This is a genomic window from Pseudarthrobacter sp. rb (assembly GCF_056389225.1).
In genome coordinates this window covers 1-105,417 of record NZ_JBWJAR010000015.1, presented here as the reverse complement: position 1 = coordinate 105,417, position 105,417 = coordinate 1, and the positions used below count along the sequence as shown (strand labels likewise).

Below are 105,417 nucleotides of genomic sequence, written 5' to 3'. Positions count from 1 at the left end.
CCGCTCTTAGGGCTCCTCCCGGGCCGATTTGCGAACGCCGATAATGGATATTCCGTCAAGCTAGGGGAGGGGCGTTGCCCTGTCCATGACTAGCGAAGCGGCCACCCGCTGCAGGGCAACTGGTCGGTGCAACCCGCATGCAGGACCCCCGCTGTACTGTTGGCCGGTGTAGCTAGCCCATGGCCGGTGCGGTGGACGTCCGGGCGGCGAACTGCCGGCGGGCCCAGCGGGCGAGCTTCTTGCCCTTGCCCTTCCACCAGTTGTCCTCGTCCTTGTTGTAGTGGAAGCGGAAGACGATGGCCACCAGCACGAACATGCCCATCACCACGTCAACCCAGGACGACATCACCAGGGCGATGAAGACGGTCAAGGCGTTGGCCATGACCGACGGAATGGCCAAGGTCCGGAACACGGTGCTGGCCACGAAGCGCCGGTGTGACCTCGGGACGGACAACTCGCGGACCATGTCGAAGCAGACGCAGACCACCACGATGGTCTGGCCGATGGCCAGCAGGACCTGTCCTGGCACGGAGCCGCTGAAGGCAGCCACGGCTTCCATTCCCAGGCTCACGGCCGGGCCTTGCTGCTAAGAGCTTTGCTGAGAACTTTAAACACGGAAAACCCCCAGAACTTGCGGAACCATCGCCGCTGATCCGGCGATGGTTCCATTCAAGTTTCAGGGGGCTTTTCCGTCACGAGTAGTGGGTACTCTAATTTCGCGGAACGCCGGAATGCGGTACCTGCCGGCCTGGGTCCTACTGGCTTGGTTCTACTGCCCGATGGCCCGCGGCCGCCACACCACCATGGCCTGCGACCGTGGCCGGGGCCGCTGCCCACGCGCCAGGCTCACCACGTCACCGGCGGCGCCGGCGGCAAAGATCCGGGAGTCCACCGCCCGCGGACGGCGGCCCAGTTCCTCGGTGAGTTCCGAGATCCGGCTTTGGAGCGCGGCCACCTGGTTTTCGAGTTCCAGGATGCGCTTGATCCCCTCCAGCGACACACCCTCGTGGGACAGCCGCTGCACTTCGCGCAGCATGTTCACGTCACGCTGCGAGTAGCGCCGGGACTTGCCCGGGGCACGGCTGGGCTTCACGATGCCGAGCCTGTCGTACTGCCGCAGGGTCTGCGGGTGCATGTCCGCCAGCTCGGCAGCCACGGAGATCACGAAGATCGGCTGGTCAGCACTGATGTCCACGGCTCACCTCCGCTCCTAGAGCCGGGCCTTGGCTGCCAGGCCCTCACGGACATCCGCCGACGACGTGGCCTCGGCGAACGCCTTGACCGCAGCTTCGGCATCCTTGTTGAGATTCTTGGGAACCGCGACGTCGATGGTCACCAGGAGGTCGCCTGTGGCCTTGGACGTCTTCACGCCTTTGCCCTTGACCCGCAGGGTACGGCCCGACGGTGTGCCGGCCGGAACGCGCACCTTGACCTTCTCGCCGTCGATGGTGGGAACCTCAATGTCCGCTCCCAAAGCAGCCTCCGGGAAAGTGACGGGTACGTGGATGCGGAGGTTGTCGCCGTCGCGCGTGTAGAAGGCGTGGGGCTGGACGGAAACGGACACCACCAGATCGCCGTTGCCGGCGGCACCGGGCTGGCCCTTGCCGCGCACACGGACCTTCTGGCCGTCCTTGATGCCGGCCGGAACGCGGACGTCGATGACCTCGCCGCTGGGCTCGCGCAGGCCGATGGTGGTCCCGCGGATGGACCCGGCGAAGGAAATGCTGGTGGTCGCGGTACGGTCGGCACCCTTCTGCGGGGTGCGCTGGAAACCGGGTGCGCCGCCGAAGCCGCCGAAGAGGTCTGCGAACTCGGGCGGGATCCCGCCGCCGGCGGGGTTGAACCCTCCGGCGTGACGCCCGGTGTTGCCGGTGAACAGGCCGCCGAACATGTCCTCGAAACCGCCGTTCGTGGCGCCGGCGCCGCCGGGAGCAAAACGTGCACCGCTGCCCATGGCCCGGATCGCGTCATACTGCTGGCGCTCATCAGGATCCGAAAGCACCGAATAGGCCTCGGAGATGTCCTTGAACTTCTTTTCGGAAGCAGCGTTCCCCGCGTTCGTATCAGGGTGGTGCTGCCGCGCAAGCTTCCGGTAGGCCTTCTTGATATCGGCTTCGGAAGCGTCCTTGGCAACACCAAGGATCTTGTAAAAGTCCTTGTCCACCCAATCCTGGCTAGCCATTGGCGTTTCCTTTCAAAAGTTATGGGTCGGTGGTTGAGCCAGCCGGAACCGGCCGGCTCAACCACCGAAGGTAATGCTACGCAGGGACAGCGACGATGACCTGGGCTGCGCGGAGGACGCGTTCTCCTGATTTGTAGCCTGAGCGGAGGACCTGGCTGACGGTGTCAACCTCGATGTCCTCGCCGGGCTGCTGGATCAGGGCCTCGTGGATCGTGGGATCGAACTCCACACCGGTCTCGTTGATGCGGACCAGGCCGTAGGTCTTCAGCGCGTTCTCCAGTTTCGTGGCGATCGCGGCGAAGGGACCGTCGGTCAGGTCACCGTGCTGCCGCGCGGCATCGACGTCGTCCAGGACCGGGAGCAGGGAGTTCAGGACGCCGATGACGGCCATTTCCCCTGCCACGGCGCGGTCGCGTTCAACCCGCTTGCGGTAGTTGACGTACTCAGCCTGGAGGCGGAGCAGGTCATTGCGCAGTTCGGCTGCCTCGGCGTTGCCGGTGGACCCTGCCGGAGCCCCCTGGGCCACGGATTCCTCGGCCGGCACGTCCACGCCGTTGAGAATCTCCTCGGCCTGGGCCAGCGCGTCGCCGTCGGAATCCGCTGCTCCGGCCTGGGCGCCGGCCCCGGGGGCGGACTGGCCGCCCTCGGGGTGCCGGGCCTGCCCGGTCACCGGGTCAACCTTGCGGTGGTCCCGGATGACCGGCTCCTGGCCGTTGCCCTGCGTGTTCTGCTGGCCGGCGGATGCGTTGTGCTCTTCCTCGTTACCGTGGTGCGGCATGGTTTACTTCTTCGCTTCGTCTTCGTCGATGATCTCGGCGTCGACGATGTCTTCGTCGGAGGAACCTGCCGAAGCTCCGGCGGCACCCTCAGCGCCGGGAGCGGCTGCACCGTCCGGGGAACCGGCCTGGGAGTAGATGGCCTCGCCGAGCTTGGTCTGGGAAGCCTGCAGCTTCTCGAACGCGGTCTTCACGGCGGCATCGTCGGTGCCTTCGAGGGCCTTCTTGAGGGCGTCGACGTCGGCCTGGACCTCGGTCTTGACCTCTTCGGGCAGCTTGTCCGCGTTGTCGGCGATCAGCTTGTCCACGGAGTAGGCCAGCTGCTCGGCCGTGTTGCGGGTGTCGGTCGCCTCGCGGCGGGCCTTGTCCTCGGCTGCGTGCTCTTCGGCGTCACGGACCATGCGGTCGATGTCTTCCTTGGAGAGGCTGGAGCCACCGGTGATGGTCATGGACTGTTCCTTGCCGGTGCCCTTGTCCTTTGCGGAGACGTGGACGATGCCGTTGGCGTCGATGTCGAACGTGACCTCAACCTGGGGAACGCCGCGCGGTGCGGGAGCGATGCCGGTCAGCTCGAACGTGCCCAGCGGTTTGTTGTCCCGGGTGAACTCGCGCTCGCCCTGGAAGACCTGGATGGCCACGGACGGCTGGTTGTCGTCGGCGGTGGTGAAGGTCTCGGACCGCTTGGTGGGGATGGCGGTGTTGCGCTCGATCAGGTGCGTCATCACGCCACCCTTGGTCTCGATGCCGAGGGACAGCGGGGTGACGTCGATCAGGAGGACGTCCTTGCGCTCACCCTTCAGCACACCGGCCTGCAGGGCTGCGCCGACTGCCACGACCTCGTCCGGGTTGACGCCCTTGTTGGGTTCCTTGCCGCCGGCCAGTTCCTTCACCAGCTCGGACACGGCGGGCATACGGGTTGAACCGCCCACCAGCACGATGTGGTTGATGTCGGAAAGCTTGATGCCGGCTTCCTTGATGACGTCGTGGAACGGCTTCTTGGTGCGCTCCAGCAGGTCCTTGGTGAGGTCCTGGAACTTGGCGCGGGTCAGCTGCTCGTCCAGGTGGACCGGGCCGTCGGGGGTGACGGACAGGTACTGGAGGGAGACGTTGGTGCTGGACGAGGAGGAGAGTTCCTTCTTGGCCTGCTCGGCTGCTTCGCGGAGGCGCTGCAGGGCGATCTTGTCCTTGGAGAGGTCGATGCCCTTCACCTTGAGCTGGTTCAGCAGGTAGTCGACAACCCGCTGGTCCCAGTCGTCGCCACCGAGCCGGTTGTCACCGGCGGTGGCGCGCACCTGGATGGTGGAGAAGTTGTCTTCGTCCTTGCCGACTTCCAGCAGGGAGACGTCGAAGGTACCGCCGCCGAGGTCGAAGACCAGGATGAGTTCGTCTTCCTTGCCCTTGTCCAGGCCGTAGGCGAGTGCTGCGGCGGTGGGCTCGTTGACGATGCGCAGGACGTTCAGGCCTGCGATCTCGCCGGCTTCCTTGGTGGCCTGGCGCTCGGCGTCGTTGAAGTAGGCCGGGACGGTGATGACGGCGTCGGTGACCTTTTCACCCAGGTAGGACTCGGCGTCGTTCTTCAGCTTCATGAGGATACGCGCGGAGATTTCCTGCGGGGTGTACTTCTTGGAGTCGATGTCCACCTTCCAGTCGGTGCCCATGTGGCGCTTGACCGAAGCGATGGTGCGCTCGATGTTGTTGACGGCCTGGCGCTTGGCGATCTCGCCAACCAGGACCTCGCCGGACTTGGAGAATGCAACGACCGACGGCGTGGTGCGGCCACCCTCGGCGTTGGCAATAACGGTGGGCTCGCCACCTTCGAGAACGGAGACGACGGAGTTGGTGGTTCCGAGGTCGATACCTACTGCACGTGACATGTGTTGCTTCCTTCTTTCCTTGGAAACTGGTTGGCGCCCTAAGCGTTGAGCGTTCTGCACTCAACTCTACTCAGCCGCCAAAGGATGTCAACACAAGTTGAGTGAACTACGCTCAACTTTGCTCAGGGCGTACAACAGCGCACGACGGCGGCACGCGCCGGCGGGGCGGAGGCGTCAGTCCGCGCCGGGCGCGTCCAGGACCGCGGCGAGCAATCCGGGGAACCGGGCATCAAGGTCCTCGGCGCGCAGGGTCAGCCTGCGGCCGCGCCCGTTGGCCTCGTTTCGGATGATGCCTGCCTCGCGGAGCACCTTCATTAGGTGGGACTTGGTGGACTTGGGCATCTCCGGATTGCTCAGGGCGCATTCGGCCATGTCGAGGGGGCCGGCACGGAGCTGGCGTGCGATTTCCAGCCGGTCGGGATCGCTCAGGGCGAAGAGCACACTGGGCAAATGGAGGTCCGCGCGTTCGGGATGGGTGAGGTTCGCCGGTGTAGCCACGGTTCGACTTTAGTTGAACCATCGCGGACATGCCAGTAGTCTGAGGTTTCGATTATTTTCGAACCAACCACACCCCCAATGCAGAAGGCGGCATGTTGTGACGCACTCACCCGCAGTCCGGCCCAGAGAGTCGCACCGACGGCTGGGTTTCGTCCTCATTGCCGCCGCCACGGCAGCCATGATGGCCGGAGCCAGCGCGCCGTCCCCGTTCTACCCCACCCTGCAGGAGCAGCTGCACCTGCTGCCGGTGGCCACCACCGGGATCTTCGCCGTCTACGCCGTGGCCCTCCTGGCGGCCCTGCTGGTCTTCGGTTCCATCTCCGACCACCTCGGCCGCCGCCCGGTCATCAGCGCGGCATTCCTCCTGCTCGCCGGCAGCGTCGTGACCTTCCTGGCAGCCGATTCGCTGGCGATGCTGCTGGCGGCCCGCGTCCTCCAGGGGGTGGCCAGCGGCATCCTCCTCACCACGCTCTCCGCGGCCATCGCCGATCTGGAACCGGAGGATGACCCGGGCTCCAGCGCCGCCTGGAACACGGTGGCACCCCTGGGGGGCCTGGCCCTGGGCGCGCTGGCATCGGGCCTGCTGCTGGACCTCCTCGCGGAGCCCCGCGTGCTGGTGTTCGTCTCGCTCTCGGTCCTGTACGTGGCGTTCGCCGCACTGGTGTGGGCCTGCCCGGAAACCTCACCCCGCACGGCCGGGGCGGCGGCTTCACTCAAGCCGCACCTGACCCTGCCGCCGGCCGCACGCCGCGCATTCCTCACCGGCGCCCCGGCCGTTTTTGCCGGCTGGGCCACGGGCGGGCTGTACCTCTCCCTTGGCGCCGCGATCGTGCACACCACTTTCGGCATCCGGGAGCATCTGTGGCAGGGCATGGTGATCACCATCCTGGCGGGGACAGGAGCCGCGTCGGCGGCCTTCCTGCACCGCTTTGGAGCCCGCACCATCACCATTTTCGGCACCACGGCGCTGGCCGTGGGGACCGCACTGTCGCTGCTGGCCCTCGGCCTGGATTCGTTTGGCCTGTTCCTGGCCGCTGTGGTGGTGGCAGGCGCCGGTTTCGGCACTGCCTTCATGGGCGTCATCCGGTCCATCAGCCCCCTGGTGGAGGATCATGAACGCGCCGGGACTTTTGCCTCGCTCTTCGTCGTGGCCTACACGGCCTTCGGCGTTCCGGCAGTGCTGGCAGGCCTGCTTGCCCCCATCCTGTCCCTCCCGGTCACCACCTACGCCTATGGAAGCCTGGTGACGGTCCTGGCTGCGGTGGCAGCCATCAGCCGCGCCCGCAGCAAGGACGCCCAACCCACCAACGAGGACGGCCTGGTAGCGGCGGACGCCGTCGGATAAGGAGACCCTTGCGGGTGCCTACCGGCTGGAGTCGGGGCGCCCATGGAGCGGTCCGCGCTCCTCATCGGTCGCCTGGACCTGGCCGTCGGTGAGGCCCTCGCGGACGGCACGCTCCGTCCGGGCGCCTCCGGTGGTGCCGGCGTCGCCGTAGTCGCCTTCCTCGTATTCGCCATCCGAAACGTCACGGTCGGGCTCGTTGAGGGTGCCGGCGTCGCCATAGTCCCCGTCCACGTACTGGCCGCCCTCCCCCTCCAGACCGGGTGCGCTGCCGCCCTTGCGGGGCTCCTCGGCTGCAACTTCAGGATTTTCAGTCATGGTGCATCTCTCCTTCGAGGCTCCGCGTCCGTCCGGGCGCACTGGCAGTCTATCGACGGGGCGGGCGCACCAACAGGCCTTGAACCGCCCCCCCCATCAGGAGGGCTGCACCGACAGCCCCGCGGTCCCTGCCAGGACGGCGAGGTGATGGTCGAAGAGTTCATGCGGTGCCCGGAAGGTGTCCGGCCCGTACTGGTTGAACACTTCGAAGCTGACGGCACCAAACAGGGAGCTCCACACCAAAACGCCCCGCGCCACCAGCTCGTCCGGAATGGCCAGCCCGAATTCCCGGCGGATGGCCTCCAGGTCGGCGGCCAGGGTGGGCGGAAGCTGCGGGGATGGTCCCGCAACCGCCAACTGCCCCGCCCGGGAGGCGGCGTCCAGGATGCCGATGAGGCTGACGATGACGCGCGTGCCGGGGCCCGTGGTGCGTTCGGCCGGGGCGTTGTAGCCGGGAACCGGGCTGCCGAACAGAAGCGCATAGCTGGCAGGCTCGCGCAGCGCCCACGTCCTGACGGCTCCACCCAGGGCCAGGAACCGGCCAAGATGATCGCCCTCCGGCGCCGCCGCAACGGCCGCGTCCACCTCATCCCCCAGTTCGCCGAAGGCATCGATAAGCAGCAGCGTAAGCAGTTCGTCCCGGCTCTCCACGTAGCGGTAAACGGCGGAGGACACCACTCCCAGATCCCTTGCCACGGCCCGCAGGGAGAGGGCCGCCGCACCGTCGGTTGCCAGGTGCTGCCTGCCCAGCCGGACAATGTCCGCCACGGTCTGCGACCGCGCGCGCTGCCGGGGCGTAAGGGGCCGGGGCTGGTGGGCGGTTGTTCCGCGGGCATCATCCATGACCCCAGCATGCCACAAGCGAGAGCGCGGGGAGCTAAAGAGAGCACTGCTCTTTACTTTGCGATCCTGGACGCGCATTCTTGTTTTCGAGAGCACTGCTCTCATTTACTGAAAGGGAGACAGAAGTGCCTGACGTATATGTTGTGACCGGGGCGGGACCCGTGGGCTGGACGGTAGCGGAACAATTGGCGGACCGGGGACGGCAGGTGCGCGTCCTGACCCGGTCGGGCAGCGGACCGGACCACCCGCTCATCGAGCGCATCAGCGGGGATGCCAAGGATCCGGCGGTTCTGCGCACTGCCTTTGCCGGCGCCAAAGCCGTCTTCCACTGCATCCACGGATCGGCGTACACCGCGGCGGCATGGCGGGCGGAGCTGCCTGCCGCCGAGCAGGCAGTGCTCAGCGCCGCGCAGGAGGTGGGCGCCGTCGTCGTCTTCCCTGAAAGCCTCTACTCCTACAGCGAGCCGGACCGCGTGATCACCGAGGCCGGCCCGCGCCGGGCCACCGGGGGCAAGCGCGGTGTGCGGACGGACCTGCTGCAGGACCGCGAGGCCTCAGCCACGCCCACGGTAAGCGTGGTGGCCGGCGACTTCTTTGGGCCGCGCGTCCGGATGGCGCACGCCGGCGAGCGCATGGTGGCGCCGGTCCTTGCAGGAAAGAACGTCAGCGTGATGGGAAGCGCCAGCCAGCCGCACTCGTTCACCTACGTACCCGACCTGGCCGGCGCCATGATCGCGGCCGCTGACCAACCGTCCGCCTGGAACGCCGTGTGGCATGCCCCGACGGGGCCGGCGCGCACGCAGAAGGAACTTGCTGGGGCCTTCGCTGCGGCGGCGGGACGGCCCGCCCCGAAGGTGCGCGTCCTTCCCGGCTGGACACTCCGGGCGGCGGCGCTCGTTTCAGCCGGCGCCCGCGAGCTGGCGGAGATGCTGTACCAGTTTGAGCGGCCCTTCGTCATGGACTCCGCAGCTTCCGAGGCCGCGCTTGGCGTCAGCCACACGCCGCTGGAAACGGCTGCTGCCGCCACCGTGGAATGGTGGCGGCAGCAGCGTTAATCCGGGCGCAACGCAGGGGCTAGCGGGTGGGAACCTCTTCCCGGGGCTCGACGCCGGGCTCCCGCGGCTGCACGGCGTCCCGGCCATCGGTCCGCCCCAGCTTGCTGGGCCACCAGATCTTCGGCCCGATGTCGTAGGCCAGGGCCGGCACCAGCAGCGAGCGCACCAGCACGGTATCGAGCAGGACGCCGAATGCCACGATGAAGGCCAGCTGCACCAGGAACATGATGGGGATGACGCCAAGGGCGGCGAACGTCGCGGCCAGCACCACGCCGGCCGAGGTAATGACGCCGCCGGTCACCACCAGGCCGCGCAGGATGCCGGGCCGGGTGCCGTGCTTGAGCGATTCCTCGCGGACGCGGCTCATCAGGAAGATGTTGTAGTCCACGCCCAGGGCCACCAGAAAGACGAAGCCGAACAGCGGAACGGTGGCGTCGGCTCCCGGGAAACCGAAGAGGTTGTTGAACACGAAGGCCGACACTCCCAGCGCGGCCGCGTAGGACACCACCACGGAGAGCACCAGCAGGACCGGGGCCACAATGGAGCGCAGCAGCAGCATCAGGATGAAGAGGATCACCACCAGGACCACCGGGATGATGACCACCAGGTCATGCTGGGCGGTGGTGTTGGTGTCCAGCGCCGTGGCTGTCACGCCACCCACCAGGGCGCCGGGATCAACGGCCTTCACCTCGGTGCGCAGGGCCTTGATGGTCTCCTCCGCCTCCAGCGAGTCCGCGGCGTTCTTCAGCGTGGCGTTGATGAGGACCTTCCCGTCCCGGACGTCCGGTGCGGTGGGAGCGCCCGGGGCTCCGGTGACGGGCACGCTGCCGCGGCCCAGCAGGTAAGCCTCGCCCACGCCGTCGTCGGCTTTCACCTTGTCCAGCACCTCCGCGGCTTTGCCCTGGTCGGCAACCACGACGGCGGGGCTGCCGCTGCCGGCGTCGAAGTGGCGCGCCAACGCGTCCTGGCCGTCCACAGCGTTGGACGCGGTGAGGATGACGTCCGTCTGCGGCACGCCGTTGGCTTTCAGCTGGAACAGTCCGCCCGCGGCCACGAGGAGCAGGAGGACCGAGGCGACCCAGACGGTCCTGGGTCGCCGCGAAACGAGCGACCCGGTGGCCCGCCACAGGCCCTTCTGGCCCTCCAGTCCGGTGACCAGTTCGGGTTCACGCTGGTCTGCGGGGAGGAGCTTGGGGCGGAACGGCCAGAACGCGGCGCGGCCGAGCAGTGCCATCAGGGCGGGCAGCAGGGTCAGTGCGGCGAACAGGGCACAGAGGATGCCTGCGGCGGCCACCGGGCCCAGGGCCTTGTTGGAGTTCAGGTCGGAGAAGAGCAGGCACAGGAGCGCGATGATTACGGTGGCGCCGGAAGCCAGGATGGGCTCGAAGGACGCCTTCCAGGCGGTCAGGACGGCGGCCGTGCGGTTGGTGGTGTGGGTAAGGGCCTCGCGGAAGCGGGCCACGAAGAGCAGGGCGTAGTCGGTGGCGGCACCGATCACCAGGATGGAGAGGATGCCCTGGCTTTGTCCGTTGAGCTGGATCCAGCCCGCCTTCGCCATGCCGAAGACCAGCAGGATGGCCGCACACAGGGCAAACACGGATGTCAGCAGCACCATGATGGGCAGCAGCAGGGACCGGTAGACGATCAGGAGGATCACAAACACGGCGGAGAGGGCCACGAGCAGGAGAATGCCGTCAATGCCGCCGAAGGCCGCCGTCAGGTCTGCCGCGAGGCCTGCCGGACCGGTCACGAAGGTCCGGGCACCGTCCGGCGCCGCCTCTTCCACCGTACTGCGGAGTTCCTTGACGGCGTCCTTGATTTCGTCCGAGGACCCAATGGGAACCACGAACTGGACGGCCTTGGCGTCCTTGGACGGAATCGGGCCAATGACAGTGCTGCCCAGCTTGCGGTTCTCCAGGCCGGTCTTCAGGGTGGCCAGCTCCCCGAGCTGCTGGGGCGTGAAGGCCCCGTCCTGCTCGATGACGATGATGCCGGGAACCTCATCGGAGTCGCGGAACTTCGCCTGCCAGTCCTGCGCCTCCGTGGCTTCGGCGCTGGCGGGCAGGAAGGATGCCTGGTCGTTGGAGGAGACCTCCTCCAGGCGGCCGAAGGTGGGTCCGCCGACCCCGGCCAGTCCCAGCCACGTCAGCACCAGGACAACGGGTACCAGCCAGCGCAGCCAGAACGGAACGCGTTCCCTGCCAACTTTTGTGCGTTTCATGATGCCTTCCATGGTGAGCGTGGGGAGTAGTATTTGTTCCAGCATAGATTATCTCCATAACAGAGATAAGTGCCAGTCAAGCTTTTTTGGTGATTGGCCCCGACTGGCAGCGGCGGCAGCCGTCGATGCCCGCCGCTGGAGTAATATCCGTCAGGACGCCGGCGCAGGAAATGGGCCGGGAGCAAAGACAAGGGAGGTGGAGATGGCAGAAACAGACGCCCCCCAGCCATCCCCCTTCGAACAGGCGGGCCCGCAGTTCGGCCACCCGCTGCTCCGGATCCTGCAGGAGTTCACCATCGAGGCGAACCGGTACGTGGATGCCGCCGGGGACCGCAAGGACATGCACCGTACGGACATGAACGCACTCGCCGTGATCATGCGCCACACCGCCAGGGGCAACGTGGTCACGCCCGGGCTGCTGCGGAAGGAACTCAACCTGAGCTCCCCCGCCACCACGGCACTGATCGACCGGCTGGACAACTCCGGGCACGTGGTCAGGGAGCGGCACAGCACGGACCGGCGGCAGGTCCAGCTGAAGATGACCCCCAAGGCCTTCCAGGAGGGCGGCGCCATCTTCGCCCCGCTGGCGCAGCGCATGGGCAGTGCCATGGCCGGGTTTACTGAAGAGGAACTGGATACCGTCACCCGCTTCATGACGGCGATGATCGATGCCACCGTGGCGGCAAGGACAGAATCCGGGTAGCCTCCGCTCCCAAGGGGTAGCGTTTGGTTATGAGCGACCAGCAGCCTGAAGACGACGTCTACACGCATGGCCACCACGAGTCCGTAGTCCGCGCCCACGCCGCCAGGACTGCCGAAAATTCGGCCGCGTTCGTCCTCCCCCACCTCACACCGGGATCCACCCTGCTCGACGTCGGGTGTGGGCCGGGCACCATCACCTGCGACTTCGCAGCCCTGGTCAACCCCGGCAAAGTCACCGGCCTGGACCGTTCGCCGGACATCGTGGCACAGGCCCAGGCCCTCGCCGTCGAGCGGGAAGTGCCCAACATCGAATTTGTGGCAGGCAACATCTACGACGTGGACTTCGCCGACGAAACGTTCGACGTCGTCCACGCCCACCAGGTGCTCCAGCACCTCACAGACCCCGTCGAGGCATTGCGCGAGATGCGCCGCGTCGCCAAACCCGGCGGCATCGTGGCCGTCCGGGACGCAGACTTCCACGGCATGAGCTGGTACCCGGAGATCCCGGAACTGGACGAGTGGATGGACCTTTACCAGCGGATTGCCCGGCGCAATGGAGCAGAGCCCGACGCCGGGCGGCGGCTGGTCAGCTGGGCCCAGTCTGCGGGATTCACCGACGTCGCCCCCACCAGCAGCAACTGGCTTTACGCCACGGCGCAGCAGCGCCGCTGGCAGGCACGCGTCTGGGGTGAGCGGGTGCTCCATTCCGCCTTCGCCGAGCAGGCGCTGGAGTACGGATTCGCCAACGCGGCCGACCTCGCCCGGATCTCAGCGGGCTGGCACCGCTGGGGCTCCACGGACGACGGCTGGTTCCTGATCCCGAACGGTGAGGTCATCGCGCGGGCCTAGGTTGCATTGCCCCAGCCCTGGCCCGCCGGCCCCTGCGGCTGACGGAAAGACAGGCCTTTGCCCCCGTAAGATTGTGTAGTGCAATTTTCCCTGTGGCTGGCCCTTGCGGGTGCCGGCGCCCTGATCAGCTTCACCCCGGGCGCCGGGGCCATCAACACCATGAGCAACTCGCTGAATGCGGGGTTCCGCCGGTCCATTTGGGGAATTCTGGGCCAGCAGGCGGCGCTGGTCGTGCATGTCCTGATTGTCGCCCTCGGCGTTGGCGTGCTGGTGGCCAGCTCTCCCCTTGCCTTCAACGTGATCCGCTACGCGGGCGCGGCCTACCTGGTGTACCTGGGCATCCGCCAGTTCCTCAGCAAGCCCACGATGGCACAGGAGCAGGCCGCTGCCCTCCGGAACGAACCCGCCTGGTCCATCTTCAGGCGCGGCTTCTGGGTCAACCTGCTGAACCCGAAGGCCATCGTGTTCTTCCTGGCCTTCACCCCCCAGTTCATCCGGCCGGAACAGCCTTTGTTCACCCAGTACGCGGTGCTGACGGCCACCATTGTGGTCATCGATATTTTGGTGATGTGGTTCTTCTTTGCCGCCGCCGCCAGGTCATTCCAGCGCTTCACCAGCACGGAACGGGGCCAGCTGGTCCTCAGCAGGGTGTTCGGCGCCCTCCCTGTTCGTGGGGGTGGGCATCCTGCTGGCCCTGATCCACTGACGGGACTGGTTCGCGACGGCGCTTTACGCCAGTGTGCAGGTACCCTTTTCACGCCCAGTAATGCTTCTTTACAAGCCCGTAAAACTTTGTGAACAGGCGGCTAGCCAAAGGTGATGGGAAGCGCGCATGCTTAGTTCCATGACCTCAACGTCGAGCGCATACCGCGTCATCACTGTCTGCACGGGCAACATCTGCCGGTCCCCCATGGCCGAGCTCATGCTCCAGGCAGCGCTCGAACGCGAGGGCCTGGAGGGGCTGGTGGAGGTGGATTCCGCAGGCACCACCGGATACGAGGCCGGCCGGCCCATCGATCCCCGCGCCGCACGCCGCCTCGCAGTGACGCAACTGGCATCGGAACACCACGTGGCCCGGGAGTGGGCGCCGGAGTGGTTCCGCGAGCGCGACCTGATCCTGGCCCTGGACATTGACCACTACGCCTGGCTCAGCGAAGCCGCACCGGACCAGGAGTCCCTGGACAAGATCCGGATGCTCCGCAGCTTCGATCCCGCCATGGCCGGGAGGGACCGGCTGGAGCAGGGCATCGAGGACCCCTGGTACGGCGGGCATGCGGATTTCGACGCCGTCTGGCACCAGATCCACACGGCGCTGCCGGGCCTGGTCCAGCACATCAAGGCAGCGGTCCTGCAGAACACGCAGCTTCAGCCGCACTAGCAGCTTCCAGGCGCAATAACGGCGCAGGAAAACATGGTGCAATCCGGCAGCGCCTGGAGTATTTTGTGCTGCATGCACGCCGCACCCAGCACCGGCAGGTACACCCGTCTCCTTGGCACACTTGAGGAAGCAAAACCCCTGGACGCTGCCGTCAAGGCCGCAGAACCGCTGGCGTCGCGCCTCATGGCGCAGCCCAACATCGCCAGCCTGGTCCGCGGCGACACCACGGGCATTCCGCTGCACACCATCCTTACCGACGCACCCTTTGGCGCCTGGTGGTCGGCGGTGTTCCTGGATTTCTTTGATGACCAGGCGTCCCGCCGCTCCGCCCAGCGGCTGGTGGCCCTCGGCGTCATCACCGCCGTTCCCACCGCCCTGTCCGGCTGGGCAACCTGGTCCGGCAAGGACCGCGCCCTGAAGCGCGTCGGGATTGTGCACGCCGCCGCCAACGCGGCAGCCACCCTGGTGTACGTCGCCTCCTGGAGGGCCCGGTCCCGCGGCAACCACCGGCGGGGTGTGCGGCTGGCGCGGGCGGGGGCCGTCCTGCTGCTGGTGAGCGGGTTCCTGGGCGGCCACCTCAGCAGCGGCCGCCATGCCTCACGGCAGCGCGTCATTCATGAATGAAAGCGTCCAACGGAAAACGGTACGCTCTAGTCCATGAGCCCAGCCCCCGTCATCATCGCCGTCGACGGGCGCTCCGGCGCAGGGAAGACCACCCTCGCCGTCGAACTCGCGGCCCGGCTCCGCGCCCACCACAAGGTGTCCCTGTTCCACCTTGAGGACATCTACCCGGGCTGGGATGGGCTGGCGGCAGGCGTGGAGCGCTATGTCAGCACTGTCCTCGCGCCGCTGAGCCGTGGCGAGGCCGCCACCTGGACCAGCTGGGACTGGGAGAACCATTACGACGGCGACTCCCGGGTCACGCTGCCCGCGGAGATCGTCATCGTGGAGGGAGTGGGGGCCGCCGCGGAGGCTGCCCGGCCCATGCTTGGCGCCGTCATCTGGGCCGAGTCTCCGGACGACGTCCGCCGGACCCGGGCTTTGGGCCGCGACGGTGAAACCTACGAGCCGTACTGGGACCAGTGGGCCGCCCAGGAAGAAGAGTGGCTGGGCCGGGACGACGTCCCCGCCCACGCAGACCTCCGCGTCCAGAACCTCGCTGACGGATCAGCTCCGGCGGACCTCCTGAAGCTCCTCCCCTGCCTGCCGGCCCTGGCGCCTGCCCTGGCCCCGGAACTGTCCGCACGCCGCGGCCTGCGGCTCCATGTCGAGCGACTTGACGCCCTCCCGGACGCACCGGCACTGTTCCAGTCGCTGTACGGACGGTCGGCCAATGCCGTCTGGCTGGATTCCTCCAACGCTGACACCGCCCTGGGCGGCATCGGACAGGCAGGCCCTGGAGAAAACAGCGAAGACCCGGCGGCCCGGACTGCTGCGGAGCGCAGCAGGTTCAGCATCATGGCGGACGACGCCGGCGCCTTCGGACAGTTCATGACGCACCGTTCGGGGGTGAGCCTGATCAGCACGGGCTCCTCCACTGCCAAGGTCCCCGGCCCCTTCTTCCGCTGGCTGGACACCGTGTGGGGCCGCCGGGCCGTACGCACCCCGGACGGCTATCCCTGTGATTTCACCCTGGGCTGGCTCGGCTGCCTGGGTTACGAGCTGAAGCGCGAAACGGGCGGCAGCGACCTGTCCGCGCCCACCCCGGACGCTGCCCTGATCTTCGCCGGCAGGGCCGTGGTCCTGGACCATGCCGAAGGCGCCGCCTGGCTCCTGGCCCTGGAGGCCCCCGACTCCGTGGAGTGGCTGGCGCAGGCCAGGGCAGCAGTGGAAGCCGCCAACAGCGGGGCACGGCCGCCGTCGGATGGCCCGGCAGCGCAAGCCGGCGGCAGCACCGGCGTCGCGCCTTCCACAGCCCCGTCCTTCCGCAGCCGGGACACGGGTGCGCGGTACCGGGAGAAGATCACCGCCGCCCAGCACCAGATCGCCCAGGGAAACACGTATGAGGTTTGCCTGACCACCACGCTCGAAGCCAGCGTGCAGGCAACGTCGGTGGATCCATGGACCACCTATCTGGCGCTGCGCCGGAGGAACCCGGCCCCGTTTGCCAGCTACCTCCGGCTGGGAAACCTTGCCGTGGCCAGCACCTCGCCCGAGCGGTTCCTGAAGATCGCGTCCGACGGCGGCATGCGCGCCGAACCGATCAAGGGAACCCGGCGCCGGGCTGCTGACCCGCAGGAGGACAAGCGGTTGCGCGAGGACCTGGCCACGTCCCTGAAGGACAGGGCCGAGAACATCATGATCGTGGACCTGCTGCGCAACGACCTCAGCCATTTCGCGGAGCCCGGTTCCGTGACGGTCAGCCGGCTCTGCGCGATCGAAAGCTATGCCACCGTCCACCAGATGGTCAGCACCATTGACGCCCGACTCCTCCCGGGCGCACCGCGGGCCGAGGCAGTCGCTGCGTGCTTCCCGGCAGGCTCCATGACTGGCGCCCCCAAGATCAGCACCATGGCCATCCTGGACCAGCTGGAGGCAGGGCCGCGCGGGCTGTACTCAGGGGCCATCGGCTACTTCTCACTCAACGCGGCGGCCGACCTCGCCGTCGCCATCAGGACACTGGTGATCAGCACAGCCGGCGACGGAACGGCTGAACTCTCGCTCGGCGTCGGCGGTGCCATTACTTCGGATTCCGTTCCGGACGACGAATACGACGAAATCCGGACCAAGGCCTACGGGGTGCTCTCCACCCTGGGCGCCGCTTTCCCCGAAGACTGACGCTGAACCCGGGCGGTGGGGCATCCACTCCGCGGACGCCCGTTTAGGAAGACGCCCCCGGGGGTAAGCCCCTGACCTAGCTGAACCGCCCAAGCCAGGCGGCGGACCCATCCCTGGGTGCTTCAACACAAGTTAGGTATGCCGCGTGACGGAACCGTCCCCTCCCCAGAACAGCAAGGCACCGCGCAGCGTCAAGTACGTTCTCATGCTTGGCGCCCTGGCCGCGCTCCCCGCCCTCACCACGGACATGTACCTGCCCTCGCTGCCCGCCGTCGAGGCCGACCTCCACACCACCCAGACCGCTGTCCAGCTGACGTTGTCCGGAACCCTGGTGGGCGGCGGAATCGGCCAGCTGGTGATCGGTCCGTTCTCGGACCGGTTCGGCCGGCGGCTTCCGCTGCTCATCGGCATCTCGCTGCACGTAGCCATCTCGCTGCTGTGTTCCCTGACGCCGAACATCGAAACGCTGACAGGGCTGCGAGTGCTGCAGGGCTTCTTCAACGCCGCCGCTGCCGTGGTGGCACTCGCGGTGATCCGCGACCGCTTCGTCGGCTCCGACGCCGCCCGGCTGCTGTCGCGGCTGATGCTGGTCATCGGTGTGGCTCCGCTCCTGGCCCCCACTGTGGGCCAGGCCATCGCCGGGCTCTGGAACTGGCGCGCTGTCTTCTATGCACTGGCGCTCATCGGGGTGGTCCTGGTGGCAATTGTCTGGAAGTTCATGCCGGAAACGCTGCCCGGGGACAGCCGCAGCCCGGGCCACCCGCGGCACGTGGCGGCCGCCTACTGGGTGCTGCTGCGGGACAGGCACTTCATGGCGCTGGCCGTCATCCCCGGACTGGGGCTGGCCCTGATCATGAGTTACGTGGTGGGTTCGCCCTTCGTCTTCCAGAACGAGTACGGCCTCACCGCCCAGCAGTTCGCCCTCGTGTTCGCCCTGAACGGCGCCGCGCTTGTCCTTTCGGCCCAGCTCAACGCCGCCCTGGTCCGGAAGTTCCCGCCCGTCCGCCTCCTGCGCACCGCCCTCCTGGTCCAGTTGAGCCTGGCCCTGGTGCTGCTCGGCGTGGTGGCCACGGGTGCCGGCGGCGCGGTGGGCCTGGTGGCCGGCCTGTGGCTGGTCCTGTCAGCCCAGGGCATGATCCCGGCCAACGCCTCAGTGCTCGCGCTGCACAACTACGGCCACATGGCGGGAACGGCGGCGGCTGTCATCGGAGCCCTGCAGTCCGGGGTCGCCGGACTGGTGAGCCCCCTGGTTGGACTCCTGGGCGGGAATTCCCTGTCGATGGTCAGCGTCATGATTGGCAGTTGCACCGTGGCGGTGCTCGTGCTGGCCCTGGGAACCCCTGCCTACCGCAAGGGCGGCTGGCCTGAGCACGCCGGGCACGACGACGGGCAGCGGGTCAGTGCGGACTGACTGGCTCGCTGGGCCAGCGGAGTGCGGAGCCCGCCGCTGTTGGCAGGGTTACTGAACAGTGGCCGTCAGCCGGGCAACGTTGTCCACGTACCGGGCAGCGAGCGGCCGGTTGAGCCAGTCCGCCAGCTTGAGCTCATGGGAGATGTCCCGATAGGTATCCTCCACCGCCCGCATCTTGTTCACGATGTCCTCACCCAGCAACATCACTGACACCTCCAGGTTCAGAGAGAAGGACCGCATGTCCATGTTGCTGGACCCCAGGACGGCTACCTCATCGTCGATGGTGAAGTGCTTGGCGTGGAGCACGAACGGGGCCTTGTACAGGTAGATCCGGACCCCGGCTTCCAGGAGCGCCTCATAGTAGGACCGCTGGGCATGGTGGACCAGGAACTGGTCCCCCTTCTCCGAGACGAACAGTTCCACGTCCACGCCTCGCTGGGCCGCCGTGGTGATGGCGTAGAGCAGTGAATCGTCCGGCACAAAGTAGGGGCTGCAAATGGAGATGCGGTGTTGGGCCGAATAGATGAGTGTGTTGAAGAGCCGGAGGTTGTTCTCCGTGATGAAGCCGGGGCCGCTGGGCACCACCTGGGCCGTGACGTGGCCGGGTTCGGGGTTCGACGGGAGCTGCAGCTGGTGCTCCAGGGATTCGTCGGTCTCGGTCAGCCAGTCGGTGGCGAAGACGACGTTCAGGGTGGTCACGATGGGGCCGCGCAGGCACGCCATCAGTTCCACCCATTCGCGGCCTGCCTTGCGGTGCCGCGGGTTGTTGTAGGAGGGTTCGATCAGGTTCTGCGAGCCCGTGAAGGCGACTTCGCCGTCCACCACCAGGATTTTGCGGTGGTTGCGCAGGTCCGGGCGGCGCCACTGGCCGTGGATGGGCAGCAGCGGCAGCATGCGCTTCCACTGGATCTTGCCAGCGCGGAGACGGTTGAGCAGCTTCCTGTACCCCTTGATGCGCAGCGTTCCGATGTGGTCGAACAGGAGCCGCACCTCCACTCCCCGTTCGGCGGCCTCTTCCATGGCGGTGAGCAGGTCGTTGGTGACGTGGTCCGAACTCATGATGTAGAACTCGGCGTTGACGAACTTTTTCGCCTTCCGCACGGCCTTGGTCATTTCCAGGATGGAATCCGGATAGCCAGGGATCAGGTCAACAGAGTTTCCGTCCACCATGGGCAGCGAGCCCAGGGTGCGGTTGAGCTCAGCGGCGGACTTCACCCACTCAGGGCCGGGGTAGTCACTTTCCACATCCGAGAGTGCGGTGATGCCCGCCTGGACGCGCTCGTTGACCAGCTGCTGCTGTGCCCGCCGGCGGCTGGACAAGCGGAAATTGCCGAACAGCAGGAACAGGACGATGCCCACGAACGGAATGAAGAAGATACCCAGCAGCCAGGCCATGGCGGTGGTGGGGCGCCGGTTGCCGGGGATGATGCCCAGCGCAAGGATCCTGATGGCCAGGTCGGCGAAGCCCAGGAGCACCACCACCCATGTGGGCGCGGTGCCGGCAAGCGAAAAAGGCCACAACACGTCTAAAACCCCCGGGGAGATTGGGCTCCGGAGGACGGCTTCCGGCCGGTGCACTCTGCCCAGCTTATCCGCGGTCCAGCACTAAGCTGGTGCCATGACCTCTCCAGCACCCGTGGTTCTCGCCTTCCTCGATCCTGCTTTCCCCGACGGCAGGGTGGCCGATGCCGCCAAACCCCAGTTGCTGGTCACGGATCTGGGGGTCACGCGGGGCGACGGCGTCTTCGAAACCATGCTCGCCGTGGGTGGAACGGTACGGAAGATGCAGGCGCACCTGGACCGGCTTGCGGGCTCCGCCGCGGCGCTGGACCTGGCCATCCCGGACCAGGACGCGTGGCGGCGCGTTATTGCCGCTGCGGTGGACCGGTTCCGGTCCGAGAACCCGCCGGCTGACCCGGCCGCCGATGAACTGGTGGTCAAACTGGTGGTCACCCGCGGCGTTGAAGGCGAGGCGCCCACGGCCTGGGTGCAGGCGGCGCCGGCCGGGGCTGCCGGCCGCAGGCAGCGTGAAACGGGCATCGACGTCATCCTCCTTGACCGGGGTTACGACAGTGACGTGGCCGAACGGGCACCCTGGCTGCTCCTCGGCGCCAAGACCCTTTCCTACGCCGTCAACATGGCAGCGTTGCGCCATGCCCACAAACAAGGCGCCGACGACGTCATCTTCCTGTCCTCCGACGGCCGCGTGCTGGAGGGCCCCACGTCCACGGTGCTGCTTGCGCATGTGGAGCAGTCCGACGACGGCACAACAGTGAAGCGCCTCATCACTCCCCAGCTGGACAGCGGCATCCTGGCCGGGACCTCCCAGGGTGCCCTCTTCGCAGCCGCCAAGGCGGCGGGCTGGGAACTGGGCTATGGTCCGCTGGAGCCCAGGGACCTCATGGACGCGGATGCGGTCTGGCTGATCTCCAGTGTCCGCCTGCTGGCGCCCGTGAACCGGATCGACGGCAAGGAAATCGGCACCCCGTCGGTCCAGAAGGAACTGACCGCCGAGTTGAGCGGACTTTTCGCCGGCATCCACTAGGCCGCAACAAGCGGCGCAATCCCTTTTCCCACTCCCGCATCACCCGTAAGGTGTGGACCATGGACTCGCGAAACCTGCCGATTGAAAACCTGTCCTTCGACGACTGCTGGGAACTCCTCGACAATGACGCGGTGGGAAGGCTGGCCATCGTGGTGGACGAACATCCCGAGATCTTCCCCGTGAACTACGCTGTCCACCTGCGCAGCATCGTCTTCCGCACCGCACCCGGTTCAAAGCTTTGGGGCGCCCGGATGGAACGGCCGGCAGCACTGGAGATAGACGGCTACGACCCCGCCTCGGAACAAGCCTGGAGCGTAGTGGTGCGCGGCGAAACGGAGATCATCGAGGACCAGGGAGTGAAGGATGCAGTGGATGCACTCGGCCTGGAACCGTGGCAGCCGGGCGAAAAAGCCCACTACGTCCGGCTGAACGCCAAAGCCCTGACCGGACGCCGGTTCCGCGTAAACCGGCCGGACATCTGGAACACCCGCCTGCAGGACCGGCGCCGGGCATCCTTCGAATAGCGCCACCCGGGTAATCCGGCCTCCACAAGGCCACGGAGCGTCAGGCGGCGGGCCCTGCAGCCTGCCGTGACATCTGTGCTTCCAGCCCGGACAGCAGGATGCCAAGTCCCTGGTCAAGCTCCGCCTCGCCGTCGTACTCAGACAGGGCGGGAGCAAGGGCACGCAGCCTGGGGAACTCCTTGGCCGGCAGGCGGTGGAGCCCCAGGCGCAACAGCGCCTCGTTCTCTTCCGGATCCACGACATACTCCTGCAGTTCGTTCAGGATGTGCCCGTAGAGGAAGCCGTAGTAGGCGCGGTAGACGTGGAGCGCATCGGCCGGCGAGAATCCCGCCGCGCCCAGCAGGGACAGGATCTGTTCCAGGGGCCGCAGCGTGCCCAGGGGGCGCAGGCCCAGAGGCGTGGAAAGGGGCCGCGTCACCAACAGGGGAACCACATTGGGATGCTGCAGGGCAAGCGTCCGCAGGTTGTGGGCGATGCTCCGCAGCTGCGCTTTCCAGTCCGGGTCCTCCGGATGAATCGGAAGCTGGTTGAGCACCAGCTCAGAAACCCCGTCCAGCAGCGCGGCGCGGTTCTCGGCGTAGCGGTACAGGCTCATCGGGTCCCGGCCAAGCTCCTGCCCCAGGCGGCGCATGGTCAGTGCATCCAGTCCTTCGGCATCAACCAGTTCCAAGGCCTTGGCCAGCACAATGTCCCTGCTCAGCCTCGTTTTGGCCTGCCCTGGCTGGGAACTGTTGGCGGAAGTCATCAAAAAGTCCTCACTGGCGGCCCTCGTCCCGAAGTACCTGGGACGGTTGCCTCATATCTGGTCTACAGGTAAAGTCTACATCGTAGACAAGATGAACTCTTGAGCTTTTCGGGACCTCTCAGGGAAAGCGACTACATAATCCTTTGCCACCTTGTGCAGGGCATCGAGGTTCGCCGCTGGAGCCTACCGGCGGCACCACGGCACCGAGCGAAGGGACGCCTCATGGCCAATTCGCAGTTTGATCTTTTCCTCCACGAAGCCACCTACGCAGACCACGCCTCCGACACCAACCTGGACCCCGACCGCCTCTACGGCCTGTACACCAGCTGGTGCTTCGTTAACGAACAGCCCACCGGCACCGAGTCCAGTTTCTGGGCTGCCATGAAACACAAAGTCTCGGCCCGCCACAACGGCCTGCGCATGAGAGGCCCTGCTGCTGCGGACTACATCCTCAGCAGCTACCCGCGACTCGTCTAGGCTGTTTCCGGGCCTCCAACGGACCCCAGGACAACCAGCGGCGAACGATGACATGCTGCGGCACTTTTGTGCCGCAGCATTTCATGTCCGGACGCCCCCACCGGCAACCGGAGTCCGCGCCTGGGAGATCCCTAGGTGGGGATGATCCGGAAAAGGAACCTGGTGCGGACCATCACCCACAACAGGCCCAGGACCACGGCGTAGGCAGCGGTGTTGAGGAAAATGCTCTGCTGCTGGAGCGCCGGGATGTTTGTGACGACGGCGATCAGCACCACATGCATGATGAACACATAGAGCGTGGCGCGGCCCAGCGGAATCAGGAACCAGCCCAGGGCCCGCTCCACCGGTTTCCAGTAAGCGCTGAGGAACGCATAGGCGGCCACCACCAGGACCAGGACGTTGAACAGGCGGCCGGGCGCCACGTAGGTCCGGCCGAAGAGTGCGTCATACATGGTCCGGTAGGAGGCGTCCGGCATGAGCGCCAGGCGGACGTCGTAGTTGTTGGCCAGATACGGATTGCCCCAGGACAGGAAGGCCAGCGCAAACGCTGCCACAGTGCAGGCCGCCACCACCCAGGTATGGGCCGACAACCAGGCAACGATGCTGCGGCGGTAGTAGCCAACCACCAGCCCGAGCACAAAAAGCACCTGCCAGACCAGCAGGGGGAACGAGTCCTCAAACTGGGAGGGCAGGATCCTGAACCGGGTCACGGCGCCCACGGCGTACACGGCGAGCGTCGCCAGCAAGACCCAGACGGCCTTGCCGCGGTTCAGCGCCGCAAGGATCAGCGGGCTGGCCAGCAGGAGCACCACGTACAGGCCCATGACGTTGAACTGCCAGGGACCGAACTGCAGCAGCACGATGGCCGGCAGCACCTGCGGCGGCACGGGGAACTGGAACAGCGATGACATGCCGGCATAGAGGTCGTAGGTCCGGCCGGCACCACCGTGTCCCGCCCCGCCGGTCCCCTGGTCCACGAACGTGGTCAGGGCCTCGGTGTGGAAGAACGGGAGCAGGGAAAGAAGGAAGACGCCGATCAGCACGGCCAGCGCAGTCACGTACAGCTTCCCGGCACGGCGGGATGTCAGGTCCACCACCCGGCCGAAGTCCTGCTTGGCTTTGGGCCCGTACACCATGCCGACCACCAGGCCGGAGAACAGCACGAAGAGCTCCGCGCCTGACACGAAGCCCACCGCCTCCTGGGTGAGCAACTGGAACAGTGAGGCCATGCCCAGGTGGTTGACCACAACGAAGACTATGGCCAGACCGCGCAGCAGATCCACCCTCGAATCCCTGGTGGAAGGGTCCTGGTAGCTCCAGGACGTGGCGGTGTTGATCCGGCGGGGAATCTGCCACAGGGCCACCAGGAGGATGACCATGGCGGCAGCAAGGGTCCACGGGACGGCACCGGAGAGCGTATTGGCCCGCACGTAGGTGCCTGTGGACGCCACATCCGTGACAGGGCCGGTGACCATCGGTGATGCCTTCAGCCTGTCGAGCGCGGACTTGGCAACATCCGGGCTTCCCGTGAGCAGCCAGCTGATGCTTGCCACGCCGGTGTCCCGCGTGCTGGTCCGCTCGTCCCACACCACGGCGGCCGTCCCGCCGAAAGCGGGCGATGTGGCAGTGGCCACCACCTGGTCCCACCAGCCCGTCTTGATGTCCGCCTCGGGTGCCCCACCGGACGCAGGGCTGTAGAAGGCCGAGGTCTGCAGGAGGAATGGCTTTTTGCGTCCCTCGGCGTAGGTGCCGTAGAAGTTTTCGCTGCCGGATGCCGTCAGCATCTCCTGGAGTTCACCGGGACGCGGCGTGGTGTTGACGGCGGCCCCGCCGGAAGTGTCGTCGTGATAGGCGGTCAGGCCCACCCAGTCCACGGCGTCATCGCCGGGGTAATAGGGAGCATAGGCGCTGTCGCTTCCGTTCCAGGCCCCGTCCCCATTCGTATCCAGGAGGGAGAACCCCTCGCTTCCCGGCTCCGGGGCATTCCGGTTCCGTTCAAAGGGGTAGTCCTTGCCCAGGTAGGGCGCCCACACCATGGCGGCCCGGCCGCCGTCGTACTTCTTGAAGGCTGCCGCCACGGCCTGGAAGGTTTGCCGGTACGTGGCCGGCTGCTGGCCCCATGCCACCCAGCCGGTATTCATATCGGGGGCGAACCGGACCAGCAGTTGGCCTTTGAACCCCGACGCCAGGTCGCGCACTTGTGCTGCGAACGCTTCCGCCTCGGCGGTGCCGAGCTGGTCCAGGGGCACCGAGGGCTTCACCGTGAGCAGGGCGTGGGCGCCTTTGGCAGCAGTCTGCTGCAGGAAGCCGTCGATGTCGTTCCGCTCCGATTCGCGGTAGGGAATGGTGATGTCATGGCCGAAGACGGCAGGGCTGGCCCCCAGCCGGTCACTGAAGCCCGCAGCCGTATCCTCACCCCACTCGAGGACCGCCCCCAGCCAGGGCTTGCCCTTGTCCGGTGCAGCAGGCGCGGCGTGCGCCGGTCCGGCCGGGACCACCAGGGCCAGGAGGGCGATGATGGCCGCGGCGAAAAAGGCGGCGATGGAACGCGGACGGTTCCGCCGGATGGCGGCGTGGTGGTGCGATACGTGTGCCCGCATGCTGACAAGGACCCCCCGGTACTCATTGCTCTGGATACGGGGCGGCGCCCCCCCGGTAAGAACTTTATCGGCCCGCGGGCATTACCCGTGCCGTGACGCGGACGGCTCAATTACGGAACATGACGACGGCGGCGATGCGGCGGGGCGCGGCAGGTGTTACGTTTTTGGGGAGTAATGAGTACCGGTGCAAAGCCCTGACTTGCCGGTCGGCAACCCTCCCTTTCGCGGCGGGGTGCCTCAGGTGAATACTCGGCATATCGACCGATTCGAGCTGCAAGCGTGAAAGAAGGAGATCCGTCGTGTCCGACGCACCCGCCCCTGACGAAAAACTGTCCTACCGCCTGATTACCGGCGCGGACAACCGTGAATTCTGTGAGCGGATCTCCGCTGCACTCGCCGACGGCTATGTCCTGCACGGCAGCCCGGCGGCAACCTTCAACGGCACCACCGTCATCGTTGCGCAGGCAATCGTCCTTCCGGCCGCCATCGCCTCAGCCGATGCCGCCGTGGCGACCGCCGTGGACCAGCTCGATGCCGAATTTGAGGGCGAGTTCGACGGCGAGGGCCACGCATGAGCTACGCCGGAGACCTGACGCCGCAGGAAGCCTGGGCCAAGCTGGAGCAGGGCGCCATCCTGGTGGACGTCCGCACCGAGGGCGAATGGGCCCACATCGGCATCCCGGACACCAAAGCCACGGACAACGATCCCCTGTTCATCCAGTGGACCTTTCCCGGCGGTATCCCCAACCCCGACTTCGTCAGGGACCTGCAGGAGCAGGCGCCGGAGGATCCCCACGCGGAACTGCTGTTCCTGTGCCGGTCCGGCCAGCGGTCCATCGCGGCCGCAACTGCCGCCACCCAGGCCGGCTTCACCGCGTACAGCGTGCTGGAGGGCTTCGAAGGCGAGCCCGACCGCTACGGCGAGCGGACCGTCAATGGCTGGAAGAACCGCGGCCTCCCCACCAACCTCGGAAAGAACTAAGTGGCCTTCAACCCAGACGCCCCCGGCTGGAACCCCGACACCCAGGCAGTCCGCGGAGGCCTGGACCGCTCCAACTTCCAGGAAACATCCGAGGCCATCTTCCTGAACTCCGGGTTCGTCTACGAATCAGCCGCGGCAGCTGAACGCGCCTTCACCGGCGAGGACGAGCGCTTTGTCTACTCCCGCTACGGCAACCCGTCCGTGGCCACCTTCCAGGAGCGGCTCAGGCTGCTGGAAGGCACCGAAGCATGCTTCGCGACGGCGTCGGGCATGTCCGCCGTGTTCACCGCGCTGGGTGCCCTGCTGGCTGCCGGCGACCGGGTGGTGGCTGCCCGGTCACTGTTCGGTTCGTGTTTTGTGATCCTGAATGAGATCCTGCCCCGTTGGGGCGTGGAGACGGTCTTCGTGGACGGCCCGGACCTGGACCAGTGGCGCGAAGCCCTGTCCAAGCCCACCACCGCCGTCTTCTTCGAGTCCCCGTCGAACCCGATGCAGGAGATCGTGGACATCGCCGCCGTCAGTGAACTGGCGCATGCGGCCGGGGCCACCGTGGTGGCGGACAACGTCTTTGCCACTCCCCTGCTGCAGCGCTGCGGGGACCTCGGCGCCGACGTGATCGTCTACTCCGGCACCAAGCACATCGACGGGCAGGGCAGGGTGATGGGTGGCGCCATCCTGGGCACCAAGGAATTCATCGACGGACCGGTGAAGCAGCTGATGCGGCACACCGGCCCCGCGCTTTCCGCTTTCAACGCCTGGGTCCTGACCAAGGGCCTGGAGACCATGGGCCTGCGCGTCAACCACTCCTCGGCGACCGCCCTACGGCTCGCAGAATGGCTGGAGGAACAGCCGGCGGTGGGCTGGGTAAAGTACCCGCTCCTGAAGTCGCACCCGCAGTACGGGCTGGCGGCAAAGCAGATGAGTGCCGGTGGCACGGTCCTTACCTTCGAGCTCGCTCCTTCCGGCGGACGCACGGGCAAGGAAGCGGCGTTCGCGCTGCTGGACGGGCTGCGGATCATCGATATCTCCAACAACCTCGGCGATGCAAAGTCCCTGATCACGCACCCCGCCACCACTACCCACCGCGCCATGGGCCCGGACGGGCGGGCCGCGATCGGCCTGAGTGACGGCGTGGTCCGGCTCTCGGTGGGGCTCGAGGACCCGGAGGACCTTCTCCGCGACCTGGAACAGGCGCTGAAGCAGATCTAGCGGCGGCTAGGCCTGCCTGAGTCTCCAGCAGTATGTGGACCCTCTGGGCTGGGGGAAATGCGGTATCAAAGTTCAGCTTCGAAGGCGTACGACGGCGTCACGCGCCGGAGTGTGTCACGGACGCCCCACAGTTGCATGGGTTCCTTGCACCTGAAGTTCCCGAGCCGGCCGCAGGAGGCTCATGCCACCAATACCGTAATCCGAGGCGGCCAAATACAAATGTCGGTGCCTCGTTGGATGATGGCGGCATGGGAATCAGGGGTGGTGTCGGGGTGGTACTGGCGTCAATCGATGCCTCTGTTGCCGCCCTCGATTCGCTGAACAGTGAGGACTCTTTCCTTGCTGCCGGGGCCGGTGCTTGTGCCGGTGTGGATGCGTTGCAGCGGCGGTATGAGATCCGGCTGGAACGGCTGGAACTTCGGTCCCGACTTGCCGCGCAACTCAGCGCAGACCAGGCGCAGGACACTGCCGAGGCCGTGGAGTTCCAGCAAGCCGTGACCCCGCCGGACGCCTCCGTGCAGGACCGCACGTACGCGGACATGTCGGTGGTCGAGGAGATCGCCGGAGTCCTGACCATCAGCTCCGGCGCAGCAGGGGCATTGGTGGAGCAGTCACGGCGGATCTGCTCCCTGCCGCCCGTCATGAACGCCTTGGCCGCGGGCGCGATGTCGTGGCAGCACGCCCGCATCATTGCTGACGAAACCGAAGGCCTCACCTCCGGGGGCGCGGCGTCCCTGGTGACGCACTTCTTCGACCCGGCTGCGCCGAACCCGGCCCGGGGTGCCGCCCCCGGCGAACTCGTCCCGTCACGGTTCCGGGCCAAGGTCCGCGGGTGGCGGGAACGCCACCATCCGGAATCGATCGAGAAGCGCCATGCAAAGGGTGTGGCGGATCGGCGGATGGAATACACCCCCGACCGGGATGGCATGGCCTGGATCTCCCTCTACATGCCCGGGGACACCGCGCGCACCATCTGGAACCGGACCACCGCCACCGCCCGCGGACTCCAAGGCCCCGACGAAGAGCGCACCCTCACCCAGCTCCGCCCCGACATCGCAGCATCCCTGCTGCTGGGGGCTGGAACTGCCACTGAACTCAGCGAAGTCCCTACCCCGCGGGCCGACGTCCTGGTCACCGTGCCCGTGTTCGCCCTCCTCGGAGTGACCGACGAACCCGCCGTACTGGACGGCTTCGGACCAATCCCGGCGTCCATGGCCCGCAAACTCGTCGCCGGTGGGGCGGACTCCTTCTACCGGGTCCTCGTCGACCCCCGCGACGGGGCACCACTGGAAATCGGCCGCAAAAACTACCGGCTCACCGCAGCCATCAAACGCTGGATCAGGATGCGCGACACCAAATGCACCTTCCCCGGCTGCACCAACCGCACCCCCGACAACGACACCGACCACCTGCAAGCGTGGGAACACAGCGGCACCACTGGAACCAGTAACTTGGCACAGCTCTGCCCTAAGCACCACCGGCTCAAACACCACAGCAGATGGACACCGGACCGGGCCAACAAGAATGAACCACCCGGCTGGACCTCACCCACGGGACGGCACTACAACGCCGAACACCAGGACTCAGAACCAACCCACTGGCCCCCGGGCATCCTGCCGGCACAACGAAGCCCGCTGGAACAGGTCCTTCTACAGCGCCTCGCTACCTAGCACCCGCTTCGCTGCGGCGTCTCTACGCCTGCCGTTCTACAAGTCTGCGCGCCTGGCGGCTCTTGACCCGTCAGGCCTGCCGCACGCGCAGCAGCTCAGGCGTGGCCTCAACGTCCGCAAGGTCCAGGGCATCACGCATGGTCAGGTGGAAGGCCTGCCGTACCACGGCGCCGAACCCCATATCCTCCGGCGGCTGGCCCGCCATGGCCTTGTCGCGGGCGCGGCGCTGTTCAGCGGACCCTGTCCCGCGGGCGATGATGTCCTCCACCCCCTGGCGGGCCAATGCGAGCTCGCCCTGTTCGTCAAGGACGGGGGCCAGGTAATCCACCAGGGAACGCACCACATCCGCAGCCGGCGCGGGCCGGAAGTTGCCAAAGTCCAGCAGTTCGCCGCTCAACCCGGCACTGCTGGCCTGCCAGGACGCCATGCGCAGCAGGACAGTGGGGACCGGCGCAGGGTCCACATCGTCCCGCCACTCCCGGCTGGCGGATTCCACGAGTGCCCGGACCAGCACGGCGATGAGTGCGGCGTCCCCGGCACGGAGGCATACGTCCGCAACCCGCACCTCCACCGTGGGGTGGTTGCGGGAGAGCCGGGCGTCGAAATAGAGCATGCCCTCGTCGAGCATGACGCCGCTGTCCAGCAGCCGGGTTACCACCCGGCGGTAGGCAGGGTACGTTCCGTAGATGCCGGCCGGGCCGGCTGTAGGCCAGCGGTTCCAGGCCTGGGTCCGGTAGCTTTCGAAGCCGGTGGGGACGCCGTTCCAGAACGGCGAGTTCGCGCTCAGCGCCGTGAGTACCGCCAGTTTGTCGCGGATACGGTCAAGGACCGCCACCCCTTCCTCCGGCGATTCGATGAAGGTGTGGACGTGGAAACCGCAGGTGAGCTGTTCCTGGGCAGTGAGGCCAAAGCGCTCCAGCATCCTGGCATAGCGCGGGTCAGGCGTGGTGTGGCTGGGCGATGCCACCGGTGAGGTGGCCAGCGCCGCCACCCTGGCACCGTGCTTCCGGGCTGCCTGGTCGGCCAGCGCCCGGCCCGCACGGATCTGTTCCAGCAGGCCGCCGTACTCCCGGCACGGCCGGGTCTGCGTCTCGATCTGCTCAAGCTTGAGCTCGGCACTCAAGCCCATCTCGTCGTCGTAATCCGCCTGGTTGCCGGCATGGCGGCCATCCAGGCCGACGGGAAGGTCGTCTGCTGCCAAGCGGTGGCTGGCGAGGAGGGCGTCGGCGAGGGCAAGCGGCTCCCCGGACTCCGGATCAACGATCAGGAGTTCTTCCTCTACGCCGAATGTACGCATACGAATATTCTGCGACAGCAGACGGGCATTGGAACCGTGGCCCGCCGTTCATGACGAAGCGTGAATGGGTCAGTCCTGGAAGTACTCCACCTTGGCGCCGATGGTGTTCAGCCGCTCCGCCAGGTCCTCGTAACCACGCTCGATCACATAGATGTTCCGCAGCTCGGACACACCCCGCGCTGCGAGCATGGCCAGCAGGAGGCAGGCGGCAGGCCGGAGCGCGGGCGGGCAGCCCACCTCCGCGGCACGCCACTTGGTGGGCCCGTTGACGTAGATCCGGTGCGGGTCCAGCAGCTGCACCTGCGCGCCGAGCCGGTTCAGCTCCGTCAGGTAGATGGCGCGGTTCTCGTACACCCAGTCGTGGATCATGGTCTGGCCGTGGGCATTCGCAGCGATGACGGCGAAGAACGGCAGGTTGTCGATGTTCAGCCCGGGGAACGGCATGGGATGGATCTTGTCCTCGGGGGCGCGCAGCTCGGACGGCTTGGTGGTCACGTCCACCAGGCGGGTGCGGCCATTGCGCGCCATGTACTCGCCCGAAACCTCCAGCTTCTGTCCCATCTGGCCCAGCGTGGCCAGTTCGATCTCCATGAATTCGATGGGCACCCGCCGCACGGTGACCTCGGAGTTGGTCACGATGCCGGCCGTGATGAGGCTCATGGCCTCGATGGGGTCCTCGGAGGGGAAGTATTCAATCTCGGCGTCAATTTCCGGCTGCCCGGTGATCTTCAACGTGGTGGTGCCCACGCCCTCAATGGTGACGCCCAGCATCTGCAGGTAGAAGCACAGGTCCTGCACCATGTAGTTGGGGCTGGCGTTGCGGATCACGGTCGTTCCGGCGCGGTGCGCGGCGGCCATGATCGCATTTTCGGTGACGGTGTCCCCGCGTTCGGTGAGGACGAAGGAGCGGTCCCGGGTATCGGCAGGCGGCGCCTGCACGGTGTAGAACCCTGCCGTGGCCTCCACTGACAGGTCGAACTCGCGCAGTGCCTGCATGTGCGGCTCCACGGTCCGGGTGCCCAGGTCGCAGCCGCCGGCGTAGGGAAGCCGGTACTCCCGGGACTCATCCAGCAGGGGGCCCAGCAGCATGATGACGCTGCGGGTCCGGCGTGCCGCGTCCACGTCCATGGCATCCAGGTCCAGGACGGCAGGGCGGCGCAGGCGGAGATCCGTGTCATTGAGCCAGGTGCACTCGACGCCAATGCTGGTCAGCACCTCGACGATGCGGTTGACTTCCTCGATCCGGGCCAGGCGGCGCAGCACGGTGGTGCCCCTGTTGATCAGGCTGGCGCACAGCAGGGCGACGCCGGCGTTTTTGCTGCTGTTGACGTCGACGGCCCCGGACAGGGTGCGGCCGCCTTCCACCCGCAGGTGCGTCATCTGCGGCTTGGCCACGTTCACGATGCTGCGGTCAAAGATGTTTTCCAGCCGCTGGATCATTTTCAGGCTCAGGTTCTGCTTGCCCTGTTCCATCCGGGCCACGGCGCTCTGGCTGGTGCCGAGTTCGGCGGCCAGTTGCCCCTGGGTCCACCCCTTCTCGCTCCGGGCGTCCCTCAGCATGGCGGCAACGTGTTCAGCGGTTTCCTGGGTCATACGGCGAATATATCATAAATGAGTTATCCGGGATCCATCGCAGCTACCTACCGGCCCGGAAGGGGATCCCAGGAGGGCGGTACCCATTCGGTGCGATAGGGAGCCCTGCCTGGCCCCCGACCGCATGGCTTAACTCCCCAGCCACACCATATTCCAGGTACCGGCGGTAACAGCTGCGAAAAGGGCGAGCCCGGCCACCAGGACGCCGCCTGCCACCACCCAAAGGTCCAGCGGGCTGAAGGTGGACACCCGGGCCCAGGTCCGCGGGCCGCCGCCAAAACCCCTCGCCTCCATGGTCACCGCGAGCCTCGATGCACGGCGGATGGCCTGGACCAGCAGCCCGAAACTTTGCCCCAGCGTGGCCTTCACCCGCTGGCCCAGGCTGCCGCGGGCACCCACGCCGCGGGCACGCCGCGCCATCCCGATGGTCTGCCATTCCTCGGCCATGAGCCCCACCAAACGCATCGCTGCGAGGGTTCCCAGGACGAACCGGTGCGGCAGGCGTGCCTTCTGCGCAAGCGCGTCGGCGAGGTCGGTCGGATCGGTGCAGCTCATCAGGAGCACTGCCGGGAGGGCGATCGCAAAACCGCGCAGCAGGAAACCGATGCCCAGCTGGAGGGACCCCTCGCTCATGGTCCAGATGCCGGCATCGAGCAGGATCCTGCCGCTGTCCGGCGCCAGGATGGAGGTGCTCCAGCCTCCCACGGCAGCGGCGAGGATCAGCGGCCAGCCGCGCTGCCACAGCAGGGACAAGGTGAGTCCGGCCAAGGGAAACAGCAGAAGTTCGAACACCAGGGCAACGGACGCCGACACCCAGTCGATGGACAGCGCCAGGACGGCCGTGATGAGCAGGACCGCCGCGAACTTGCTCAAAGGGTTAGCGCGGGCAAGGAGGGCGTGGTTGCCGCTCAAGGTGAGTTGCTGCCTCATGGCGCCACCACTTCGGCCGCGGCCATCCGCAGTTCCGCACCGCCCAGCGCCTCCGTGAATTCGGCATCATGGGTCACGGCAACCACTGCAGTGCCCGCATCGAGGAGCTCGGACAGGAACGATGCCAGTTCGGCCCAGGTATTGGCATCCTGGCCGAACGTGGGCTCGTCCAGGATCAGTACCTGGGGGCTGGCGGCCAGGACGGTGGCAACGGACAAGCGCCGCTTCTCACCGCCGGAGAGCGTATAGGGGTTGGCATCCACCAGCTGGGTAAGCCGCAGCCGCTCCAGCAGTTCCTCAACCCGGTCCTCGCCGTGCCCCAGGTGCCGGGGGCCGAAGAGCAGCTCGTCGAGCACCTTTCCGGTGACGAACTGGTGCTCCGGCTCCTGGAATACCGTGCCCACCCGCGAAATCAGCTGCTCGGCCTTCCACTTGTAGGGATCGATGCCGGCACCGCGGCTGAGGTCCAACGTCGCGGACACTTTTCCGGACACCGGCTCAAGCAGCCCGCCGAGGGTCAGCGCGAACGTGGACTTGCCGGCGCCGTTGGCGCCGGTGATGGCAAGGGCCTGCCCGGCGCGGACCTGCGCGGCCACGCCTTCCTGGACCGGGACAGGCAGGATCTTCCGGAAGCCTTTGCGGCGGGGGCGTTCGCGGGAGACGCCCAGCTGCTCTGCGGCCAGCAGGAGGCTGCCTGCGCCGGGAGCCGGGACGGCGGCGCGGGCGCGTGTGGCCGGCACGTACCCGGGTACCCAGACGCCCGCTGCGGCGAGCATGCTCCGCGCCTCGGTAAGTACGCGGTCCGGCGGCCCGTCCAGGAGCACTGCAGGATCGGCCGCGGAGCCGGGCTGCAGGACCACGATCCGGTCCACCAGGTCCTTCCAGACGGACACCCGGTGCTCCACCACCACCAGCGTCGCCCCGGTTTTGTCCAGGGAGCGGGCCACGGCGTCGCGGACCTCCAGCACACCGTCCGGGTCCAGGTTGGCGGTGGGCTCGTCCAGCAGGATCAGTCCGGGACGCATCGCCAGGATGCCCGCCAGCGCCAGGCGCTGCTTTTGGCCGCCGGACAGGGCCGACGTCGGGTGGTCCAGCGGGAGGTGGGCGAGCCCGACGTCGGCAAGTGCCTCGTGAACGCGCGGCCAGATGGCGTCGCGGGGCACCGCAAGGTTTTCGGCGCCGAAGGCGACGTCGTCCCCCACCCGCGACAGGACCACCTGGGTCTCCGGGTCCTGCTGCATGAGACCGGCGCGGCCGCGCCGTGCCCGGGGCGGGGCTCCGTCCACCAGCAGCGAACCGGACTCGTCGGCGTCGCCCGCCTCGCCGTCGTCGTTGATGTCTCCCAGGACGCCGGCCAGGGCGTGCAGCAGGGTGGACTTCCCGGCGCCGGAAGGCCCCAGCAGGAGCACCCGCTCCCCGGGGGCGATGTCCAGGTCAAGGCCGTGGACGGCGGGCTTGGCCCTTCCGGCGTGCCGCCAGCCCCAGCCGCGGGCGGCGATGGCGGCAGGCCGGACCGTGCCGGAGGCGTCCTGGGAGGGTGCCATCAGGAGAAGACGGGCTCCGTGGCAGCCTTGCGGGACGCGAAGGAGCCCAGCACGCCGGTGCGGGCCAGGCCGCGGGTGGCAAGCCAGGACAAAGCGCCAGCCAGGATGGCCCCGGAAAGGGTGGTCAGCACGATGTAGGCGAGCTTGTCCGCGCCGGAGTAGGCAATGTTCCAGCCCCACGGCGCAAACGAGTCATTCAGGCCGCAGAAGAACCCTGCCGCGGCGCCGGCCAGCAGCGATACGGGCAGGTTGAACTTGCGGTAGACGAAGATCGCGAAAATGATTTCCGCGCCCAGGCCCTGGATGAAACCCGAGAACAGGACCGAGGCGCCGTACTGGGAACCCATCAGCAGTTCGCCGGTTGCGGCTACGGTCTCGCAGAACAGGGCGGCTCCGGGCTTGCGGATGATGAGCATGCCCAGCACCCCGGGAATCATCCAGCCGCCGGCGAGCAGTCCGGTCAGGGGCGGGTAGGCGGCGTTCATGGGGGCGGACAGTGCGGCGGCACCCTGGTCCCATGCCCAGAAGATGACGCCGCCCGCGATGGCCACCAGCGCGGCGACGACGATGTCCACGACGCGCCAGGACTTACTGGTGGTCTTCTTGATTGCTGCAGTGCTCATGTGATCCTCCTGGGAAACAGGAGGGGAAAGTGGACCCGGGTGCAGGCCTGTGGCCGTGCATCCGCGACACTTTGAGAACTCGACTCCCTTGCGCCGGTACTAACCGGATCAGGTTCGAGGGTCTGCGGCTGTCCGCACTCTCAGCGCCCACCTGCGGTGCCCGGCCTGTGCCAGGATGCCCGACGGCGGCGCTCCCCTGTCGTTTTTAGTGTTGCTTGTGGTTGGGTAACGCTGTCTATTTTGCCCAGTTGGGCGTGGTCAAGTTTACACCTGGCAGGAGTAGATTGAGGGCCATGACCGCCAATCCACCGGATGTGACCGGGTTCGATCCTGATTCCAGCGACGCCCAGCCGGAGGGCTCACTGGAGGCGCAGATTGCCCGCATCGAGGCGGAGGTCCGGGAGCTCCAGTTTCCCGGCTTCTCGCTGGATGATTCGTTGAACCTGGGCCTGCTCCTCGTTGAGCTGGGCAAGGAGCGGTCATTGCCCATCGCCATCGACATCGCCAAGGGTGACCAGGTGCTGTTCCATGTCGCACTTCCGGGCGCCACGCCCGACAACGGCCACTGGATCCGGGCCAAGCAGCGCACTGCCCTGCGGTACGAGGTGCCCTCCCTCCTGGTGGGACTGCGCGGCCGGCTGGGCGGCGGCCGGATCGAGGACAACGCCTGGTTCGACCAGTCCCGCTATGCGGCACACGGGGGCGCGTTTCCGATCCAGGTCACGGGCGTTGGTGTGGTGGCTTCCGTGGCGGTGTCCGGCTTGCCGCAGCTGCAGGACCACGAACTGGTGGTGGAGGCCCTGCGCGACATCCTGGGTTCGGCGCTGGACGAGTAGCGCCGGCTGACCCGGCGCAGCGGGACACGCACCGGTACATGCCAAGCGGCCCCGGGCTGCTTAGCTTTTATTAGTAATCATGCTTACTATGTTGTCCCCCGGGGTACGACCACCACAGGGAACGGGAGCACCATCGGCGGCCGTTCCCCGAACCGGCGCGGCAACCAAGGAGCACCATGAGAATCCCGGACACCAGAGGACCCGTCAGCAGCGCGCTCTTTGCGGCCCTGTCGAAGGCCCCTGATGCTGCCGCTCCGGAGCTGGACGGGCTGCACCGGCTGGTGTCGGCGCAGGTGGCGGGTACCGGTGACATCATTGCCGACGAAGACATCCAGCTGTCACTCTTTTGCCTGTACGAACTGCACTACTCGGGCCTGGACGGGGTCAGCGACGCTTGGGAGTGGGAACCGGCCCTGATCAGGGTCCGGCGACTGATCGAAGAACCCTTTGAAGCCGCCCTTCGCGCCGCCGCACGCCAAACCGCCGGTAATGTCGAACTGGCCGCCGGGATTGCCATGACCAGCGATGCCGTGGCCGACGTCCTTTTCGGCCTCGCCGCTATGGACACCGGCCCGAGCGTTTCCCGCTTCGTGGCACGGAAGGCAAGCCTGGAGCAGCTCAAAGAGTTCCTGATCCACAAATCCGTGTACCAGTTGAAGGAAGCGGATCCGCACACCTGGGCCATTCCGCGGCTATCCGGCCGGGCCAAGGCTGCCCTCGTGGAAATCCAGGCCGACGAATACGGCGGCGGCAGGCCGGAGCGGATGCACAGTGCGCTGTTTGCCCGGACCATGCGCGGGCTGGGCCTGGACGACAGGTACGGCGCCTACATCGATACCATCCCCGCCCTCTCCCTCGCGTCCGTTAACCTCATGTCGCTCTGCGGCCTGAACCGGCGGCTGCGAGGGGCCATCACCGGCCACCTGGCCATCTACGAAATGACCTCTTCCCAGCCCAACCGTTTCTACGGCAACGGATTCCGCCGGCATGGTTTCGCCGCAGACGTCACCCATTATTTCGATGAGCACGTGGAAGCCGACGCGGTGCATGAACAGATTGCCGGGCGGGACCTTGCCGGCGGTCTGGTTGAGGCCGAGCCGGGCCTCCTTGAGGACGTCCTGTTCGGTGCCACCGCCGTCATGGCCATCGACAGCCGCGTCTCCGGCCACTTGATGTCCTCCTGGGAAGCCGGGCAAACATCGCTTCGGGCGGCCGTGCCGGCGGCAGCGTGACAGGCTGGTCCCCCGCGGAGGCGCCCCCGGGTTTTGTGGCACACGACGCGGAATACGTCCTTCCCCTGCGCTGGACCGGGGACTCCGGCCTCGCCGAGTTGTCGGGTTACCTTCACCGCCTGGTGGGCTGGATGCCCGTCACGGTAGTGGACGGGTCCGAGGAAAACCTCTTCGACCGCCACCGTGCCGCGTTTCCCGGCGGGGTCCGCCACATCCACCCGGACCTGGCCGGCCGGCCCGGCACCGGCAACGGCAAGGTGGCAGGGGTGATGACCGGTGCCAGCACCTCACGTGCGGAGTTCCTCGTTATCGCCGACGACGACGTCCGCTACACGCGCGAGTCCCTCGCCGCCGTCGTGCACTATCTCAAGTCCGCGGACGTGGTGCGGCCGCAAAACTACTTCGCTCCCCTTCCCTGGCACGCCCGCTGGGATACGGCCAGGACGCTGCTCAACCGCGCCGGGTCTGCCGACTACCCGGGGACGCTCGGGGTACGCCGGAGCGCCCTACTGGCCACCGGGGGCTACGCAGGCGTGCTGTTTGAAAACCTGGAGCTCATCCGGACCATCAAGGCGGCCGGCGGAAGCGAGCGGATCCTTCCGGACCTGTTCGTGGCACGCCGGCCGCCAACTGCCCGGCACTTCCTGCGCCAGCGTGTGCGGCAGGCCTACGACGACTTGGCCCAGCCGCGGCGGCTGGCCGCGGAGCTTGCCCTGCTGCCTGCAGCCGCCGGCGCCGCCCTCCTCCCTGCAAGGGCACGGCGGGCGGCCATCGCGTTGCTCGCCGGAGCAGCTGTGGCCTGCGCAGAAATCGGACGACGACGGCACAACGGGAGCGCCGTCTTTCCCCCCTCGGCAGCATGGTTTGCGCCCTTCTGGGCAGCTGAGCGGGCGGTCTGCGTGTGGCTTGCGCTTGCTTTCAGGTGGAGCGGCGGCATGCCGTATGCAGGCAGAAGGCTCAGGACCGCGGCGCACTCCGAGGCAAAGCTCCTGCTGCTCCACGGCGGCAAGCTCCCACACAACCCAGCAGGCCAGGAAGCCAGAAAGCCGGAAACAACGATGAATGCGGTGCAGGCATGAACCCCGAACAGCATGGAACACGAACAGACGCGGACCAGGAATCCGCCGCCAGCTCGATCGTGGTGTGCCCGGATGGTCCCCTCATTGTCAGGGGTGAGTTCGAGATCGTTACCCCTTCCGGCGACGCCGTGCCCAGGGAGCGCAGGACCGTCGCCTTGTGCCGGTGCGGGGCCTCCGCCATCAAGCCCTATTGCGACGGCACGCACAAGATGATCAAGTTCCGCACCGAACCCCCGGCCGGGCAGCCCCCTGCCTGATCCCCAAAGCCGGCCGCCGGCCACGCCCTGCCCGGACCAGCCCGGGTGTGAGGCTAGGCTGGGGACAGTCCGTTTTCCGCCCGCAAGGAGTACCAGCAATGAACCTTCTCATCAAACTGCTCGGGACCGCCGTGAGCCTCGGCGCAGGCCTGGCCGGCACCAAGCTGGTTAACACCATCTGGGAAAAGACCACGGGGCAGAAAGCACCCACCGGCAAGAACGAGGACGTCCCCACCAGCCTCCGGTCTGCTTTGACCTTCGCGCTGATCTCAGCGTCTGTCAGTGCCATCATCCAGGTCCTGGCCAACCGCGGCACCCAGCGCGCCATCACCCGGTTCGCCAAGAGCCAGGACATCGTCTAGCTGCCCAGGGCGCCGCTTAGCGCTGCCGGCCGTCGTCGGGACTGTCCTTCAGGGCAGTCTCGGCGGCGGCTTTTTGCACCACGGCTTCCAGCTCGTCGGCTGTGAGCAGCTCCCGGTGCAGGTGCTTGGTGCGGTAGCCGGCCCGGCCCACCATGTGGGCGGACACGGGTACCGTGAGCAGCTGGAAGATCCACGCCACCACCAGGACCGGCCACACCCACCAGGTCCGCATCTGCAGCCCGATGGCGGCCAGCAGCAGGAACAGGCCCAGGACCTGGGGCTTGGTGGCGGCATGCATCCGGCTCAGCAGGTCCGGGAAGCGCAGCAGGCCAATCGCCGCGCCCAGGGACATGAGCGCCCCCACCACCATGAACACGGCGGAGACAGTGTCGATCCAGGCGTCCGGCCCGGAGAAGTCAGGATTCATTGGGCTTCACCCTCCGGTCCGCCACGAACCGGGCCACCGTCACGGACCCGATGAACCCGATGATGGAGATGGCCACCACCAGCATCAGGTTGTTCAGGTGCCGGTTGACGGCCATGTCGATGCACAGCGCCCCGCCCAGGATGGCGAGCAGCACGTCGGTGGCCAGCACCCGGTCCAGCAGCGAGGGGCCACGGGCAATCCGGATGATGGCGCCGGCCGCTGCCAGCGAGAAAATGACGGCTGTAACGGCAAGGACAACGTTCATCATGTGGTGGCCTCCATTTGCACTTCTTCGAGTTCCTCGCGGCTGCCCATGATGCGGATCAGGCCGGCTTCAATGGAGCGGACTTCGTTCCGCAGGCCCTCCACGTCCTGTTTGGAGGTGATGTTGAGGGCGTGCAGGTACAGGGTGGACGTGGAGCGGTCCACCTCCACCACCAGCGAGCCCGGGATCAGGGAGATCACATGTCCGGTGGCGGTGACAATCAGGTCCTGGCGGCTCCTCAGCTTCACTGCGACGACGGCGTTGGTCACCTTGGGTCCACGGGCCGTCGCCAGGTACAGCACCTGGGCGCTGGCCACCACCACTTTGCCCACGAAGGCCAGCGCGAAGGGCACGGCGTAAAGGATGTTGAAACGGCCGCTGAGTTCCACCGGCGGCAGGTAGAAGAGCCGGGCCACGCCCACGGCCAGGAGGGCACCGAACAACAGGTTGCCGGGGCTGAAATCCTGCCACAGGGCACCCCAGATGATCACCAGCCAGACCAGCAGGGGCAATTCCTGGCGCAGCGAAATGCGCTTGCGGCTCATCGCCCTCCTCCCCCGGCAGTTGCGCCCGGGACCGGCGTACCGTCGCCCAGCACCGCCTCGATGTACGGCGACCGGTCCAGCATGTCCCGGGCGGCCCGGTCCGACAGGCCGAACAGCGGTCCGGCAAAGACGGTCAGGGCAACGCCGAGCACCACCAGGCCCGCTGTCGGGCCCACCATGGTGCGCGGCAGGAGCGTCACGGTGTTGTTGACCTTGGCGCCTGGACCGGAAACCCTGGCCGCAGGAGGGGCAAGGAGCACCGGGTCCGGGTGCTCGGCGTCGGTGGGGCGGCGCCAGAAGGCGCGGTTCCATACCCTGGCGATGGCCAGCAGGGTCAGGAGGCTGGTCACCACCCCGCCAATCACCAGCGCGTAGGCCAGTGGTGTGCCCAGCTGGACGCCGGCCTGCAGCAGCCCCACCTTGCCAAGGAACCCGGAGAACGGCGGGATGCCGGCGAGGTTCATGCCGGGAATGAAGAACAGCAGGGCCAGCATGGGCGAGAGCTTTGCTAGGCCGCCCAGCCGGTCCACGGACGAGCTGCCGCCGCGGCGCTCGATCAGGCCGGTCACCATGAAGAGGCTGGTCTGGATGGTGATGTGGTGCGCCACGTAGAAGACCGCCGCTGCCAGTCCCACCGCGGAGGACATGGCCAGCCCGAACACCATGTAGCCGATGTGGCTGACCAGGGTGAACGAGAGGAGCCTCTTGATGTCGCTTTGGGCCAGGGCACCCAGGATGCCCACCACCATGGTCAGCAGCGCCACCACCATCAGGGGCGTGTTCAACGTGTCGCCGGGGAACAGCAACGTCTCGGTCCGGACCATCGCGTAGACGCCCACCTTGGTCAGCAGGCCGGCGAACACGGCGGTGACCGGCGCGGGCGCCGTGGGGTAGGAGTCGGGGAGCCAGAAGGACAGGGGGAAAACGGCGGCCTTGATGCCGAAGGCCACCAGGAGCATCACATGCAGCAGGGTTTTGGTGCCCTGGTCCAGTTCGCCCAGCTTGATGGCCAGGTCCGCCATGTTCACCGTTCCGGTGGCTCCGTAGACCATGGCGATGGCAATCAGGAACAGCACGGAGGACACCACGGACACCACCACGTAGGTGACGCCGGCGCGGATGCGCGGCCCGGTGCCGCCCAGGGTCATCAACACGTAGCTTGCGGTCAGCAGGATCTCGAAGCCGACGTAGAGGTTGAACAGGTCACCGGACAGGAACGCGTTGGACACCCCTGCCACCAGGATCAGGTACGTGGGGTGGAAGATCGAGACCGGTGCGTCGTGGTCGCCGTCTGCCATGCCCTGCCCTGTGGCGTAGACCAGCACGGCCAGGCTCACGGCGGAGGACACCACCAGCATCAGGGAGGAAAACTGGTCCACCACCATGACGATGCCAAACGGAGGGATCCAGCCTCCGATGGTCACCGCGGCGGTGCCGCCGTTCCACGCGGAGGCCAGCAGGAGGCATTCGAGCGCCAGGGTCAGCGACAGCAGGCCAATGCTCACAGCGCGCTGCGCCCTGGAGTGCCGGATCAGCAGGAAGGTCAGGGCGGCGCCCAGGATGGGAAGTACGACGGCGAGCGGGGCAAAGCTTGCGATGTTCACTTTCCGCCTCCTTCCGGGCTGGGGTCAACGTTGAGTGAGCCGGGCTTTTCCTCCGCGGCAGCGTGTTCTGCGGGCATCTCCCGGCCGCCGGCCACCAGCGTGGCCACCGGCTGGTCCGTTTCCTGGCCGGCGTCCGCTCCGGACGGTCCGTGGTCTGACACATTCCGGCCGTCGGAACCGAGCATGGTGAGCGGGAATTCGGACGTTTCCGCCGGGACTTCAGCGTCGTCCTCCGCATCGAAGCTGGGGGTCTCCGCCACCCTGAGGTCCTCCACGTCATCCTGGATGTCGTCCTGGCGTGCCAGCACCCACGTGCGGTAGATGATGCCCAGCATGAATGCCGTGACGGCGAAGGAAATCACGATCGACGTCAGGATCAGGGCCTGCGGCAGTGGATCGTTGTAGTCCTGGGCGGGTGTGTCCTTGGTGAACAGCGGCGCCAGCCCTGCATATCCCCCGGTGGCCAGGATCAGCAGGTTGGTGGCGTTGGCCAGCAGCATCAGCCCCAGCAGCACCCGCGTCAGGCTGCGTTCCAGGATCAGGTAGATGCCACAGGCGTACAGCGCTCCCATGACAATCAGCAGGGTCAGGTTGACGCTCATGCGTGGCCCTTTGCGGTGGTCTCTGCAGGAACCCCGTCCGGTTCCTGGTCCAGGCGGGGTCCTTGGTCTTCCCCAACCCGGTCCGGCTCCCGGCCCTTGCCGTGGTCCGGTTCCTGCTCCTGGCCCGGTTCCTGGTCCTCGCTGCCGGGCGCGGACTGGTCCTCCAGGTGTTCATCGATCTCGGCTCCGAGGCTGCGCAGCACGTCAAGCACCAGGCCCACCACCACGATGTAGACGCCGATATCAAAGATGGTGGAGGTGACGAACTTGATGTCCCCAAACACCGGCAGCCACACCTGGATGATGGCGGACTGGAAGACCTGGCCGCCCAGCAGCAGGGGCATCACTCCGGAGGCGGCCGCCAGGGCCAGGCCAATGCCCAGCAGCGCGCCGGCACTCAGGGGCGCCGCCTCCCGCAGCTCGAACCGGCCACCCGCCAGGTAGCGGATGGTCAGGGCCAGGCCCGCGGTGAGGCCGCCGGCGAATCCTCCGCCCGGCAGGTTGTGGCCGGCCAGCAACAGGTACAGCGAGAAGATGATCATGGAGTGGAAGATCAGCCTGGTGACCACCTCGAAGATGATGGAGCGGCGCTCCGGAGCCAACGTCCGCCCTGCCACGATCCAGGGGTCCCGGGTGGAGGCTGCGAACTTCCGGCTGATGGCCAGCGCCGCCGCGTCCCGGGAGCCGGGGTCAACACCGGGGTGGCGTCCCACCGTGCCTGCTGCAACGGTGGCGGACGCCTGCAGCCTGTCGCCCCGGCCGCGGACGAAGATCAGGCTTGCCACGCCGGTGGCGGCCAGCGCCAGGACGCTGATCTCGCCGAACGTGTCCCAGGCGCGGATGTCCACCAGGGTCACGTTGACCACGTTCAGGCCGCCGCCGCCTTCATAGGCGAGCTGCGGAAACTGCAGGGACACGGGGATGGCGGTCCGGGCGCCCATGGCGAAAATCGCGGCGAACACCATGGTCACGCCGAAGCCCAAGCCGATGATCACCCGCAGGACCCGGTATTTTCCGCCGGTGCGGTCCCGCAGTTCGGGCGGCAGCCTGCGCATGGCCAGGACAAAGGCCACCAGGATGATGGTTTCCACCAGCATCTGGGTCAGGGCCAGATCCGGGGCACCCTGCAGGGCGAATAGCAGCGCGATGCCGTACCCGGTGACGGACACCATGAGCACGGCAAGGAAACGTTTGTTGGCCTTGACGGCAGCCAGGGCGCCGATGACGATGCCCACCCCGGCCACCAGCTGCAACGGCGAATTGGGGTCCACAAGGTAGATGTCCTGCGGCAGGGCGTTGCCGCCTAGCAGGATCGCGGCCAGCGGCAGGACGAACGCCACGCTCAGGATGACCGCGAGGTAGAAGTACAGTGAACCGCGCTGGGTCCGGCCGGTAATCCAGACGGCCGCGTCGTCCAGCGCGCCGATGGTCAGCTGGTAGGCGCGGTCGGCGTCCACCCAGGCCGGGACCAGGGACTGGGCCCGGGCCACTGCGTTGCGGCCAAAGTACATGGCAAGGCCCAGGGCGAAGGTGACGGCCGTCAGCCCCAGTGCGGGGGTGACGCCATGCCACAGCGCAAGGTGGCCCGCCTGCGCTGCCGCGGTGCCGGCGTCGGGCGCTGTGGAAGCGAACAGCGCGGCGTACGGCTGGATCCAGGCGTCCACCGGAACCGGCCAAAGCCCATAGGCGATGGTCAGGAGGCTGAGGACCGCGGGGGCGGCCAGGAAGGAAGGCCTGATGGCCTTGAACGGGGTGGGGTCCACGCCGGGCTTGACCGCGAATGCGCCCCACATGAAGCGGGCACTGTAGGCGAAAGTGAGGATCGAGCCCACCACTATTCCCACCAGGACCAGCACGCCCCACGGCCCGGCGTGCGGGCCCGTGGCGTGGTGCACGAATGCCTCCAGCACCGATTCCTTGGCCACAAAGCCTGCCAGCAGCGGAACGCCCGCCATGGACGCAGCCCCGATGCCGGCCACAATGCCAAGGGCCCGGGAAGAGCGGAAGACGCCGGACAGTTTACGCACGTCGCGGGTCCCGGACTGGTGGTCGATGATGCCCACCACCAGGAACAGCGTGGCCTTGAACAGGCCGTGTGCCAGCAGCATAGCCAGGCCCGCCAGCGCGGCGTCGGGCGTTCCCAGGCCCACCACCATGGTCAGGAAGCCCAGCTGGCTGACGGTGCCGTAGGCCAGGATCAGCTTGATGTCGGTTTGCCGCAGCGCCCGGTAGCCGCCCACCAGCATGGTGGCCAGGCCCAGCCCCAGGACCACGGGCTGCCAGAACGCCGTCTCCGAGAATCCGGGGGCAAGCCGCGCCACCAGGTAGATGCCTGCCTTCACCATCGCCGCCGCGTGCAGGTAGGCGCTGACGGGGGTGGGGGCCGCCATGGCGCCGGGGAGCCAGAAGTGGAAGGGGACCAGCGCTGATTTGGTGATGGCACCCACCAGGATGAGGACGACGGCGGCGCTCACCATGGTGCCCGCCGTCCCGCCGGCCAGCGCCGGGGCCTGCTCCAGGATGGCGGAGATGCTGTAGGTGCCGGCGGCATTGCCCAGCATGATCAGGCCCACCAGCATGGCAAGGCCGCCGGCGGTGGTGACCATCAACGCCTGAAGGGCGGAGCGGCGGGCCGCAAGCCGGGTCCGGGCAAAGCCGATCAGCAGGTAGGACAGGATGGTGGTCAGTTCCCAGAAGATGAACAGCAGCAGGAGGTCATCCGCGGTGACCAGGCCGAACATGGCACCGGCGAACGCCAGCAGCTGGGCACCAAAGGCGCCCAGGTCCTGGTCCTTCCGCTTGAAGTAGCGCGCGCAGTAGACCAGCACCAGCGAACCCACGCCGAGCACCAGCAGGGACATCACCCAGGCCAGGGCGTCCATACGGAACGCCAGCGCCAGGTGGAGGCTGGGGACCCATTCAAAGACCTCAGTGACGGCACCCGGTCCGGAGTAGATGGGATTGTGCTGGAACATCAGCCAGCCAAAGGAAACCGCCGGGACTGCAGCCAACGCGTAGAAGGCGTTGCGGCCCCAGACCCTGAAGAGGAAGGGTGCGAGGACAGCCACCGAAAAGTGCACGGCAAGGACTGTGATCACTGTATTCTCCGCAACGTCAGGGATTCGATTGTCAAAAGTTGGAGCAGGCGGCAAAAAGTAAGGTTCGGGAGGGTTCAGTTTACCAAGGCCGGTCCGGTAACCTTGGCGGTTTTGCCTACACCTGAAGCCTGAATCCCCGGCGACAAGGGCCCTCGCTCCCGGGGGTGTTCGCCACGGGCGGATACGATGCATCCTATGAACAGCGCCAGCGCTCCCGGGGCGATGCAGCCCGCCTCGGATCTTGTTGCCGGAACCGGGTCCTCCACCAGGGGACAGGTCCTGGCCTGGGCCTCCTGGGACTGGGGCTCTGCGGCCTTCAACGCCGTCATGACCACGTTCGTCTTCACCGTCTACCTCACCTCCAACGCCTTTGGCGGCGAGGACAGTGCCTCCGCAGTGCTGGGCGGCGCCTTGGCGGTAGCCGGGTTCGCCATCGCGCTGCTGGCACCGGTCACCGGCCAGCGCTCCGACGCAGGGGGGCGGCGCAAGCTGTGGCTGGGCGTCAACTCGGCCGCCGTCGCCATCCTCACCGCCCTGTGCTTTTTCGTGTTCCCGCACCCGGAATTCCTGCTCCTCGGCGTGTCCCTGATCGCGCTGGGCAACGTCTTCTTCGAATTCGCCGGCGTCAACTACAACGCCATGCTCGCGCAGGTGTCCACCCCACGGAACATCGGAAAGGTCAGCGGTTTCGGCTGGGGCGCCGGCTACCTGGGCGGCATCGTGGCACTCCTGATCGTCCTGCAACTGTTCGTCCAGCCGGCCTTCGAATGGTTCGGCGCCTCCACGCAGGACAGCCTCAACATCAGGCTGGTGGCCGTTTTCTCCGCCCTGTGGTTCTTTGTCTTCGCGCTCCCCGTCCTGTTCGCCGTCCCTGAACTGCCCCGCTCCGGGCAGGCCGCGCGGCTGGGGTTCCTGGCCAGCTACGGACTGCTGTTCCGGCGGATCAAGGCCATCTACGCCACCAGCCCGCATACGATCTACTTCCTCCTGGCCAGCGCCGTGTTCCGGGACGGCCTCGCCGCCGTCTTCACGTTCGGCGGCATCATCGCTGCCGGCACCTTCGGCTTTGCCCTCTCCCAGGTCATCTTCTTCGCCATCTTCGGGAACGTCGTGGCAGCCGTCGGTGCGATGATCGGCGGGTTCCTGGACGACAAGGCGGGGCCCAAGGCCGTCATCACCGGCTCCCTGGTGGGCCTCCTGGTTGCCGGGAGCGCAATCCTGGTCCTGGGAAACGGCAACTATTCCGTCTTCGGCATGGAGTGGGCGGGCAGCACCACGTTCTGGGTCTTCGGGCTCTTCCTCTGCCTGTTCGTCGGTCCCGCCCAGTCCTCCTCCCGCGCCTACCTTGCCCGCCTCGCACCGCACGGCGAAGCCGGTGAGCTGTTCGGCCTCTACGCCACCACCGGCCGGGCCGTCAGCTTCCTGGCGCCTGCTCTCTTCACGCTTTGCATCACCGTGGCCACCCCGCTGGTGCCCGCCGGGCAGGCACAGCGGTGGGGCATCCTGGGCATCATGGTGGTCCTGCTCGCCGGGCTCCTGGTGCTGCTGCCCGTGAAGGCGCCGGAACGGGCCCCCATTGCCGTGGTCCCCGCCAACTGAAACCACCTTCCTGCCCTGTTCCAGGCCCCGGCGGGATGTTGCCAGGCAGACTAGGCTGGAGTCATGAACGTGGACGAAACGAACCTCCCCGGACTGGGCCGCCGGAAGGATTTCATGACCGCCTCCGGACGCCGCATCGGCGTCGTGGAGCTCCGGGAAGGCCAGACGGAACTCATCGTTTCCACCTGGGACGACCCCGACACCTGCCAGGCTTCGATTCCGCTCACCAGCGATGAAGCAGCCACCCTGGGCAACCTCCTGGGCGGCATGCACCTGGCCATGAAGCTCGCAGAGGAGCACAAGGACGTCCCGGGCATCGTCACCCGGCAGTTCTCCATTGCAGCGGACTCACCGTTCCAGAACCAGCCCATGGGGAAGGCGTCCATCCGCACCCGGTGCGGCGTGTCGATCGTGGCCATCATGCGCGAGGGCGAGGTGCTGCCTTCGCCGGGACCCGACGTCGTCCTCCACCCCGGCGACCTGCTGGTGGCAGTGGGCACCCAGGAAGGCCTCGACTCAGCGGCCGACATCCTGCGCCACGGCTAGTTCCCATGGACCCGTTGGCCCAGACCCTCGTTGAACTGGGGGCCGTTGTATTCTGCCTCGGCCTCCTGGCCAGGCTGGCCGGACGGATCGGCATGTCCCCCATCCCCTTCTACCTGCTCGGAGGGCTGGCTTTCGGGGCCGGCGGCATCATCAAGCTTGAAGGCATGCACGAGTTCGCACATCTCTCCGGGGAGATCGGCGTCATCCTCCTGCTGCTTATGCTCGGGCTGGAATATACGGCCGCAGAGCTCTTCACCGGCCTGCGCCGCTCCTGGCAGGCAGGCGTCCTCGACCTCGTCCTGAACTTCCTGCCCGGCGCCGCGCTTGCCCTGCTCCTGGGGTGGGGCGGGGTGGGGGCCATGGTCATGGGCGGCGTCACTTACATATCCTCGTCAGGCATCGCCGCCAAGGTCATCACGGACCTTGGCCGGCTGGGCAACCGGGAAACCCCCGTGGTGTTGTCCATCCTGGTGTTCGAGGACCTGGCCATGGCCGTGTACCTGCCCATCCTCACGGCCACGCTCGCGGGCGTCAGTTTCCTCGGCGGCCTCACCACGGTGGGGATCGCCCTGGCCGTGGTCAGCATGGTCCTCATGGTCGCCCTGCGGCACGGGCACCATGTTTCCAAGGCGGTGCACAGCGAGAACTCCGAGGTCTTCCTGCTGAATGTCCTCGGGGCAGCCCTGCTGGTGGCGGGCGCAGCGTCCGCCATGCAGGTTTCCGCCGCGGTTGGTGCCTTCATGCTGGGGATCGCCATCTCAGGTTCCACCGCCCACAACGCCACCCGCATCCTCGAACCGCTGCGGGACCTGTTCGCAGCCATCTTCTTCGTGGCGTTCGGGCTCAACACGGACCCCTCATCCATCCCGCCGGTCCTGGGCTGGGCCCTGGTCCTGGCCGTGGCCACCGCGGCAACCAAGATGCTGACCGGAATCTGGGCGGCCAAGCAGGCCGGGATTGCCCGGCCCGGGCGCTTCCGCGCCGGCGCCGCCCTGGTGGCCCGCGGCGAATTCTCCATCGTGATCGCGGGCCTGGCTGTCGCTTCGGGAGCGGTCCCGCATCAGCTCGCGGCCCTCGCCACCGCCTACGTGCTGCTGATGGCGGTGATGGGGCCGCTGGCCGCACGCTACGTGGAACCGCTGGCCAAGCCGTTTATCCGGAGGCCGGCGGTCGCACCACAGCTCTAGCGTTGCTCCGGCCCGGCTGGAGGCCGGCGGCCGGCTACAGGCGCTGCTAGATACTGGTGCGGTGGAAATTCAGGTGGCTGCGGCTGGCGGTGGGACCGCGCTGGCCCTGGTACCGGTTGCCATACTCCCCCTGGCCGTACGGGAACTCCGCGGCCGAGCTCAGCCGGAAGAAGCAGAGCTGGCCGATCTTCATACCCGGCCACAGCTTGATGGGCAGGGTGGCCATGTTGGACAGCTCAAGGGTGACGTGCCCGGAAAAGCCGGGGTCGATGAAGCCTGCAGTGGAGTGCGTCAGCAGGCCAAGCCGGCCCAGGGATGACTTGCCTTCCAGCCGGGCCGCAATGTCATCGGGCAGCGTGACGGTCTCGTAAGTCGACCCCAGGACGAACTCACCCGGGTGCAGGATAAAGGCCTCGTCCTGCTCCACTTCCACCAGCCGGGTCAGCTCGGGCTGCTCCTGGGCGGGATCGATGTGCGCGTACTTGTGGTTGTCGAACAACCGGAAGAATTTGTCGATCCGGACATCCACGGACGACGGCTGGACCATCGCCGGATCGAACGGTTCCAGCACGATCCGCTGGGAATCAATTTCGGCACGAATGTCGCGGTCAGAGATCAGCACCGTCCCAAATTACCGTATCGGTTATCCACACCTGCACTTTCCCGTTGTTGCTGTGGCCTCGTGGGGCTAATGTTGCGAATGAAAGCCGCCGGAATGGTCTCCCGGATGGCATAACAGAGCTGGGGATGTTGTGAATAAATTAGTGGCACCGTCTTTTCTTGGCGTGCTCTGTGCGTTGGCGCTGGTCTCTTCGTCCTCGTCCGCACCTCCTGCGCCGTTGCCCCCCAACCAGGCGGGAGCAGCGAGCATCTCGCTGGCAGCGCCCCTGGTGCGCGGCGCGGGTATAACGAGTAAGGACGACGGTTCCGCCGGACGCCTCACTCCTGCCGTTGACCCGGACATCCAGGTTGCGTCGCCCGTGGAGGCCACCCCCGCGCCCGTCACCACGTCCGCGCCCGCGGCAGCTCCTTCCACGGCGGCGGTCCAACCCGTAACGGAAACGGCACCACCGCCGGCCCCGGCTTCACCATCCACCGAAGCCGCACCCCAGACCGTTTCCATCCCTCCGCTCTGGGCACCGGACCAGGAACTGGCATCGCCGTCCACCCAGCCCGCGGCTCCCGACCCTGCCGCCGCGCGTACTTCCACCCAGGCCCTGGTCCCGGACAGCAATTCCGCCGCCATCCTTACCCTCTTCACCAAGATCAACGAGTACCGCGTGGCCAACGGCCTGAACAAGGTGAAGTACCACCCCACCGTGGCCGGGTTGTCGCAGGAATGGTCGGACAACATTGCCACCCGTGAGGTGATCGAGCACCGGGCCAGTTTCTGGACCGACCCCCGCGCGATGAGCCCCAACAACGGCGCCGGTGAGATTATCGCAATCCGCACCGACCGGGACGCTGCCCAGCTCGTGGAATGGTGGAAGGGATCACCCGGCCACAACGCCATGCTCCTGGACCCGCGCTTCAACGTGATGGGCGCTGGGGTCTCCTACACCAACTCCACCTACCAGATCTGGGGTGTGGTGAACTTCTTTGGTTACACCACGCTGCCGGCGGGCACCCTCGATTCACCGGGCGGTGCGTCATCGGGCGGCGCGCTCCCGCCACCGCCGCCAAGCCTGTGCGATGCACCCGTCAAGCACATGCCGCCCACCCTCAACCTCGCCGCTGCCGCCATCACCGGTCCGGCCGACCTCGTGTCCGTCGATTCCGCGGGACAGCTGCTCGACCGCGCCTCCACCGGGCCCCGCACCTACGCCGCGGCCAGGGTAATCGGCGCAGGCTTTAGCGGAGCCAAGGAAGTCTTCGTCACCGACTGGGACCGCGACGGCGCTTACGACGTCCTGACCCAGTGGGCCAGTGGCAACCTGACCCTGCACCGGGGCATCGCCAGTGGCGGGTTCCAGGCGCCCATCACCCTCGGCGTGGGCGGATGGGATACCTTGACCCTGGCGGTGGGAGGCTGGTGCGTCCACAACCGGATGCCGCAGATCCTGGCCCTGGACGGCGCTGGAAATCTGTACCTTTACGGCAACAAGGGCACCGGTGATATTGCTGAGCGCGTCACGGTTGCCACGGGCGTCTACGCATCCCGGCTGTCCATGGTGGACTACGACGGTGACGGCTTCCAGGACATCCTGGGGCTCAGGGCCGACGGCACCGTGCAGCTCTACCGCGGACTGGGCAGCACCGCGCTCCGCGCAGAAACGCGGGCCACCGTCGCCACCGGCTGGATGGACGTCACGGGAATCCGGGCGCTGCGGAATGTCACCGGACTGAACTCCAGGGGTGTTGCGCTCCGCCGGGCCAACGACACCGTGCAGTACTGGGACCTGGGCTCCGGAAGCCTCGCGTCGCCGTCGTACATTGCCGGACCATGGACCGGGCAGCGGCTGGCACAGTGATCCCGGATTGAGTCAGAGGGCCGGCTGGAGCTCCAGCACGTTCTTCAGCCGGTCCAGCTGGGCCACGTCGGAACTGACCCGGCGCTGGAGCATCCCGTTAAAGAAGGTCCACCGGCTGAGGAACCCGAACCGTCCCTCGCGTTTGGCTTCCATGGCAAACCGGACCCTGGTGCCGGCGTCTTCGCTGCTGAGGTAGTAGCCGCCCCAGCGGGTGGCAGGGCCGGAAACCACGTGGAACTGGATTTCGGCTCCGGGCCGCACATTGGTGATCTCCAGGTCCGCGGGGATGCTCAGCCCGGAGCGTCCGGCGACCATCTTCCGGTACACCGCGCCCTTGGCTTCGGCCGGGCCCTGCACGAGCTTCACGCTGCGGACGTCGCTGCGCCAGGCGGGAAGATTGGTGGCATCAACGAGGTACTGGTACACGGCCATGGCGTCGCGTTCTATGAGGACCTCGTGCTCTGCGATTGCCATGAAGAAATTCCTGTGGTTGACGTCGGCTGCCGCAATAGCTGCCTCCCCCAAAGCGGCCGCTACCCGGATCAGGTTAGCCACCGCCCAGCACCCAGACCTAGCCGGCACCGCCGACGTTATTGAAGAGTTACTGGATGACGTCCAGGGTTGCAGGACACGGCAGCGGCCGCCGGTCCGGGTTGGCGGGAAGCCCGCAGATCTGCGCTAAGCTAAGTTCTGCCCCGCGCGAGCGCCGGCACTGCGGCTGTAGCTCAATGGTAGAGCGCTAGCTTCCCAAGCTTGATACGCGGGTTCGATTCCCGTCAGCCGCTCTTTCCGCTCCTCCAGCTGCACACGCCCGGAGGCATCCCCAAGGTGTATGGTCTGCAGTAAGGAACCTTTTGCGGTTCCGCTACAGGAGCAATCATGGCTGATAAGTCACCGCGTCAAACGGCATCAAAGAAGTCCGGAAAGTCCATCAAGGAAAAGCGCGCAGACAAGAGGGCCGCATCCGCCCCTGCCGGCTCCTTGGACGTCACGCCCACCAAAGCGGCGAAGAAGAAGTAAACCAGCACCAGGAACCTGCTGGGCCCAAGTACAAGACCCCGTCATCGAGACCGATGGCGGGGTCTTGTTTCGCGCCTGGGAGGAGCCCAGCGGGCACGCTCCCTAGGCTCCTGCCTGCCGGTTGACGATTCTCAACGGCAGGCGGTCCTTCATGTCCATCCTGACCGTCAGGCCACCCTTCCGCGCCAGGATGGCGGCCACGGTCAGGGCGGCCAGTGCAGGGACACCGCCGGATACCAGCAGGGCCACATGCGGATCGGCGTGTTCGGCAATCCACCCCAGCATGGGCCCGCCCAGCGCCTGGCCGCCGATGAGCACCATGATGTACAGGCTCATCACCCGCCCGCGGATCCCCATGTTGGAGCTGACCTGCACCAGCTGGTTGGAGCCGGTGAGGAACATGAGGCACCAGAAGCCGGACAGCACCATGACCACCCCAAACCAGACCATGGAGGGTGCGAGGACGGCCAGGCAGAGCATCAGGCCATACATTCCGGCGCAGAACACCACTGACCGCAGGCGCAGTTGCCGGCGGCGGGTGGAGGCCACGGCGCCGGACAGCGCGCCGAGTGCCACCAGCGCGTTGAGGAGCCCGTAGCCGCCGGCGCCTATCTTGAATACGTGGTCCGCGAAGGCAGCAAGGAGCACCGGCAGGCTCATGGCAAAAACAGAGATGAAGCCGGCCATCAGCCACGGCCAATAGATGGTGGGCTTGCTCAAGGCATAGCGGAGCCCCTCCCGGAGCATTCCCTTGGTCTTGGGGGTGGGAGCGTTGACGTACAGCTGGTCCTTCCGGAGGATCAGCAGCATCACCACCGTGGAGCAGCAGGCAACGGCGTTGGCCGCGAAAGCCCAGCCGGCACCGACCGCCGTCAGGAGCAGGCCGGCAATGGCGGGACCGATCAGGCCGCCCAACTGGAACGTCGTGGAGTTCACGCTGATGGCGTTCCGCAGGTACCGGGGACCAACCAGCTCGTTGACGAACACCTGGCGCGCGGGCTGGTCAAGGACCGTCACCAGGCCCAGGACCAGGGCGATGGCGTAGACGTGCCACACCATGATGACGCCGGTGAGGGCAAGCGTGGCCAGCGTTGCAGCCAGCACGGCAGCCATGCTTTGGCACAGGATGAGGATCTTCCGCTTGGCGAACCTGTCGGCGATCATGCCGCCCCAGGGACCCAGCAGCAGGGACGGCAGGAACTGCAGTGCCACGGTCACGCCGACGGCCGTCACGGAACCGGAGAGCTGCAGCACCAGCCAGTCCTGCGCAATCCGCTGCATCCAGATGGCGATGACGGCGATGAAGTGTCCGACGGCGAAGATCCGGAAGTTGGGCACCTTCAGCGAGATGAAGGTGTGCTTCCAGGGAAGCCGCTCCGCCACGACGGGCAGCGGCTGGGTCTGGTTGTCGGGCGGCGCTGAACCGGCCGCGTCGATGACTGGCTGGGAGACGGAAGCCGACGAAGGCGGAGGCGGTGCCACAGGAGTGTCCTCAAAATTGCGGGCGGTCTGGGATGTCCTTAACGCTAGGCTGGCCGAGCCGATTATGGAGGGGTATGGTCCCTATAACTCGTATTGCAAAACGCAATAGACAACCCAGCCGGAAGGACACCGGGGACCGTTATGTTCGAACCAGCACAGTTGCGCTCCTTCCTGGCGGTAGCGGACACCCTGAGCTTCACCAAGGCTGCTGAACGCCTGGGCCTGGCCCAGCCCACCATCAGCCAGCACATCCGCAAACTTGAAGCAGCCGCCAAGCGCACCCTGATCACCAGGGACACCCGCGACGTCAGGCTCACGGACAACGGCGATGCGATGGCCGGTTTCGCCCGGAACATCCTGTCCGCGCACGACGCCGCCGCCCGCTATTTCTCGGGGTCGGCCATGCGCGGCCGGCTGCGGTTCGGAACCGCTGACGACCTCGCGATCACCGGGCTGCCCCGGATCCTGCGCGAGTTCCGGCAGATCTACCCGCAGATCAACCTCGAACTCACAGTGGGCCAAAGCGACCAGCTGTACCGAAAGCTCAACGCCGGCCAACTGGACCTCGTCTTCGTGAAGTGGGTGGCCGGGGCCAAAGACGGCACCGTGGTCCAGCACGATTCGTTTTCCTGGGTGGGCCTGGAACAGACGGTGATGGAACCGGGAACTCCCGTACCCCTGATTGCCTATCCCGCCCCCAGCCTCAGCCGAAAATTGGCCATCGATGCACTGGAGGCCAACGGCAGGACGTGGCGGATCACGTGCACCACCCGGCAGATCAGCGGGGTCCTGGCAGCGGTCAGGGCGGGCATCGGCGTGGCCGTCATGCCCACGTCGCTGGTGCCCGAAGACCTGAAGATCATTACCCGGCGCTTCGATCTTCCCGCTGTGGGGGACGTTGACTTCACCCTGATCCGCAATCCGCTGGCCAATGCTGAGGTGATCGACGCCCTGACCCAGTCGATTGTCGGCAGGACCATTAACCGCGAAACTTAACTCTCCCGCGGCTCAATTTCCAGCATTTAGGGGAGTTAGGGGGCCCGTGTCCATTGATAGGGGAAGTGGCATCACCTATGCTGGTTTTCCAAGGTCAAGCAGCAGGCCAGTTCACCGAAACAAGCGCGTATCCGCATGCCGGAAACCATCGCTTGGGACAGGCAGCCAATGACGACAGCCAGGAACATCCACCCAGGATCTGCGCACGCACGGCCGTACTCCACCGTACGGCCGTCCACCCGCCAGAGCACGCTCGGAACCGGACACGCCTCCGTAGATTCCGGATACGTGGGGAAACCCACCTGCGACAAATGCCGTACGGACGAGTTCGTCTACCTCGAGTCGTACATTCCGCCCACCTACCGGCGTGACGGAACGGTGGCCACCCTGGGCGAGGTGGCCTACACCTGCACCCGCTGCGAGGATTTCTCAGCCCACAGCGTCCCTGCCACCTGGACGCCGCCCGGCTGGTACCTGGGCTAGCGGACATACAAAAGGTCCGGCGGTTGGGCTTGTGGAAGCAAGCTCACCCGCCGGACCTTTTTGTGCCCGCAGGCGCTAGATCAGCGCGTCCGACAGATGGTTCGGGGTGCCGAACCGGTGGGCGGTGATGCTGACGGCCTGCTCATGCAGGAACGGCAGCAGCTCCACGCGGCCGGCCTCCGTGACGGGGTGGGCGTAGATGGCCAGGTCGGGCCTGCCGCCGGTGGCTTCGGCCAGAGCGGAGGCATTGCCCCCGATCAGGCGGACGCGGGCGCCTGAAAGCTTGCCCGCGGCGGCGAGGTGTCCGGCGGAAGCCAGCCAGCCGGCGTCGGACTCCACCGTCACGTCGATGTCCAGTGCGGTGAGCACGGAGCGCAGCTGGGCGGGAAGTTCGACGGCGGTGGACACCGTGACGGCCGACCCCGCCAGCACTCCAGCCGCCACAGTCCGGACCAGGTGCGCCAGCGGCGCGCCTTCGGAGAGGCGGATGGTGACCGGCAGGCTGCGGTAGCGGAAGATGTTGCGCTCCGCGCCCAGCCCGGAGACGTCCTTGGCAGTGCCGAACTCGTCAGCCCACGCCTCGGCATCGGATGCCAGGGCCCGCTGGACGGACTCAAGGCCTGCCGGCTCCAGGGCGGGACGTGCCGCGTTGAGGATGCGGCGGACGGCCGCGTTGGCTACCGGAGCCTTGGCGGATGCCTCCGCGGGGAGCCAGTCGCCCAGGCCGGCCAGGTAGTTGGGGCCACCGGCCTTCGTGCCGGCGCCGACGGCCGACTTCTTCCAGCCGCCGAATGGCTGGCGCTGGACGATGGCACCGGTGATGCCGCGGTTGATGTAGAGGTTGCCGGCCTGGATGGTGTCCAGCCAAATGCCCAGTTCCTCGGAGTTGAGGGAGTGCAGGCCTGCCGTGAGGCCGTATTCGATCTGGTTCTGGATGGCGATGGCCTCTTCCAGGGTGTCAGCGGTCATCACGCCCAGGACCGGGCCGAAGAATTCGGTCAGGTGGAAGTAGGAGCCGCGCTTGACGCCGTAGCGCACGCCCGGGCTCCACAGCCGGCCGGTCCCGTCCAGCTTCGCCGGTTCCACAGCCCAGCTCTCACCCTCACCCAGCGTGGTGAGGGCGTTAAGGAGCTTGCCGTTGGCGGGTTCGATGATGGGGCCCATCTGGCTGGTGGGGTCCTGCGGGTAGCCCACCTTCAGGGACGTGACGGCGTCGATCAGCTGGTTGTGGAACCGCTTGGACGTCGCCACGGAGCCCACCAGGATCACCAGCGAGGCAGCGGAGCACTTCTGGCCGGCGTGGCCGAACGCGGAGTAGGCCACATCCTTGGCCGCCAGGTCCAGGTCTGCGCTGGGCGTGACGATGATGGCGTTCTTGCCGCTCGTTTCAGCAAGGAGCGGCAGGTCCTTGCGGAAGGACCGGAACAGCTCCGCAGTTTCGTAGCCGCCGGTGAGGATCACTCGGTCCACGGCAGGGTGGCTGATCAGCTGCCGGCCCAGTTCCCGCTCCCCCAGCTGGACCATGGTCAGCACGCCCTTGGGCACACCGGCCTCCCACAGGGCCTCCACCATGACGGCGCCGCTGCGGGCGGCCTGCTTGGCAGGCTTGATCACGACGGCGGATCCGGCGGCGAGTGCCGCAAGCGTGGACCCTGCCGGGATGGCGACCGGGAAGTTCCAGGGCGGCGTGACAACAGTGAGCTTGGCTGGGACGAATGTGGCGCCGTCGACCGTGTCCAGCTTGCGCGCGGATTCGGCGTAGTAGTGGGCGAAGTCCACGGCCTCGCTGACCTCGGGGTCGCCCTGGTCGATTGTCTTGCCGGTCTCGCTGGCCATGACCTCGAGGAGGTCGGCGCGGCGGGCTTCCAGGATCTCACCGGCGCGGTGCAGGATTTCTGCGCGCTCGCTGCCGGAGAGCCCGCCCCAGGCCTTGCCCTTCTCCACGGCGTTGGCAATGGCCGAGTTCAGCGTTTCCTCGTCATTGATGAACGCGGCCTTGACGGAGGCGTTGCCCAGCGTGGAGGACGGGACGCGGCCAAGGATGGCCCGGCCCCAGATGCGGTTGGCCGGCAGCGCGGGGTCGGTGTCCGGGGTGTTGCGGAAACCGGTGTGCAGCATCGCCGCGGGGGGAAGGCTGCGGTCCTGCCGGCGGTTGGGCAGCGGAACGGTGTTGTCCAGGGCCTCCAGCGAGGAGAGGAAGCGCTGCTTCTCGCGCTCGAACAGCCCTTCGTTTTCGCTGAGCTCGAAGACCGCTGACATGAAGTTTTCCTGGCTGGCGCCCTCTTCCAGGCGGCGGATCAGGTAGGCGATGGCGACGTCGAACTCGGACGGGTGCACCACCGGGGTGTAAAGCAGCAGCGAGCCGACGTCCTTCTTGACGGCCTCGGCCTGGCCCTGCGCCATGCCCAGCAGCATCTCGAATTCGATGCCGGACTCCACACCGCGCTGCTTGGCCAGGAGCCAGGCGAAGGCAATGTCGAACAGGTTGTGGCCTGCGACGCCGATGCGGATGTTCTTGATGCGTTCGGGGTGCAGCGCGTAGTTGATGACGCTCTTGTAGCTGGTGTCGGAGTCCTGCTTGGAACCCCAGGTGGCCAGCGGCCAGTCGTGCAGCGAAGCTTCCACCTGTTCCATGGGCAGGTTGGCGCCCTTGACCACGCGGACCTTGATGCCGGCGCCACCGTTGGCACGGCGTTCGGCAGCCCAGTCCTGCAGCCGGATCATGGCGGACAGGGCGTCCGGGAGGTAGGCCTGGAGCACGATGCCGGCCTCAAGGTTCTTGAACTCCGGCTTGTCCAGGATCCGGGTGAACACCGCGATGGTCATGTCCAGGTCCTTGTATTCCTCCATGTCCAGGTTGATGAACTTGGCCTTGGGGAAGGAGGCGGCGCGCTGGAAGAGCGGCGTGAGCTTTTGGACGACGTGTTCCACGGCTTCGTCGAAGGCCCAGGCGGAGTGCGGGGCCACGGTGGAGGAGACCTTGATGGAGACGTAGTCGACGTCGGGGCGGGCCAGCAGCGTGTGCGTGCCTTCGAGGCGGCGGGATGCCTCGTGCTCCCCGAGGACTGCCTCGCCCAGGAGGTTGACGTTGAGCTTGATGCCGTCCTTCTTGATCTTGGCGATGGCCGGGCCCAGCTTGGCGTCGGTGGCATCAACGATCAGGTGGCCCACCATTTCGCGCAGGACCTTGCGGGCCACGGGGATGACCACCTGCGGCAGGACGGGGGCCATGGTGCCGCCCAGTGCCACGGCGCTGCGCATGTACCAGGGCAGGAAGGCGGGAACTTTGGGGGCCAGTTTCGCGAGGTTGCGGGCGGCGACGTTGAGGTCCTCGGGACGGACCACGCCGTCCACGAAGCCCACCGTGAAGTCCAGGCCGTTGGGGTCCTTCAGGACGCCGGCCAGATGCTCGGCGGAAGCGTCCACCGGAACCTTGGCGGCCTCGGTGAGCCAGCGCCGGACCAGGGCGACCGCTTCATTGGCGAGGGCCTTTGCCTGGGGGACGTCGACGTCGACGGTCTGCGGGGTGGCCGCCTTGGCGACTGCCGGTTCCATTGCAACGTGGGTCATTGTTTTTCCCGATCTTTCTGGTGTTCTGGGAGGTCTTTCCACCAGTATGAGCTTCAACTCACATAAGATAAAGCGATCTTTTCCAACCAGTACAGGTTAGGAAAACCAATGTTTTATTCACCTCCCACGCCCCATCACCTGATGCCCCAAAACCGCCAACGCCGCATCACATTCCGCCCCCAAGCCGCCGGCGCCCCATCACCTTCCGCCCAAAGCAACGAACCCTCCCCCACGGAATGTGGGGGAGGGTTCGGCTGGACGCCGCATTATCTGATGGGGCGTTGGGGAAAAACGGGCAGAAGGTGATGGCGCGTCCGGGGAGAGGTCAGGAAAGCGGGCGGTGCAGCTCTGCGAGTTCCTCGTGGCGGGGGCTGCTGGGGTTCATCAGCGAGTGCTTGCGGCCGTAGCCGAAGTAGATGACCAAACCGATGATCAGCCAGACCACGAACCGCAGCCAGGTTTCCCAGTGCAGCTGCAGCATCAGGAAGGCGGAGGCCAGGACACCGAACGCCGGAATGACGGGCATCAGGGGGAGGCGGAACGTACGGGGAGCATCAGGCCGCTTGTAACGGAAGATGATCACGGACAGGCACACGACGACGAACGCGGCCAGGATGCCGATGTTGGTGAGGTCCGCGACTGCCTTGATGGGGAAGACTCCCGCCAGGAAGGCGGAGGCGATGCCGCCGATCCAGGTGACGCGCTGCGGGGTGCCGTGCCGGTCGGTCTTGGCGAACCAGCCCGGGAGCAGGCCGTCACGGCTCATGGAGAACCAGACGCGGGTGACGCCGAGCAGGAAGGTGAGCATCACGGTAAGGATGGACAGGACCGCGAACACCGAAATGATGGTGGCAATGACGGGCAGGCCCACCGAAGTGAAGGCGGAGGCGAACCCGGCCTTGGGGTCGATGTCCTTGTAGTTCTGCATGCCGGTGAGGACCAGGGTGGCGGCAACATAGAGGAGCATGGCGATGATGAGCGAGAGCACGATGGCCTTGGGCATGTGCTTTTTGCCGTCCTTGGCTTCCTCGGCCGCGGTACTCATGGCGTCGTAGCCGAACACGGCGAAGAAGACGGTGGCGGAGCCTGCCACCACGGGACCGAACCCACTCGGCATGAACGGGTTGTAGTTGTTGGTGTCGATGTAGAAGACGCCGAGCCCGATGATGAACAGGATCAGGATGACCTTGATGGCCACGGCGATTAGTTCGAACCGGCCGAACGCCTTGGTGCCACGGGACAGGATCCAGGTGACCAGGAGGCAGACGAGGATGGCCGGGATATTGACGATCCCGCCCTTGCCTTCGTCAAAGGTGGAGGTCATCCAGGTCGGCAGGTGGATGCCGATGCCGGCCAGGAAGGCGTCCAGGTAACCGGAGATGCCGATGGCCACCACGGCGACGATGGCGATGTATTCCAGCAGCAGGTCCCAGCCGATGAACCAGCCGATCACCTCGCCGAGGGCCACGTAGCCGTAGGTGTAGGCGGAGCCCGCGCGCGGGATCATGCCGGCGAACTCCGCGTAGGAGAGGGCGGCGGCCGCGGAGGCGAGGCCTGCAATCAGGAAGGAAATCAGCACCGCGGGCCCCACCCCGGGTGTGCCTTCACTGCCGGCGGCCACCAGCCCCGCGAGGGAGAAGATGCCGACGCCGATAATCCCGCCAACGCCAATGGCGGTGAGCTGCCACAGCCCGAGGGACTTGAACAGTCCGCTGTGCTTGCTCTCTTCTTCGATGTCATCGATGGGCTTTCGCCGCATGATCGATTGGCTCAAATCTTTGCTGCTCATCAGGAACTCCTGGTTGGGGTGCGACCCCGCCGCGGCACGCCAAGAAACCTGGCTGTGACGGGGGTAACTCGGTTTCAACAGTATGCGTGCGCGATTGCGTTAGATAAAGTGGCTACTTCTAACCTATATTCGTTAGTTTCAGTTAGGAATCCATCATGCTTGATGTGCGCAGGCTGCGGCTGCTCCGCGAATTAAGCATCCGTGGGACGCTGGCGGAGGTGGCCGAGGCGCTTCAGTACAGCCCGTCGTCGGTATCGCAGCAGCTGGCCCTCCTGGAGAAGGAAGTGGGCGTCGAGCTGCTCCGGAAGACGGGCCGGCGGGTGCAGCTGACGCCCCAGGCGGAAGTGCTGGTGGCACACACGGCGCAGCTGCTGGAAACCATGGAGCAGGCAGAAGCGGACCTGGCTGCGTCCCTGACCACGGTCACGGGGACGGTGCGGATCGCGGTGTTCCAGTCTGCGGCGCTCGCCCTGATGCCCGACACCCTGACGCGCATGGCCGCGACGTACCCCGAGGTGCGGATCGAGATGATCCAGCGTGAGCCCGAGACGGCACTGCATGAAACGTGGGCGCGGGACTTCGACCTGGTGATTGCCGAGCAGTATCCGGGACACGCGGCCCCGCGCTACCCCGAGCTGGACAAGGTGAAGCTGACCACCGACGCCATCCGGCTGGCCGTTCCGCCCGCGTCCGGCGGCGGACCCGCGATCCGTTCCCTGGAGGACACGGCAGACCTGGCCTGGGTCATGGAACCGCGCGGCGCCGCATCGCGGCACTGGGCAGAACAGGCGTGCCGCAGCGCAGGATTCGAGCCCGATGTCCGGTTTGAAACCGCCGACCTGCAGGCCCAGGCCCGCCTGATCGAGTCCGGCAATGCCGTGGCCCTGATGCCGGACCTGGTGTGGACGGGCCGCGGCACCACCGCGCAGCTCCTGGAGCTGCCGGGCAAGCCGCACCGCACCATTTTCACCTCGGTGCGCCGCTCCAGCACCCAGCGCCCGGCCATCCTGGCAGCCAGGGAAACCCTGGCTGCGGCTGCGGCGGCGGTGGCAACGGACGACGCCGGGTGACCGGCCGCCGTCGTCCGCGTCCTTCCGTGCGTAGCCAGGCCGCCCGTGGCTGCGCAGGTGCGTCCCCTGAGCCTTGAGCACCCGTGTCACCGCGCGGGCCCGTATGTTTCGTGCGTCACTGCGGGTAAAGGGCCGCAGGACTAGACTGGACCCGTTATGAATCGAACAATGTTCAAGTCCAAAATCCACAGGGCCACCGTCACGCACGCCGACCTGCACTACGTCGGCTCGGTCACCGTTGACCTCGACCTGCTCGAAGCCGCCGACATCCTGCCCGGCGAGCTGGTGTCCATTGTGGACGTCACCAACGGCGCGCGGCTTGAAACCTACACGATCGCCGGCGAGCGCGGTTCCGGCGTCATCGGCATCAACGGTGCAGCGGCGCACCTCATGCACGAGAACGACATCGTCATCCTCATTACCTACGCGGAAATGACCACCGAAGAGGCCAGGGCCTACGAGCCCAAGGTGGTCCACGTGGACCGGGACAACCGGATCATCCAGCTGGGCAACGACCCCGCCGAAAGCCTCACCCCCGGCATGATGCGCCCCCCTTTCGCGCTTAACAACGCCACCCTGTAACCGGAGCGTGCGACCCGGTCCCTGCCTCCGCCGTGCCCGAACGGCTGATCCTTGCTAGGGGTGCTGGCAGGGTTCTTCGTGGTCTGGTGCATCATCCTGGTGGGATGGTTCGTGGGCCGGCAGCGGATCCTCGGCGATAACGCCCGCCCCGTACTGAGCGGCCTGACGTTCTTCGTGGCCAGCCCGGCGCTCCTTTTCGAAACCCTGAGCAAGGCCCGCCTGCAGGAAGTCTTCGCCGAGCCGCTGCTGGTCACGGCGGTGGCGGCGATTACCGCTGCCGCCATTTTCTTCGCCCTGGCCAGGTTCTGGCTGAAGCGGGCCCTCCCGGAATCGCTGATGTCCGCCATGTCCGCGTCCCTTGCGAACTCGGCGAACCTGGGTATTCCCATCGCGGTATATGTTCTGGGAGATGCCAGCTACGTGGCGCCGCTGCTGATCTTCCAGCTGGCCTTCTTCACCCCGATGTTCCTGATGATCCTGGACTCGAGCACCAGCACGCACCGGACCACGGTCCTGGGATTCTTCCTGATGATCCTGCGCAACCCCATGATCGTGGGCTCCGGACTGGGGCTGCTGGTGGCCGGCACCGGTTTCCAGGTTCCGGCGCTGGTCATGGAGCCGATCCACCTGATTGGCGGGGCCGCGATTCCCGCCATGCTGATGGCGTTCGGGATGAGCCTGAACGGCACGCGGCCCCTGCAGGCTTCGTCCGGCCGCCGCGTGGATACCCTGCTGGCAAGTGGCTTCAAGCTAGCTGTCCAGCCGGCCTTGGCCTATGTTTTTGCCCGCTTCGTGCTTGGCATGGACGGCCATGCGCTGTTTGCCGTGGTGGTGACGTCCTCCCTGCCCACCGCGCAGAATGTGTTTGTGGCCGCCAGCCGTTACCAAACCGGACTTACCGTCGCCAAGGACACCGTGCTGATCACCACCGTGGTGGCAGTGCCCGCCATGATCGGTGTCGCGCTGCTGCTGGCGTGAGCACTGGCCACGAGTCGTAACTGCAGCTTGGAGGGCTGATGAATACTGTGCTGGATACCGTAGTGATCGGTGGTGGCGCCATGGGCTCGGCCGCCGCGTGGGCACTGTCCCGCCGCGGCCGGCAGGTGACGCTCGTGGAGCAGTTCGGCCCCGGGCACAAGATCGGCGCGTCCCACGGCGCCACCCGGAACCTCAACCCGGGCTACCACCAGCCGGACTACGTGGCCATGCTGGCCGAGGGGCTGGCCCTGTGGGACGAGCTGGAGCAGGACAGCGGGGTGCAGCTGCTGGCGCGCACCGGCGTCGTCACCCATGGTCCTGGCGGCGACCTCCCGAAAGTCGCCGCAGCCCTCACCGAGGCCGGCATCAGCGCCGAATTCCTGTCCCCCGGTGAGGCCGGCGAACGCTGGCGCGGCATCCGGTTCGACCAGCAGGTCCTGCATATGCCCGACGGCGGCCAGCTCAACCCCGAGGCGGCGTTGCCCGCCTTCCAGCGGCTGGCCTCAACCCGCGGCGCCGAGATCAGGCACCACACCAAGGTGGTGGACTTCGAGGTATTCGACGACGGCGTGCGGCTGGCGCTCGAATCGGCTGCGGGCACGGAGGTGGTTACCGCAGCCCAGGCCGTGGTGACGGCCGGCGGCTGGACGGAGAAGCTGCTGGCCCGTGTTGCGGGCACGGGCGCCGCAGCGTTGCGGATCCCGAAGCTCAGGGTGACCCAGGAGCAGCCGGCGCATTTCCGCGTGGCGGACCCCGGCGCGGTGTGGCCCGGCTTCAACCACTACCCGGGCCCGGACTACCAGGGCTGGTACTCCCCCGTGTACGGAATGCAGACCCCCGGCGAAGGCATCAAGGCCGGCTGGCACGGCGTGGGCCCCGTGGTGGACCCGGACCACCGGGACTTCCTGCCCGAACCAGCCCAGCTCGCAGCGCTGCAGGACTATGCCAGGCAGTGGTTGCCCGGCGTCGACCCCGATTCCTTCGAGGCCATCAGCTGCACCTACACCACCACCCCGGACGAGGACTTTGTCCTGGACAGGATAGGGCCGGTGGTGATCGGCGCGGGCTTCTCCGGGCACGGCTTCAAGTTCACCCCGGTGATCGGGCGCATCCTGGCCGACCTTGCGACCGGGACCCGGGACGCGCCGTCGATCTTCCGCGCGTCCCGCTAGGGGCCTCGACCTAGAGAAAGAGAACCAGCGATGACAATCCCAGAAGAAGTCGACACTCCAGAGATCCTGGTCGACCGGGATGTGCTCCAGCGGAACATCGACCGCATGGCCGCTGCCGTCCACGCGAAAGGCTTGAACCTCCGACCCCACGTGAAAACCCACAAGGTGCCCGAAATCGCGCAACTGCAGCTGGCGGCCGGTGCAGTCGGCATCACTGTCGCGACCCTCGGGGAGGCTGAAGTCTTTGCAGGACACGGAGCTGCCGACATCTTCATCGCTTACCCCATTTGGGTCGGTCCTCGTCAAGCCGAACGCCTGCGCCGACTTGCTGCCACCACAAAGATCTCAGTAGGACTCGATTCACGGGAGGCCGCCCAAGCAATGGGAGCGTCCTTGAATGACGCAGCCGGCGACTTTGACGTGCTGCTGGAAATCGACAGTGGCCATCACCGAAGCGGAATCGCCCCAGGTGCGGTCGTTGACGTGGCCCACACCGCGGCACGCGCCGGTCTGAGGGTCAGAGGCGTCTTCACCTTCCCGGGCCACAGCTACGCCCCGGGGATGCCCCTGAAAGCAACCGAAGACGAACGGTTGGCCCTCAGACAGGCCTCGGACCTGCTCACGCAATCAGGATTTGAAATCCTGCATCGCAGCGGCGGTTCAACTCCCACCGCCACTCTCACCGGTGATTCCGTAGCCACCGAGGTCCGGCCTGGAGTTTATGTCTTCAATGACGCCCAGCAACTGGAACTGGAACGATGCGTCCCTGAAGACATCGCGCTGACCGTCGCCGCAACAGTGGTAAGCCGGCATGAGGGCGACGACGTCATACCGCGAAGGATCGTCCTGGACTCCGGCAGCAAAATCCTGGGCGGCGACCGACCTGCGTGGGCCACCGGCTTTGGACGGCTGCTCGACTATCCCGAAGCACGCATCACCGCGCTCTCGGAACATCACGCGACCGTGGTCTGGCCAGCAGATGCAGAGCTCCCGCCTCTCGGAGAGCGGTTACGGGTAATACCGAACCACGTATGCGTGGCCGTGAATCTCGTTGACGACATCACTGTCGTCGCCTGCGGCAAAATCGTGGACCGCTGGCGCATAGCCGCACGCGGAAAAAACAAATAGCGGGGAAGTAAACACACATTCGCCCTTAGGGCTTGTCTGCAGGAACATCTCCGCCGGCGGCAGCCTGGCTGGAGCTGCCGTCCGCCTGGGTGGGCACGGGCTCCGCATCGGAATTGCCGCTGTCTTCGGCCTTCACCGCGGGCATCGCCAGCACCGCTGCCACCGTGAGCAGGCCGGCCACGAGCGCGGCCAGGAACACGGCACCGGACGCGCTGATCACTGTGGCGGGATCGGCGTCGCCGCCGCTGCTGCCGCCGTAGATGGAGTTGGCCACGGCACCGAACACGGCCACGCCCAGGGCGCTGCCGATGGACCGGGCGAACATGTTGGTGCTGGTCACCACGCCGCGTTCCTGCCAGGGAACGCTGGACTGGGCAGAAATCAGGGTGGGGGTGGCCAGCAGGCCCAGGCCAAGCCCGACGACGAAGCAGCTGATGGCGATCAGGGCCACGTTGGGCGAGGAAGCAGTCAGTGACAGGATCAGCAGGCCCGCCACGGCGATGGCAATGCCGATCAGGGCGGTGGACTTGAACCCGATCCGCAGGTAGAACTTCCCGGCCTGCGAGGCGCTGAGCGGCCACCCGAGGGTGAGCGCCGCAAGTGCCAGGCCCGCGACCAGCGGCGAGGAGGACAGCGCGCCTTCCAGGAAGGTGGGAACGTAGGAGGTGAGCCCGATCATCATCGCGCCGACGCCGAAGGACACCAGCGCGGTGGTGGCCAGCAGGCGGCGGGACACCACCCAGGACGGGAGGATGGGCTCCGCTGCCCGCCGCTCCACCAGCAGGAACGCAACGAGCAGCACGGCCCCGACAGCAAAGACGCCAATGCTGATGGACGAGTTCCATGCCCACGCCTGGCCACCCTGCAGGGCACCAAGGATGAGCAGGCCCAGCGATCCGGTCAGGAGGACGGCGCCGGCGTAGTCCACCTTGTGCGTGGCCCGTTCCACGTTTTCGTGAAGGGTGCGGACCAACATCCAGCCGGCCAGCAGGCAGAGCGGCACGTTAACCAGGAAGATGCCGCGCCAGATGCCGAGGGCGGAGAAGATGCCGCCCAGGCTGGGGCCCACCACGGAGGAGATGGCCCAGACGCTGGCCAGGTAGCCCTGGACCTTGGCACGCTCCTGCAGGGTGTAGATGTCGCCGGCGATGGTGACGGCGACCGGCAGTACCGCGCCGGCGCCGAGCCCCTGCAGGGCCCGGAAGGCGATCAGAGAGGGCATGCTCCAGGCGACGCCGCAGAGCACCGAGCCGAGGAGGAACAGGCCAATCCCGATCAGGATGATGGGCTTGCGCCCTGCCATGTCGGAGAGTTTGCCGTAGATGGGCACGGACACTGCCTGCGCCAGCAGGTAGGCGGAGAAGAGCCAGGGGAAGGACGAGAAACCGCCCACGTCACGGACGATCGACGGCACCGCCGTGGCCACGATGGTGGAATCGATGGCCACAAGTCCCGTGGACAGCATCAGGGCAATGAGGATGGGCCCGCGTTCGGACCGGAACCCTACGCCGTCTTTTACGTCCGCCATGTCAGACCCGCACCAGCCCGGCGGCCTCCGCCAGCAGTTCGATGGACCGCAGCCGGTCCCGGGTGCCGGGGCTCTGGTGCGCCACGATGAGTTCGTCGGCGTCGGCGTGCTGGCCGAAGCTGTCCAGGTAGTCAAGGACGACGTCGGGTGTCCCCACGGCGGAGTATGTCATCATTTGTGCCATGTGCCGTCCCTGCGGCGAGTCCAGGATCATGTCCGCCTCGTCGTCGGAGAATTCGCGGGTGCCGCCGCCGAAGAACAGGGAGACGCGGGCACGCTTGGTGGCCTGGAACATGGCCTGGGCTTCGGACGCAGAGTCGGCGGCGATCACGTTGACGCCCGCAATCACGTGCGGGGCCTCCAGCTGGGCGGACGGCTTGAACTCGCTCCGGTAGATGGCCACCGCGTCCTGCAGGGCAGCGGGGGCGAAGTGCGAGGCGAAGGCATACGGAAGGCCAAGCTGGGCGGCCAGGCGGGCGCCGAACAGGGACCAAACCAGGATGTACAGCGGAACGTTGGTGCCCTTGCCGGGGGTGGCCTCCACGCCCTGGATGCGGGTGGGTCCGGTGAGGTATCCCTGCAGTTCCAGGACGTCCTGCGGGAAGCTGTCCGCGGACATCGGGTCGCGGCGCAGCGCCCGCATGGTGTTCTGGTCGCTGCCCGGGGCACGGCCCAGGCCCAGGTCGATCCGGCCCGGGTGAAGGGTTTCCAGGGTGCCGAACTGTTCTGCGATGGTCAGCGGGGAGTGGTTGGGCAGCATGATGCCGCCGGCGCCCAGCCGGATGCTTTCGGTGTGCGCGGCCACATGGGCGATCAGCACGCTGGTGGCGGAGGAGGCAATGGAGGACATGTTGTGGTGCTCGGCGTACCAGACGCGCCGGTAGCCCAGCTTCTCGGCGCTTTGCGCCATGGCCACGCTGCCCGCCAGGCTCTCCGCCGCCGTCTGGCCTTTGCCGATGGTTGCCAGGTCAAGGATGGAGAGGGGAAGAGTCACGTCAGGTGCGGCCTTTCAGGAACGTTTCGTAAGAGTCGCCGGCCGGATCGCGGCGGGCACTTGATGCATAACCACGGCGGGGCCGGGGTTATTTCGTGTTTTCCGGAATACTCAGCACACTGATGAGGTTGCCGCCCCTATGAGCCATGATTCAACGAACCAGCTGGAACTGTCCGCGACGATCGACCTCAAGGATCTGGGAACCGTGCACCGGCTCGGCTTCGGTGCCATGCGCATCGTGGGTGACGGCGTCTGGGGCGAGCCCGCAGACCGCCAGGCCGCCGTGGCTGTGCTGCGCCGCGCCGTCGAACTCGGTGTGGACTTCATCGACACCGCAGATTCCTATGGCCCCAACATCAGCGAGGAAATCATCGCTGAGGCCCTGCACCCGTGCAAGGAGGGGCTGAAGATCGCCACCAAGGTGGGCTTCACCCGGACCGGGCCCAACAAGTGGATTCCCGTTGGCCGTCCCGAATACCTGCGCCAGCAGACCGAGCTGAGCCTGCGCAAGCTGAAGGTGGACACCCTGGACCTGCTGCAGCTGCACCGGATCGATCCCAAGGTGGACGCCGAGGAGCAGTTCGGCGTGCTGCGCGAACTCCAGGACGAAGGAAAGGTCCGCGCCCTGGGCCTGTCCCAGGTCAGCGTCGAGGAGCTGGAGGCGGCCGGGAAGCACTTTACGGTGTCCACGGTCCAGAACCGCTACAACCTGACCGACCGCAGCTCCGAGGACGTGCTCCGCTACTCCGAGGAGAACGGCATCGGCTTCATCCCCTGGGCACCGATTTCCGCCGGCGAACTCGCCCAGCCGGGCGGCCCGCTGGATGAGGCGGCCAAGCGCCTGGGCGCCACCACCTCCCAGGTGGCCCTGGCCTGGCTGCTGCGCCGCTCCCCCGTGATGATGCCGATCCCCGGCACGGGCTCGGTGCAGCACCTCGAAGAGAACATGGCCGCCGCCGGCATCACGCTCGACGACGCCACGTACGCTGAGCTTGAAGCAGCAGGCAAGTAGCAAGCGGCTTCCAGCCACTCACGTCAGCTAAGACAGGAGAAACACCATGGCAAACATTTTGATGGTCGTATCGGCCGCAGATTCCCTCACCATGAAGGACGGCAGCGAACACCCCACCGGCTACTGGGCAGAGGAACTGGTGGTGTCACACCAGACCCTTACCGACGCCGGCAACACGGTCCACATCGCCACCCCCGGCGGCAGGAAGCCCACCGTGGACCAGGTAAGCCTGGCTCCCGAGTCGGCCGGCGGCGAGGAACGCGCCCAGGGCTTCCGGGACTACGTCGCGAAGATCGACGGCGAGCTGGCGCACCCGCTGGTCCTCGCCGACGTCGACATTGCCGGCTATGACGCCGTAGTGATGCCGGGCGGCCACGGCCCCATGGCGGACCTGTACAAGGACGCCGATCTGGGCCGCCTGCTGGTGGCGGCGAACAAGGACGGCAAGATCATTGCACCGTTCTGCCACGGTCCCGCGGGGCTGCTGAGCGCAACGGACGACGACGGCGGGTTCACTTTCAAGGGCCGCCGCCTGACGGTCTTCACCAACGAGGAAGAACTCGGCGGCGGAACCGGGGAGAACACCCCCTGGCTGGTGGAGGACGCGCTCAAGGAGAAGGGTGCCGTCGTCGAAAACGGCGCGGCCTGGTCCTCCAACGTGGTGCGCGACGGAAACCTCATCACCGGGCAGAACCCGCAGTCCAGCGAGGACGTGGCAAAGGAAGTCCTCGCGGCGCTGTCGTAATCAGCCGGCGCTGACCGTCACGACGTAAAAGAGGGGACCAGCTCATTGAGCTGGTCCCCTCCTTGCGGCGCACGTCGTTGGGCGCCGGCCTTCATGCCTCCCGGATCAGACGGCGCAGCCCCCGTTCGCGATGGTGGAATCGATCGCCGCCATCTGCTTCTGGATGTCAGCCAGTTGCGTTTGAAGACTGGATACCAGGAGCTTTTGCACCTTGATCGGATCCGCGTAGTTCCCCTTCTTGGCCTGCAGATCCGCCAGTTTGGTCTGCGCGGCCACGATCTGAGGATCGAGGGCTGTTAGCTGTGCCTGCAGATCCGCCAGCTTAGCCTCCGTGGCGCTGATCTCGCCGTTGAGCTGGTTCAGCAGGGTAAGCAGTGGCTTCACTTGAGTCTGTAAGTCCAGGATGTTGCCTTCCGCGGCGCCGATCTCGGTATTGAGCGACGAAATCCGCGCCACCAGGTCGTCGCCGATCTGGTTGAGCGAAGCGATTTCCGCCGTCTTGGTGCCAACCGCGGTGTTCGCGGCGTCCAGGGTTGCCTGCAGGCCGTTGAGCTGGTCTTGCAAGGTGGAGATCTCCGACTGCTTGTCCTCCACCGCGCCGTTGGCTGCAGCGAGCGCTCCCTGCGCCCCGGCCAGAGTGGTGTTCTTCGCGTCGAGAACTGCCTGCTGGTCCGCGATGTCCTGTTCGGCCTGCGCGACGTGTTCGGTCAGGGTGGGCAAGGCCTCTTCGAGGTTTGCGACCACTTGCTGCTGGGCCATCACTGCGCCGACTGCGTCCTTTGCTGCCTGCTCCAAACCCGGGAGTTGCCCCTCCAGGGTGGCGAGCTCCGTCTGCTTGGAGGTCACGGCCGTATTGGCTTGGTTCAGGGCGTCCTGGAGCGCTGGCACCTGTTCCTTGAGGGACGCAATATCGTTCTGTTTTGCGGTCACCGCAGCATTGGCGGCGTCGAGGGCTGCCTGCAGGGGCGCTGCCTGCTGCTGCAGTGTGCTGCTTTCCTGCTGCTTGGCCAGAAGCTGGGAGTTCAGGCTTTCCACCTGCTTTTGCAGGGTTGCCAGATCACCCTGGAGGCCGGAGATGGTGGCGCTCTTATTGGCGATCTGGCTGTTCACGCCATTCAACTGGTCCTGGAGGATGTCACGCTGGGCGATGAGGTCGCGCTTCTTCTGCGAGTTGCCCTTGATCGCATCGATCTGACTGTTGAGGTCTGCAATTTGCGCAGTCAAAGCGTCCTTCTGCGCGGTCAATGCTGCAAGGTCGTTCTGGGCCTGCGTCAACTGGGCCTGCTTGGCTGAAATCTGGCCGTTCACCGTGGCGATCTGGGCCTGGAAGCTGGTGATGTCGGCGTTCACGGCCGCAATCTTGGCGGTGTTGTCGCTGACAGCCTTTGCTGCGGCCGCCGCGTTGGTCTGGAGGGTTTGCAGGTCCGTCTGGGCTTTGGCGATCTCGGCGTTCTTGGCATCGAGGGCCGCCTTGGCAGCGGTGGCCGTGGACTGCAGGGTACCGAGCTCGGCCTGTGCCGTGGCGATCTGGTCCTTCTTGCCGGTGACGGCAGCGTTGGCGGCTGTAGCGGTTTCCTGCAGCGCGGCCAGTGCCGCCTTCGCAGTATCCACTTTGTCCTGCTGGGCCTGCAGCTCTGCTGCCGCGGTGTCTCCGGCTGCCACCAGCGCGTTCAGCTGGGTTTCGGCGTCGGCGACAGCCTGCTGCGCGGCGTCCACGGCAGCGGCGGCCTGCTGCGCCTGCGCGGCCAGGGCTGTCAACTGATCCTGGGCCTGCTGGATCTGGGTCTCCTTGGTGGCCAGGTCGGAGGCTGCCTGGTCCGCGGCCTGCTGCAGCGCGGAGAGCTCCGTCCGGGCGGCTGCGATCGCCTGGCTGTTGGCCACCAGTTCTGCGCCCAGCTGGTCGGCCTGTGCTTGGAGGTCCGCGGAGGCGGCCTCTGCAGTTGCCAGTTCCTCCTGCAGCGGAGCCAGCTGGCTCTCCACGTCTGCCTTCTTTCCCTGAAGGTCGGTGATGGCCGTTTTCGCTGCCGCTACCTGCAAGGTGAGGCTTTCCTGCTGAGCGGTCACCCTGTCCAGTTCTGCCTGCGCTGCCGTTTCCTGGCTGTCCAGCTGCGTCTCCTGGGCAGCGAGGTCAGCCAGCGCTTTCTCCGCGTCAGCTTTCTGCGCCGCCAAGGCATCCGCCTGGGCCTGCAGTTTGGCCTTGTCGGCCTGCAAGGCAGCGATCGCGTCGGCGTTCTTCTTGGCGGCGGCTTTCAAAAGGTTTTCCTGCACAGCGCCACGGTGCGCCAGCTGGTTGACCACTCCGTTGCACATGCCGGTGGTGGAGGTTGTAGCGGCAACGGCCGGCTGGACCAGCACCATGCTGGTGGTGAGCAGCCCGGGCAGGACAACGGCGGCGGCCAGGCGGCGGGAAAGGGGGGACTTGGACGGGGAAGTGCGCATGCGAGCTCCTGATAAGACCATTGCGGCGGCCCACTCTGGCCGCCTCATGGCCCAACCGTAGAGTCCGGCACGGGCGGAGAACACGCGTAATCACCACTTGTCTTTTTCGCGCGAGTACTCGCTTTCTGCTGGATGCGTGACAGGCGCGTATCCGGCGGGGTTGCGGCCGGCGAATATGACCGCCGCGGTCCTCCGGTTAACTGCGGTTACTCCCTGTATCCCCGGGTTTCGTGGCCTTTGATTCCGCCTCCGGGGCTGCCGGATAGTTGCTGCAACGCGCACAGTACGCTGCATCTTCCGCTCCCTTTCCAAGGAGGAACCATGGCCATCAACACCAAGCCGGCCGCCGTCGTGGCCCTGACCGTCTCAGCGCTGCTGGGACTGGCTGCCTGCTCCGATCCCGGCGCTTCGGCAGCGACAGCACCGTCGTCGTCCGCCGCCAACTCCGCAGGCAAGACCTTCAACTTGTCCCCGGAACAGGACCGCTTCAACGTCGCGGCCGACCCCGCCGCGGCTGCACTGGTGCCGGAGGCCATCAAGGCCGACGGGAAGCTCACCGTGGTGACCACAGGCGGGGCGGCGCCGCTCAGCCTGTTCGCCACGGACAACAAGACCCTGATCGGCAGTGAAGTGGACATCGCCTACGCCGTGGGCGAGGCGCTGGGGCTCAACGTGGAGGTCCTGCCCGTGGCGTGGGCGGACTGGCCGCTGGGCATCGAATCGTCCAAGTACGAGGCCGTGCTCTCCAACGTCACCGTCACCGAGGCGCGCAAGGAAAAGTTCGACTTCGCCACCTACCGCAACGACCTCCTGGGCTTCTACGCCAAGAGTGATTCGGGCATCGGCGAGATCAAGGAAGCCAAGGACGTGGCAGGCAAGAGGATCATCGTGGGCTCCGGCACCAACCAGGAAGCCATCCTGGTGCGGTGGGACGAGGAGAACAAGAAGAACGGCCTGGCGCCGGTCCAGTTCCAGTATTACGACGACGACTCGGCCTCGAGCCTTGCACTTCAGTCAGGCCGGGCGGACCTGACGTTCGGACCCAACGCCGCCGCCGCGTACAAGGCAGCACAGGACGGGAAGACGAAGCAGGTGGGCACGCTGAACGGCGGCTGGCCGCTGACCGCGCAGATCGCGTTTACCACCAAGAAGGGCAACGGGCTGGCGGTCGCCGCGCAGGCTGCGCTGAACCACCTGATTGACGACGGTACCTACGCCAGGATCCTGGACCGCTGGGGCCTCTCCTCCGAGGCCATCCAGAAGTCCGAACTGAACCCGGCGGGCCTGCCGAAGAAGTAGGCGTCCCGCCGACGAAGGAATCCCCGCCGGGCCCGCCAGCAATTCGCTGGTGCCCGGCGGGGATTCTTCTTTGGCTTTACCAGGCCGGCAGCACGGGCACCGGGCCCGCCGCCTCAATATCTTCGGCGTGGCCGCGTGCCAGCCATTTCAGGAGGCCCTCCCGGTCCGACTCAACCCGCAGGCCGCCGTCACCGATGACCCACTTGTCGCGTTCCTCGGTAACCAGCGTCATCCCGGGCGCCCCCTTGGCACGCATGGCGCGAACCACGGCTTCGATGGCGTTCAACAGCGAATCGGGGTCGGCCTCCTCGATGGTCCAGGCGGTGTCCAGGTCATGGTGGTGCACCACCACCTCGGCAATCCGCAGCGCCACAATGGAGGTTGCCGGCAGCTCCCGGCCACCCACCTTTACTTCCGGCGCCGCAAGCGCCCCGGTCAACCGCCGGGCTTCATCGGCGAAAGCGGTGGCCGAGTCCCGCACTTCAGCCAGGAGCTCCTCCCGCGGCAGGGCCGCCAGTGCGGCAATGGCCTGCGATCGCGCTTCAGGGGACGCGTACAGCTGGCGTTCCTCCCCGGACGTGGCCCAGTCGATCAGCCCAACCAGGGCCCGTCCGCTGGATGCGACGTGCGCGATGACGTGGGCACGGGTCCACCCTTCACACAGCGACGGAGCCGCCATCTCTTCATCGGACAAGGAGGAGACCGTGGCAAGGAACATGTCCGTCTCCCGGCCCAGGCGGGACAGGTCTGAGTGCAGCCGTGCTGGATTGATCATTCCGCCAGCCTAACCGCGTCGCCGTGACCCCGGCCATGGTTACGGGCCGCCTGGTTCATACCGGCCGCGTATGGACTGATACCGACCCTCCCGCCGCCGCCGGGATGCCCCTGCTGCCGGGTGCATTTGGCCTGTTCCCGCTGGATCCATCGCAAAAACAGTCCCTTTGATATGCGGAAACGGCACAATCCATCCCCGGCGGGAAACCGGGCATTCCCCTCATATGCCGTGCGTCACATTGCCTGTCAGGCTGGGTTGCCGAGGCCCGGCGCGGATCCATCCGAATCCCCCGACGCCTGCCCACCCGCCCCCTGAAAGGACATGCGCCATGACGCTGCCGCACCCCCAATCCACGATCTCCGGAAACCCGGGAAAGGAGACCCGGACAGCCAACTGGGTGGCTTTCGTCATCTGCGCTGCCCTCCTGTTTGATGGCTACGACCTGGTGGTCTACGGCACCGTCCTTCCGGGCCTGCTCGCGGACGCGGGCCAGATCGGTCATTTTGATGCTGCCACCGCCGGGCTCCTGGGATCCTGGGCCCTGATCGGCGTGCTGGTGGGGTCGCTGGCATGCGGGGCGGTCGGTGACTTCTTCGGCCGCCGCCGGCTGATGCTCGCTGGCATCGCCTGGTTCTCCCTGGGCATGTTCGCCACTGCCCTGGCCACGGACGTCACCGCCTTCGGCGCCCTCCGGTTTGCCACCGGGCTGGGCCTGGGCGTCGTCATCGCGAGCGCCGGCGCCACGATGGCCGAGTTCGCGCCCGCGGGCCGCCGGCAGTTCTACAATGCGATCGTCTACTCCGGGGTCCCCGCGGGCGGCGTGCTGGCGTCCGTCCTGGGCATCGCCTTCCTGGACAGCATCGGCTGGCGCGGTCTCTTCATCATTGGATCCCTGCCCCTCCTGGTCATCCTGCCCATTGCCTGGCGGAAGCTTCCGGAATCCCCGCGGTGGCTGCTGGCCCGGGGCCGGGAAGAGGAAGCGCTGGCCGCCGCATGGCGCACCGGCGTGCCGCTCGCCGAAGAGCAGGTGATCCGGGAGGCCGGCACCGCACCACGGAAGTCAGGGTTCGCCGCCGTCTTTTCCCGCCAGTTCGCCGTGGCATCCATCCTGCTGGGCCTGATGTCCTTCTGCGGGCTCCTGCTGACCTATGGGCTCAACACCTGGCTTCCAAAGATCATGGAGGGCTACGGCTACGGCCGGACCTACGCTCTGTTCTTCCCGCTGGCCCTGAACCTCGGCGCCGTGGTGGGCGGACTGGTCGCTTCCCGGATGGCCGACCGGAACGGACCACAGCGGGTTATCGCTGCCACGTTTGCCCTCGCCACCATTTCCCTGGGATTGATGACGTTCAGCTTTCCCCTGCCGCTGCTCTTCACCTTCATCGCCACCGCAGGGGTGGGAACCCTGGGCACCCAGGTGCTGGTCTACGGTTTTCAGTCCAACTACTTCACCACCAATGCCCGGGCCGCCGGCGTCGCCTGGTGCGCCAGCGTGGGCCGGCTGGGCGGGGTCCTGGGCCCGATCATCGGCGGCTGGCTGGCAGCGGCGGGGATCGGCGGGGCAACAGCCTTCTACATTTACGGGGCGGTGGCCCTGCTCGGCGGCGCCGTCACCGTCCTGGTACCGCGCCAGCACAAGGTGGAGGAAGCCTTGCCCGTCGTTGAAGAGAAGCAAGATTACGTCGAAAAAGTATCTAAGTAAGGCTCTTTATGGTTACTCTATGAATCAATGAGGCCACGCGCGCCTCCCGGCCCGTTGGAAAGGTGGCACCGGATGGAAATCCGCCAGCTGAACTACTTCATCGCGGTCGCGGAGGAACGGCACTTCGGCAGGGCGGCCAAGCGCTTGCACATGGCCCAGCCGCCCCTGTCCCAGCAGATCCGCCAGCTGGAAGACCAGCTGGGTGTCCAGCTCCTCAACCGCACCACCCGGCGGGTGGACCTGACGGCGGCGGGCCAGCTCCTGCTGGACCGCGGCCGCCAGATCGTCAACGACGTCGAGACGCTCCGGGCGGATGTCTACCAGGTAGGCAAGGGCGCCACCGGCGTCCTCCGGGTGGGGTTCTCCGGGTCGGCTACCTACGGCGTCATGCCACGGATCGCGCGGCTCACCAAGCAGGTCCTTCCCGGCCTGTCACTGGCGCTGAACGGAGAGATGCTGACGCCGTCGATGGAAGCGGGGCTGCGGAACGGGACCCTGGACGCGGCGCTGCTGCGTCCCCCCGTTGCGTCCGAGGAGATCGACTACCGCGTGGTCACCCAGGAGCCACTCGTCGTCGCGCTTCCCTCCTTCAGCGCCCTGGCGGTGGACCGGCCCGTGGCCATGCATGAACTGCAGGACCAGGACTTCATCGCCTACGCTCCGGAGTCCGTGCTGAACCGCATTACTTCGGACCTCTGCCGCCAGGCAGGCTTCCAGCCGCGGATCACGCAGGTGGTTGGTGAGACCTCCACAATGCTGGCGTTCGTAGCCGCGGGCGGCGGGATCGCCGTCATGCCGTCCAGCGTTCGTGCCTTCCAGCTCGAAGGCGTCGCTTACCGGGAGATCGACAATGCTCCGCCGGTGGAACTCGCCGTCGCCTGGCTGCGCGGTCACCGGTCCGCCCTCCTGCAAAACTTCCTGGACGTTGTGGCCACGGCAACCGCTGACGCCTCCGCCCCTGCCGGCACCCCCGCTCCCCACCCGGCTCCTGCTGATGAAAGGCACCTCCCATCATGAAGATCGCAGCCATCGAGGCGATCCCCTACTCGATCCCGTACCGTCATCCGCTCCATTTCGCGTCCGGCTCCGTGCATGAGGCCGACCATGTCCTGGTCCGCGTCCACACAGATGACGGCGTGGTGGGGACCGCAGACACCCCTCCCCGCCCGTACACCTACGGTGAGACGCAGAAGTCCATCGTCGCGGTGATGCAGGATGTCTTCGCCCCGCAGTTGGTGGGCATTGACGTCTTTGACCGGGAAAAGATCCAGGCCGTCCTGGCCCGGACCATCCACAACCAGACGGCCAAGGGCGCGGTGGACATCGCCGTGTGGGACGTCATCGGCAAGACCCTGGGGCAGCCCGTGACCAAGCTGCTGGGCGGCTACACCGACTCACTGCGCGTCTCCCACATGCTTGGCTTCAAACCCGCCGAGGAACTCCTGGCACTGGCCCTGGAGTTCCGGGAAACGTACGGCATCAACACCTTCAAGCTGAAGACAGGCCGCCGTCCGTTGAACCTGGACATCGAGGCCGCCAGGGTGCTGCGGGAAGGCCTGGGCGAGGACGCCGAGCTGTACATGGACGCCAACCGCGGCTGGACAGCCAACGAGGCCGCCGAGGTGCTGCGCCGCACCGCCGACCTCGGCCTGCAGTTCCTTGAGGAGCCGGACGATGCCCGCGAAGTCCTGGGCCGCCGCCGCCTGGTCACCAACTCCCCCATCCCCATTGCCGCGGACGAATCCGCCGCCAACCTGGGCGAGGCTGCCCGCGAGATCCTCACCGGCGGGGCCAACCTCCTGTCCGTCAAGACCGCCCGGTCCGGCTTCACCGAAGCCGCCAAGATCGTTGGCATGGCCGAGGGCATGGGCATCGACGTCTACATCGGCAACCAGATCGACACGCAGGTGGGCACGGTGGCCTCGGTGGTGTTCGGCGCAGCATTCGCCCACACCGCCAAGCGCGCGGCGGAGCTGTCCAACTACCTCGACATGACCGATGACCTGCTGGCCCGGCCGCTGGCGATCACCGGGGGCCGGATCCGCGTTCCTGAAGGTGCCGGTGCGGGCACTGACGTGGATGACGACAAGCTCGCCCACTACCGCACAGACTGACACCCACCCCTGGCACCGAGAGGTCATCCATGAAGTACCTGGTCCATATGGACGTCAACCTGCCCGCCGGCATGCCTGCCGAAGAAGCCGCCGCAATCAAGGCCACGGAGAAGGCCTACTCCCAGGAACTGCAGCGCTCAGGGAAGTGGCCCGAGATCTGGCGCGTGGTGGGCGAATACGCCAACTACTCGATCTTCGACGTCGAATCGAACGACGAACTCCACGGAATCCTGCAGGGCCTTCCCCTGTTCCCGTACATGGACATCACCGTGGTTCCGCTGGCCAAGCACCCCTCGGACGTCAAGTAGCCACCGGTTAGCACTGCGGCGTTCCGGGTCAGTCCTTGGCCCGGAACGCGGCCGCGAGTTCGCTGCGCGACCGGATTCCCATCTTCCGGTACAGCCGCGTCAGGTGGTACTGCACCGTCTTTTCGGCCAGGAACAGGGCCATGGCCGCCTCCTTGTTGGTTGCCCCCGCAGCCACCAGCTCGGCCACGGCCTGTTCCTGGGCCGTGAGCTGTTGATGGTGGCCGCCCACCGAAGAAAGCACCGGGTCCGCCGGGTCCGGCAGGTTCCCCACGTCCAGGCCGGTGGCCTTCAGCTCACGGTCGCACCGTTCCACGTAGGTGGCCGCGCCGAGGGTGTCGTACAGGTCCCGGGCCGCCCGCAGCACCGATGAGGCCAGGCGCCGCTTGCCGGCCCTGCGCATGCTTTGCCCGAACGCGAAACTTATCCGTGCCCGCAGATAGGGGCGGTTGAGCCCGCGGAGGTGCCCCAGCGCCGCCTCGAAGTACTCCCTTGCCGTGTCCGGGTCCCCCTGCGCGGCCAGCAGCCGGCCCCGTGCCCACGCCACGCGGGCCAGGTCGGAGGGGACTTCCCGCTCGCGGTGCACTCCCTCGAACGCGGTAAGGAACGTCTCTGCGGCATCGAGCTTGTCGGTCATGACCAGCGCGTTGACGTAAGTGTCCTGCCACGGCCAGAAGGACACCCGTTGATCGGTCCAGGGGTCCAGTTCGGCCAGCGGCTGCAGGGCAGCCAGGGCACTTTCGTAATCCGCCCGTGCCTCGTGGAAGCGGGCGCGCGCCAGGCTGGCCGGGACCTGCATGGCCCGGTAGGTCCCCGGCTGCACCGCGGCCTGCGACACGTAGTAGCGTGCCCGGTCCCAGTCGCCCCGCATGGACCACAGCTCGGCGGCCGTCCAGTACAGCAGCGGCCGGATCAGCGGCATCCGCGAGGTCTCCAGCCGGACGCTTGCCCGGGAGATGGTGGCGGCGGCCGCGTCCCAATTGCCCAGCACAAGGTGGGTGCGGGCCAGCCAGGCCTCGGCCCACAGGGAGATCCGCAGCGATCCCCCGCGGTACTCGGTAGGGGCGGCCGACTCAAAATTCACCAGCGCGGACTCGGCGTTGTCCAGGCGCAGGGCCAGCCAGCCGGCGCCCATCTGCACCCGCTGCTTCTGGGCATTCTCGGCCGCCTGGGCAGAGGCCCGCTGGTAGGAGGCCTCAGCGTCCGCTATCCGGCCTTGGGCATAGAGGCCCAGTCCGTAGATGGCCTCCGACTCGATGTGCGCCGGAGTTCCGGGCTCCGTGAGAGCCATGGCGCGTTCGGCCCAGCCGGTAATCATCGGACCGTCCCAGGAGGCCACCCCGTGGAGGACGAACCGCTGGGCCACCTGTGCTGCCGCGGCGGGTTCACGCTGCGGATTGCTGGTGCGCCACGCCATCTCCAGCTGGCTTTGGGCGCTGTCATTCTGGCCCGACACGGTGGACAGGTACCCCAGCACCGAGGAGCGCAGGGGCGACGGCGGCAGGGCATCCACTGCCCCGGCCCAGGCCTGCGCCTGGGCCACGTTGCCGGAGCCCACCAAGGCGTCGACGGCTTTCAGGAGCCGGAGGTTCCGGGCGCGGATATCGGGGGACAGCCGCGAGGCGGAGAACAGCGCAGTTGAGGCATCCTGCCATGCGCCGACCGTCGCCTGCCGCCGCGCGAATTCTTCCAGTTCCGCGGCGAGGGTTTCGTCTGCGGCCGGGGTGGCCGCAACGCGGTGGCCCAGCTGTTCGCCCTCGGACTGGACAACCTCGGCCGCCTTCCAGTGCAGGGCAATGCGCCGGCTGGGGACGATTTGTTCGTAGACGGCCTCCGCGGTGCCGGGTTCGAGGAAGGCGACGGCGGAGCGGGACTGGTCCACGGACAGTCCCAGCAGCCCCGCACGGTGCCCCTCATCGAGTGCCGGCATGACGGATTCCAGGCCGCCCACCCTGGCCACCTCGGCCAGGCCCGCGCCGGGACCGAGCACCGCTGCGGCTTCCGCGGCGGCGACCAGGGCGGAGGACGCTGCGGCCAGGACGCTGCGGACCCTGGTGCGCACCCGGGAGGTGGGCGGCAGGGAAGGGAACCACGACTGCCAGGTTTCCGGGGGCAGCTCACGGAGCAGCTCCACGATGGACTGGGCAATCCCGCCGGTGTGCGTCACCAGGCCATGGGCCGCCGTCGCGCTGAGGTCCAGGCCGAACAGGCTACGGGCCACGTCCTGGACCTGCTGCGGCGAGAGGGGTTCCAGCGGGATGCGGGCCACCTGGTGGCCGGTGAGGAAGTCGAGCACGCCGGCGGGGACGCGGGGCGCGTCAACAGGGTTGAGGGTCAGCAGGAACAGGACCCGCTTGTCGTGCAGCCTGCGCATGACAAAGGTGAGGATGCGCAGGCTCTCCTCGTCGAGCTTGTGGACGTCGTCGACGGCGACCACCACGCTGCCGTGCGTCTGCAGGCCTTCAAGATGGGTGCTGAGGGTGGCGGCGTAGTTGACCACCTGGTCAGGGGTCAGGGAGGCGACGGGCCCCGGCGCCAGGGCCGGGCCGCCGTCGTAATCCTTCGCCGTACGGAGCGGCAGGGTCCGCATGAGCTGGGAGTAGCCTGCCAGGGCGAACTGCGCCTCCCAGTCGTCCCCCATGGCGGACAGCACGCGGACGCCGCGGGCGGCCGTGCGGCAGTGGTCGAGGAAGAGTTCCAGGAGCGCGGTTTTGCCGGAGCCCGAGGGCCCGGACAGGACAACGGTTCCCACCTTGCCTTTGCGGACAGTTCGGAGGATTTCCAGCAGCTGCTCGAACGCCGCGGCCCGGCCCGCCAGCGGGAAGTCCTCCGCCATCTCGCCCTGGGTGGAGCCCGCTGTCATGGCCGCAATCCTACCGGAGCGGCCCGGGCGCCCCTGGTGCCGCGCGTCCAGCACCGGCCCCTACCCCAGGTCGCCGCCGGCCACCGGGAGGATACTGCCGGTCAGGTAGGACGCCTCGTCCGAGGCAAGGAACACGATGGGCGCCGCCTGCTCGTCGAGGGTGCCGTAGCGCTTCATGAATGAGGAGTCCACCGTCTGGTCAACGATGGTCTGGTACCAGTCCTTCTCGGTGGCGGATTCGGCGTCCGGCCCGCGCTTGACCTTCCGCGGCGGGGCTTCCGTGCCACCCGGGGCGGTGGCCACCACGCGGATGCCGTGCCCGGCCACCTCCATGGCCAGCGACTGGGTCAGGGCGTTCACGCCACCTTTCGCCGCAGCGTAGGGCACCCGGTGCATTCCGCGGGTGGCCACCGAGGAGACATTCACGATTGTGCCGGAGCCCTGCTCCATCATGGCCGGCAGGACTGCCCGGCAGGTCCACAGCGTGGGAAAGAGCGAGCGGCGGATCTCCTTCTCGATCTTCTCCTCGTCGTACTCCTGGTAGGGGCGGGCCCAGATGGTGCCGCCCACGTTGTTGACCAGGACGTCCACGCGGCCGTGGGCTGCGAGCGCGGCCTTGATGGCCTGGGTGGCGCCGGCGAAGGTCTCCAGGTCTGCGGTGACGGACGTGGCCGACCCGCCCGAGCCCGAGGCTTTGGCGGCCTCGTCGATGCCGCGGGCAACGTCGTGGACCAGGTCCGCGCGGTCCACCAGGACCACGGCGCCGCCTTCGGCACCGATGCGCTCGGCCACCTTCCGGCCGATCCCCTGGGCGGCACCGGTGACGACGGCGACCTTGCCGCCGAACCTGCCCGGCGTCACGTATTGCCCGGCGTACGGCGCAGCCATCAGCGGCCGGCCTTGGCGTCGATGGCCCCGGCCATGGTGTCCTTCGCGTCCTGGGCATGGGCGGTGATGACGGCGCGCAGATGGTCCTTGTCGCCGCGTTCGAAGGCGTTCACGATCTCAAGGTGGTCCTGGGTGACGCGTTCGAAGATCGGCGTGCCGGCTTCGAAGGCCGCGGCCATCTGGGCGTGGACGTCCAGGCGCCGGTAGGACTCCAGGAGCATCGGGTTGTCGCAGACCATGAAGAGGTACTCGTGAAATTCCTCGTTGGTGCGCGCGAACTCCTCGGGGTCGGTGATGTTCCCGCCCTGCACCGAGCCGGTGGTGGCTTCCGCGAGCCGGCGGAGCTGGCGAAGTTGCTGTTCGCTGAGCCTTCCCAGCAGCAGTTCGCTGACCGCAAGCTCCAGGCCCATGCGGGCGTCCAGCTGGGCGAAGCTGTCCTCCTTGCGGAAATCCAGCCGGCCGGTCTCCAGCGAGGACACGGCCTCGCCGCGGCTCATGGTGTCGCCCTCGACCTGGATCTTCCCGGCCGGTGCGGGGGCGCCGGTTTCGGCGTCGCCCCCGGTGGTCTCCTTCGGCGCGAAACGTTCGAAGTAGAAGTTGGCGGGCTTGATGCCTTCGGTGTCCAGCCACTTGGAGACGGCGTTGACCATGGGCGGCGGGCCGCAGAGGTAGATGTCCACGTCGCCGTCGTTGAGGTGCTTCGGTTCGATGATCTGGGTGACGTAGCCGGTGTGCGGGGCGGAAGTGCCGGGCTCGGAGGCGATGTAGTCCCAGGTGAAGCCGGGCAGTTTCGCCTCGTAGGCGCGGAGCCAGTCAAGGCCCACGATGTCCGCCTCGCGGGTGAGCCCGTAGATGAGGTGGACCGGGGTGGACGGCGGGTTTTCGGAGAGCTTTTCCAGGATGGACAGCAGTGGGGCCAGCCCGGTGCCGCCGGCCAGGAGCAGCAGGGGCCGCTTTGGCTCGCGCAGGAAGAAGGATCCGTACGGGCCCGTGAACTCGATGGCATCGCCTACCGCGGCGCGGTCGCGCAGGTACTCGGACATGGCGCCCTGCGGAGTCACGCGGACCATGAAGGACGCATCGTCCACCTCGGGGCCGCTGCTGAAGGAGTAGGAGCGCTCGGCGTCGGTGCCGGGAACCTTGAGGTTGACGTACTGCCCGGGGAGGAAGGCAAGTGCGTCCCGGTTCTCCACCTCAAGGGTGAAGGACACCGTGGTGTCGGTGTGCCGGTTGAGCTCCTTGATGGTGGAGCTGAACGTGGCGGCCGCCGTCTTGGCCGATTCGGACGTGGCCGGGATCTGGATGGCCAGGTCGGACTCCGGGACGGCCTGGCACGTCAGCAGGTAACCCTTTTCGAGCTCCTCCTCCGTCATGGCGTCGTCGATGAAGTCGCCCGGGTCGAAGGAGCCGGAATCGCAGAACGCCTTGCAGGTGCCGCACGCGCCGTCGCGGCAGTCCGACGGAATGTTGATCCGCGCCTTGTAGGCCGCGTCCATGACGGTCTCATAGTCACCGACCTTGATGACTTTGGTAACGCCATCTTCGAAGCTGAGGGCTACTTTGTGGCCCATGGGGTCCTCCTGACTGGGGCGGCCGCGTCGTCGCGTCCGGGGAAAAGTTATGGCGTGCCCGGCGGGCACGGGATGGGACCTGCCGTTCGGCGCCCGTTGGTCCCGGGCGCCGGCTGCGGGCAGGTCAGATCATGTAGACGTCCACCACGTGGTGGATGTAGTCGTTCTTCAGGACGACTTTCTTCTTCAGGATCACCGGCTGCGGGCCGGAAAGGTCCACCGTGTAGTAGCTGGTGCCGAAGTAGGTGTCCGTCGTGTTGTAGCGGAAGTAGAGGGTGAACCAGTTGAAGCGCACGTCCACCTTGCCGCCGTCGTTCGCCACAACCTCCACGTCCGTGATGTTGTGGCCCGTGCGCGGCTCCGGGAGGGAGGTGGCCGAAGACCTGTCGGTCTTGATCCGGAACACCCGGTCCTCAATGCCGCCGCGGTTGTCGTAGTAGATCAGGGAAATCTCGTTCTGGGGATCCTGCGTCAACTGGTCGTCCACGTCCCAGGCCGGCATCCAGAATTCGGAGTCCGGGTGGTAGCACTCCAGCCATTCATCAAACTGGCGGTCATCCAGCAGGCGGGCTTCCCGGTAGAGGAACGCCCGGACGGTTTCGAGGGTTGCGATCTCCTCCGCGGTCTTCAGGACCGGGGCGGTGTGGGTCAGGTTGGTCATGGGTTCTGCGCTCTCTATGGTTCCGGCGGGCTCTCTCAGGCGGTGACGGGAACGGATTCCAGTGCGGAACGTTCCTCTTCCTCCGCCAGGGCCCGGTCCATGACTTCCTTCCAGTACCCGTGCTGGATGGGGTAGAGCCCCTCATCTTCGGTGCGCACGCCGGAGGCGATCACCCTGGTCATGCCCAGGGCCTGCGCCTGCTCGTCCGGGCCGGCGATCTCGTGGGTGGAGCCGCGGGTCATGTCGTTCCACGGGGCGCTGGTGGCCCAGTAGGTCTTGTTGCAGGAGCGGAATTCCTCCAGGTCGTCCGGGGTGGCCATGCCCGTGGCGTTGAAGAAGTCCTCGTACTGGCGGATGCGCTTGGAACGGTTCTCCTGGGACTCCCCCTTGGGGGCGATGCAGTAGATGGTCACCTCGGTCTGGTCCGCGGAGATCGGCCGGAAGTGGCGGATCTGCGAGGAGAACTGGTCCATGATGTAGACGTTCGGGTACAGGCAGAGGTTGCGGGAGATGTTGATCATGAAGTTGGCCCTCTCCTCGCCGTACTTGGCCACAAGCTCGTCGCGGCGGTCCCAGAGCGGGCGGTCCTGGGGGTTGGTCCATTCCTGCCACAGCAGCAGGTGGCCGTGGTCGTAGGAGTAGAACCCGCCCTTGACCTTGCCCCATTTGCCGGCATCCATGGCCTTGGTCTTGTTGGCGGAGTCTCCGGCGCTGCGGCGGGCCGTGGTGGCTGCGTAGTTCCAGTGCACGGCGGTGACGTGGTAGCCGTCCGCCCCGTTCTCGGCCTGGACCTTCCAGTTGCCGTCGTAGGTGTAGGTGGAGGAACCGCGCAGCACTTCCAGGCCTTCCGGTGACTGGTCGACGATCGAGTCGATGACCTTGGTGGCGTCGCCGAGGTGCTCCTCGAGCGGGAGCACGTCAGCCTTCAGCGAGCCGAACAGGAAGCCGCGGTAGGACTCAAAGCGGGCCACCTTGGTGAGGTCGTGTGAGCCTTCCTTGTTGAAGGTCTCGGGGTAGCCGGCGTTCCGGGAGTCCTTGACCTTCAGCAGCTCCCCGGAGTTCTTGAAGGTCCAGCCGTGGAACGGGCAGGTGAAGGTGGTGCGGTTGTCCGTCTTGCGGCGGCACAGCATGGCGCCGCGGTGCGAACAGGCGTTAACCAGGCAGTTCAGGTTCCCGTCCTTGTCCCGGGTGATCATCACGGGGGTGCGGCCGATGTAGGTGGTGAAGTAGTCCCCCACGTTGGGGATCTGCGACTCGTGGGCGAGGTACACCCAGTTGCCTTCGAAGATGTGCTTCATCTCGAGTTCGAAGATCTCCTGGTCGGTGAAGATCTCGCGCTTGGCCCGGATGACGCCGTTCTCGCGGTCGTCGATCACGGCGTCGGCAAGGACCTCGCGGGCATGGATCAGGTTCTCGGTCATGGCGTGCTCCTTCATTGGAGATTGCTGGACGGATGGGCGGAGGTCCACTCGGGAAGAGGCTTCGGCGGCGGACGTTGTCCAGCAATTCTTGCCGCTCGTGATTGGCCTCACATCAGGCAAATACCTAGGTTCTACCAAGGGTGAGTTTATGTACTGATAATGACTCAAAAGACGCCTAGTTGATATTTGTAGCGTCCTTATCTCCACGCCTACGCTTGAGACCGAGATCACGCGGTGCCGAGCAGGGCAGGTGGAACGTCCCGCCCCGCCAGCCGCGTGGGGAGCAGGAGCCCTTCCTGTCCCATTCAATGAAGAAGGTGGACATCGTCATGACCCAAACCCCAACGGACAGCCGCACGGAAAACGAAGGCACCGCCGTCGAAGCAGGCTCCAAGGCAACCGAGCGGTTCGCTGCGTCAGGCAAGCTCTCCCGCGTGGATGTATCCAAGGAACGGGTGAGCCTGCTGGCCGGCGCACTGATCAAGGCCGCCAACGACATCGTCGTCGAGCACCAGGTCACCTACGAGGAATACAACGCCCTGAAAGCATGGCTGATCAAGGTGGGCACGGACGGTGAATGGCCGCTGTTCCTCGACGTCTGGCTTGAACACACCGTTGAGGACGTGAACTCCCAGGACCGTCCCGGCACCGTCGGCACCATCGAGGGTCCCTACTACGTTCCCGGCTCTCCGGAACTCCAGACGCCCGCCACGGTGGAAATGCGCGACAACGAAGAGGGCACCCCGCTGCGCTTCACCGGCCAGTTCACCGACACCGACGGCAACCCCATCCAGGGTGCCCAGGTGGAGATCTGGCACGCGGACGCCGCCGGCTTCTACTCCCAGTACGCCCCGGGCATGCCCGAGTGGCTGTTCCGGGCCACCGTCAAGGCCTCCGACGACGGCCGGTTCGAGATCAACACGATGCGTCCGGCGCCCTACCAGATCCCCACGGACGGCGCCTGCGGGCAGCTGATCAACGCCGCGGGCTGGCACGCCTGGCGTCCCGCGCACGTCCACATCAAGGTGTCCGCGCCGGGCTACGAGCCGGTCACGCAGCAGCTGTACTTCCCCGGCGACCCCCACAACGCGGACGACATTGCCTCGGCCGTGAAGCCTGAACTGATGCTGGACCCCCGCCCCCGTACCGACGGGAAGGGCGAGGAAGTAGTTTATGACTACGTCCTGGCAAAGCAGGGCCAGAAGAAGTAGCACGCAAACTGGGAGACACCCCCGCACGGAGGCGCTCCGGAGCTGATGCTTCGGAGCGCCTCCGGTTTTCCTCGCCAGCCAGGAGTTCCGATGAGCCATCCCCGCCCCGACCCGGCCGCCACATCCGTCGGGTCAGCCCCGCCGGCGCCGTCGCCGGAACCCCTGCTGGAACGCCCGGGGGTCCGGCCCGCTGGTCCGCGCCGGATTCTTCGCGACCTGGGCCTGTCATATGTCTCCAACGGGGCAATCGGGCTTATTTTCGCGGCGTCCGGGCCCATCGCCGTTACCCTGGCCGTGGGGACGGCCGGTGGCCTGACCCAGGGCCAGCTGTCGTCCTGGGTTTTTGGCATTCTCTTTTCCGGCGGGGCGGCCACGCTGCTGATGTCGCTCATTTACCGGCAGCCCCTGGGCTTCGCCTGGTCCATCCCCGGCACGGTGCTCCTGGGACCGTCCCTTCAGCACCTGGCCTTCCCCGAAGTCGTCGGGGCCTTCTTCACTTCCGGCGTGCTGATCCTCGCCCTGGGCGCCACCGGGGTGGTGCGCAAAGCCATGGCGCTGGTGCCCATGCCGCTCGTGATGGCCATGGTGGCCGCGGTGTTCCTGAAGTTCGGCACCGACATTGTTGCCTCCACCCAGGACAACCCGGCGGTGGCTGCTCCGATGGTGGCCGCGTTCCTGGTCCTCACCGCAGTTCCCAGGCTTGGCAGGTTCCTGCCGCCGGTCCTGGGCACGCTGGTGGCAGGCTGTATTGCCGTGGCCGCCAGCGGGCAGTTCAGGCTGTCGCCCGGCGGACCGCTCCTGGCCACTCCGGTTTTCACCGCCCCTGCATTCACGTGGGCTGCCCAGCTGGAGCTGGTGGTTCCACTGGCCCTCACCGTGCTGTTCGTCCAAAACGGCCAGGGCATCGCCGTCCTCCGCGCCGCCGGCCACCGCCCGCCGGTGAATGCCTTCGCTATTGCCTCCGGCGCCTTTTCAGTGCTAAATGCCGGTTTCGGCGCCGTTTCGGCCTGCGTTACAGGTCCCACCAACGCCCTGTTGACGTCGTCCGGGAAGAGGGAGCGCCAGTACACGGCCGCCGTGGCGTACGGCCTGCTCGCCCTGGTGTTCGCAGCGTTTGCCCCCACCCTGACCCGGCTGATGCTGGCCGCGCCCAAGGAGTTCGTCCTGGCGCTGGGTGGCATCGCGATGCTGCGGGCCCTCCAGCAGGCCTTCGTGACGGCCTTCGCCACCAGCTTCACCCTGGGATCACTGGTGACGTTCGTGGTGACAATCTCCGGCATGAACCTCTTCAACATCCATGCAGCCTTCTGGGGCCTGGTGATTGGCTACGGGGTGTCCCGCCTGCTGGAGCGCGCGGACCACGCCCAGCCCTGAGCCGGACCGGGCGTTTGTGTGTGCCTCAGCGCCCGCCGGGGATTTTCTGCGTCAGCTCGGGTCCGGTTCCACTGCCCAAGCCAGCCGGTGCAGGAAGGTTGCGGTCCTGCTCCTGAACGCCAGCCACGCGGGCCGCTTCCACCCGGACTTCGCGCTTATTTTGCGGCGAGTGGGGCTGTGCGCTTTCGCCCGCGCGGATGGCGCCGGCGAATAAGAGGGCAAGAAGGCTTGCGCTTTCCATCGTTCTCCAAGCTGTACTGGTCAATCCCGGTGTACAACCACCGTGCCCTGCGGAAGAAGGCTTCAAACACCATCAGCAGGCCCATTGGGTTGCGGGGCGGGCATGGCGGTGCTGCGTTAGGCACGTGCAGTGTTAGGCAATAGTCTGGCCAGATGGGGACCAGTGCCGTGACTTCCGGCGAACAAGTGGACAGGCAGACCCGCATCCTCGAAGCGGCAATGGACCTGCTGTCCCGCCACGGGATTTCGGGCGTGAGCATGCGCGCGGTGGCGCGGGAAGCCGGCGTGGCGCTGGGCCTGGTCAACTACTACTACGACGACAAGACCACCCTGATCCGCGCTGCCCTGCGCCGCGTGGATGAGCATGACCTTTTACTCGTCGCCCCGGACCCGTCCGTGGCGCCCGATGAACAGCTGCGCCGCGCGCTCCGGCGCGTTGCCGGCGCTGACCTGCTGACCACGCGCTACCTGTCCCTGCGCCTGCACCTGTGGGCCCTGGCCCAGGCGGACGAGGATTACGCGCAGATCAACGCCGCCGCCTTTGACCGGTACATCGACGGGCTCGCGGCGCTGGTGTCCAGCGCCAGGCCCGGACTGTCCTGGGAGGCGTGCAGGGAGCGGGCGTCGGACATCGTGGTCATCCAGAACGGCGTGTGGCTGACGGCGCTGCTCGGGGTGGACAAGGCCTCCATCCAGCGGAGCATCGCGCGCACTGAGCAGATCGCGTTGGCACCGGTTCCGGACGAAAACGGCGACGCCCAGGTCCCCTCACAGCACTGAAACACCCAGTCCAGGGGCAACAGTAGCCGCGCTATGAGCATTGAACAAGTGTTCAAGAAAAGTATTGAACACTTGTTCAACGTGCATTACTGTCCTTCCTATGACTTACGCCACACCGGCCCAGGAAGCCGCCCCCAGCACTGAAACCAAGCCCGCCTCCTCCCTGTTCATCAACGGCAGGTGGGAGCCGGCGGCGTCCGGCGCGGTGCGTGAAATCCGCAACCCCGCAGACGGGGAGCTGGTGGCCACCGTGTCCGAGGCAGGCCGGGAAGATGCCGAACGTGCCATCGCGGCAGCCCGGGCCGCCTTCGATTCCGGCGCCTGGTCCAGCGTCCCGGCACCGGAGCGTGGCGCCTTCCTCCTGAAAGTCGCTGCCGGACTGCGGGAGCGCCGCGAGAAGTTTGCCCGTGCGGAATCGCTGGACACCGGCAAGCGGATGGTGGAAAGCCGCATCGACATGGACGACATCGCCGCCTGCTTCGAGTACTTCGGCAGGCTCACCGGGCAGCAGGCGGGCCGGATGGTGGACGCCGGGGACGCCGCCGTCGTAAGCAGGATTGTCTACGAACCCGTGGGCGTCTGCGGGCTCATCACACCGTGGAACTATCCGCTGCTTCAGGCGGCGTGGAAGATCGCCCCCGCGCTGGCCGCCGGCTGCACCTTCGTCCTCAAGCCCTCCGAGCTGACGCCCTCCACCAGCATCCTGGCCATGCAGCTGCTGCAGGATCTCGGCCTTCCGGACGGCGTCGCCAACCTCGTCACCGGTGCCGGCGCCCAGGCGGGCGCCCCGCTCTCGGAACACCCCGACGTCGACCTTGTCTCCTTCACCGGCGGCCTGGAAACCGGCAAGCGCATCGCCGCGGCCGCTGCCGGCACCGTCAAGAAGGTGGCGCTGGAGCTCGGCGGCAAGAACCCCAACGTGGTGTTCGCCGACGCGGACTTCGACGCCGCCGTCGACAACGCCCTGAACGGCGCGTTCGTCCACTCCGGGCAGGTCTGTTCCGCCGGCGCCCGGCTGCTGGTGGAGGAATCGATTGCCGAGCGGTTCGTGGACGAGCTGGTCCGCCGGGCAGAGGGCATCCGGCTGGGTGGCCCCTTCGACGACGAAGCCGAGACCGGCCCGCTGATCTCCGCAGCGCACCGCGACAAGGTCCATGCCTACGTCCAGCGCGGCATCCAGGAGGGCGCCCGGCTGCGCACCGGCGGCGCCCCACCGCAGGACGGAAAGTACGACGCCGGCTTCTACTACCAGCCCACCATCCTGGACCGCGTCCAACGGGGGATGTCCGTGGTCACCGACGAGGCGTTCGGCCCGGTGGTGACGGTGGAAACCTTCCGCACCGAGGACGAGGCCGTGGCCACCGCCAACGACACCATCTACGGCCTGGCCGGCGCGGTGTGGACCCAGGACGCCGGCAAGGCGCAGCGCGTCGCCTCCCGGCTGCGGCACGGCACCATCTGGATCAATGACTACCACCCCTACCTCCCCCAGGCCGAGTGGGGCGGCTTCGGCCAGTCCGGTGTCGGCCGCGAGCTGGGCTCCACGGGCCTGGCCGAGTACCAGGAAGCCAAGCACATCTACCAGAACACCAGCCCCCAGGTCACCGGCTGGTTTGCTGACCACGGCAAGGAGAACTAGATGCACTACGACAACATCGAGGACGTGACCGAACGCGGGTTCGACTACGTCGTCATCGGCGGCGGGTCCGCGGGGGCGGCGGTGGCCGCACGGCTCAGCGAGGACCCGGATGTCACCGTGGCCCTCGTCGAGGCGGGCCCGGACGACCGGAACATCCCCGAGATCCTGCAGCTGGACCGCTGGATGGAACTGCTGGAATCCGGGTACGACTGGGATTACCCCATCGAGCCGCAGGAAAACGGCAACTCCTTCATGCGCCACGCCCGTGCCAAAGTCATGGGCGGCTGCTCCAGCCACAACTCCTGCATCGCCTTCTGGGCCCCGCGCGAGGACCTGGACGAATGGGAGTCCAAGTACGGCGCCACCGGCTGGAACGCCGATGCCGCCTGGCCGCTGTACAAGCGGCTGGAAACCAACCAGGACGCCGGGCCTGACGCACCGCACCACGGGGACTCCGGCCCCGTGCACCTGATGAACGTGCCCCCGGCGGATCCTGCCGGCGTCGCCCTTCTGGACGCCTGTGAACAGGCGGGCATCCCCCGCACGAAGTTCAACACCGGCACCACCGTGGTCAACGGCGCCAATTTCTTCCAGATCAACCGCCGGGCGGACGGTACCCGCTCCTCCAGCTCGGTGTCCTACATCCACCCCATCGTGGACCGCCCCAACTTTACCCTGCTGACCGGCCTGCGCGCCCGCCAGCTGGTGATCGACGCGGACAAGCGCTGCACCGGCGTAGACGTGGTGGACGGGGCGTTCGGCCGCACCCACCGGCTCACCGCGCACCGGGAAGTCATTGTGTCCACCGGCGCCATCGACTCCCCCAAGCTGCTCATGCTCTCCGGCATCGGCCCGGCGGAACACCTTGCCCAGCACGGCATCGAGGTGCTGGTGGACTCCCCCGGCGTCGGTGAGAACCTGCAGGACCACCCGGAAGGCGTGGTGCAGTTCGAGGCCAAACAGCCCATGGTGCAGACCTCCACCCAGTGGTGGGAGATCGGCATCTTCACCCCCACGGAGGACGGCCTGGACCGCCCCGACCTGATGATGCACTACGGTTCCGTGCCGTTCGACATGAACACCCTCCGCCACGGCTACCCCACCACGGAGAACGGCTTCAGCCTCACCCCGAACGTCACCCACGCCCGTTCCCGAGGGACGGTCCGGCTGCGCAGCCGCGACTTCCGCGACAAGCCCATGGTGGACCCCCGCTACTTCACGGACCCGGACGGCCACGACATGCGCGTCATGGTGGCCGGCATCCGCAAGGCCCGCGAAATCGCCGCCCAGCCTGCCCTGGCGGAGTGGACCGGCCGGGAGCTCTCGCCCGGCATCGAGGCGCAGACGGACGAGGAACTGCAGGACTACATCCGCAAGACCCACAACACCGTCTACCACCCCGTGGGCACCGTCCGCCTGGGCCCGGCCGACGACGACATGTCGCCGCTGGATCCCCAGCTGCGGGTCAAGGGCGTCACCGGCCTCCGCGTGGCCGATGCGTCCGTCATGCCCGAGCACGTCACCGTCAACCCCAACATCACCGTCATGATGATCGGCGAGCGCTGTGCCGATCTCATCAAGACGGACTATGCCGGCGCCGACGCCCTGGAAGAGAAGGAGCTCACCACGTCCCTCGCCTGAGCGGCGGGTCATCAAGGGGGCCGCATTCCCAACAATGGCGGCCCCCGCAGAACGTTATCTCGCCGCACCCCAGGGCGGCCGGTCCCATCGTGCTTTTCTGATCTAGGAGTCCATATTGGAACCCAGCAAGAGTATTGATTCAAGTGGCATGGATGAATTTGGCTACACCCAGACCCTCGACCGGAGCATCGGCAAGTTCGCGAGCTTCGCCGCCGGTGTCAGCTACATCTCCATCCTCACCGGTGTCTTCCAACTGTTCTACTTCGGCTTTTCCATGGCCGGACCGGCGTACGCCTGGTCCTGGCCCATCGTGTTCGTCGGCCAGCTGATGGTGGCCCTCTGTTTCGCCGAGCTGGCCGGCCGCTATCCCGTTGCGGGCTCGGTCTACAACTGGGCCAAGCGGCTGTCCTCCGGGACCTCGTCCTGGCTGGCCGGCTGGCTGCTGCTGCTGTCCTCCATCATGGCGCTGGGCTCGGTGGCACTGGCCCTGCAGATCACCCTCCCTCAACTCTGGGAGGGCTTCCAGTTCGTCGGTGACGGCACCGGCCCCTATGACTTCGCCATGAACGGCGTGGTGCTGGCCACCATCATGATCACCATCTCCACGCTCATCAACGCGTTCGGCGTGAAGCTGATGACCCGGATCAACAGCGTCGGCGTCTTCGTGGAGCTCATCGCCGCCGTCCTGCTGATCCTGGCACTGGCCTGGCATGTGGTCCGCGGCCCGGAGGTCTTCTTTGATACGGCCGGTTTCGGGGAAGGCAAGGACCTGGGCTTCTTCGGCGTCTTCCTGATCGGTGCCATGGCCTCCGGGTACGTCATGTACGGCTTCGACACCGCCAGCTCGCTGGGCGAGGAAACCAAGGACCCCAAGAAGACCGCTCCCAAGGCCATCCTGCGCGCCGTCACGGCGTCGTTCCTGCTGGGCGGGGGAATCCTGCTGTTCGGCATCCTGGCCGCACCGGACCTCAGTGACCCGCAGATCGGCTCCCCCGACGGCGGCCTGCAGCACATCGTCCTCTCCGTCCTGGGCGGCCCGTTCGGCAAGGCCTTCCTGGCCTGCATCGTGGTGGCTGTGGTGGTCTGCACCCTGGCCGTCCACGCCGCCGCCATCCGCATGATGTTCGCCATGGCCCGCGACAACAACCTGCCCTTCAGCCGGCAGCTCAGCAAGGTGGATCCGGTCCGCCGGACCCCGACAGTGGCGGCCATCGTCATCGGCGTCATCGCCGTCATCCCGCTGCTGGTCAACGTGATGCAGCCGGCTATCTTCACCATCCTGTCCAGCATCAGCATCGTGCTGATCTACCTGTCCTACCTCCTGGTCACGGTCCCCCTGCTCCGCAAGCGGTTACAGAAGAAGTGGCCGCTCGTCGCAGACGGATCAGAGCCCGGGTTCACCATGGGCAAGTGGGGCCTCCCCGTGAACATCCTCGCCGTCCTGTGGGGCGCCGCGATGACGGTGAACCTGGTCTGGCCCCGCCCGGAAATCTACAACTCGGTGCCGCCGTTCGAGTGGTACCTGCAGTGGGGCGGCGTCTTCTTCGTGGCCGCCGTGGTGATTGGCGGGGCCATGCTCTACCGCCTGAAGATCCGCCATCAGACCGGGGTGCTGGCCGAACACGCCGCGGCAGTCGCCGCCCACCCGTCGTCCAACGACCCCAGGTTCGATCCCGCGGAGGACGCGGTGCCGGCCAACGCGGCGATGGCAACCGAGGGCTAGCAACACCACAGCAGAAGGGGCCGACGTCGGCACTCACGTGAGTGCCGCCGTCGGCCCTTTTGCGTTGGTCGGGCCAGCGGTTGGCGAGGGCCCGCGTCACACAACGGAACGGCCATCCGCTCCGGAGCGCCAACGCCCTACCCTTGACAGGTGACATTGACTAAACTCCGCACCGCGTCCGCGGGCTCCCTCGCCGCCGCAGGCCTCCTGCTGACCCTCGCCGCCTGTTCCACGCCGGCCTCCACCCAGCCAAGCTCCTCGGCCCCCGCCTCATCTGCAGCGGCTTCGTCGAGCGCCAGCGCCGCTTCAACCTCCGCCGGCCCCTGCGACGGCGTGAAGGTCATCGTCGATTCGGGCGCCCAGAAGCAGTCCGCAGCCGACACCTCCGCCTGCGTGTCCGTGGATGGCCCCACCGTGGCATCGGCCGTTCTGAGCAAGGCCGACGTGAAGGTCGAGGGCACCGCCAAGTACCCCACGAGCTTCGCGTGCCGCGTCAACGGAGTGCCCGCCGCGGACTTCGACATCAAGCACAAGGGCGGCACCACCCGTGAAGCGTGCGATGACAAAAACACGGTCTCGTATTGGGCGCTCTGGGTGAAGCCCGCCGCCGGCGCGTGGGCTTACGCGCAGGAAGGCCTGGACAGCCTGAAGCTCAACCCCGGCGAGAGCCTTGAACTGCTCTACACGGTGGACAACGAACCGGCAGCACCCGCGTCATGACCTTCCGGCCCGCGCCGTTGCGCGCAGCGGCGGTTCTCGCTGCTGTGTTCATCGCGGCGCGGGTCGCCTACCGGGCCCTTTTCAACGGGGCGGCCACGGGTACCCCGGTCCTGCTGGACCTTCCGCCGCTGAGGCTCCCCGCCCCGTACGCCCACGTGGTGTTCCTGGGTCCGATCACGGCCCCGGGGCTCTGGGCGGCGGTGCTGTCAGCGCTGCCCATCGCCGCAACGATCCTCGGCTTCGGCCTGCTCAACGCCTGGGTGGATGTGTCCCGTGGCTTCGTCCGCCTGGCCCGCGGCGGCCCCCTGCAGGGCGTGGCCCGCATGCTGGTGGTGGCTTGGGCGGCCCTCCCGGCGCTGGCCGACGCCGTGGCCTCCGTACGCCTGGCCTTCCGGCTCCGCGGCGAACGCTTCGGCCCCCGCGCCCTGGTTCCCGTCCTCGAACGCACCCTGGAGCACGCCGGCCGCATTGCCGCGGCCCTGGAGCTGCGCGGCTTCGGCAGCCGGGCATCCCGCCAAGGACATCACGACGACGGCGCGCCCCTTGTGGTGCGCGACGCCCAGTTCCGCATCGCTGACACGCGCATCCGGGTTGACTCCTTTGCACCGCCGGCCGGGTCCGTCGCGGTGATCACCGGGCCCACGGGCTCCGGCAAGTCCACCATCCTGCGCGGCCTCGCGGGCCTCCTTTCGCACGTGGACGGCGGCCAGCTGTCCGGCACTGTGCGGATTGCCGGGACGGACCGGGTCTCCGCTCCCCCGCGTGATACCGCGGGGTTGGTGGGCGTCGTCCTGCAGAATCCGCGCGCAGCCTTTGCGACCACCCGCGTCCGGGACGACATTGCCCTGGCCCTCGAGCTCCGCGGTATGCCCTCCGCCGCCGCGAAGGCCCGGGTACGGGAGGTGGCGGAACGGATTGGGGTGTCCGCGCTGCTGGACCGGGACGTCAGCACCCTGTCGGCAGGTGAGGCAACGCTCGTGGCCATCGCCGCCGCCGTCGTGGACCAGCCCCGGCTGCTGCTGGTGGACGAACCTCTGGCCGACCTCGACGCCAACGCACGCAGCCGCGTCATCGCCGTGCTTCGTGCCCTGGCCAACGACGGCGTGTGCGTCATCGTGGCCGAGCACCGGGCCGCGGCCCTGGTGCCGGTTGCTGACTCCTGGTGGACCATCGAGGGCGGTGCGCTGGTGCCGGGCACCGCTCCCTCCCCCTCCATTCCCGCCGATGTCTTGCCGGCGGCCGGTCCGGATCACGGCCGCGACCCCGTGCTGACGGCTGCCCACCTCGAGGTGAACCGGAAGGGCACGCCGCTGGTCCGGGACGCCTCCCTGGCCCTGCACCGCGGCGAGATCGTGGCGCTGGTGGGGCCGAACGGGGCCGGGAAGTCGTCCCTACTGGTGGCGCTGGCCCTGGGCGAGGGTACGGGGACAACGTCCGACGGCGGCAGGGTCGCCCTGGTGCCGGACGCATCGGACGACCTGTTCACCAGGGATACGGTCGCGGGCGAACTGCAGTCGGCGGGGCGGCGGTTGGCACGCCGGAAGAACGGCACGGCGGTTGCTGCCGGGACCGCGGCGGCCCGCCTTGCCCGGCTGCGGGGAGGCGTCCATATTCCCATCGGGAACGGGCATCCGCGGGACCTCTCCGCCGGCGAGCGCAGGATCCTGGCCATCGCCCTGCAGACCATGGATGACCCGGATGTACTGCTCATCGACGAACCCACGCGCGGGCTCGATCCTGCCGCACGGACTGCTGTGGCGGCGGCCCTGCGTACCGCTGCCGAGGACGGTGCCGCGGTCCTGATCGCCACGCACGACCTCGACTTCGCCCACGGCCTGGGCGCCCGGATCCTCCCGATGCGCGATGGGGTGGCACCATCCCTGGAACCTGTCGCTGCTCCGGACCCGTACGTCCCCGCACCCCGCGTCCAAACATCCGTGCCCGCTCTTGCCGGCGCGCAGCCGGGGGCGTCCACCGCTGAACCGGCAGGCGTACCGGATGCCAGGAAGCCCCACCGGGTCCGGATGCCGCGGGGCGCCGAGCTTGCTGTCCTGGCTCTCGCCAACCTGGCTGCTCTGGCGGCGTTCTGCTGGCCCCTGCTTGCCGCGGCCCTCCCGCAGGATGCTGCGGCGGCAACCCCCTACGTTGCCCTGGCCATCGCACCCGTGGCAGCGGTCGCCGTCGTGCTTTCCCTGGACGGATCCGTCCGCTCGGCACACACCGTGGCACTGCTCGGGGTGCTGGCTGCCGTCGGTTCCGCCGTGCGGGTGGCGAGCACCGGCGTCGGCGGCGTGGAGGCGGTGTTTATCCTGCTGATCCTTGCGGGCCGCGCGTTCGGCGCCCGGTTCGGCCTGCTGCTCGGTGCCGCGACGATTGCCGTCTCCAGTGCGCTGTGGGGTGGGATCGGGCCGTGGACGCCGTTCCAGGTCTTCGCCTGCGCGTGGGTGGGCGCCGGGGCTGGGCTGCTTCCCCGCCGGGTGCGGGGAAGGGCCGAACTGTGGATGCTGGCGGCTTACGGCGTGGTGTCGTCGTACGTGTTCGGGCTGCTGCTGAACCTGTGGTTCTGGCCCTTCGCGGTGGGCGGCGGCACTGGGATTTCCTACGTTCCGGGCGCGCCGCTGGGCACCAACCTCAGCAGCTTCCTGCTGTATTCGCTGTTGACGTCGACGGCTGGCTGGGACACCCTGCGCGCCGTCACCACGGTGGTCGGCATCGCCGTGGTGGGCCGCGCAGTGCTCGCCTCGCTGCGGCGCGTGAAGCCCATCTCCGGCGTGGGCGGAAGGGACGGCAGCCGCAGCGGGGGGAAGCCTGAACCGGCGTCTCCGGCTATGGCGCCGGACGGCGGTTTGCAGCGAAGATGACAATTCCGCCGATGACGGCAAGGACGTAAAACCACGTGGCAGTGGCGAAAACGGCTGTGTATGCCTGTGCTCCGGCGGCCGTGCTGAACACGACCGTGAGCAGGGCCAGGCCGATCGATCCGCCCAGCTGGTGGGCCGTGTTCACCAGGCCGGATCCTGCACCGTTGTCCTCCGGAGCCACGCCGGACATCCCGAACTCGGTGAGCACGATGATGGCAATTCCCTGGCCAACACCCAGGACAATCAGGGGCAGGAAGACGTCCGGGAAGTACGCGGAGGCGGGCCCAACGGTGCTCAGCCACCACATTCCCAGCGCCGCAATGACAAGCGAAACCACCAGCATCATGGGTTTGCCGATGAGTGCGCTGAGGGGCCGGACGGCGTACACCATCGCGAAGAACAGAAGGGTGAGCGGGATGTATGACATGCCGGCTGTGAAGGCGCTGAAACCCAGAACGTTCTGCAGGTATTGGCTGAGGAAGTAGAACGTTGAGAACATCGCCCCCACAATCAGGATGCGGATGAGGTAGGCCCCGGAGCGGGTGGTGTCCCTGAACAGGCGCAGGGGCGTGATGGCCTGGGTGCTGCGGCGCTCAATCAGGACAAACGCGGCCATCAGCAGGCCTGCGAGAAGGAGCGGCACCCACGTTGCCGGATCTGCCCAGCCTGCTTCGCCGGCATTGACCAGCCCGAAGACCAGGGCGGTCATGCCGAGCGTGACAGTAAGTGCGCCCGGAGCGTCGAAGCTGCCGCTGCTTTTCGCCGTCTCCGGCAGGAAGCGCGGCGCAAGCAGCAGGACGGCCGCACCGATTGGCACGTTGATCAGCAAGCCCCAGCGCCAGGAGAGCAGGTCGGTGAAGACTCCGCCGACAATGATGCCGGCACTCCCGCCTGCACCAATGACGGCGCTGTAGATGCCGATGGCCCGCGACCGCTCCGCAGGTTCCGGGAAGGACTGGACCAGCAGGGCCAATGTTGCCGGAATGGCGAAGGCAGAGGCGACTCCCTGCAGGACGCGGGCCAGAATCATCACGGCGGAATTCGGTGCAAGCCCGGCAAGCAGCGAGGCGATGGTGAAGACTGCGACGCCCACCATGAATACCCGCCGGCGCCCCAGCAGGTCACCAGCCCGGGCGCCCAGAAGGAGGAGGCCGCCGAACGCGAGTGCGTAGCTGTTCTGCACCCAGGACAGTGTTGGTCCCGTAAAGCCCAACTCCCGCTCCAGGTGCGGCAGTGCAGTGGTGACGATTGAGGTGTCCAGCACCATCATCAGCTGGCAGCCCATGATCACGGCCAACACCACAAAGCGATGCCACCCTCCTGGCGAGGGGGCCACCTTGGCTTCTGCTTGTAACCTGCTCACAATCGGCGCTCCTAATAAGTAACTGGTTGGTTACCTGATGATGCGCCGGGTGGAGGCCTTTTGTCAACTAACCGGTTACTTGCTAGGGTGCATGGGTGGCCCGAGACGCTGAAGCAACCCGAAAACGTATCCTCGACGCAGCCGAGGAGGAATTCGCCAAGTACGGGATCGCTGGTGCCCGCGTGGACCGAATCGCCGACAATGCGCAGGCGAACAAGGCAATGATCTACCGCTATTTCGACAGCAAGGACCGCCTCTTCGACGAGGTCTTCAGCCAGCGGGTTCTCGCGTTCGTCGACGAGGTCGAGTTCGACGCCGCAGACCTGCCCGGTTACGCGGGGCGGTCCTTCGACGTCTACCAGAAGTATCCCAACACGCTTCGCCTGACTAACTGGTACATCCTGGAACGCGGCGAAGAGGGCCAACTGGCCACCCTTACGGCGTCCCACCGGGACAAACTCAGCCGGATCGAAGCTGCTCAAAAGGAAGGCCTGCTGCCTGGCGACCGGACCGCCATCGAGATCCTGACGGCGGTCCGCGCACTGGCCATGGCCTGGCACATCCTCACCCCGGACATGGCCCGGGCCCAGCTGCCCGCCGTCGCGCGCCGGCGCCAGGCCGTCGTCGAGAATGTCCGCAAGCTCCTCGCGCTTTAGGCGGGCGCACTGCCGGGGCGGATGCGACCGCCCCCCAATCTCACACCTTGAAGTACTTGGCCTCCGGGTGGTGGAACACGAACGCGTCCGTGGACTGCTCGGGATGCAGCATGAGCTCATCGCTCAGGACCACGCCCATGCGCTCGGGCTTGAGCAACTCGGTGACCTTGCGGCGGTCCTCCATGTCCGGGCAGGCGGGGTAGCCCAGCGAGAAGCGGGCACCGCGGTAGTCCAGCTTGAAGTACCCCGCCGTGTCCTTGGGCTCCTCGGACGCGAAGCCGAGCTCCTTGCGGATCCGGGCGTGCCAGAACTCGGCGAGCGCCTCGGTGAGCTGCATGACCAGGCCGTTGAGCTCGTAGTAGTCGCGGTACTGGTTGGCCGCGAACATCTTGGAGGTGAACTCTTCGATCTTGGAGCCGGCGGTGACCAGCTGCACGGGCAGCACGTCGATCTGGCCGGACTCGCGGGACTTCACGAAGTCAGCCAGGCACAGGTGCCGGTCGCGGCGCTGGCGCGGGAAATCGAACCGCAGGCGGTCGGTGCCGATCGGGCCGCCTGAACCACCGTCGGGGGCGAGCAGACCTGCCTTGCCCAGTAAGCCGTCGGGATCTTCGCCGTGGTGCAGCACCACCACCTGTTCGCCCTCGGAGACCACGGGGAAGTAGCCGTAGGCCACGGAAGCGTCCAGCATGCCTTCACCGAGGATGCGGTCCAGCCAGTAGCGCAGGCGCGGGCGGCCTTCGCGTTCCACGAGTTCCTCGTAGGAGGCGCCGTCCTCGCCGCGGCCGGGCTTGAGGCCCCACTGGCCCATGAAAGTGGCGCGCTCGTCGAGGAACGCGGAGTAGTCGTGCAGCGAGACGCCGCGGACAATGCGGGTGCCCCAGAAGGGTGGCACGGGCACGGGGTTGTCGGTGGCGACGTCGGACCGGCCGGGCATGGCTTCCGGCTCGGTGATGGTGAACTTCGCCCCGCCCTTGTGGATGCGCTTCTTCAACGGCGGCAGGCCGACGTCGTCCGGCGATTCGCCGCGGGCTACGCGCACCAGCGGTTCCATGAGGGAGAGGCCCTCGAAGGCGTCCTTGGCGTAGCGGACCACGCCGTCGAACTGCTCCGCCAGGTCCTGCTCCACGTACGCGCGCGTGAGGGCCGCGCCGCCCAAAATGACCGGCCACTTCTTGGCCAGGCCGCGGGACTGCAGCTCCGCGAGGTTTTCCTTCATCACCACGGTGGACTTCACCAGCAGGCCGGACATGCCGATCACGTCGGCGTTGTGTTCCTCCGCCGCGGCGATGATCTCGGCGATGCCCTGCTTGATGCCGATGTTGATGACCTTGTAGCCGTTGTTGGTGAGGATGATGTCCACCAGGTTCTTGCCGATGTCGTGCACGTCGCCGCGCACGGTGGCGATGACCATGGTGCCCTTGCCGGAGGAGTCCGACTTCTCCATGTGCGGCTCCAGCAGGGCCACGGCGTTCTTCATGACCTCGGCGGACTGCAGCACGAACGGCAGCTGCATTTCGCCGGCGCCGAAGCGTTCGCCCACCACCTTCATGCCCTCGAGCAGGTGGTCGTTGATGATGCCCAGTGGGGTCATGCCCTCGCTGCGGGCCAGGTCCAGGTCCGCTTCGAGGCCCTTGCCTTCGCCGTCGATGATGCGCCGTTCCAGGCGGCCGCCCGTGGGGAGGGCGGCGAGTTCGGCGGCGCGCTGGTCCTTCAGCGCTGCGGTGTCGACGCCGGCGAACATGTCGAGCATGCGGGCCAGGGGATCGTAGGTGGTGTTGCCGTCGGCGTCGTATTCGCGGCGGTCCCAGACCAGGTCCAGGGCCACCTTGCGCTGTTCCTCCGGGAGGGAGGCGAGCGGGACGATCTTGGCGGCGTCGATGATGCCGCTGGTCAGGCCGGCCTGGACGGCTTCGTGCAGGAACACGGAGTTCAGGACGATGCGCGCGGCCGGGTTCAGGCCGAAGGAGACGTTGGAGACGCCGAGGGTGGTGTTGATGCCCGGGTACTTCGTGGTGATCTGGCGGATGGCTTCGATGGTTTCGATGCCGTCGCGGCGGGTTTCCTCCTGGCCGGTGGCGACGGGGAAGGTGAGGCAGTCGACGATGATGTCCTCGACGCGCATGCCCCATTCGCCCACCAGGGAGTCGACGAGGCGGGAGGCGATGGCCACCTTGCCCTCGGTAGTGCGGGCCTGGCCTTCCTCGTTGATGGTCAGGGCGATGACGGCGGTGCCGTGTTCCTTGACCAGCGGCATGATGCGGGCGAAGCGGCTATTGGGGCCGTCGCCGTCCTCGTAGTTGACCGAGTTGACCACGGGGCGGCCGCCGATGAGTTCCAGGCCGGCCTTGAGGACGGGAGGTTCGGTGGAGTCGATGACGAGCGGGAGGGTGGAGGCGGACGCGAACCGGGAGACGATCTCCTTCACGTCCGCCACGCCGTCGCGGCCCACGTAGTCCACGCAGACGTCCAGCAGGTGGGCGCCGACGCGGATCTGTTCGCGGGCGATGTCCACGCAGTCGTCCCAGCGTTCATCGAGCATGGCCTGGCGGAAGGCCTTGGAGCCGTTGGCGTTGGTGCGCTCACCGATGGCCAGGTAGGCAGACTCCTGGTGGAAGTTCACGTGCTGGTAAAGGGAGGCGACGCCGGCCTCACGTTCCGTGGGGATTCTCGCCGGCGCGTTGTTTGGCTTTGTTTCCACGGCTTTGGTGCGGAATGGCGCAAGACGTTCGACGACGGCGGCCATGTGTTCCGGCGTCGTACCGCAGCAGCCGCCCACCAGGCCCAGGCCGAATTCACGCACGAACTGTTCGTGCGCGGTGGCGAGCTCGGCGGGTGAGAGCGGGTAGTGCGCGCCGTTGGCGCCGAGGACGGGCAGGCCGGCGTTGGGCATGCAGGCGATGGCGACGGAGGACTGCTTGGAGAGTTGGCGGAGGTGTTCGCTCATCTCGTCCGGGCCAGTGGCGCAGTTCAGGCCGATGGCGTCGACGCCGAGCGGTTCAAGGGCGGTGAGCGCGGCACCGATTTCGGAGCCCATGAGCATGGTTCCGGTGGTCTCGACCGTCACCTCGACGAAGATGGGGAGGCGGACGCCCTTGGCGACGATGGCCTGCTTGCAGCCGTTGACGGCGGCCTTGGTCTGCAGGAGGTCCTGGCTGGTTTCGATGAGGAACGCGTCCGCGCCGCCGTCGATGAGGCCCTCGGCCTGCAGCGCGAAGGTTTGCTTGAGGTGGTCGTAGCTGGTGTGGCCGAGGCTGGGAAGCTTGGTGCCGGGGCCCATGGAGCCGAGGACCCAGCGCATGCGGCCGTCTGTTTCTTCCGCAGCTTCGGCGCGTTCGCGGGCGATTTTGGCGCCCTTGAGGGCGAGTTCCTCGATGCGGTCGTCGATGCCGTAGTCGGAGAGGTTGGACCAGTTGGCGCCGAAGGTGTTGGTTTCCACGGCGTCGATGCCGGTGGCGAAGTAGGCGTCGTGGATGTCCGCGATGACGTCCGGGCGCGTGTCGTTGAGGATCTCGTTGCAGCCCTCGAGGTTTTGGAAGTCCGCGTCCAGCTGCAGGTCGCGCCCCTGCAGCATGGTGCCCATGGCGCCGTCGGCGATGACCACCCGGTGGTTCACAGCGTCCAGGAGTTCCTGGGAACGGGCGGGACGGGGGACGGACTCGATGTCCAGTGCGAAACGAGGCATTTAAACAGGTTACGGTCGGGGGCGCCTGCGTTGCGCTGTGTGTCCGGATGCTACGGCGGGGGTGGGGGCGCCGCAGATTCCGCGTCCTCAATTCAAAAACCCTCTCTCACCAAGTTTTGACCACGTTCGCTCCAGTAGTTTTCGCAGTCGACTTCTGACCCAACGATGCAAGGAAAATCGGGCCTTTTGGCAGGGTTCCTCGCTTGGCCGTCGGCGCTGGCAAAAGGGTCGTTTTTGATCATCACCATTTCCCCAGGCGCTGCGTCGCCAGGAAAAAGCTGAGCCAGCGGCTGCACTAGTATCGCGATATGGCTACTAAGACAATGTGGAAGTCCGACGGTGATGTGTGGGTCTTCGAGGAGGGCGAGCTCGCGAAGGTAACGCTGCGAGGCGAGAACCGCCAGAAAACTGCTGATTTCCGAGTCCTCAGGGTGATCAACGGGGCGCTGGTAGAGACCGACCTGAAGGGTCTTTCGAGGTACGGCTGGAAGGGACCCTTCGTGAGTTGGTCGGGAACTTACGAGCTTGAGGTAGAGGTCGAGGTCGAGGAAAGCGAGAGCGACGGAGACACGGCCAGCTCCGGCGAAGGCGAGGAAACATCAGCAGACGGTCCGGCGGAGCCTCATTCAGGCGCCAAATAACGCCGCGAAAAGGCGGCCATTTATCGCCGAAAGTTACAATTTTCGGAGGCATGCCGAGGTTTGGGTCAGGAACGGTCGTTATTGACGGCATTACCGAACGCTCCGGCCGCCTGCAGGTTGAACCGCTTTCGCCACTCCCACGGGGCAATGCGCGGAGAGAGTTTTTCTGCGTATAACATTCAGTCACATGGCCTACAACGCACACGTCCTCAAAGTCCTTATTGCCTCTCCGACTGATACCGGAGAAGCCCGAGATGCGGTCGAAGAGGTGCTCCACAAGTGGAATAGTCGACGGTCTGAGCGGGAACGTGTCATGATTCTTCCCCGTAGATGGGAGAACGATTCGGTGCCCAAGACGGGCGGCGACGGCCAACAGATGATCAACGATCAGCTTGTTGATTCCTGCGATATTGTGATCGGAATCTTTAATACGAAACTTGGCGGACCTACTCCGCGAGCAATATCAGGAACTGTCGAAGAAATAGAGGCTGTTGATAAAGCGGGTAAACCTGTGCATGTCTTCTTCAGCAATGAACTCGTCCCCCGCGGTGCAGAAGAAACTTCGATTGAGCTTAATAAATACCGTAAGCAATTCGAGAAAAAGGGACTTTATTTCGCCTACGACAACTTGCAAGACCTCACCAGGAAGGTCGATGAGGCGATCGAACACGATATAACGGCTCTGAACCTGTCCGTCGAGGCTGACAGCGCGCGACCGACACCCACTGGAGCCAAACCTCAGGCGAGTCACCAGGAGACTCGTTATGCCAAGAAGATTCGGGTCCAGAACTTGGGCGATACCGCCGCAGAATCATTTACTCTGAAATTAACAGGGCAAGGTGGTAAGGCACCTATGGTCACTAACCCTCACATACTCCCTACTATCACTCCACTCGGAGAGTTCGTTTGGGACTTGAACTGGTCTAGTGCACAGACCGGAAACGTTCTTGCAGAAATGGAATGGGAAGAAGACGGCCAGCCGAAAGAATTGAAGCAGTCAATAGCACTGCCCTTCAACTAGGTGACGGCACCGAGGCAAGACTGAACTGTTGCATCAGCATCAGTGTCCATGAAACCGAAAAGGCCGGCACACTGAACTGCTCCCCGAAAGTTGGACTGAAAAATCAGTTCTGACTTTCGGGGAGCAGTTTTATGCATGGAAGAAGTTCGTTGTCCGAGGAACAGCGCGAGGCCGCGGTGGCGCTGTTTGAGATCGGGTG

At 66.8% G+C, this 105,417-nt stretch carries 90 protein-coding genes, 1 tRNA gene, 1 pseudogene and 2 riboswitches; of the genes and pseudogenes, 52 read left to right on the top strand and 40 right to left on the bottom strand.

The window, feature by feature from the left end; genetic code table 11:
- Nucleotides 1–172: 172 nt before the first annotated feature.
- From ACWRN3_RS17800 to ACWRN3_RS17775, 6 genes are all read right to left on the bottom strand, one after another.
- On the bottom strand, nucleotides 173–559 hold the full coding sequence (locus ACWRN3_RS17800; RefSeq protein ID WP_476741455.1) for a hypothetical protein: 387 nt from the start codon (nucleotides 557–559) through the stop codon (nucleotides 173–175).
- A gap of 210 nt (nucleotides 560–769) precedes the next feature.
- Nucleotides 770–1,195 carry a heat shock protein transcriptional repressor HspR gene (locus ACWRN3_RS17795; RefSeq protein ID WP_141159097.1) on the bottom strand — a complete coding sequence of 142 codons (426 nt, stop codon included), beginning with the start codon at nucleotides 1,193–1,195 and terminating at the stop codon, nucleotides 770–772.
- Nucleotides 1,196–1,210: 15 nt separating this feature from the next.
- The gene (locus ACWRN3_RS17790; RefSeq protein WP_255173520.1) at nucleotides 1,211–2,182 is read right to left on the bottom strand and encodes a DnaJ C-terminal domain-containing protein; all 972 of its coding nucleotides are present in this window, start codon (nucleotides 2,180–2,182) and stop codon (nucleotides 1,211–1,213) included.
- 76 nt (nucleotides 2,183–2,258) lie between these two features.
- Nucleotides 2,259–2,960 carry a nucleotide exchange factor GrpE gene (locus tag ACWRN3_RS17785; RefSeq protein WP_324643340.1) on the bottom strand — a complete coding sequence of 234 codons (702 nt, stop codon included), beginning with the start codon at nucleotides 2,958–2,960 and terminating at the stop codon, nucleotides 2,259–2,261.
- Between the two features lie 3 nt (nucleotides 2,961–2,963).
- Nucleotides 2,964–4,832: a molecular chaperone DnaK gene (dnaK, locus tag ACWRN3_RS17780; protein ID WP_324643341.1), complete on the bottom strand. Its 1,869-nt coding sequence runs from the start codon at nucleotides 4,830–4,832 to the stop codon at nucleotides 2,964–2,966.
- Nucleotides 4,833–5,006: 174 nt separating this feature from the next.
- Nucleotides 5,007–5,330, bottom strand: a complete 324-nt coding sequence (locus tag ACWRN3_RS17775) for an ArsR/SmtB family transcription factor (RefSeq protein WP_476741454.1) — start codon at nucleotides 5,328–5,330, stop codon at nucleotides 5,007–5,009.
- Between the two features lie 97 nt (nucleotides 5,331–5,427).
- On the opposite strand from ACWRN3_RS17775, the gene ACWRN3_RS17770 reads away from it, so the two are divergent.
- Nucleotides 5,428–6,675, top strand: a complete 1,248-nt coding sequence (locus ACWRN3_RS17770) for an MFS transporter (RefSeq protein ID WP_476741453.1) — start codon at nucleotides 5,428–5,430, stop codon at nucleotides 6,673–6,675.
- 18 nt (nucleotides 6,676–6,693) lie between these two features.
- Here ACWRN3_RS17770 and ACWRN3_RS17765 read toward each other — a convergent pair whose 3' ends face one another.
- Nucleotides 6,694–6,990 carry a hypothetical protein gene (locus ACWRN3_RS17765; protein ID WP_255173524.1) on the bottom strand — a complete coding sequence of 99 codons (297 nt, stop codon included), beginning with the start codon at nucleotides 6,988–6,990 and terminating at the stop codon, nucleotides 6,694–6,696.
- Between the two features lie 96 nt (nucleotides 6,991–7,086).
- Nucleotides 7,087–7,833, bottom strand: a complete 747-nt coding sequence (locus tag ACWRN3_RS17760) for a TetR/AcrR family transcriptional regulator (protein WP_476741452.1) — start codon at nucleotides 7,831–7,833, stop codon at nucleotides 7,087–7,089.
- A 125-nt stretch (nucleotides 7,834–7,958) separates the two neighbouring features.
- On the opposite strand from ACWRN3_RS17760, the gene ACWRN3_RS17755 reads away from it, so the two are divergent.
- On the top strand, nucleotides 7,959–8,888 hold the full coding sequence (locus tag ACWRN3_RS17755; RefSeq protein ID WP_476741451.1) for an NAD-dependent epimerase/dehydratase family protein: 930 nt from the start codon (nucleotides 7,959–7,961) through the stop codon (nucleotides 8,886–8,888).
- Between the two features lie 19 nt (nucleotides 8,889–8,907).
- Here ACWRN3_RS17755 and ACWRN3_RS17750 read toward each other — a convergent pair whose 3' ends face one another.
- The gene (locus ACWRN3_RS17750) at nucleotides 8,908–11,109 is read right to left on the bottom strand and encodes an MMPL family transporter (RefSeq protein WP_476741450.1); all 2,202 of its coding nucleotides are present in this window, start codon (nucleotides 11,107–11,109) and stop codon (nucleotides 8,908–8,910) included.
- 202 nt (nucleotides 11,110–11,311) lie between these two features.
- Here ACWRN3_RS17750 and ACWRN3_RS17745 point away from each other — a divergent pair, with 202 nt between their 5' ends.
- The 7 genes and pseudogenes from ACWRN3_RS17745 (at nucleotide 11,312) to ACWRN3_RS17715 (ending at nucleotide 18,227) form a co-directional block, all read left to right on the top strand.
- Nucleotides 11,312–11,812, top strand: coding sequence for a MarR family winged helix-turn-helix transcriptional regulator (locus tag ACWRN3_RS17745; RefSeq protein ID WP_255173527.1), 501 nt, complete (start codon nucleotides 11,312–11,314; stop codon nucleotides 11,810–11,812).
- 29 nt (nucleotides 11,813–11,841) lie between these two features.
- Entirely contained in the window at nucleotides 11,842–12,660 is an 819-nt protein-coding gene (locus tag ACWRN3_RS17740) for a methyltransferase domain-containing protein (RefSeq protein WP_255173528.1), read from the top strand.
- A 78-nt stretch (nucleotides 12,661–12,738) separates the two neighbouring features.
- Nucleotides 12,739–13,366 (top strand): annotated as a pseudogene (locus ACWRN3_RS17735) (LysE family transporter).
- Nucleotides 13,367–13,504: 138 nt separating this feature from the next.
- A complete protein-coding gene (locus ACWRN3_RS17730; RefSeq protein ID WP_476741449.1) occupies nucleotides 13,505–14,038 on the top strand; it encodes a low molecular weight protein-tyrosine-phosphatase in 534 nt (177 codons plus the stop codon).
- Nucleotides 14,039–14,110: 72 nt separating this feature from the next.
- Entirely contained in the window at nucleotides 14,111–14,662 is a 552-nt protein-coding gene (locus ACWRN3_RS17725) for a DUF2231 domain-containing protein (protein WP_476741448.1), read from the top strand.
- Between the two features lie 33 nt (nucleotides 14,663–14,695).
- On the top strand, nucleotides 14,696–16,816 hold the full coding sequence (gene pabB, locus ACWRN3_RS17720) for an aminodeoxychorismate synthase component I (RefSeq protein ID WP_476741447.1): 2,121 nt from the start codon (nucleotides 14,696–14,698) through the stop codon (nucleotides 16,814–16,816).
- A gap of 145 nt (nucleotides 16,817–16,961) precedes the next feature.
- Entirely contained in the window at nucleotides 16,962–18,227 is a 1,266-nt protein-coding gene (locus ACWRN3_RS17715; protein ID WP_324643351.1) for a multidrug effflux MFS transporter, read from the top strand.
- A 48-nt stretch (nucleotides 18,228–18,275) separates the two neighbouring features.
- Here the strand turns inward: ACWRN3_RS17715 and cls are convergent, their stop codons facing one another.
- Nucleotides 18,276–19,751 (bottom strand): cardiolipin synthase, encoded by a 1,476-nt coding sequence (cls, locus tag ACWRN3_RS17710; RefSeq protein WP_420716229.1) that lies wholly within the window; start codon nucleotides 19,749–19,751, stop codon nucleotides 18,276–18,278.
- Nucleotides 19,752–19,845: 94 nt separating this feature from the next.
- On the opposite strand from cls, the gene ACWRN3_RS17705 reads away from it, so the two are divergent.
- Entirely contained in the window at nucleotides 19,846–20,772 is a 927-nt protein-coding gene (locus tag ACWRN3_RS17705; RefSeq protein ID WP_324643352.1) for an aminodeoxychorismate lyase, read from the top strand.
- A gap of 59 nt (nucleotides 20,773–20,831) precedes the next feature.
- Nucleotides 20,832–21,296, top strand: coding sequence for a pyridoxamine 5'-phosphate oxidase family protein (locus tag ACWRN3_RS17700; RefSeq protein WP_159630188.1), 465 nt, complete (start codon nucleotides 20,832–20,834; stop codon nucleotides 21,294–21,296).
- Nucleotides 21,297–21,336: 40 nt separating this feature from the next.
- On the opposite strand, the gene ACWRN3_RS17695 is transcribed toward ACWRN3_RS17700, so the two are convergent.
- Complete coding sequence (locus ACWRN3_RS17695) at nucleotides 21,337–22,041, bottom strand: TetR/AcrR family transcriptional regulator C-terminal domain-containing protein (protein ID WP_324643353.1); 705 nt, start codon at nucleotides 22,039–22,041, stop codon at nucleotides 21,337–21,339.
- A gap of 222 nt (nucleotides 22,042–22,263) precedes the next feature.
- Here ACWRN3_RS17695 and ACWRN3_RS17690 point away from each other — a divergent pair, with 222 nt between their 5' ends.
- Nucleotides 22,264–22,518 (top strand): hypothetical protein, encoded by a 255-nt coding sequence (locus ACWRN3_RS17690; protein WP_255173536.1) that lies wholly within the window; start codon nucleotides 22,264–22,266, stop codon nucleotides 22,516–22,518.
- A 131-nt stretch (nucleotides 22,519–22,649) separates the two neighbouring features.
- Here ACWRN3_RS17690 and opgC read toward each other — a convergent pair whose 3' ends face one another.
- Nucleotides 22,650–25,118: an OpgC domain-containing protein gene (gene opgC, locus ACWRN3_RS17685; protein ID WP_476741446.1), complete on the bottom strand. Its 2,469-nt coding sequence runs from the start codon at nucleotides 25,116–25,118 to the stop codon at nucleotides 22,650–22,652.
- Nucleotides 25,119–25,288: 170 nt separating this feature from the next.
- A riboswitch (SAM riboswitch) is annotated at nucleotides 25,289–25,404 on the top strand.
- A gap of 13 nt (nucleotides 25,405–25,417) precedes the next feature.
- Here opgC and ACWRN3_RS17680 point away from each other — a divergent pair.
- The 4 genes from ACWRN3_RS17680 to ACWRN3_RS17665 all read left to right on the top strand — a co-directional run bounded on the left by ACWRN3_RS17680 (nucleotide 25,418) and on the right by ACWRN3_RS17665 (nucleotide 28,979).
- Nucleotides 25,418–25,693, top strand: a complete 276-nt coding sequence (locus ACWRN3_RS17680) for a DUF1737 domain-containing protein (protein ID WP_255173538.1) — start codon at nucleotides 25,418–25,420, stop codon at nucleotides 25,691–25,693.
- On the top strand, nucleotides 25,690–26,100 hold the full coding sequence (locus tag ACWRN3_RS17675) for a rhodanese-like domain-containing protein (RefSeq protein ID WP_476741445.1): 411 nt from the start codon (nucleotides 25,690–25,692) through the stop codon (nucleotides 26,098–26,100). The genes ACWRN3_RS17680 and ACWRN3_RS17675 overlap by 4 nt, the downstream gene beginning before the upstream one ends.
- A complete protein-coding gene (locus ACWRN3_RS17670) occupies nucleotides 26,101–27,309 on the top strand; it encodes an O-succinylhomoserine sulfhydrylase (protein WP_476741444.1) in 1,209 nt (402 codons plus the stop codon). It abuts the gene before it with no gap.
- Between the two features lie 248 nt (nucleotides 27,310–27,557).
- A complete protein-coding gene (locus ACWRN3_RS17665; RefSeq protein ID WP_476741443.1) occupies nucleotides 27,558–28,979 on the top strand; it encodes an HNH endonuclease signature motif containing protein in 1,422 nt (473 codons plus the stop codon).
- A gap of 70 nt (nucleotides 28,980–29,049) precedes the next feature.
- Here ACWRN3_RS17665 and ACWRN3_RS17660 read toward each other — a convergent pair whose 3' ends face one another.
- The 5 genes from ACWRN3_RS17660 to ACWRN3_RS17640 form a co-directional block, all read right to left on the bottom strand.
- A complete protein-coding gene (locus tag ACWRN3_RS17660) occupies nucleotides 29,050–30,276 on the bottom strand; it encodes a glutamate--cysteine ligase 2 (RefSeq protein ID WP_476741442.1) in 1,227 nt (408 codons plus the stop codon).
- 69 nt (nucleotides 30,277–30,345) lie between these two features.
- Nucleotides 30,346–31,869, bottom strand: coding sequence for a UDP-N-acetylglucosamine 1-carboxyvinyltransferase (locus ACWRN3_RS17655; RefSeq protein ID WP_255173542.1), 1,524 nt, complete (start codon nucleotides 31,867–31,869; stop codon nucleotides 30,346–30,348).
- Nucleotides 31,870–31,998: 129 nt separating this feature from the next.
- Nucleotides 31,999–32,799 carry an energy-coupling factor transporter transmembrane component T family protein gene (locus tag ACWRN3_RS17650; RefSeq protein WP_255173543.1) on the bottom strand — a complete coding sequence of 267 codons (801 nt, stop codon included), beginning with the start codon at nucleotides 32,797–32,799 and terminating at the stop codon, nucleotides 31,999–32,001.
- Entirely contained in the window at nucleotides 32,796–34,343 is a 1,548-nt protein-coding gene (locus tag ACWRN3_RS17645) for an ABC transporter ATP-binding protein (protein ID WP_476741441.1), read from the bottom strand. The genes ACWRN3_RS17650 and ACWRN3_RS17645 overlap by 4 nt, the downstream gene beginning before the upstream one ends.
- Nucleotides 34,343–34,966 carry an ECF transporter S component gene (locus tag ACWRN3_RS17640; RefSeq protein ID WP_324643360.1) on the bottom strand — a complete coding sequence of 208 codons (624 nt, stop codon included), beginning with the start codon at nucleotides 34,964–34,966 and terminating at the stop codon, nucleotides 34,343–34,345. Before ACWRN3_RS17640 ends, ACWRN3_RS17645 begins: the two co-directional genes overlap by 1 nt.
- A 67-nt stretch (nucleotides 34,967–35,033) precedes the next feature.
- A riboswitch (TPP riboswitch) is annotated at nucleotides 35,034–35,174 on the bottom strand.
- A gap of 85 nt (nucleotides 35,175–35,259) precedes the next feature.
- Here ACWRN3_RS17640 and ACWRN3_RS17635 point away from each other — a divergent pair.
- The 5 genes from ACWRN3_RS17635 (at nucleotide 35,260) to ACWRN3_RS17615 (ending at nucleotide 38,732) form a co-directional block, all read left to right on the top strand.
- Nucleotides 35,260–35,802, top strand: a complete 543-nt coding sequence (locus tag ACWRN3_RS17635; RefSeq protein WP_476741440.1) for a heme-degrading domain-containing protein — start codon at nucleotides 35,260–35,262, stop codon at nucleotides 35,800–35,802.
- 176 nt (nucleotides 35,803–35,978) lie between these two features.
- Complete coding sequence (locus tag ACWRN3_RS17630) at nucleotides 35,979–37,034, top strand: iron-containing redox enzyme family protein (protein ID WP_476741439.1); 1,056 nt, start codon at nucleotides 35,979–35,981, stop codon at nucleotides 37,032–37,034.
- A 35-nt stretch (nucleotides 37,035–37,069) separates the two neighbouring features.
- Nucleotides 37,070–38,113 (top strand): glycosyltransferase family 2 protein, encoded by a 1,044-nt coding sequence (locus tag ACWRN3_RS17625; protein ID WP_476741438.1) that lies wholly within the window; start codon nucleotides 37,070–37,072, stop codon nucleotides 38,111–38,113.
- Nucleotides 38,110–38,370 (top strand): CDGSH iron-sulfur domain-containing protein, encoded by a 261-nt coding sequence (locus tag ACWRN3_RS17620; RefSeq protein WP_476741437.1) that lies wholly within the window; start codon nucleotides 38,110–38,112, stop codon nucleotides 38,368–38,370. The genes ACWRN3_RS17625 and ACWRN3_RS17620 overlap by 4 nt, the downstream gene beginning before the upstream one ends.
- A 98-nt stretch (nucleotides 38,371–38,468) precedes the next feature.
- Complete coding sequence (locus ACWRN3_RS17615; protein ID WP_255173550.1) at nucleotides 38,469–38,732, top strand: DUF4235 domain-containing protein; 264 nt, start codon at nucleotides 38,469–38,471, stop codon at nucleotides 38,730–38,732.
- A 16-nt stretch (nucleotides 38,733–38,748) separates the two neighbouring features.
- On the opposite strand, the gene mnhG is transcribed toward ACWRN3_RS17615, so the two are convergent.
- From mnhG to ACWRN3_RS17585, 6 genes are read right to left on the bottom strand one after another with little or no spacing between them, the layout of a single operon-like run.
- Nucleotides 38,749–39,159 (bottom strand): monovalent cation/H(+) antiporter subunit G, encoded by a 411-nt coding sequence (gene mnhG / locus ACWRN3_RS17610; RefSeq protein ID WP_255173551.1) that lies wholly within the window; start codon nucleotides 39,157–39,159, stop codon nucleotides 38,749–38,751.
- Nucleotides 39,149–39,427: an MrpF/PhaF family protein gene (locus tag ACWRN3_RS17605; RefSeq protein WP_255173552.1), complete on the bottom strand. Its 279-nt coding sequence runs from the start codon at nucleotides 39,425–39,427 to the stop codon at nucleotides 39,149–39,151. The genes mnhG and ACWRN3_RS17605 overlap by 11 nt, the downstream gene beginning before the upstream one ends.
- On the bottom strand, nucleotides 39,424–39,969 hold the full coding sequence (locus ACWRN3_RS17600; RefSeq protein WP_324643364.1) for a Na+/H+ antiporter subunit E: 546 nt from the start codon (nucleotides 39,967–39,969) through the stop codon (nucleotides 39,424–39,426). The genes ACWRN3_RS17605 and ACWRN3_RS17600 overlap by 4 nt, the downstream gene beginning before the upstream one ends.
- A complete protein-coding gene (locus tag ACWRN3_RS17595; protein WP_324643365.1) occupies nucleotides 39,966–41,573 on the bottom strand; it encodes a Na+/H+ antiporter subunit D in 1,608 nt (535 codons plus the stop codon). The genes ACWRN3_RS17600 and ACWRN3_RS17595 overlap by 4 nt, the downstream gene beginning before the upstream one ends.
- Nucleotides 41,570–42,175: a Na(+)/H(+) antiporter subunit C gene (locus ACWRN3_RS17590; protein ID WP_324643366.1), complete on the bottom strand. Its 606-nt coding sequence runs from the start codon at nucleotides 42,173–42,175 to the stop codon at nucleotides 41,570–41,572. The genes ACWRN3_RS17595 and ACWRN3_RS17590 overlap by 4 nt, the downstream gene beginning before the upstream one ends.
- On the bottom strand, nucleotides 42,172–45,273 hold the full coding sequence (locus ACWRN3_RS17585; RefSeq protein ID WP_476741436.1) for a Na+/H+ antiporter subunit A: 3,102 nt from the start codon (nucleotides 45,271–45,273) through the stop codon (nucleotides 42,172–42,174). Before ACWRN3_RS17585 ends, ACWRN3_RS17590 begins: the two co-directional genes overlap by 4 nt.
- 195 nt (nucleotides 45,274–45,468) lie before the next feature.
- On the opposite strand from ACWRN3_RS17585, the gene ACWRN3_RS17580 reads away from it, so the two are divergent.
- From ACWRN3_RS17580 to ACWRN3_RS17570, 3 genes are all read left to right on the top strand, one after another.
- The gene (locus tag ACWRN3_RS17580) at nucleotides 45,469–46,872 is read left to right on the top strand and encodes an MFS transporter (RefSeq protein ID WP_476741435.1); all 1,404 of its coding nucleotides are present in this window, start codon (nucleotides 45,469–45,471) and stop codon (nucleotides 46,870–46,872) included.
- 63 nt (nucleotides 46,873–46,935) lie between these two features.
- A complete protein-coding gene (locus tag ACWRN3_RS17575) occupies nucleotides 46,936–47,418 on the top strand; it encodes a cation:proton antiporter regulatory subunit (protein ID WP_159630146.1) in 483 nt (160 codons plus the stop codon).
- Nucleotides 47,419–47,423: 5 nt separating this feature from the next.
- Nucleotides 47,424–48,605 (top strand): cation:proton antiporter, encoded by a 1,182-nt coding sequence (locus tag ACWRN3_RS17570; RefSeq protein WP_255173558.1) that lies wholly within the window; start codon nucleotides 47,424–47,426, stop codon nucleotides 48,603–48,605.
- A 46-nt stretch (nucleotides 48,606–48,651) separates the two neighbouring features.
- On the opposite strand, the gene dcd is transcribed toward ACWRN3_RS17570, so the two are convergent.
- Complete coding sequence (gene dcd, locus ACWRN3_RS17565; RefSeq protein ID WP_159630142.1) at nucleotides 48,652–49,227, bottom strand: dCTP deaminase; 576 nt, start codon at nucleotides 49,225–49,227, stop codon at nucleotides 48,652–48,654.
- Nucleotides 49,228–49,369: 142 nt separating this feature from the next.
- Here dcd and ACWRN3_RS17560 point away from each other — a divergent pair, with 142 nt between their 5' ends.
- Complete coding sequence (locus ACWRN3_RS17560; protein WP_476741434.1) at nucleotides 49,370–51,076, top strand: CAP domain-containing protein; 1,707 nt, start codon at nucleotides 49,370–49,372, stop codon at nucleotides 51,074–51,076.
- Between the two features lie 12 nt (nucleotides 51,077–51,088).
- Here the strand turns inward: ACWRN3_RS17560 and ACWRN3_RS17555 are convergent, their stop codons facing one another.
- The gene (locus ACWRN3_RS17555) at nucleotides 51,089–51,550 is read right to left on the bottom strand and encodes an SRPBCC family protein (RefSeq protein WP_255173560.1); all 462 of its coding nucleotides are present in this window, start codon (nucleotides 51,548–51,550) and stop codon (nucleotides 51,089–51,091) included.
- Nucleotides 51,551–51,790: 240 nt separating this feature from the next.
- Between ACWRN3_RS17555 and ACWRN3_RS17550 the strand changes: the two genes are divergently transcribed.
- Nucleotides 51,791–51,861: transfer RNA gene (locus ACWRN3_RS17550), tRNA-Gly, on the top strand.
- A 94-nt stretch (nucleotides 51,862–51,955) separates the two neighbouring features.
- Nucleotides 51,956–52,096 (top strand): hypothetical protein, encoded by a 141-nt coding sequence (locus ACWRN3_RS17545; RefSeq protein WP_201302376.1) that lies wholly within the window; start codon nucleotides 51,956–51,958, stop codon nucleotides 52,094–52,096.
- A 102-nt stretch (nucleotides 52,097–52,198) separates the two neighbouring features.
- On the opposite strand, the gene ACWRN3_RS17540 is transcribed toward ACWRN3_RS17545, so the two are convergent.
- The gene (locus tag ACWRN3_RS17540; RefSeq protein WP_476741433.1) at nucleotides 52,199–53,578 is read right to left on the bottom strand and encodes an MFS transporter; all 1,380 of its coding nucleotides are present in this window, start codon (nucleotides 53,576–53,578) and stop codon (nucleotides 52,199–52,201) included.
- Nucleotides 53,579–53,719: 141 nt separating this feature from the next.
- Between ACWRN3_RS17540 and ACWRN3_RS17535 the strand changes: the two genes are divergently transcribed.
- Nucleotides 53,720–54,574: a LysR substrate-binding domain-containing protein gene (locus ACWRN3_RS17535; protein WP_476741432.1), complete on the top strand. Its 855-nt coding sequence runs from the start codon at nucleotides 53,720–53,722 to the stop codon at nucleotides 54,572–54,574.
- Between the two features lie 288 nt (nucleotides 54,575–54,862).
- The gene (locus tag ACWRN3_RS17530) at nucleotides 54,863–55,057 is read left to right on the top strand and encodes a hypothetical protein (protein ID WP_255173563.1); all 195 of its coding nucleotides are present in this window, start codon (nucleotides 54,863–54,865) and stop codon (nucleotides 55,055–55,057) included.
- Between the two features lie 75 nt (nucleotides 55,058–55,132).
- On the opposite strand, the gene ACWRN3_RS17525 is transcribed toward ACWRN3_RS17530, so the two are convergent.
- Entirely contained in the window at nucleotides 55,133–58,627 is a 3,495-nt protein-coding gene (locus ACWRN3_RS17525; RefSeq protein WP_476741431.1) for a bifunctional proline dehydrogenase/L-glutamate gamma-semialdehyde dehydrogenase, read from the bottom strand.
- A 325-nt stretch (nucleotides 58,628–58,952) separates the two neighbouring features.
- A complete protein-coding gene (locus ACWRN3_RS17520) occupies nucleotides 58,953–60,416 on the bottom strand; it encodes an amino acid permease (protein WP_476741430.1) in 1,464 nt (487 codons plus the stop codon).
- 155 nt (nucleotides 60,417–60,571) lie between these two features.
- On the opposite strand from ACWRN3_RS17520, the gene ACWRN3_RS17515 reads away from it, so the two are divergent.
- From ACWRN3_RS17515 to ACWRN3_RS17495, 5 genes are all read left to right on the top strand, one after another.
- Complete coding sequence (locus tag ACWRN3_RS17515) at nucleotides 60,572–61,486, top strand: LysR substrate-binding domain-containing protein (RefSeq protein WP_255173566.1); 915 nt, start codon at nucleotides 60,572–60,574, stop codon at nucleotides 61,484–61,486.
- Nucleotides 61,487–61,642: 156 nt separating this feature from the next.
- Nucleotides 61,643–62,068 carry an aspartate 1-decarboxylase gene (panD, locus tag ACWRN3_RS17510; RefSeq protein WP_255173567.1) on the top strand — a complete coding sequence of 142 codons (426 nt, stop codon included), beginning with the start codon at nucleotides 61,643–61,645 and terminating at the stop codon, nucleotides 62,066–62,068.
- Between the two features lie 51 nt (nucleotides 62,069–62,119).
- Nucleotides 62,120–63,046: an AEC family transporter gene (locus tag ACWRN3_RS17505; protein ID WP_476741429.1), complete on the top strand. Its 927-nt coding sequence runs from the start codon at nucleotides 62,120–62,122 to the stop codon at nucleotides 63,044–63,046.
- 38 nt (nucleotides 63,047–63,084) lie between these two features.
- Nucleotides 63,085–64,218, top strand: a complete 1,134-nt coding sequence (locus ACWRN3_RS17500; RefSeq protein ID WP_476741428.1) for an FAD-dependent oxidoreductase — start codon at nucleotides 63,085–63,087, stop codon at nucleotides 64,216–64,218.
- 30 nt (nucleotides 64,219–64,248) lie between these two features.
- Complete coding sequence (locus tag ACWRN3_RS17495; protein ID WP_476741427.1) at nucleotides 64,249–65,346, top strand: D-TA family PLP-dependent enzyme; 1,098 nt, start codon at nucleotides 64,249–64,251, stop codon at nucleotides 65,344–65,346.
- Between the two features lie 25 nt (nucleotides 65,347–65,371).
- On the opposite strand, the gene ACWRN3_RS17490 is transcribed toward ACWRN3_RS17495, so the two are convergent.
- Nucleotides 65,372–66,874, bottom strand: coding sequence for an MFS transporter (locus tag ACWRN3_RS17490; protein WP_476741426.1), 1,503 nt, complete (start codon nucleotides 66,872–66,874; stop codon nucleotides 65,372–65,374).
- 1 nt (nucleotide 66,875) lies between these two features.
- Nucleotides 66,876–67,868 carry an LLM class flavin-dependent oxidoreductase gene (locus ACWRN3_RS17485; protein ID WP_476741425.1) on the bottom strand — a complete coding sequence of 331 codons (993 nt, stop codon included), beginning with the start codon at nucleotides 67,866–67,868 and terminating at the stop codon, nucleotides 66,876–66,878.
- Nucleotides 67,869–68,007: 139 nt separating this feature from the next.
- On the opposite strand from ACWRN3_RS17485, the gene ACWRN3_RS17480 reads away from it, so the two are divergent.
- Nucleotides 68,008–68,880 (top strand): aldo/keto reductase, encoded by an 873-nt coding sequence (locus ACWRN3_RS17480; protein WP_476741424.1) that lies wholly within the window; start codon nucleotides 68,008–68,010, stop codon nucleotides 68,878–68,880.
- A 46-nt stretch (nucleotides 68,881–68,926) separates the two neighbouring features.
- Nucleotides 68,927–69,625 (top strand): type 1 glutamine amidotransferase domain-containing protein, encoded by a 699-nt coding sequence (locus tag ACWRN3_RS17475; RefSeq protein ID WP_476741423.1) that lies wholly within the window; start codon nucleotides 68,927–68,929, stop codon nucleotides 69,623–69,625.
- Nucleotides 69,626–69,730: 105 nt separating this feature from the next.
- Here ACWRN3_RS17475 and ACWRN3_RS17470 read toward each other — a convergent pair whose 3' ends face one another.
- The gene (locus ACWRN3_RS17470; RefSeq protein WP_476741422.1) at nucleotides 69,731–72,064 is read right to left on the bottom strand and encodes a coiled-coil domain-containing protein; all 2,334 of its coding nucleotides are present in this window, start codon (nucleotides 72,062–72,064) and stop codon (nucleotides 69,731–69,733) included.
- Nucleotides 72,065–72,385: 321 nt separating this feature from the next.
- Between ACWRN3_RS17470 and ACWRN3_RS17465 the strand changes: the two genes are divergently transcribed.
- Nucleotides 72,386–73,363 (top strand): ABC transporter substrate-binding protein, encoded by a 978-nt coding sequence (locus ACWRN3_RS17465; protein WP_324643387.1) that lies wholly within the window; start codon nucleotides 72,386–72,388, stop codon nucleotides 73,361–73,363.
- A 76-nt stretch (nucleotides 73,364–73,439) separates the two neighbouring features.
- Here ACWRN3_RS17465 and ACWRN3_RS17460 read toward each other — a convergent pair whose 3' ends face one another.
- A complete protein-coding gene (locus ACWRN3_RS17460) occupies nucleotides 73,440–74,138 on the bottom strand; it encodes a maleylpyruvate isomerase family mycothiol-dependent enzyme (protein WP_476741421.1) in 699 nt (232 codons plus the stop codon).
- Nucleotides 74,139–74,466: 328 nt separating this feature from the next.
- On the opposite strand from ACWRN3_RS17460, the gene ACWRN3_RS17455 reads away from it, so the two are divergent.
- From ACWRN3_RS17455 to catC, 4 genes are all read left to right on the top strand, one after another.
- Entirely contained in the window at nucleotides 74,467–75,840 is a 1,374-nt protein-coding gene (locus ACWRN3_RS17455; protein ID WP_324643389.1) for an MFS transporter, read from the top strand.
- Between the two features lie 72 nt (nucleotides 75,841–75,912).
- A complete protein-coding gene (locus ACWRN3_RS17450) occupies nucleotides 75,913–76,857 on the top strand; it encodes a LysR substrate-binding domain-containing protein (protein ID WP_476741420.1) in 945 nt (314 codons plus the stop codon).
- A complete protein-coding gene (locus tag ACWRN3_RS17445) occupies nucleotides 76,854–77,954 on the top strand; it encodes a mandelate racemase/muconate lactonizing enzyme family protein (protein ID WP_476741419.1) in 1,101 nt (366 codons plus the stop codon). Before ACWRN3_RS17450 ends, ACWRN3_RS17445 begins: the two co-directional genes overlap by 4 nt.
- A 29-nt stretch (nucleotides 77,955–77,983) precedes the next feature.
- Nucleotides 77,984–78,262, top strand: coding sequence for a muconolactone Delta-isomerase (gene catC, locus ACWRN3_RS17440; protein WP_275180556.1), 279 nt, complete (start codon nucleotides 77,984–77,986; stop codon nucleotides 78,260–78,262).
- A 28-nt stretch (nucleotides 78,263–78,290) separates the two neighbouring features.
- On the opposite strand, the gene ACWRN3_RS17435 is transcribed toward catC, so the two are convergent.
- The 5 genes from ACWRN3_RS17435 to benA all read right to left on the bottom strand — a co-directional run bounded on the left by ACWRN3_RS17435 (nucleotide 78,291) and on the right by benA (nucleotide 85,663).
- Entirely contained in the window at nucleotides 78,291–81,122 is a 2,832-nt protein-coding gene (locus ACWRN3_RS17435) for an AAA family ATPase (RefSeq protein WP_476741418.1), read from the bottom strand.
- A gap of 60 nt (nucleotides 81,123–81,182) precedes the next feature.
- Nucleotides 81,183–82,010 carry a 1,6-dihydroxycyclohexa-2,4-diene-1-carboxylate dehydrogenase gene (locus tag ACWRN3_RS17430; protein ID WP_476741417.1) on the bottom strand — a complete coding sequence of 276 codons (828 nt, stop codon included), beginning with the start codon at nucleotides 82,008–82,010 and terminating at the stop codon, nucleotides 81,183–81,185.
- On the bottom strand, nucleotides 82,010–83,581 hold the full coding sequence (gene benC, locus ACWRN3_RS17425; RefSeq protein ID WP_476741416.1) for a benzoate 1,2-dioxygenase electron transfer component BenC: 1,572 nt from the start codon (nucleotides 83,579–83,581) through the stop codon (nucleotides 82,010–82,012). Before benC ends, ACWRN3_RS17430 begins: the two co-directional genes overlap by 1 nt.
- Nucleotides 83,582–83,705: 124 nt before the next feature.
- Nucleotides 83,706–84,242 (bottom strand): benzoate 1,2-dioxygenase small subunit, encoded by a 537-nt coding sequence (benB, locus tag ACWRN3_RS17420; protein ID WP_476741415.1) that lies wholly within the window; start codon nucleotides 84,240–84,242, stop codon nucleotides 83,706–83,708.
- 35 nt (nucleotides 84,243–84,277) lie between these two features.
- Nucleotides 84,278–85,663, bottom strand: a complete 1,386-nt coding sequence (benA, locus tag ACWRN3_RS17415) for a benzoate 1,2-dioxygenase large subunit (protein WP_476741414.1) — start codon at nucleotides 85,661–85,663, stop codon at nucleotides 84,278–84,280.
- A 329-nt stretch (nucleotides 85,664–85,992) separates the two neighbouring features.
- Here benA and catA point away from each other — a divergent pair, with 329 nt between their 5' ends.
- The 8 genes from catA to ACWRN3_RS17375 all read left to right on the top strand — a co-directional run bounded on the left by catA (nucleotide 85,993) and on the right by ACWRN3_RS17375 (nucleotide 97,852).
- The gene (gene catA / locus ACWRN3_RS17410; RefSeq protein WP_476741413.1) at nucleotides 85,993–86,874 is read left to right on the top strand and encodes a catechol 1,2-dioxygenase; all 882 of its coding nucleotides are present in this window, start codon (nucleotides 85,993–85,995) and stop codon (nucleotides 86,872–86,874) included.
- 90 nt (nucleotides 86,875–86,964) lie between these two features.
- Nucleotides 86,965–88,248: a benzoate/H(+) symporter BenE family transporter gene (locus ACWRN3_RS17405; RefSeq protein ID WP_476741412.1), complete on the top strand. Its 1,284-nt coding sequence runs from the start codon at nucleotides 86,965–86,967 to the stop codon at nucleotides 88,246–88,248.
- Between the two features lie 393 nt (nucleotides 88,249–88,641).
- Nucleotides 88,642–89,268 (top strand): TetR/AcrR family transcriptional regulator, encoded by a 627-nt coding sequence (locus tag ACWRN3_RS17400; protein WP_476741411.1) that lies wholly within the window; start codon nucleotides 88,642–88,644, stop codon nucleotides 89,266–89,268.
- Nucleotides 89,269–89,368: 100 nt separating this feature from the next.
- A complete protein-coding gene (locus ACWRN3_RS17395; RefSeq protein WP_476741410.1) occupies nucleotides 89,369–90,907 on the top strand; it encodes an aldehyde dehydrogenase family protein in 1,539 nt (512 codons plus the stop codon).
- Nucleotides 90,908–92,548, top strand: a complete 1,641-nt coding sequence (locus ACWRN3_RS17390) for a GMC family oxidoreductase (protein ID WP_476741409.1) — start codon at nucleotides 90,908–90,910, stop codon at nucleotides 92,546–92,548.
- 148 nt (nucleotides 92,549–92,696) lie between these two features.
- On the top strand, nucleotides 92,697–94,271 hold the full coding sequence (locus tag ACWRN3_RS17385; protein ID WP_476741408.1) for an APC family permease: 1,575 nt from the start codon (nucleotides 92,697–92,699) through the stop codon (nucleotides 94,269–94,271).
- Between the two features lie 150 nt (nucleotides 94,272–94,421).
- A complete protein-coding gene (locus ACWRN3_RS17380; RefSeq protein ID WP_476741407.1) occupies nucleotides 94,422–94,991 on the top strand; it encodes a hypothetical protein in 570 nt (189 codons plus the stop codon).
- The gene (locus ACWRN3_RS17375; RefSeq protein WP_476741406.1) at nucleotides 94,988–97,852 is read left to right on the top strand and encodes an ATP-binding cassette domain-containing protein; all 2,865 of its coding nucleotides are present in this window, start codon (nucleotides 94,988–94,990) and stop codon (nucleotides 97,850–97,852) included. Before ACWRN3_RS17380 ends, ACWRN3_RS17375 begins: the two co-directional genes overlap by 4 nt.
- Here ACWRN3_RS17375 and ACWRN3_RS17370 read toward each other — a convergent pair.
- Complete coding sequence (locus tag ACWRN3_RS17370; RefSeq protein WP_476741405.1) at nucleotides 97,818–99,215, bottom strand: DHA2 family efflux MFS transporter permease subunit; 1,398 nt, start codon at nucleotides 99,213–99,215, stop codon at nucleotides 97,818–97,820. The genes ACWRN3_RS17375 and ACWRN3_RS17370 overlap by 35 nt on opposite strands.
- A 95-nt stretch (nucleotides 99,216–99,310) precedes the next feature.
- On the opposite strand from ACWRN3_RS17370, the gene ACWRN3_RS17365 reads away from it, so the two are divergent.
- On the top strand, nucleotides 99,311–99,871 hold the full coding sequence (locus ACWRN3_RS17365; protein WP_476741404.1) for a TetR/AcrR family transcriptional regulator: 561 nt from the start codon (nucleotides 99,311–99,313) through the stop codon (nucleotides 99,869–99,871).
- Nucleotides 99,872–99,911: 40 nt separating this feature from the next.
- On the opposite strand, the gene metH is transcribed toward ACWRN3_RS17365, so the two are convergent.
- Complete coding sequence (gene metH, locus ACWRN3_RS17360; RefSeq protein ID WP_476741403.1) at nucleotides 99,912–103,556, bottom strand: methionine synthase; 3,645 nt, start codon at nucleotides 103,554–103,556, stop codon at nucleotides 99,912–99,914.
- 308 nt (nucleotides 103,557–103,864) lie between these two features.
- Between metH and ACWRN3_RS17355 the strand changes: the two genes are divergently transcribed.
- On the top strand, nucleotides 103,865–104,197 hold the full coding sequence (locus ACWRN3_RS17355) for a hypothetical protein (protein ID WP_255173596.1): 333 nt from the start codon (nucleotides 103,865–103,867) through the stop codon (nucleotides 104,195–104,197).
- 187 nt (nucleotides 104,198–104,384) lie between these two features.
- Nucleotides 104,385–105,218 (top strand): DUF4062 domain-containing protein, encoded by an 834-nt coding sequence (locus ACWRN3_RS17350; RefSeq protein ID WP_324643403.1) that lies wholly within the window; start codon nucleotides 104,385–104,387, stop codon nucleotides 105,216–105,218.
- On the opposite strand, the gene ACWRN3_RS17345 is transcribed toward ACWRN3_RS17350, so the two are convergent.
- On the bottom strand, nucleotides 105,215–105,417 hold a 203-nt coding region (locus ACWRN3_RS17345), incomplete at its 5' end, for a hypothetical protein (protein WP_476741402.1). The two genes, ACWRN3_RS17350 and ACWRN3_RS17345, sit on opposite strands and share 4 nt — an antisense overlap.

Coding starts and splice junctions, on each gene's coding strand:
- ACWRN3_RS17385 (WP_476741408.1), top strand. CDS start 92,697: ATGGATGAATTTGGCTACACCCAGACCCTCGACCGGAGCATCGGCAAG.
- ACWRN3_RS17800 (WP_476741455.1), bottom strand. CDS start 559: ATGGAAGCCGTGGCTGCCTTCAGCGGCTCCGTGCCAGGACAGGTCCTG.
- ACWRN3_RS17455 (WP_324643389.1), top strand. CDS start 74,467: ATGACGCTGCCGCACCCCCAATCCACGATCTCCGGAAACCCGGGAAAG.
- ACWRN3_RS17620 (WP_476741437.1), top strand. CDS start 38,110: ATGAACCCCGAACAGCATGGAACACGAACAGACGCGGACCAGGAATCC.
- ACWRN3_RS17745 (WP_255173527.1), top strand. CDS start 11,312: ATGGCAGAAACAGACGCCCCCCAGCCATCCCCCTTCGAACAGGCGGGC.
- ACWRN3_RS17470 (WP_476741422.1), bottom strand. CDS start 72,064: ATGCGCACTTCCCCGTCCAAGTCCCCCCTTTCCCGCCGCCTGGCCGCC.
- ACWRN3_RS17650 (WP_255173543.1), bottom strand. CDS start 32,799: ATGAGGCAGCAACTCACCTTGAGCGGCAACCACGCCCTCCTTGCCCGC.
- ACWRN3_RS17660 (WP_476741442.1), bottom strand. CDS start 30,276: ATGCGTACATTCGGCGTAGAGGAAGAACTCCTGATCGTTGATCCGGAG.
- ACWRN3_RS17395 (WP_476741410.1), top strand. CDS start 89,369: ATGACTTACGCCACACCGGCCCAGGAAGCCGCCCCCAGCACTGAAACC.
- ACWRN3_RS17580 (WP_476741435.1), top strand. CDS start 45,469: ATGAACAGCGCCAGCGCTCCCGGGGCGATGCAGCCCGCCTCGGATCTT.
- ACWRN3_RS17765 (WP_255173524.1), bottom strand. CDS start 6,990: ATGACTGAAAATCCTGAAGTTGCAGCCGAGGAGCCCCGCAAGGGCGGC.
- ACWRN3_RS17545 (WP_201302376.1), top strand. CDS start 51,956: ATGGCTGATAAGTCACCGCGTCAAACGGCATCAAAGAAGTCCGGAAAG.
- ACWRN3_RS17600 (WP_324643364.1), bottom strand. CDS start 39,969: ATGAGCCGCAAGCGCATTTCGCTGCGCCAGGAATTGCCCCTGCTGGTC.
- ACWRN3_RS17400 (WP_476741411.1), top strand. CDS start 88,642: ATGGGGACCAGTGCCGTGACTTCCGGCGAACAAGTGGACAGGCAGACC.
- catA (WP_476741413.1), top strand. CDS start 85,993: ATGACCCAAACCCCAACGGACAGCCGCACGGAAAACGAAGGCACCGCC.
- ACWRN3_RS17675 (WP_476741445.1), top strand. CDS start 25,690: ATGAGCTACGCCGGAGACCTGACGCCGCAGGAAGCCTGGGCCAAGCTG.
- ACWRN3_RS17630 (WP_476741439.1), top strand. CDS start 35,979: ATGAGAATCCCGGACACCAGAGGACCCGTCAGCAGCGCGCTCTTTGCG.
- ACWRN3_RS17355 (WP_255173596.1), top strand. CDS start 103,865: ATGGCTACTAAGACAATGTGGAAGTCCGACGGTGATGTGTGGGTCTTC.
- ACWRN3_RS17645 (WP_476741441.1), bottom strand. CDS start 34,343: ATGGCACCCTCCCAGGACGCCTCCGGCACGGTCCGGCCTGCCGCCATC.
- ACWRN3_RS17490 (WP_476741426.1), bottom strand. CDS start 66,874: ATGGCGGACGTAAAAGACGGCGTAGGGTTCCGGTCCGAACGCGGGCCC.
- dnaK (WP_324643341.1), bottom strand. CDS start 4,832: ATGTCACGTGCAGTAGGTATCGACCTCGGAACCACCAACTCCGTCGTC.
- ACWRN3_RS17520 (WP_476741430.1), bottom strand. CDS start 60,416: ATGAGCAGCAAAGATTTGAGCCAATCGATCATGCGGCGAAAGCCCATC.
- ACWRN3_RS17705 (WP_324643352.1), top strand. CDS start 19,846: ATGACCTCTCCAGCACCCGTGGTTCTCGCCTTCCTCGATCCTGCTTTC.
- ACWRN3_RS17555 (WP_255173560.1), bottom strand. CDS start 51,550: ATGGCAATCGCAGAGCACGAGGTCCTCATAGAACGCGACGCCATGGCC.
- benB (WP_476741415.1), bottom strand. CDS start 84,242: ATGACCAACCTGACCCACACCGCCCCGGTCCTGAAGACCGCGGAGGAG.
- ACWRN3_RS17350 (WP_324643403.1), top strand. CDS start 104,385: ATGGCCTACAACGCACACGTCCTCAAAGTCCTTATTGCCTCTCCGACT.
- ACWRN3_RS17640 (WP_324643360.1), bottom strand. CDS start 34,966: ATGAGCACTGCAGCAATCAAGAAGACCACCAGTAAGTCCTGGCGCGTC.
- ACWRN3_RS17695 (WP_324643353.1), bottom strand. CDS start 22,041: ATGACTTCCGCCAACAGTTCCCAGCCAGGGCAGGCCAAAACGAGGCTG.
- mnhG (WP_255173551.1), bottom strand. CDS start 39,159: ATGAATCCTGACTTCTCCGGGCCGGACGCCTGGATCGACACTGTCTCC.
- ACWRN3_RS17750 (WP_476741450.1), bottom strand. CDS start 11,109: ATGAAACGCACAAAAGTTGGCAGGGAACGCGTTCCGTTCTGGCTGCGC.
- ACWRN3_RS17390 (WP_476741409.1), top strand. CDS start 90,908: ATGCACTACGACAACATCGAGGACGTGACCGAACGCGGGTTCGACTAC.
- ACWRN3_RS17375 (WP_476741406.1), top strand. CDS start 94,988: ATGACCTTCCGGCCCGCGCCGTTGCGCGCAGCGGCGGTTCTCGCTGCT.
- ACWRN3_RS17450 (WP_476741420.1), top strand. CDS start 75,913: ATGGAAATCCGCCAGCTGAACTACTTCATCGCGGTCGCGGAGGAACGG.
- panD (WP_255173567.1), top strand. CDS start 61,643: ATGAATCGAACAATGTTCAAGTCCAAAATCCACAGGGCCACCGTCACG.
- ACWRN3_RS17500 (WP_476741428.1), top strand. CDS start 63,085: ATGAATACTGTGCTGGATACCGTAGTGATCGGTGGTGGCGCCATGGGC.
- ACWRN3_RS17475 (WP_476741423.1), top strand. CDS start 68,927: ATGGCAAACATTTTGATGGTCGTATCGGCCGCAGATTCCCTCACCATG.
- ACWRN3_RS17495 (WP_476741427.1), top strand. CDS start 64,249: ATGACAATCCCAGAAGAAGTCGACACTCCAGAGATCCTGGTCGACCGG.
- ACWRN3_RS17725 (WP_476741448.1), top strand. CDS start 14,111: ATGCACGCCGCACCCAGCACCGGCAGGTACACCCGTCTCCTTGGCACA.
- ACWRN3_RS17405 (WP_476741412.1), top strand. CDS start 86,965: ATGAGCCATCCCCGCCCCGACCCGGCCGCCACATCCGTCGGGTCAGCC.
- ACWRN3_RS17655 (WP_255173542.1), bottom strand. CDS start 31,869: ATGACCCAGGAAACCGCTGAACACGTTGCCGCCATGCTGAGGGACGCC.
- ACWRN3_RS17700 (WP_159630188.1), top strand. CDS start 20,832: ATGGACTCGCGAAACCTGCCGATTGAAAACCTGTCCTTCGACGACTGC.
- ACWRN3_RS17515 (WP_255173566.1), top strand. CDS start 60,572: ATGCTTGATGTGCGCAGGCTGCGGCTGCTCCGCGAATTAAGCATCCGT.
- ACWRN3_RS17690 (WP_255173536.1), top strand. CDS start 22,264: ATGGCCAATTCGCAGTTTGATCTTTTCCTCCACGAAGCCACCTACGCA.
- benA (WP_476741414.1), bottom strand. CDS start 85,663: ATGACCGAGAACCTGATCCATGCCCGCGAGGTCCTTGCCGACGCCGTG.
- ACWRN3_RS17590 (WP_324643366.1), bottom strand. CDS start 42,175: ATGAGCGTCAACCTGACCCTGCTGATTGTCATGGGAGCGCTGTACGCC.
- metH (WP_476741403.1), bottom strand. CDS start 103,556: ATGCCTCGTTTCGCACTGGACATCGAGTCCGTCCCCCGTCCCGCCCGT.
- ACWRN3_RS17430 (WP_476741417.1), bottom strand. CDS start 82,010: ATGGCTGCGCCGTACGCCGGGCAATACGTGACGCCGGGCAGGTTCGGC.
- ACWRN3_RS17760 (WP_476741452.1), bottom strand. CDS start 7,833: ATGGATGATGCCCGCGGAACAACCGCCCACCAGCCCCGGCCCCTTACG.
- ACWRN3_RS17480 (WP_476741424.1), top strand. CDS start 68,008: ATGAGCCATGATTCAACGAACCAGCTGGAACTGTCCGCGACGATCGAC.
- ACWRN3_RS17435 (WP_476741418.1), bottom strand. CDS start 81,122: ATGACAGCGGGCTCCACCCAGGGCGAGATGGCGGAGGACTTCCCGCTG.
- catC (WP_275180556.1), top strand. CDS start 77,984: ATGAAGTACCTGGTCCATATGGACGTCAACCTGCCCGCCGGCATGCCT.
- ACWRN3_RS17740 (WP_255173528.1), top strand. CDS start 11,842: ATGAGCGACCAGCAGCCTGAAGACGACGTCTACACGCATGGCCACCAC.
- ACWRN3_RS17730 (WP_476741449.1), top strand. CDS start 13,505: ATGACCTCAACGTCGAGCGCATACCGCGTCATCACTGTCTGCACGGGC.
- opgC (WP_476741446.1), bottom strand. CDS start 25,118: ATGCGGGCACACGTATCGCACCACCACGCCGCCATCCGGCGGAACCGT.
- benC (WP_476741416.1), bottom strand. CDS start 83,581: ATGGGCCACAAAGTAGCCCTCAGCTTCGAAGATGGCGTTACCAAAGTC.
- ACWRN3_RS17570 (WP_255173558.1), top strand. CDS start 47,424: ATGGACCCGTTGGCCCAGACCCTCGTTGAACTGGGGGCCGTTGTATTC.
- ACWRN3_RS17605 (WP_255173552.1), bottom strand. CDS start 39,427: ATGATGAACGTTGTCCTTGCCGTTACAGCCGTCATTTTCTCGCTGGCA.
- ACWRN3_RS17665 (WP_476741443.1), top strand. CDS start 27,558: ATGGGAATCAGGGGTGGTGTCGGGGTGGTACTGGCGTCAATCGATGCC.
- ACWRN3_RS17535 (WP_476741432.1), top strand. CDS start 53,720: ATGTTCGAACCAGCACAGTTGCGCTCCTTCCTGGCGGTAGCGGACACC.
- ACWRN3_RS17790 (WP_255173520.1), bottom strand. CDS start 2,182: ATGGCTAGCCAGGATTGGGTGGACAAGGACTTTTACAAGATCCTTGGT.
- ACWRN3_RS17465 (WP_324643387.1), top strand. CDS start 72,386: ATGGCCATCAACACCAAGCCGGCCGCCGTCGTGGCCCTGACCGTCTCA.
- ACWRN3_RS17445 (WP_476741419.1), top strand. CDS start 76,854: ATGAAGATCGCAGCCATCGAGGCGATCCCCTACTCGATCCCGTACCGT.
- ACWRN3_RS17615 (WP_255173550.1), top strand. CDS start 38,469: ATGAACCTTCTCATCAAACTGCTCGGGACCGCCGTGAGCCTCGGCGCA.
- ACWRN3_RS17575 (WP_159630146.1), top strand. CDS start 46,936: ATGAACGTGGACGAAACGAACCTCCCCGGACTGGGCCGCCGGAAGGAT.
- ACWRN3_RS17460 (WP_476741421.1), bottom strand. CDS start 74,138: ATGATCAATCCAGCACGGCTGCACTCAGACCTGTCCCGCCTGGGCCGG.
- ACWRN3_RS17635 (WP_476741440.1), top strand. CDS start 35,260: ATGACCGCCAATCCACCGGATGTGACCGGGTTCGATCCTGATTCCAGC.
- ACWRN3_RS17525 (WP_476741431.1), bottom strand. CDS start 58,627: ATGACCCACGTTGCAATGGAACCGGCAGTCGCCAAGGCGGCCACCCCG.
- pabB (WP_476741447.1), top strand. CDS start 14,696: ATGAGCCCAGCCCCCGTCATCATCGCCGTCGACGGGCGCTCCGGCGCA.
- ACWRN3_RS17785 (WP_324643340.1), bottom strand. CDS start 2,960: ATGCCGCACCACGGTAACGAGGAAGAGCACAACGCATCCGCCGGCCAG.